The organism is Nostoc sp. (assembly GCF_036917195.1).
GTDB lineage: Bacteria > Cyanobacteriota > Cyanobacteriia > Cyanobacteriales > Nostocaceae > Nostoc.
Genome location: NZ_JBALDG010000054.1, coordinates 115343 through 230685 on the forward strand (window position 1 = coordinate 115343; position 115343 = coordinate 230685).

Here is a 115343-nt window from a genome sequence, read left to right on the forward strand (position 1 = left end):
TTTACCTCTAAGGAGCGATAAATTAGAGCAATATAATAGTTAACTTGAAAGCAGGTAAAAACTAGAAATTATTCATCAGACTTCATCAGATGAAAGCTGGGTACTTATTTTTCGTTATCAGCTTCATAGCGTGAATCAACTGTGAAGATAAATGATGTAAGCCGTGTTTAGTTGTCACCAATAAGTACGTTTGGCAACTATTGGGGTGTATAAACACCTAAAATTGCAAATGCCATGTGGGAGCCAAAGCAAAAAACAAACCTTGGATCGAAAATTCTATCCGAGGTTTACTTTTGGAATGAGGGAAACAAGGAGAACACGGGGGAATAACCAATGCCCTATGCCCAATTCAATATTCAATATTCAATTACCAAGACAAAACCTATGCCTAAATCAAAAGAGAAAAAATCACAACCGCCACAGCAACAGGAAACACCAGGTGTTGAATCAGAAATGACACCAAAACCCAAAGCAGATGATGCCCAGTATCAGGGTAGTGGCAAGTTAAAAGATAAAGTAGCATTAATTACGGGTGCAGATAGTGGTATTGGTCGTGCTGTAGCGATCGCATTTGCTAAAGAAGGTGCAGATGTGGCGATCCTTTACCTGAATGAACACGATGATGCCAAAGAAACAAAATATTTGGTAGAAAAACAAGGGCGTCGTGCAGTAACTATCGCAGGCGATATTGGCGATGAAACTTTTTGTCAGCAAGCTATACAACAAACAGTTGGTGAGTTTGGTAAACTCGATATTCTGATCAACAATGCCGCAGAACAACATCCTCAAGAAAGTATTGAAGAAATCACCAAAGAGCAACTAGAGCGTACTTTCCGCACTAATATATTCTCGATGTTTTTCATGACTAAAGCTGCACTCAAGCATTTACAAGCAGGTAGTTCTATCATCAATACTACATCGGTAACAGCTTATAAAGGTAACCCACAACTACTAGATTATTCTTCCACAAAAGGTGCGATCGTTGCCTTTACTCGTTCTTTATCACAAAATTTGATATCAAAGAATATTCGCGTTAATGCTGTTGCACCAGGCCCAATTTGGACACCTTTAATTCCCTCAACTTTCCCCAAAGATAAAGTTGAAACTTTTGGTAAACAAGTACCAATGGAACGAGCCGGACAACCAGAAGAAGTTGCTCCTAGCTACGTATTTTTAGCCTCTGATGATGCTTCTTATATGTCTGGACAAGTGCTACATGTCAATGGTGGAGAAGTTGTCAATGGCTAAGTAAAATAGTTAGGAGTCATTCAATTTGGGATTTTAGGTTTTTCCTTCAATCCCAAATTCAAAAAACCAAGTTGGCATTTGAAGTTTGGAATTATAAATTTTCAACTTTTAAGTCCTAACTCTACCAAATTTATAATGTTTAAATTTTGGATAATGAAATTGTTGGCGGAGCCTCTCGTAGAGGAGATTCTTGAGCTTCATTATTTAATGCATGTTTCTCCCTTGCGCGTCTGCTAGAGTTGCCCCCGAATAGAAACGCAAATATAATTCTATTATCTAAAATCCTTGCATTAATTGACTTGCCTCTGACTTCATTGCTGGGGTCAATCCAAAATCTAAAATTCTTCGACTAAGCGACTTGTACCGAGCGACTTGTACTGAGCGACTTGTACTGAGCGAAGTCGAAGTAAGTCGAAGTAAGTCGAAGTCAGTCGAGATAAGACGAAGTTCAAAATCCAAAATTGATTGACCCTAATTGTCTTCCATTGGAGGGATGAGTCAATGTGGAAATATTGATAATCTGTCTAGCAGTAAACATTTAAGAAATAATAACTACGTCTATGGCATCTCCTACACCCCTGCAAGGCACGGAACTAGTAGATTGTGCTAGAGCAAATGCCAAGGAAGGAATTGAAACTGCTGCTTATCAATGTGGCTATGGTCAAGACCTCAACAAATTTGCACGAGAACTGAGACAAGCTTGTGAAGAAATGAATTTACAAGTGAAGGAACTCAGTGGATTGATTACTGACCAGGACGCAATATTACAATTAGGTACTGGCGAAATTGTTGCTCCAGATACGGAATCAGAATTGTAAAAGTTAGGAGTTAGGAGTAAGGAGTTTTGAATTAAAAAAATATTTAACTCATAACTCATAATTCATAATTTTAAAATTACCCGCGCCAAATTGAAGTAAATCAAAACGCCAACAACATCAACTGCTGTGGTGATAAATGGTGCTGACATTAATGCCGGATCTAAACGAAGGTAGCGAAATAGAAACGGCAATGCTGAACCAGAAATAGAAGCTAAAATAGAAATCGCTATCAGACTAGCGCCTACAGCGATCGCTACTTCTAATCGTCCTTGGAGAAAATAAGCCCAGACAGTAGCGATCGTACCTAACATTCCTCCCAATAATACCCCAGCCATCGCCTCCTGGCCGATTACCTGCAATGCGCCAAGCGATTGGATTTCATCCGTATTCATCCCGCGAATCACGACTGTGGAAGACTGGGCACCCACATTACCACCAGTACCAGTCAACAATGGCATAAACGCTGTCAGTGTTACCACTTTTGCCAACATATCTTCTTGCGACTTAATAATTGTTCCTGTGATGGTATTGGTTACAAGTAAGACCAATAACCACACAACCCGCTTCCGAGCAATTTCCAGTAAATTCATCTGAAAATAATTGTCGCCCCCCGACTGCACACCACCCAAGGCATAGATATCCTCAGTGGTTTCCTGTTGCAGAATATCAATGATATCATCCACGGTAACAATACCTACTAGACGCTGTTCCCGATCTACCACAGGCACAGCCAGAAAGTCATATCTTTGGATTAATCTTGCAACTTCTTCCTGGTCTGTATCAGTGTGGACAAACACTACATCACGGGTCACAATTTCGCCAATAATTTGCTCAGGCTCAGACGTGACCAACTCCCGTAACGAGACAATCCCCGTTAAGCGCCTTTCTGCATCAGTGACATAAAGATAATAAATCATCTCACTGGCATTAGCAAAGTTGCGAATTAGCTCTAGGGCTTGAGATACTGTAAAGTTTTCTTTCAGCGAGATTAACTCTAGCGTCATGATTCGCCCAGCAGTATCAGCTTCATAACCCAATAGTTGGGCTGTAGCTTGACGTTCTGCTGGACTGAGTTGTTCTAGCAGGCGATTGACGACTTTTGCTGGTAATTCATCAAATAACCTAGTACCCTACGGCATAAATAGAGCAACCATTTAAAATCCCTAAAAAGCCCATTCCATAATAATTTTGACTTTTGACTTTTGATTTTTGACTTCCGCCTTGCGTTACTAGCTTGGTCATCTGGCGACATTTGATCGACAATATCGCGGACTTCCTGGCTTTTAAGTTCCTCGATTAACCGTTCTTGAACACTGTAGTCGAGATATTCATAAACTTTGATCGCCTCATCCTTAAAAAGCAAGCGAAAAGCCAAAGCGTGCATTGCTTTTGGTAAACCCTCAATCGCTTCGGAAATATCCGCAGGCTGCATAGGTACGAGAATAGCTTTTGCTCCCTGCAAGTCTCCCGCTTCTAGGAGCATTTGCAGCTGAGTCCGCACTAAATCTCGCAATTCCCTGCGTGAAAGATTCTGGATGGTAGAGCTTAAATTGTTTGTCTCAGTCAAAGTCCACTTTCCTCAGCCAGTTTGAACAAGGTTGCTGCCCCTAGTCTAGGGGAAAGTGGGAATGTACAACGTCAAACTTGTAATTTTTCCGACTTTGAGTAAATTGAAACCTTTTATAACTTAATGAAATAATCAGGGTTTCGGACGCTGGTGTAGTTTACCTACAACAGGTGAGTAGAAAAGTACAATCATCGGGTAATTCCAGCAGATTGTGTTCCCTAGCTTAAATGCATGATTGGTGAAGCTTTTGCAAAACTTTTCGCTCCAGTGACTTTACGTTAGTACTATATGGTTCTTGTAACAAAGATATGAATTTACAGTTAATATCAAGTAAAGATAAATACTTTTTCAAATCTTTAAATATAAAAAAGTTTTCTTTATAGAATTTTTATATAATTTTTATTTATCTGCATAAAAAACATGGGATTATTCGGTAGGTTGACAAGTTTATTTAAAGATCATCAAAAATTTGATATTCCTTTAAAAAGGTATATATCAATGTGAATTTTTAAATAAAGTTTCACACAAAAGATAGACATAACACTGTGATTTAGTGTCAAATGTGTAGTTGATTAATCTAAGAACAATACTTAAATAAAAATATGTAAATTTATCATTTTTAACTACTTAAGTATGTACCCGCCCTGATTGGGTGTTGCTTCACTCAAACTTAATGCACCTGCATATCAGTAAGATTAGAAGCTTTCAATAATGGTGATTTATAATTTTTGTTTGATTAAATTCACCAAATTGAATTTATATATATCGAAAACTCAGAAATTTGTCGAAAGAAAACAAAGATTCACAAGGACTAATATACCCTTCAAGTAATCTTTAGTATTTCTTGTAATACACATTTTTCTATATATCTGCTTTCCGAAAAGATATAGGAAAATATGTCATGTCATGCTCTCTTATTTTTATGTTGATCCAAATAGGCAGCACACTAGTAAAGCAGATGAGGGAAGGAGAATACATCAAAGGAAGAATTTGTATCAGTAATTAAGTGAAATCGGATAAGCATTCATTAATAAGCTAATATTTATTAGCTTATTAATATGCTTAAACCTAGCATTGTTACGCATTTAAATCTTGAAAATATTAAATATAAAACTAATCCTAAAGCATTGATTATGGCGTTAGTTTTAGCTCTATTGTGAGGCATATATCTCGATGAATTCACAGAATAAACAGTTGTCAACATCTGTAAGTCCAACAATTGCTGCTCCATCATCTGGTCTAGATCAGGCACAACTCAGCAGTATTTCCGCTAAGTCTAGCAGCAGCGTGCTCTCTCAAGGAAATGGACTCCGAGCCGAGTACTACGACAACAAAGACTTCACCAACCTGAAGGTAACTCGCACAGATCCGACGGTGAACTTTAACTGGGGCCAAGGTTCTCCAAATCCATCGATAGGTGCTGATACCTTCTCAGCGCGTTGGACAGGTCAGGTGGAAGCCAAGTACAGCGAGACTTACAAGTTCTACACCACTGCTGATGATGGTGTACGACTGTGGGTCAATGGTCAGCAAATCATCAATCAGTTTGTCAATCAATCTGCCACAGAATCTAGTGGCTCGATCGCACTGGTTGCAGGTCAGAAGTACGATATTAAACTTGAGTACTACGAAAATACCAACTTTGCCGTTTCCAAACTGGCTTGGTCAAGTTCCTCTCAGACCAAGGAAATCATTCCCCAGTCCCAACTGTATAGTAATGTCAACACACCTGCTAATGGCAACGGACTCCAAGCCGAGTACTACGACAACAAAGACTTCACCAACCTGAAGGTAACTCGCACAGATCCGACGGTGAACTTTAATTGGGGCCAAGGTTCTCCAGATCCATCCATAGGTGCTGATACCTTCTCAGCGCGTTGGACAGGTCAGGTGCAAGCCAAGTACAGCGAGACTTACAAGTTCTACACCACTGCTGATGATGGTGTGCGACTGTGGGTCAATGGTCAGCAAATCATCAATCAGTTTGTCAATCAATCTGCCACAGAATCCAGTGGCTCGATCGCACTGGTTGCAGGTCAGAAGTACGATATTAAACTTGAGTACTACGAAAATACCAGCTTTGCCACTTCCAAACTGGCTTGGTCAAGTTCCTCTCAGGCAAAGGAAATCATTCCTCAGTCCCAACTGTATTCACCAGACCTTCAGCCCAGTATCACCTTAGGATCATCTTCTACGACTGTGAACGAAGGCAGTGGTAGTGTTACGATAAATTTGCTGAGAACTGGTGATTTAAGCAGCACTTCTTCAATCAAGTATGCAACCATAGCTGGTACTGCCAAAGCAGGAATTGACTACGGAAGTGAAGGCACTGAAAGCGCTGGAACACTTATTTTTGCGGCGGGACAAAGCAGCAGACAGATATCCATTCCGATCAATGACGATTCATCAGCAGAACCAGATGAAACTTTTAATTTTGTGATTGATCAGCCAGGGGGGGCAACACTAGGACTCCAAAGAACTATCGGAATTACGATTCAAGATAATGATCGCTCTAGCCTCGATTTCACTCAGCCAGTAGTTAATGAGGGTGCGGGTACTGCTACAGTCACAGTTACACGGGGTAACGCCTTGGGGACTGCTAGTCTGGATTACATAACCGTGGATGGGACTGCTAAAGCTGGATCTGACTACAAGGCTGTATCTGGAACCTTAGCCTTTGCAGCAGGACAAGCCAGTAAAAATATTGTTATCCCCATTATTAATGACACCGTTGGGGAGCAAAATGAAGCGTTTACTTTGAAGTTCAGTAAGGCAGTTGGAGTGCAACTAAATACTCAACAGACAACTGTCACTATTATCGATAATGACTCTGGTAACTTTGCAACAGATACGGTAGCTTCTGGTTTGACTCAACCCACAGCTTTTGACTGGACATCTGACGGTAAGCGCATGTTCATTGCCCAGAAAGATGGGGTAGTGCGAGTTTTGAACAACGGCACCTTATTATCAACACCATTTATTGATATTTCTGGACAAGTTAATGATACGCGCGATCGCGGTTTGTTAGGCATTGCCGTACATCCAGATTTTGGCAAAAATCCAAACGGTAACAACTTTGTTTACCTCTTGTATACCTACGATCCACCAGAAACCAATCCAAACAATTCTAAGAACAATCCCAATAGCACATTGGACGATCCCGATCAGAATGGGAATCGGACTGCACAGCTAATTCGGGTGACAGCTGACCCCAAGACTAATTACACTACTGCCATTGCTGGCAGCCAAGTTGTGCTGCTGGGTACTAATGCCACTTGGGATAATATCAGCCACCCAGATGGAAATAGTACAAATGTCTCACTTGGCTACGCACCATCAGGAATTATCAACAAAGATACTGGTAAGCGGTTTACCAGTTTGCAGGATTATCTGAATAATCTCGATAAAGTCGAAAATGTTCAGAATTTTATAGCCAACGATAGTGAATCTCACTCTGTTGGTTCTGTGCGCTTTGGTACTGATGGTTCTCTGTTTGTAAGCGTAGGAGATGGCACTTCCTACAATGGGATAGACCCCCGAGCAATTCGCGTTCAGGATGTCAATAGTCTGTCTGGCAAGATCCTGCGGATTGATGCGATTACTGGTAAAGGCTTATCAAGTAATCCTTTCTACAACGGTGACCCGAATAGCAATCGTTCCAAAGTTTATGACTTAGGTTTGCGTAACCCCTTCCGTTTCACAATTGATAAGAAGACTAATACCCCTGTTATCGGTGATGTTGGCTACTATCTTTACGAAGAGGTCAATGTCGGAAAACCAGGAGCTAACTTTGGCTGGCCGTTCTATGAAGGTGGCCTTGATGCGAATAACAATATCGTTAGCCTGAAACAACCAAACTATGATGACCTAGATGCAGCGAAAGCCTTCTATAGTAGTGGCAAAACTGTTACAGCACCAGTTTACACCTACAAGCATTTTAGTTCCAATTCGATTGTTTTGGGTGACTTTTACACAGGCAATACTTTCCCCTCAATCTACCAAGGTGCCTTATTCGTTGGTGATTTCAGTCAAGGAACTATCGATGCTTTGACATTCGATAGTCAGGGCAAATTTGTCTCAGTTAAGCGGTTTGCTACCCTGACAGAAAAACAAGGAGTAGCTGTACAAATCACTACTGGACAGGATGGCAATCTGTATTACGCAGACATCGCCAACGGCAACATTGATCGCTTCCGACCTGTTTAGAGATGACATAACAGTGAACAGTCAGATGACTGTTCACTGATTTTGGTCAAGATAACTTTGTCAAAAATCCCAACAATTTTTTGGTATTTGATGTTAGGAGTGTATGACAATAAGCATCAGCTGCTTTTTTAATAGCTTCGGCTTGAGTGGGATAAGGATGAATTACACTGCTTAACTTACTCAAACCGATCTTATTCACAATTGCCGTAGTTACAACTGATATCATCTCACCCGCGTGACTGGCGACAATAGTTGCACCGATAATTTGATCAGACCCCTTTTTATGGTGGATTTTGAGAAATCCTGACTCTTCACCATCTGCGATCGCTCGGTCTACACTACTAAAAGGTATCTTAATTGTCGTCACCTCAATCCCCAATTTCTGCACCTCGGGTTCGGACAACCCTACATGGGCAATTTCTGGGTCAGTATAAGTTACCCAAGGCATTACCAGACTACTGAGTTTGGAGCGTCCTAAGCCAAAGGGAGAAAACAGCATATTTTTAATCACAATCTGCGCCGCTGCATCAGCAGCATGGGTAAACTTCCAGTTCATGCAAATATCACCAGCTGCATAAATTTTGGGATTGGTCGTCTGGAGATAATCGTTTACCTTCACACCTTGGCGCTGATCATATTTTACCCCCACTGCTTCTAAATTCAGACCTTCCACATTTGGCGATCGCCCCGCACCGACTAAAATTTCATCTACTGTTACCGAATCTCGATGACCATTGGAGGAAAAGTAAAGCCGTTTCCCCTGAGTAACTGTTACCACTTCTTCCAACTTGGAATTTAGTACCACGCGAATTCCTTCGCTAATCAAAACCTTTTGGAGAATTTCAGCGGCCTGGGCGTCTTCTTTATTCAGAAGATGAGAACCGCTATGGAAAAGTACCACCTCAGAACCCAAACGCCGGAAAGCTTGCGCCAATTCGCAACCAATGGGGCCGCCACCAATCACCGCCAAACGTTCCGGTCGTTGAATCAGGGAAAAAACCGTCTCATTAGTTAGATAACCCGCCTTTTCAATTCCCGGAATCGACAGTTGTGCAGCTCTAGTGCCAGTAGCAATTACAGCTTTTTTAAACCGGAAGGTTTTGTCGCCAACTTCCACGGAATTTTTACTTGCAAATCGACCGCTACCCAAAAAGACATCAACACCCAAGAATGAGAAGCGTTCCGCCGAGTCGTTATGGCTGATACTAGCCCTTACCCGCCGCATCCTTGCCATGACTTTGGGAAAATCAACATCAATATTATTGTGTTGGGGAATATTAACTCCCAAGTCTTTAGCATCCCAGATTTCGCCAACAACGCGGGCAGAGCGAATAATAGTTTTAGATGGTACGCAACCAACATTTAAGCAATCCCCACCCATGAGATGCTTTTCAATTAACGCCACTTTTAGACCCAAATCCAGACCTGCCGCCTCTGCCGCCACCACTAATCCCGCCGTACCAGCACCAATTACTACTAAGTCGTAAACATCTGCCGATTGAGGATTAACCCAATTTGGCGGATGGACGTGAGACACCAACTTTTGGTTATACTCATCCATTGGGCGAACTGTGACTCTCTCTAAATCTGAATTGGACATTAGTGGAACCTCATTTGAGAATTAAAAATGCTCAAGTCAACGCCTTTGCGGTATTTGAAATTAAGAATCCCAATAAATTTAGGCGGCTCAATCTTTTATTTTTAATGGTTGTTTAACAAGGAATACAGCCTTTGAATTGTTTTGTCCGTTTGGAATTGACAGATTCTATTGAAGTTTTCCTGTATAAAGGTTTCAGCAATGGATAATTTATCTTTAGCAGATTAGATATTGGTATAGAGACGCGTTAAAAGCAGCACGAAGTGTAATTTCGTGTCTCTAGAAGGTTTTATGAAATCACGCAAAATCATTTTCATCGCTGAATTCAGCAACGCCTGAATTTTTAATTGCTACTTACTTCCTCGTTCATTTGCACAGCCCGACCGGGAGACGATAAGATAACTTTGACACTTAAAGACTGAGCAATTTCTCCTGTGCCATCCTCTGAGCCAGCATCTACTATAGCAGTCCTAAATCATTTGTAAAAATAAATAAACCGCAGAGGCACAGAGGAGGGCAGTTGCATGGGCGGGTTTCCCGACTTGAGCAAACTGCCCGTAGCGCAGAGATTTTCACGACTCATTTAGGATTGCTATATGATTACTTCTATATCTTTACTGGGTTGAGTAGTTGCGATCGCTTCTTTGATATTCCCCGCTTCATTGAGTACCGGAATAATAATATAAATTTTGACAGCACTAATATTCTGACTCATGATTGCTGAGTTTTATTTTCCAGTTGGTCAGGAAATGAACACTCTACCGTTACCTTAAGATTGCTCTCAGCCGTGCCTTTAGTTACGTAAGGTATACCTGCTTCACCACCAACTTTGATCCCAAATTCAAGAGTGACTTTATTAATATTAGCAATAGGGATTTTCTTAAAAGCATTGAGTGTATAAACAGTGTAAGCCCGAATTGTGCCTTCAATTGCTTGGAAATTTTGCACTATCTGTTTTTGTGCAACATCAGCATCCCATCCCTTATCAATTAGCGCTTCTTCCTCTCCCTGTGGGGATTCGATCCTAACTGGTGGTGCATCTACATTATCTGTGGCTTCAATGTAAATAATCGTGCCATCTTCTAACTGGATAGGTGTGAGTTGAGTCATGGGTAAATTTTGGATAAAAGAATTGCGTGTAAGGTAGCACAGCTGTAGTAACCTACAAATTTTTACGGAAAATGCGGTAAATTTCTTGTAGAAGCTGGAAATAATTCGGCACAACTATCATAGGGCTTTCCAGGATGAGTCGAGACGCTTTGGTGGTGGGAATTAATACATATGACCGCTTAAAATGTCTCAACGCACCAGCTGCGGATGCTGAAGCGATCGCTCAAATCTTACAACAACATGGGGAATTTCAGGTAACGCGGCTCCCAGCAGTCAAAGATAAGGAAAACCAGACGATTCGCATTGGTAAGCAAACCAAAGTTGCTTTAACTCAGCTAGAAAAAGCCATAGTCCAATTATTTAAACCAGATGGTAAGCCGCCAGACACAGCGCTACTGTATTTTTCTGGTCATGGATTGCGGAAAAATTTAGGAATTCAGGAAGGTTATTTAGCCACAAGTGAAGTCAATCCTGACACAGGTAATTGGGGATTATCTCTACAATGGCTGCGGCGACTGCTGCAAGAAAGTGAAGTAAGACAACAAATTGTGATTTTGGATTGCTGCTATAGCGGAGAGGTGCTAAATTTTGCAGAGGCAGATCCAGGCGATCGCGGTAAAGGCAGAGACAGGTGTTTTATTGCGGCTTCTCGTGATTTTGAAGTAGCTTTTGAAGAGATTAACAGCCAACACAGCGTACTAACTGCCGCACTGCTCAAAGGTTTGGCACCAAAACAAGACCGTTGGGTGAGTAACTACACCTTAGTAGATTTGCTCAATCAAGAACATCACCCCTTCCCCCAGCGTCCCATTTTTGCGAACTCTGGTGAAGCAATTAATCTCACCCGCAAATGGAATTCCTCTGTTGTTAACTCCACAGTACAAATATCAGGTATTTGTCCTTACAAAGGGTTGTCATATTTTGATTGTACAGAAGCAGATGCCAACTTATTTTATGGCAGAACAGTGTTAACCGACGAATTATTAGAAAAAGTGCGATCGGGTAATTTACTCGCTGTGTTGGGAGCATCAGGAAGTGGTAAGTCTAGTGTTGTTAGAGCGGGTTTACTTTATCAATTAAAGTTAGGACGTAGGTTATCAGGTAGTGAAACTTGGCAGTTGAAAATATTTCGACCAGGGATTAACCCCTTACAAAATTTAGCACTGGCATTTGTAGAATCAGAATTATCAGATATTGAACGCGCCTCACAATTAGCAAAAGCAGAAGAATTAATTGCCAAAGGCGCAGTTGGTTTAGGACAGTTGATTACTGCTGCACAAACTCAGCGCGTAGTGCTAGTGGTAGACCAATTTGAGGAAGCTTTTACTCAATGTCAAGACATTACAAAACGACAGCAGTTTTTTGAATGTGTGCTAGGTGCTTTGCAACGGGATGATAATAAACTCTGCCTAATAATTACAATGCGGGCTGATTTCTTTGGAAAATGTCTGGAACAAGAGTATGGTGGACTAGCTAAGAAAATTCAAGAGCATTTAGTAACGGTAACACCGATGAATCGGAAGGAATTAGAAACAGCAATTATCAAACCTGCTGAATATATGAACTTAGCAGTAGAAGCGGAATTAGTTTCTCAAATGATTGCAGATGTAGAAAATTCACCAGGAAGTTTACCGTTGTTGCAATACACGCTGACAGAACTATGGCAGCAAAGAACTGAAGAACGGTTAACCCTGACTACGTATAGCAAACTAGGTGGAGTCAGGGGAACCCTGCAAACACGCGCTACAGAAGTTTATAAGTCATTATCACTTGAGGAACAGCAAGCAACAAAGCGGATTTTTTTAGAATTGACGCAGTTGGGAGAAGGAACAGAAGATACCCGCAGACAGGTTGTGCAACGAGATTTAGTTACTTCACAGCATCGAGAAGTTGTGATTAATAGAATAATTCAACGGTTAGCTGATGAAAAGCTAGTTGTCACCAGTACCTTATCTAATCAAATTGCTGTGGTAGATGTGGCACATGAAGCACTGATTCGCAATTGGTTGCTATTACGCAAATGGATTGAGGAAAGTCGGGACATACTGCGACAAAAGCGGAAAATAGAAGCGGCAGCTATTGAATGGCGAGATAGGCGAAGGGTTAAGGATTATCTCTTTCAGGGGAAGCGGTTAAGAGAGGTAAAAAATTTTCAGAAGCAACAAACTGAGAACTTAAGATTATCTGACCTAGCTATTGAGTTTATTCAAGCAAGTGTCAGACAAAGACGGAATAAACGCTTTCAGTCAATTGTTTTTTTCTTAATTATCCCGCTGGTTTTATCAATATTTGTGGGCATAGTTATTGAGGAACAGATTAGGATAAACCAACTTTGGCAAACTGTTGATGCTGCTAGAGGAAAGAAGGATAGTAACGCAAGAATTCGAGCACTTGAAAAACTAGTCCAAGCTGGTGAGAGTTTAGCTAACAGAGATTTCAGCGGTGCCTACCTCAGCCTTGCCTACCTCAGCTTTGCCAACCTCAGCAGCGCCAACCTCAGCAGCGCCAACCTCAGCAGTGCCAACCTCAGCAGTGCCAACCTCAGCGATGCCAACCTCAGCCATGCCAACCTCAGCCATGCCAACCTCAGCCATGCTAACCTCAGTCATGCCAACCTCAGCGATGCCAACCTCAGCGATGCCGACCTCAGCAACGCCAACCTCAGCGATGCCAACCTCAGCAGCGCCAACCTCAGCGATGCCAACCTCAGCCATGCTATTTACAACAAGCAAACTAAATTTCCCCAAAATTTCAATCTTGATGACAAACAAATGTACCTGATTGGCCCTAATGCCAACCTTAGCAGTGCTGATCTCAGCGATACCAAATTCAATTATTTTGAGAACCTTAGTAATTCCAACTTCAGGAGTGCCAACCTCAGTGGGGCTGATTTTAAGTTTGCCGACCTCAGTCATGCCAACCTCAGCCGTGCTAACCTCAGCAATGCCGATCTCACCTTTACTACCCTTAGCGAGGCTAACCTCAGCGCTGCTATTTACACCAAGCAAACTAAGTTTCCCCAAAATTTCAATCTTGATGACAAACAAATGTATCTGATTGGCCCTAATGCCAACCTTAAAGGTGCTGACCTCAAAGGTGCTTTTCTTGATTTTGAAGACCTCCAATATGCTGACCTTAGAGGTGCCGATCTCAAAAATGCCAAACTATTTGGGACAAACCTCTGGTATGCCGACCTCAGCAATGCCAAACTCAATTATGCCGACTTCAGCAAAGCCAGCCTCAAAGGTGCTAACCTCATTAGTTCCGACCTCAGTAATGCCGACCTCAGCGAAGCTAAATTTGGTGGTGCTGACATCAGCTATACCAACTTTAAAGGTGCTAAAAACCTTACTCTTCAGCAAGTCAAATCTGCTAAAAATTGGGATAAGGCTAAATACGACAAAGATTTTCGTGCCAAGCTTGGTTTACCACCAGAACCAGCTAAGTGAATACTTTGGGTTGCATTTTACTTCTACCCAATCCTGCAATGCAACTTGACGCAAACTTTTTCTACATCATTATTCCACTAAAAGTAGTTGTTTTGCGGTCTTCTTTGCGTCTATGGGCAAAACAAAAAGATTTATTCAGAGCGAGTAAAGCGATCGCCCTTTTCGGAGATTACTTCGCTCGCAATGAGTTTTTATAATTAAGCGATCGCAGCAAACAAAAACTAACCCTGAAGTAACTTCCGTCAACTCTGAAGTAGCTTTTGCGAACCCGGAAGCAGCTTTTGCAAACCTTGAAGTAGCTTTTGCGAACCCGGAAGCAGCTTTTGCGAACCCGGAAGCAGCTTTTGCGAACCCGGAAGCAGCTTTTGCGAACCCGGAAGTAGCTTTTGCGAACTCTGCATCTCATCTGAAAAAATGGCATCAAAGTGCAATAATTCACAATAAATCTGTTTCTCAATTGGTAATTCAATGATTATTAATCCCCAAGAAGTACCTAGTGAAATACGCACAAATTACCCTGATGAGTTCAAGCCAATGGTTGCAGGAAGAATACGGCAACAGTTAGGTAACTTTGCAGGATTGCAGAACTTTGGAGTAAATCTAGTAAAGTTAGAACCTGGAAGCTATTCTTCTATAAGACACTGGCATTCTCATCAAGATGAGTTTATCTATGTTTTGGAGGGTGAACTGACATTAGTCACAGATAGAGGTGCAGAAATTATCACACCGGGAATGGCAGCAGGATTTCCCGCAGGTGAGGCAAATGGACATCATTTAGTAAATCGCTCATCGGTGGTTGCTATTTATTTAGAGGTAGGAGATCGTACTCCCAATGACAAAGTTACTTACCCTGATGAAAATTTGATGACAACAGCTAGCCCTGATGGTAAGTCTAGAAAACTTATTCGTAACGATGGCACACCCTATTAAATTTAGTCCTAATTTAGTCTATTGGTTCTCAATCAGGTGATCTGTGATTAAAAAGCGACACCTACGGTGGGCTACGCCAACGCTACCTACAAGTTCGCTTACAATTTAGCTAAATTTGATGTCATTCCCAGGATAATCCCCATGAGTGCGATCGCTCACTTGCCGGATTGGTTCTCAATCAGATTAAGCTGTCCTGATTCCACAAAGCGTTGTTCATCGGATTGACGGAATGCACGCTATGGAAACCCCCAGCTTCCCCTATTGCTGTAAAACTGAAACCGTCCAAAGCCGAGAAATTGTCCGTGGGAATTTTCACCCACTGGAAACGCTGTCACACCTAGTAAATAGACACCAGAAAAGCTCGGATTCCTCACAGGGCGAAGGGCGATTGTGACTGTCTGTCCTGGAGTCACAGGTGGATCAAAGTTCACAGTAAGTGTTCGTGTCTTGCGTTCGTTGGTGACTGCGCCTAGTGTAAGTCGCGTTTCTTTGCGATCGCTTTTTCCGACAAACGCATAGGTATCATTAAGATCGTAGCGGATGTTTTCTGTTCCCTCCCTCTGGGCGATCGTTACCTTCTGGAGGGATTCTCCAGCATTCTCCGGCACGTTAATAGTAAAATAGTAAGTTGCGCCCCAAATATTCACATCTTTATAAGTAGTTGTCGCGTTAACGAGTTTCGGCGGTTGGACAAAGTAGACTATGCCATCTCTAAGCTGCACAGCTTGAGTCACCGGAACAGTTACTCCTGCGATGCTTATTCCTAACGAGAGTGTTATCCCAAACAAAGTTGCAACGCGCATGATTCAGATATAAAAAACGCACTTATTTCAATTCTAGTTCTTTGGGAATAAGTGACTTAGGAATGATAGAAGCTTGTTTTTCCGAATCAGAAGATTTCGTGTACCACCAAGCCCAAGCAATTAAAACTGCTTGAAGGGGAAGCCTGACTACATGTACCCAAGGTGAATTTGGTATATGTTCTAGCTTAATATGATTAACCGCCATGTTGATATTGGCAGGGTAAACAGCAATAAAAAGAGCAATAAGTCCCCAAGCAGCAGCTTGACTTACAGGCGGGACTAATAAGCCGATACCACCCAAAATTTCATAAAAGCCACTGAGATAAACTAATCCTAAAGGGTAAGGTAGTTGCGGCGGCATAATTTTGACATACGGTTCTGGAATAATAAAGTGTGTCGCTCCAACCACAATGATGCATATAGCAAGGACGACACGTAATATTTCCTTATACTTATTCATAGGTTTTGCCTGATTATATACTTGTCCCTATTACTTCAGTTTGGTTTATGGATGTTAATCTGTCTTGAGTCAATAGGAGTAAAAATCGGCAATATTTTCCAAAATACGACTTATTTCAGAGATTCATCTAATTGTCCATCACATCTTACAGCTATGTGAGCGATTCTTTAACGCTCATGTCGCTAACAATTATTCATAAAAAATATGAGCGATACCTTTAGCCGACTTGCACCCTTCATCCAAGAATATATTTATTATCACCAGTGGACTGAATTGCGGCCAGTTCAAATTGCCGCTTGTCAAGTTATATTTGACACTGATGCTCATTTGCTAGTTACTGCTGCAACTGCTGCGGGTAAAACAGAAGCAGCCTTTCTGCCAGTTTTGACTTTATTACATGCTAACCCTGCTGCAACTATCGGGGCATTGTATATTAGTCCAATAAAAGCTTTAATTAATGATCAATTTGAGCGTCTCAACGACTTACTCAAAGAAGCAGATATTCCAGTTTGGCGCTGGCATGGTGATGTTTCTCAAAGTCGAAAAAACAAGCTTTTAAAAAATCCTCAAGGCATTCTCCAAATTACACCAGAATCTCTAGAAAGTTTGTTAATCAACAAAAATAACGACCTACTTCACTTCTTTGGTGATTTAAGATTTGTGATCATTGATGAAATTCATGCCTTTATGGGTTCAGAACGCGGTTGTCAAATTATTTGCCAATTACAACGTTTAGCACAGTTGACACAAAAACAACCGCGCCGTATTGGTTTATCGGCGACTCTGGGTGATTACTCAACAGCTGAAAATTGGTTGCGTTCTGGAACAGAGAAGCCAGTAATTACACCGCAAATTGACGGGATAAAACGCCAAATAAAACTAGCTGTAGAACATTTTTATATTACTGATGGAGTAGATGAATCAGAAACAACAGCTTATGAACAATATATTTTTAACCTCAGCAAATCTCGCAAATGCCTAATATTTGCTAATAATCGCACACAGACCGAATCTGTAATCGCATCTTTGCGACAAATTGCTACACAAAAACTACCAGATATATATCATGTGCATCATGGGAGTATATCTGCTAGCTTGCGGCAAGCAGCTGAAAATGCGATGCGTGAACCCAACAATCCAGCTGTTACTGCCGCTACTCTGACTTTAGAATTAGGCATAGATATCGGTCATTTAGAGCGGATTATTCAGTTAGAATCACCCTTGTCTGTAGCTAGCTTTTTACAGCGCTTAGGACGTAGTGGTAGAAGAGGTGAAGCTGCCGATATGCGCTTTATCTGCGCTGAAGAGAAACCATTATCAGAAGCATCTCTACCAGAACAAATCCCGTGGCAACTTTTGCAGTCTATCGCTATCATTCAACTTTATTTAGAAGAGCAATGGATTGAACCAATCAGACCGATTAAATACCCTTTGAGTTTGCTTTATCACCAAACAATGAGTATTTTAACCGCAGCGGGCGAAATTTCACCTAATGCCCTAGCTAAACAAATTTTTAGTCTGTCAAGCTTTGCTGCTATTTCCAAAGAAAATTTCCAATTATTGCTCCGCTATTTAATTGATATTGGTCATATTCAGCATACTGAACAAGGTAAATTAATCCTGGGTTTGGCAGGAGAAAAGGTTGTGAGAAAATTTCAGTTTTATGCTGTCTTTGCTGAACATCAAGAATATATTGTTAAGCAAGGTGCAACAGAAATTGGCAGTATCGTCACGCCGCCTGCTGTTGGCAATCAATTTGCTTTAGCTGGGAGAACTTGGGAAGTCGTAGAACTTGACTTTAAAAAGAAGGCTATTTTTGTTAAACAAGCTGAGGGTAAACCTAGTATTTATTGGCGTGGTGGTGGTGGCACTATTCATACCAAAGTTTTGCAACGAATGCAGCAAGTTTTATTTGAAAATGCCGAGTATAGTTACTTGCAAAAAAATGCTTTGCAACGTTTACGTAAAGTTCGCCAATTAGTACAGCAGGTAGGATTAGATAAACAAAATATATTGCAATTGGAAAAAGGTAAATGCTGCATTTTTCCGTGGATGGGTACGGTTGCTTATCGCACCTTAGAAAGATTACTCAACTCTTACTGTCGAGAATCATTGGAAATTATCAGTATTGGCGGAGTAAATCCATATTATTTTACAATGAAATTAGGCAAGGATAAATTTAAATATCTTTATCGTGAAATTGGTTCCTTGTGTGAGCAAAGAATTAACTCAGAAGATTTACTCAGTACTTCAGAAGCACCGGAAATTCAAAAGTATGATCAATTTATTCCTCATCCACTTTTACGAAAAGCTTTTGCTAGCGATTATTTAGATATGAGAGAACTCAAACAGCAAGTGGCACTGTGGAGAGAATAAACAATAGCACAATACTTTAATTACCCGAAAATTGCTATAATTCCTGAAAACCATAAGTAGGTAATCCAGTAACATCAGTTCGGAGAGCAAACAAATCACCAGAGGAGAAACTTTTTTCAATCTCTGCTTGGCTGAGTCCAACTGAAGCAGTAGTAATGTAAAGTGTTTGCAAATCCTCGCCCCCAAAAGTACAGCTGGTTGGCAATTGCACAGGTAGCTTTATCCGCAATATCTCTTCACCTTTGGGATTGAAACGAATCACATACCATCCATCCCACATAGCTGACCAAATATTTCCTTCACTGTCTATTGTCAACCCATCTGGGTAAAAAGATTCATTAATTAAATTAACACAAATACGGCGATTACTAATATTTCCTGTTACTGAATTAAAGTCGTAAGCATATATTTTTTGATGGGGAGAATCTGTCAAGTAAAACGTCTTTTCGTCAGGACTCCACCCCAGACCATTAGAGACAGTCAATCCCGTTTCCATCACATGCAATGAACCATCATTGTCATAGCGATAGAGGCTAGCATGAGGTTTTTCCAAAGAAGACATTGAGCCAAACCAAAAGCGGCCTTGAGAGTCGCATTTGCCATCATTAAAGCGATTATTTGGCAGATTCGATTCAATTTCCAAAATGGGGGTAACTACACCTGTCTGGGTGTTGAGGAATGCTAGATAATCGCGCAGCACCATAATTAATCTATCTGCACCTGCTGTTGCGATCGCACCGACAACATCTCCCACATCAAAAAAGCTGTTTTTTCCCGTGGTAGGATGAAACTGATGCACCCGATGGTTATAAACATCGACCCAGTACAGTAAGTTTTGGGTAGAGTCCCAGATGGGCCCTTCACCTAACCGAGCACGGGCTTCTAGAACATTGTGGAGTGGATATTGCGACTCGTTCATTTTATCACCTAATAACACCATTTATAGAAAATAATTTCAGTGGCATTGACGCAATGTGTTAAAAAACATTTGCCGACTAATACACAACAGGAAAAAATGTTTTTCCTATTCAAGGAAAAACTAAAGACGTAATGAATTGCATCTTTCTAAAGTAAAAGAAAAGATTCTATCTTTTGACTAAGGCTCAGATTCCCGACTTATCTAAAAAGTCAGGAATCTTGTTGTTAAACAGCTTGTAAAATCTCCTCATCTACAGAGAAATCCACTTCAGCTTTGTCTTTTGCATTTACCAAATAATCATTTTCCAGAGAGTCTTGTAACCCAGAAATCAAATCATATTCAGGTTGCCAGTTTAATTCTGTTTGCGCTTTGTTCACCGAAGCAAAGAAATGCTGCACCCGCATCGGAAAAGCTTTGCGTTTGCCGAAATCAAACTTTTTCGGGTCGTAATGGACGATTTTTACAGCATCAGGTGATTTACCAGCCGCTACAGCACTAGCACGGGCTAAACCATCAAAAGTGACAAAGCGATCGCCAGAGATATTATAAATCTGCCCTATGGCCTGTTTATTGCCCAAAACTTGAGTCATTGCCTTTGCCAAGTCTTTTACATGACCTAGCTGCGTGATATGCAAGCCATTTCCAGGGATAGGAATCGGGCGATCGCGCACAATTCTGTCAAAAAACCAGCCTTCCAACTCATTATAATTACTAGGGCCGTAAATATAAGTAGGACGAATAGAGGTAAAGGGCAATCCCAATTGAGTCAGGTAAGCTTCTGTTTCATGTTTACCCTTATGGCGACTTTTGGGATCTACTGGATCACCTTCTACATGGGGCAATTGGTCAGATTTGAGATATACTCCCGCAGAACTCATATACACAAAATGTTGCATCCGGTCTTGAAAAATTTCTGCTAATGGTTGAGTATCAGTCAGTTCCCGCCCATTATTGTCAAAAATGATATCAAAATTTTCTTGTGATAATTTTGCTTTTAATTGGGTAGCATCCGTGCGATCGCCTATAATTTGTCCTACTCCCTGTAAAGAAGGTGCTGGCCGATTCCCACGATTGAATAGCACCACCTCGTGTCCTTGTTCTACTAGTAGTTGAGTCAAATAGACACCAATGAACCGAGTACCACCCATAATTAGAATTCGCATAAATTCCCCATTCCTATGTCAGTTGTCGTCAAAGGATTGGGAACTGGTGACTGGGGAAAAGGCAGAAGGGCAAAAGAAGAATAAAAATTCCCAATGCCTAATCCCCAATGCCCAATCCCCAATGCCCAATCCCCAATTTGAGGTTATCAGGTTGCAGCATCCATCTGGAACCCTGAGGGAAAGATTGCGTCTTATGTGCTAATCTAGGGCGCTTCCCGTTAATTAATCACAAGGGGAAACTTTTCAGTTAACCTGATCAAGTTGGCCTTTGTATTTTCCATTTATTCAAGTTAGCTGTGCCCTTGAAATATGCTCTGGTTCATGAGTGGCTGACACCCAAAGCCACCGGTGGTTCAGAACTCGTTGTCCGAGAGATTTTGAATCACATTGATGCTGATTTGTATGCCCTCATCGATTTTGAATCTAGCAATAGAGAAAGTTATTTATATAAGCGTCAGATTGGCAAGACGTTTCTCCAGAACTTTCCCTATGCCCGCAACGGTATACAAAAATACTTGCCAATGTGGCCTTTGGCAATTGAACAACTTGATTTGCGGCATTATGACATAATTTTGTCTTCATCCCACGCTGTTGCCAAAGGAATCCTTACCACTCCCGAACAGATGCATATTTGCTACTGTCACAGCCCTATGCGCTATGCCTGGGACTTGACCTTTGATTATCTGCGCCACAGCAAAATGGGTAGTGGCTTACCTGGGTGGATGACGCGATATTTATTACATCGGTTGCGTCAGTGGGATGTATTGAGTGCCAATCGAGTTGATTACTTCATTGCTAACTCGCAGCATACAGCTCGGCGGATTTGGCGTTGTTATCGGCGAGAAGCAACAGTCATTTACCCACCAGTGAATATTACGGAATTTCCATTTCTGTCTGAAAAAGAGGACTTTTACCTGACAGTTTCCCGATTAGTGAGTTACAAGCAAATATCGTTGATTGTCAAGGCTTTTAATCAACTAAAACGACCATTAGTAGTCATTGGTACAGGAGATGAAATGAAAAAGATTCGCAAGATGGCAAACTCTAATATCCAAATACTGGGATGGCAACCCGATAATGTGGTAAAAAAATATATGTCTAGGGCTAAGGCGTTTGTGTATGCAGCTTGTGAAGATTTTGGTATTGCCCTAGTGGAAGCACAGGCCTGTGGCACGCCAGTGATTGCCTACGGTGCAGGAGGTGCTCTAGAAACAGTGCGAGATATCCGCTCTTATGTGGATACAGGGACAGGTATATTCTTCAGGACGCAAACAGAGGCGGCTTTAGTGGAGGCAGTAGAAAAGTTTGAAATGTATGAAGGTTCGTTCAGTTCCGAGTATATGCGATCGCACGCCGCGCAGTTCTCACCGCAAATCTTTGCAGATCGTTATCTAGATTTTGTAAACAAGTGCAACGAAAAAAGACCGTTTTTGGAATGATGGTCTTAGTTAATCTCTTCTTTTTTTAGGCTTTTGGCAATTTCCCCCCAGAAGAACCTCATTTTGGCTTTAATATTGGGACTATGTGTGGTGTGGATTATTAAGGAGTATGATGACTGCCCAGAGCTCACTCCTCTCCGGCAAACGAGGCGTACGGCAAGACACTAGAGCGTCTACGCGTACTTTCTTAAAACGCGGTCAAAAAACAAAGACGCCAAAAGTTAAACCCAAAGGTTTATCTTTTCAGGGTTTAAACGGAGAGTTTGCCAAACGACTGTTCGATATAGTGTTTTCGCTGTCAGTATTAATTTTGTTCTTCCCCGTTTACTTAATCTTGGCCTTGCTGATTGCTCTCAGTTCTGAAGGTCCAATTTTTTATGTCCAGGAACGGGTAGGGAAAAATTACAAGGCGTTTAATTGTATTAAATTCCGAACAATGGTGAGCAATGCCGACGAAATCCTCATGCAAATGATGGAAACATCGCCCCAGTTGCGACAAGAATTTGAAAGCAGTTTTAAGCTGAAACAAGACCCCAGGATTACCAAAATTGGTCGATTTTTGCGAATTACTAGCTTAGACGAATTTCCCCAGTTCTGGAACGTTTTAAAAGGGGACATGAGTGTAGTCGGTCCCCGACCTTTAGTAGCAGAAGAACTGCCAAAATACGGTTGTCACATTGATGAGATTTTAACAATCCGTCCAGGAATTACTGGTTTGTGGCAGGTGTCTGGGCGTAATGACATTCCCTACCCTCGGCGAGTCCAAATAGACCTGCATTATGTCAAATTTAGGAATTTATGGCTTGATTTATGGATTATCTTGAAAACTGTTGATGTGGTCATTCTGCCCAAAAATAACGGGGCATACTGAGTAAGTACTTAGGGTCGATTCTGTGAGACAGTTAATGCCCCTAAGTACCAATTATTACTGTAAAGCTAAACTACTGTTCATCTTTGTTTATATAGTTATCTATCTATATTTATGCCTTTCTACCTAACTCAGACTTCTTTTAACGTTCATCTGTAGCTCCTTTTGCTCTTATTCAGATTTTTGCCAAAAAAAGTTTAATTTAAAATATTTATTTTATTCAGTCTTCACAAAACTAGAAATATATGAAGTTTTGACAAAAAAGAACCTATACAATACAGAATCTTTAAAGAATCTTCATCTATTTGGTAAAAGAAAAAATATACAAAATTAAACAACCTTCATCTATCTCAGGTTGATATAACGTGTTAAATTAATTTTTATTAAGTATATTTATTTATGGAAAAAGTCTTCTAACAACAAGAAATCGTATGTTTCCCATTAGGCAATTCAGCAATTAGCTGCTAGGTTGTATAAGATTGACTGTAACTTTTTAATCAAAGACAATAAGGGATAATTGAGGATGACGCAACAGAAGCGAGCGTTAATTACTGGTATTACTGGTCAAGATGGTTCATATCTGAGTGAGTTTTTGCTGGAACAAGGTTATGAGGTTCATGGGATTATTCGCCGGACTTCTACCTTCAACACAGACCGCATTGATCACATTTACGAAGACCCCCACAAAGAGGGAGTGCGGTTGTTTCTTCATTATGGTGACTTGACGGATGGTACGACGTTGCGGCGTATTTTAGAAGACGTCAAGCCAGTAGAAATTTACAACCTAGGCGCTCAATCCCATGTCAGAGTCAGCTTTGATTCACCAGAATACACAGTAGATGCTGTAGGAATGGGGACACTGCGTCTGTTAGAAGCAATTCGGGACTACCAACAGCGTACCGGAATTCAGGTGCGATTTTACCAGGCGGGTTCTTCTGAAATGTACGGTTTAGTACAAGCAGTACCTCAAACTGAGACAACACCCTTTTATCCCCGCAGTCCGTATGCCTGTGCGAAAGTTTATGCCCACTGGCAAACTGTAAATTATCGTGAGTCCTATGGTTTGTTTGCTTGTAATGGTATACTTTTTAACCACGAGTCACCAAGGCGGGGTGAAACCTTTGTAACCCGCAAAATTACTAGAGCAGTGGCTCGTATCGTTGCTGGGAAGCAGAAAAAAATTTACATGGGTAATCTAGATGCCAAGCGAGATTGGGGCTATGCGAAGGATTACGTCAAAGCAATGTGGTTGATGGTGCAGAAAGACCAGCCAGACGATTACGTAATTGCTACTGGTGAAACCCACTCGGTGCGGGAGTTTTTGGAACTGGCATTTACTTACGTAAATCTCAATTGGCAAGATTATGTAGAGTTTGATGAGCGTTACCTCCGTCCATCTGAGGTAGAGTTATTGATTGGCGATTCTACCAAAGCACGGCAGAAGTTGGGCTGGACACCATCAGTAACCTTTGAAGAACTAGTTTCCTTAATGGTAGAAGCAGATTTACAAGCATTGGGTCACACTTCACCCAATGGAAATGGTTCGCAATTTCCAAATGATATTGCGACTATTCGTCAACAGCTGGGCGCTTTGCACTTCTGATTCACACCACAGAGGATAAAAATATGACCGCCTTAGAATTAAAAAATAAACGCATTCTCGTCACTGGTGGGTCAGGGTTTCTAGGTCGTCAGGTGATAGATCAACTGGGTAAAGCAGGCGCTGATCGTGAGAAGATTACAATAGTGCGATCGGGCGATTGTGATCTGCGTGTCTGGGAAAATAGCCAACGTGCAGTTGACCAACAAGACATAATTATCCATTTAGCAGCTCATGTTGGTGGCATCGGTCTGAACCGCGAAAAACCCGCAGAGTTGTTCTACGATAACTTGATTATGGGAACCCAGCTAATTCATGCTGCCTATCAAGCTGGAGTACAAAAATTTGTTTGTGTTGGCACAATCTGCGCCTATCCTAAATTCACTCCAGTGCCATTCAAAGAAGATGATCTTTGGAATGGCTACCCAGAGGAAACCAACGCCCCCTACGGAATTGCTAAAAAAGCACTTTTAGTCCAATTGCAATCTTACCGCCAGCAGTACGATTTTAATGGGATTTACCTACTGCCAGTGAATTTATATGGCCCAGAAGACAACTTTGACACTGGAAGTTCCCACGTTATTCCAGCATTAGTTCGCAAAGTTCACGAAGCCCAAATTAAGGGAGAAAAGCAACTTCCAGTTTGGGGTGATGGTAGTCCCACCCGCGAGTTTCTGTATTCTGAAGATGCAGCGCGGGGGATTGTTATGGGGACTGAATTTTATAACGAATCGGAACCAGTTAACTTGGGAACGGGTGATGAAATCTCCATCCTTGATTTAGTAACTCTAATCTGTGAATTGATGGAGTTTAAGGGTGAAATTGTCTGGCAAACTGATAAGCCTAATGGTCAACCCCGCCGCCGTTTAGATACTGAACGGGCAAAGCTTGCCTTTAATTTCACAGCTCAGGTGGGCTTTGAAGAAGGGTTAAAGAATACGATTGAGTGGTATCGTCAACACGCTGCATAACGATGTACTGGTGAATGTAGGGTGGTATAAGCTGGGCAATGCCCAGCTTATTTGTTTGACGCTATAAATTTTCATGGACAAAGTTAATCATCAACTAAATAAAGCAGAACTACGCCGCACTCTACTCAAAACACGTCAATCAATGTCCGTCGAAGAGTGGAGAGAAAAAAGCGATCGCATTTGCTTTCATTTACAAAACTCTACTTTGTTCACCCAAGCAAAAACAATACTCGCTTATTTCAGCTTTCGCCAAGAACCTGATCTCAGTCCACTATTTGCAAACACAAAATACCGTTGGGGATTTCCTCGCTGCGTTGATCAATCCCTATGTTGGCATATTTGGCAGCCTAACGATTCTGTCCAAAGCGGCGCTTATGGCATTCCTGAACCGCACCCTGACGCTCCAATATTAGATCCGGCTGAAGTGGATTTGATTCTCGTCCCCAGTGTAGCTTGCGACTATCAAGGATATCGTTTGGGTTATGGCGGTGGATATTATGATCGCTTGCTCAGTTTACCGCAGTGGCAGACAAAGCCGACTATCGGAATAGTCTTTGAGTTTGCCTATTTGTCCCAAATACCTATTGAACTTTGGGATAAACCACTACAAGTTGTTTCTACGGAAACCGGATTTACTCAAAAAGGCTGAAGGATTCAGGATAATGAAGACATTAACTGAAAAACTGGATTCAAAAATACGGTTTTTTGACAACTTTCTTGGGCTACTATCATAAGTAAAGCGAATAATTCAATATTTTTCAAAATAAAGAGCAAGTAGCGTGAATGTTTACATTATTGTTGAATTAAAAACTCAAATTCGCAATCATTATGCTTATTTTTGTGCTTACTATACAAAAGCCTTTGAGAAAAGCTAATTTCCCTTATTAATCAAATGTTGAGCTGGAAAAAATCACGATCGCAAATTCTGCTAATGTATGCGCTATTGGGAGCGATCGCACTGGTGATGCTCTTTCCTTTACTATGGCTAATTAGCACAGCCTTGAAATCGCCTACGGAAAATATTTTTCAGTCGCCGCCACAGTTGTTGCCTACCTCACCAACACTAAATAACTTCTTTAGTGTCTGGAACTCTCTACCTTTTGGACAATACTTGTATAACAGTACTTTGGTGTCGGTGCTGACTGTCGGCTTAAATCTGCTGTTTTGCGCTTTAGCTGCCTATCCGTTAGCAAGATTGTCGTTTGTCGGGCGAGACTGGATTTTTGTAGCGATCGTCTCCACGATTATGATTCCCTTCCAAATCGTGATGATTCCCCTGTATATTTTGACAGTCCAGTTGGGTTTGATAAATACTTATTTAGGGATGATTTTTCCTAGTTTAGCTTCTGCCTTTGGCATTTTTCTGTTGCGCCAAGCTTTCATGAGTGTCCCCAAAGAAATAGAAGAAGCCGCTCGAATGGATGGTATTTCCGAGTTAGGATTGTGGTGGCATGTGATGTTACCAGCAATTCGTCCAGCACTGGTAACTTTAGCTATTTTTGTATTCATTGGTGCTTGGAGTGACTTTTTGTGGCCTTTAATTGTCATCCAAGACGAAAATTTATACACTCTTCCCTTGGGAGTCGCAAAGCTAGTAGGTACATTTTCCCTTGACTGGCGGTTAGTAGCTGCTGGTTCAGTGATTGCGATCGCCCCAGTATTATTACTATTTATATTTTTACAACGTTACATTGTACCTACGGAAACTGGTAGCGGGGTCAAGGGTTAAACAGGTGCGAGTAGCAATAAATTAATAAGCACCAGTCTTTTTTAATACTACCCAGATAGTTTTAACAATCAGACTCAAGTCGTAAGTTACAGACCACTTGTGTTGATAATCTATATCCATCTTGACAATGATTTCAAAGTCTTTGATGCTCGAACGACCATTAGCCTGCCATTCTCCGGTAATACCTGGCTTGACTCGCAATCTATTCCAGTGATGTGGATCGTAATGCGTGACTTCATCAGGAGTCGGTGGACGAGTACCAACTAAACTCATGTCCCCTACTAGAACATTCCAAAATTGGGGGAATTCGTCCAAGCTAGTACGCCGCAAAAATTTACCTACAGGAGTAATCCGAGGATCGTCAACAGATTTAAAGATGTGACCTTTAGCTTGGTTTTCGACCAAATGCTTGAGTTTATCGGCATCGACGATCATAGAACGGAATTTCCATATCCGGAAAGTTTTTCCGTTCAAACCGCAGCGCATTTGGGAATAAAATATTGGACTTGGTTCATGAATAACGGTAGCAATTGCTACGGGAATTGCTATTAAAAATGTAATCATCAGCCCCACAATGGCTCCGATAATGTCAATTAATCGTTTAGCCACGCTTACAGTTGAAGGATGTAAGGGCTGTTGTGAGCAATCAACTGAATAAAGATAAAGATGATTCACAAGGGCTAATTTATCTACAACAGGACTTTTTGCATCAGTAGTGTGTGTAGATATGGACATAATTTTGTTAATGTGATTTTTACTGCTTTGACCATTTCTACTGAGTGTTAACATACACAAAAATTAAACAAAATAAAAATCGAAAACTCAAAATTTACAGAATCTTTCAATTAAGATGATGAATTATAAATTTCCAGTATTTTTCCGTTAAGATACTGCTACGATTCACAACCAGTAAATTCCGAGTAAACAGTAGTTTTCCTCAGAAAATTACGCGTTGTAGCTGGGAAATTTTTTAGAGAGCAGGCTGTCCTAAGGGACTTCCAAATAAAAAATAATTAATCGTTTTGGGAAGCAGGGGGAGAAGAAATCGGATAGTCGTATTGGATTACAGGATTTGAGTAATTTAATTTTTGTCAGTTCCTAAAGTAATATAGCAGTCCTAAATGATCCGTGAGAATGAATCAAAGCTGTAATGCTTCTCAAATAAAGATTTTTATCTCAGTATTTTCTCACTAATGATTCTAGATTGCTATAGTACCGCTTTGTATAATTCAAAATTCAAAATGCTTACCTCACAAGCATTTTGAATTTTGATTAGTATCCTTATTTACACTGTGATCTACTAGTCTCAATGATCAACCTCTAAGGCGAAATTCACCGTATATGGTTCCTCCAATGATTGCTGATTACTAGCCTTGATCGCATCTAAGTAGCGACGTAAAGACAATACTTGTTGGGAATTGGGACGATAAGTGAGACTCCCTTGTTTTTCAAAAAGTGGGGCTGTGGCGATCGCCTGATAGTCAGGATTTTCTTGTGAACCGTGAGTGAGCCAGGTTGATTCTGTAACTGAAGGTATCAAACCCGAAGGCAGTTCACCTTCCAAAAAAGCCAGCAGCCGTTGCTGACAAGTGCGAGTATTGATCCCACAACCCTCAAATAACTGGATAACTTCACCAAAAGATAAGGGTCGATCTGGTAGCAGCCGCAGCAATTCTGTAAACAGGAAATAATCAGTGTATTGTTGCCTGGGTATATCTAATATTTGGGGATGCAGAGGCAGCATCGCCAATCCATAAGCAACCCGACTACAATTGGGAGCGCCGTTTTCGCCGAGATATAAATCTTGAATAATCTTAGCGTTGGGGAGTTTTTGCCGTAACCAGCGGTTTACCGTCCCGACACAAGCCACTCCACCAGTCAGGATCGCTTGATTAATAGCTTCTGTAGGGATACCACGAGCTACCAATAACTTGTTGAGTTCTCGGTTCAGGCGGCGCACAAACGGGATAAATACCTGGCTTTCTAAGTCTCGTCGTTGCAAAATCCAGAGATGATCGGCCAATTCCAGGGTAAAAGAGTCTTGGTGTTGCAAAATCAACTTTAGGGCAAGTGCGGCATCCAATACCGCCTGTCCCAGCAGAGAACTTTCTAGACGCTGTTGGAGGCGAATCCGAGCGGTGATATCTGGTTCCCCGACTCTAGGTAGTTCTAATTCTTCCAACCCTAAACTCTGCCAACGCATTTGGTCTAAACCGGGAATTGACGGTTGCCATTGCCAAGGATTACTAGTAATAGTTTTGCGATCGCTTTGTGTTTGAGGGCGTGATTGCCGAGATTTCGGTGGCAATAGCAGCTGGCAGATAATATCTTGTTCAATTCCCTTGCCAGCATAGGCAAAACTGTGGAGCATGAAATCATTGTATGTCAATTGCAGCAATGTTTCTGGTATATCTACCAGTAACATTTCTGTGGCAGTTGTCCCAATGTTAATCACCAGGGTGTTGCCAACAATGGGATGTTCGCTGGTTTTCGCCGGATGAGAACCCTGATGTTGGCTTAATTTTATTTGCTCACCGTTAGCAGCATCAAGTTCCGGGAGTAGACTAGCGATCGCTTCTTCCACAAAAAAGACTTGCTGCGGATGTTGGATGAGTTTGCTGGTGAGCAAAGCTTCCCGCACGTTGAAGCGGTATTGTTCCGACCAGCTAGATGGGCAGGTGCAAATCACACCAGCAATATTATTGATAATCTGCGGAAAATTTTGTTCGCTGATCCCAACAGCAGCAGCCCTTAAACTAGGGGTGGTACTAGTCTGATCGGATTTGAGGGTTAATAGTAGCTTAGAGAGCGATCGCACAACCCAAATCAAAGGTCCCGCCGAAAATTCATTTAATTGCAAAACAGGTTCCCATTTTTGCCGTTCACTCTTGTAGGGAATGGCTACTTGTAAATAGGGCTTCAACTGCGCCGAGTAGAGATTATTTTTCGTCGGCTCTGCTGTTGATCTAGGTGTTGCCGGAGTGGTAGCTGAGTGGTCAGGCACTTTATCTTGGGCAACAGCCGCAGGTGCTATCTGCTCATGTGTTTCGATACTTTCATTTTCCCCGTGGGGTACAGAAGCTGTAGGTAGATAAACCTCTGTTGGTAAACGAAATGATTGCTGGAAGGAACTTGTTCCTGACGGATTTTCTGCTGACCAGTAGATAGGATGTACAACAAAAGTCGAGCGATTTAATAATGCGGCAGAAATTCCTGTTGTACCTAAATCAATTCCTAAATACCAAACTGATTCTAAAACATTAAGCGAAACTTCTGGATTGGTGATCGAGTTGGAAATTGAAGGTAAAGAAATGTCTTGAACAGGAGTTGTAACTTCCTTTTTTTTTTCAGTTTCTACCTGGGGAACTGCCAAACTTGAGATAGCAGCAGTTGAGGTGTTTTCTGCTGTTTGGATATTTTCTGTTTGCGGTTCTGGGGAAGTTGTGGGGATTGTGTCTTGAGTTTTAGCAATTAGTTCAGAGAAAATATCCAACTTGGTAGCTGGCTCCGACTCAGAATTTAGCTGCCGATCAAAATTAGCCAAATCCCGATCTAATTGTTGCAACTGCTCTTCATCTAAGGAAATATCAGGTAAGATTTGAGCCTGGTTTGACTCTAAAGAAAGTAAGTTTTCTTGGGGTGAAGCAGCAACGTAGTTATCTAAAAACGGTTCTGGCTGCTCGTCGTTATTTAATACTTCCGATGTGGCGATACCTTCTCTACGAGACGCTCCGAGAACTGTAGCCTTTGCCAACGCAATTTCTGCTACTTCTGGAGTAACTGGTGCTGTAGTTGTGGCATTATCCACAGAAGATGATACTTCCGGCAGTTGCTGATCACTACCTGCATCAGCCAATAGCTCAGTTAGGGTATTAATTGTATCAACACTAGCTGGCTGAGTGTCTTGCAACAAGGAACTGTCTGTTTGTGGCACAGAGTTGCTAAGAGGCAAGTCTTGGTCAGTATCCTCTTCAAAAAATAGTTCTGACTGTGGTTCTGATGAATCTGTGGTTTCTACTGGAGTCTGTTGAGTTGTTTGTAGGTGAGTGTTGCTCAGATCCAACAGATCAATCTCTGGTGTCACAACCGCAGAATCCGCGGTTGGAGGCACAGGTGGACTTTCAGCGATGTTCAACGTTGATGGGGAGGCTGGGGAAGCAAATAAGTCATTTGTGACAACCTCAAGACTTGGGTTATTAAGATCACCAGTACTAAACAAACTGGCGTAAAGCTGGTCTACTTCATCACTAATTAATGCAGAAATATCTTGCGGTAATTCGGTCGGGGTTTCAGAAGATTGAGACGAGTCTAAGCCAAGCTGCAACAGCACTGCATCTAAATCCTCTGTGAGGGTAGTATCCTGTTGCTCAGAATTAATTGTGAGTGAAGATGAAGTTTCTGGCTGGGTCAGCTCCAAGGGTTGGGGCGCAACTTCAGTACTGCTCTCGGCTGGGTTTGCCAATGATGGTGGTGTTTCAGATTCTCCCTCAAGGAAAGATGACTGGGAACTAGGGGATTGTTGCTGCAAATGCTGGGTGAAATTGTTGAGAAAACTAGTCATCAACTGTTCGCCTTGCATTCCCTTGCTATGCATTCTTGCCAGTGCTTGCGACAGAGATTCGTCATAAGTATTAATGTTGCGCTGTAGTGCCTCAAAGACTACATTTACCGTCCCATCTAGCGATAATAGGCGTTGATCCAACTCTCTGGCCAACTGGGTTAACTGCTGCACGCGGTCTGGGGATTCTAATAAAGGTTGAGTTCCAGAAGTTGCGTGATTAATTCCTCCTGAAGAACTGGTGGAATTTTCCCCCGTCTGTGCTATCAGTGGCGTTAAAGTTGGCACAAGGCGACTCATGAGTACCTGTAAAAACTCGGTAATTATTTGCTCCTGGTTTGTCAACTGCTGCGCTAGAGAGTAGTTTTGCAAACGCTTTTGTTCTAGCTGGCGAATTTCCTGGATGAGAGTGGCTCGCTCTTGCAAGAGCAATTCTAATTCCGATCGCAATGGCTCTATCAAGCTCGAAAATTCACTTTTTAATTGTCCTGCCCCAACAGTACTCTCTTCCTGACTGAATTCGAGCGGCGGTAGTGGATACTGGTTATAATCATGATCAATAAATTTTGTTAATAAAGGCGATGGCTGTGCCAACGCCAAGGGTGAACGCGGTTCTTCAGAAGACTGATTTGGGATGCCGCTCTCTAATGCTTCTTTTTCTTGTAGCCTTACCAAGAAGTTGCGAATTCGTTCTAAAACCTCTTTAGGCTCTTGCGTCTGACCAAGCAGAAATCTAGACAGGCGCTTACCACTGCTGGCAAGTAAGTTGTCAATGTCTGCGATCAGCTTTTGAATTTCATCTGCACTGGAAGTCACTTTTATCACCTTACCTAAAAACGTATGTCAACTAATGTAACAATTCCTTTCCAATCACCGTACCCCTGTGGGGTCTTGCTATGCGTAGCATCGACCATAGGAGAAGTTTTGAGTGGCAAAAGCCGTTGCTTGGATTTGTGACTGTCATTATGTTATGGATTACTGGGAGTCGTGGCAATCTTCAGTCAGCATTTGTTTAAGAAGCTTAGTTTTGCAGGTCATTGGTTGCCTATTTTTGAAAATCGCTAAAATACCTGAGCAATAATTTACTCCCTTTAGTATCATTAATGTTGTTTGTCTATATTCTTAACTAATCAAGTTTGCAGTGCAGCTAGCCCCTAAGCAATACAACTGTCGGCTATAAACTACTTTTTGCAAAACTTTTACCCCATTTAAACTTACAGGTAAAGATTATTTATAAAAACGTTCTTGTCGCTTTCTTATGTAGCATAGTTGGTTTTCCCTTTGAAAGGGGGCTGTGCAATGATAGCTTAGGCTATAAAATGGCGCTCTTGTTTGTTGTGTGTATATAGCAGCTTGAATAAAGATGTCATAATGGAAGACCGATATAGCTTGCAAGCACAGGCTCATCCCTGGATGATCACATCGGCTCCCTTTTTTCAAGGGTTGCCAAAAACTGCTGTGGAATCAGCCCTCATCCATCTTGTCACCCGCACTCACCCAGCCAATCAGGTGATTCTACTGGAAAATGACTGGGGTGGTTCTGTGTATTTTATTATGGACGGATGGGTAAAAATTCGCACCTACAATCTGGAAGGAAAAGAGGTAACGCTGAATATTCTTGGCAAAGGGGAATTGTTTGGTGAAATGGCAGCGCTAGATGAAGTACCTCGATCAACAGATGTGATTACCTTGGCCCCAACAATAATTGGCAGTATGCCTGCTCAGGATTTTATCAAGTTACTTCAAATAGAACCCTTGGCGGGAGTTCGATTAGCGCAATTAATGGCACGACGTTTGCGGCAAGTAAATCGCCGATTGCGGTTGCGGGAATCTGATAGCCAGTCACGAGTGGCAGATACGTTGCTATTTTTGGCAGAAGGACAGGGAAAAAAAGGGCAAACAGGAACTGAAATCCCCAATTTACCTCATCGGGAATTGAGTAGTTTGAGCGGACTGGCGCGGGAAACGGTCACACGAGTATTGACAAGGCTAGAAAAAAAAGGCTTGATTAAACGGGATCAAGACAATATTTGTATTCCCGATTTGTCAGCCTTGGAAAGAATGATAGTGTAAAGTACCAAATATGAGTATTTTAGATTCTCTGCCAGATGAGCCGCAAGAAGATCCATCCCCTGAATCTCCAACTCCCCACAATCATTGGTTAGACAAAGAACAGCAATTAACACCTCCTCAACTCAAGGCTGATGCGCCCTTGAGAATGGTGGAAACGGCATTTTTAGCCAGTACCGCTAGCTTGATTTGGTTTATTAATTTCTATTTTCCCTTGGGCCCAGTTTTACGGATATTTTTTCCGGTGCCGATCGCTCTAGTTTATCTGCGTTGGGGCAAGCGGGCGGCATGGATGGCAGCACTCACCTCCGGGTTACTGCTGACGGTACTGATGGGACCAGCCCGCAGTTTGCTGTTTGTCATGCCCTACGCGTTTATGGGCGTGCTTTTGGGGGCGACGTGGTATCGTCGTGTTCCCTGGATTGTTTCTATCACGTTGGGTACACTTTTGGGTACTTTGGGAGTATTTTTTCGGCTGTGGTTGCTGTCTGTTTTGTCAGGTGAAGACCTGTGGATTTATGTGATTACCCAGGTGACTGAATTCATTGAGTGGGTATTTTTGAAGCTGAGTTTATTGGCGAGTCCCAGTGTATTTTTGATTCAAGTGGGAGCGATCGCTCTAATTGTACTCAACAACTTTATCTACCTTTTTGTGGTACATCTGGCAGCATCGTTTCTTTTTGACCGCCTGGGCAATTCCATTCCCCGTCCACCACGCTGGGTGCAAGTCCTCATGGATTATGAAGGATAGTGACCAGTTGTGAGTTAGGAGTTATGAATTAAACTCCTAACTTACAACTCCTAACTCCTAACTTTTTAAATGATTAGTATTTATACCCAAGAAGAACAGGGTGAAGAATGGCTACGACGGTATCGTGGTTGTCTACCCGTATTTGCCTGTGTTTTAGGATTTACTGAAACTGGTTTAATTCCAGGAATTTCAGCGGCTGGTCGTACTCCAGAGGATCGAAAATACACTGCTTGTGCCGATGCCGAGTTTTTGTATTACGGCCCAGAACATAAGCCGCAATATCCCCTACCACCATTAACGGCTGGGGCTTCACCTGTATTGATTTCTCGCGCTGTTTTGGAGTCACTAAAGATACCAGTTCATTTGTTTAATGCTGGTTTACCTCAGCCTCCTGCTGTGCCAGTTATTGATTTGGGTGGCGCTCCTGCTAGATGTTTAAGTGGAGGTGCTGCTATGGAAATCACAACGGTACATTATTTGTTTGAACAAGGGCTACTTTGGGGAGAACGTCTTGCTACCAATATCAAACAGGGGTATCTGATTGTCAGTGAGTGCGTCGTTGGAGGCACTACAACTGCCCTAGCAATTTTAACTGGTTTGGGTATAGAAGCTGCCGGAAAAGTTAACAGTAGCCACCCTGTTTGTAACCACGCGCAAAAGTGGGCACTAGTGCAAACTGGGCTGGAGCAGGGAGAGATAAACTTCCAATCTCCAATCCAAAATCCAAGTTGCGCTGTCAGCGCACCTTTGGTACGACCTAAAATCCAAAATTCTATAGATCCTCTAAAACTCGTCGCCGCTGTGGGTGATCCCATGCAGGTGGTGGTAGCTGGGATGGCGATCGCTGCTAGTCGTAGTTGTGGTGTAATGCTTGCTGGTGGGACGCAAATGCTGGCAGTTTATGCGCTGATAAGTGCGATCGCTCAAGCTTACGCCTTATCATGGCAACCAGAAGCAGTAGTTGTAGGCACAACCCGCTGGGTGGCAGAAGATCCTACTGGGGCTACGGTTGACTTAGCCCTCAACTTAGGAAAAGGCAGCTTAACTCAGAGTGGAGGAACCCCTCCCCTATTAGCAACTCATCTGAGCTTTGCTGATTCTCGTTATCCCCAACTGAGAGCTTATGAGCAGGGCTTTGTAAAAGAAGGTATGGGTGCTGGAGCCGCTTGTATAGCCGCCCATCTTAGCCAAGATTGGCAGCAAAGCCAACTTTTGGCAGCGATTGAAGCCCAACTTGAACGGCTAAGTACAGCATTTGATTAATTCGTAGCGAATTAAATTTGGCACGACTCTACATTTATCTGTAAAGTTCATGGTGCATCTCCAATCTAGATTACGTTCAAATATGAATTATCCTACTTTTACTTAAATAGAACTTACGCAAAAATCGCCAAAAAGCTTAATTTATCGGAGACATGTAGTGGCTTGCCGCAGGCTACCGCCAACTCTTGGAGCTTTCACAACTAAGGCACGAAGATCACGATTAACCAAGGCACGCAAGCTGCTAGCTACAAATAGATATATCACACTATTACGTAGATATATGTAATAGTGTGTTTAACTTTTTTATGAATTTGATAGCTGGATTAGTTGCTTATATTTAATATATGCCCACAAAGCCATCACTCGACATTAAACCTAAAGGCTTGTGTTTCCTACCTCCAGCCATTTTTTTAATTCGTTAAACTTAGGTTAAATTTAATGAATTCTCTCTTTGAGTAATTGTTCTTCTAAAGCAGCAATGCGATTGTATGCTGCTGTTAATTGTGCTGTCAGTCGTTGTATTTGAATTTCTGGTGTTATGTTATCTCCACTTTGACGATGCATGTCTAGATAAATGCCATCTGTCAATACATCCTTATGTTCCATTTCTGGATTTAAGCTGATACGTCCTTTGAACTGGTAGGCTCCAGCCACGTCATTTTCCTGATAATTATCCTTTGCTTGTGTATTTGCTAAAGAACACTCTGAGAAAGCTTGAGTGACTTTACCATCAAGCTGCTCAATTACTTGGCACAGGGCATCCAGTTTTTTGCTTAAAGTCAGGATCTGCTGCTGTAATAGCTCCATTTAATACCTTTATCCGTACATTTTCTATATGTTATTCAATTTACTCCCAATCTTAACAATACTTATGAATTATTTAAGTATTGATAATTTTTGGGGAAAATGTGACATTTAAATCATTACTTCTAAATATAAGTAAATATTTACTACAAGTAGCACTAAGGAAATTTATGGGGAAAAATTAATGCTTAGGCAGTTATTTGCCGAAAAACTCGCTAATTTGAGTTAAATATTCAAATTTATCCGTATTATTAAGGAAAAATATCGATAATTTTCCAACTCCACTTTTTCAGCTAGTCAGCCTCTGGTAAATCTCTGCTTAATATTAGGTATAATCAAAAATCTCAAATCCAAAATCAATGGATCGACGGTCTTTTTTGCTAGGTACAAGTACACTGGCACTTTCACAATTGCTTTTTGGCTGTGGTGGAAACAAGCAAACGCAACTAAAAGTACAGTTATTAAAAGGTTCTATACCTGGTCAGGTGGTGAATCAGTTTCACAAAGGTTTGCAGCAACAGGTGCAGTTAAAGTTTGCTCCAGTCGAGCAGATACAGGATTTATTTCGGCAATTACAAAATTGGCAGCAGAAACCAAAAGCCACTGATGAGCAGGGATGGAGGCGTTTAAGGCGTTTAATACCTTTTGGGCAAAGTCAAAAAGCGGCTGACGTAGACCTAGTGACATTGGGAGATTACTGGCTAAAAGCAGCTATTGAGCAAAAACTGATTCAACCACTCCAAGAGATACAGGGAAACCAATTAAAGCAGTGGTCTGCTTTAGATGAAAGGTGGAAAAAACTGGTAACGCGTAACGACCAAGGGAACTTGGATACTCAAGGGAAGGTGTGGGGTGCGCCTTATCGGTGGGGTAGCACAGTGATTGTTTATAACCGTGACAGCTTGCAAAAATTGGGATGGACGCCCAAAGATTGGAGTGATTTGTGGCGAGATGGAATGCAGCAGCGCATTTCCCTACTTAATCAACCACGAGAAGTTATTGGTCTGGTCTTAAAGAAGCTAGGAAAATCTTACAATACAGAGGATCTTAACCAAGTACCAGACTTGGAAAAGGAATTACAGATATTAAATCAACAGGTGAAGTTCTACAGTTCCGATAACTACTTGGAACCTCTAATTATGGGAGACACTTGGCTAGCAGTTGGTTGGTCAAGCGATGTACTACCAGTTCTGGGACGTTATCCGCAACTTACCGCAGTTATCCCCCAGTCAGGAACAGCAATCTGGGCAGACTTGTGGGTACGTCCCGCTGGTATTACTACAGGTACTTTATCAGATCAATGGATTGATTTTTGTTGGCAACCAAGCACAGCTAAACAAATTTCGGTGCTGACCAAAACTAATTCACCAATTTCTACAAATATTGCAGCTGACGATATCCAAGAACCATTATGGAGCCTGTTACAGAGCGATCGCAAAGTTTTCGATAAAAGTGAATTTTTGCTTCCCTTACCCCCATCAGCAATAAAACAATACGAGTCTTTATTCGCCAAAATTAAAATTTAATTGGGCATTGGGCAAAACAGTTCCTCTTTTTTGAGTTCTGAGTTCTGAGTAAATAAGTGAGATTCCCCATTCAGCACTCAGCACTCAGCACTTAGGATTACTACTCCCCACTCCCTTTTTTACAAAGAACGCTGTAACCCTATCTTGTTCTTAACAGTCGTTTGGATACTGCATAAAGCTGGACTTGTACTAAAGTTGCAAGTGTAGGTTGCCAAGGGTTCTTTTTGATAATTAAATACCCGGACATTGTAACCAAAGTTCCGTGCAGCGCTACCCAAGCGATTTACAAAGTCGTAACGCTGTATAGTGTCTAGTAAGCTCCAAATTTGCTGATTCACGATCAAGTCTACCCGTGCAGGTTCTTTTTCAGAAGCTGGATATGCTATCCAATTGTCCAATAGCTTTTTCTCAGAGTTTTGTTGTGCCCACCATAAACTGGGAACGGTCAATTGTGCTGGGTTAACGGTGTTAGCTGTGATCACATAATCTTTTGGCTTGGTTAATAAGTCTAGTTCCAGAGGCGCACTAGAAGGCGACGGTATTGGGGGGGTTTGCGCTAGTGAGGGCGGGACTAGTAAAGTGGTGAGGCTAATGGTTAGTAGTAATGAAAACGATATCTGGCGATGGCTGCGCCAACGCCTGCCGTAGGATGCCCAAAGGGCTGTAGGGCGATCGCACAATTTAAGTATATGCATAACTGATACTAATTCGTAATTCGTAATGACGCTGGCGGACTCGCTACCGCTACGCTAACGTAATTAAAGACAAGTCAAAATTCGCACAATTTAAATTTTAATAGCAACGATGCGAATTCTTCGATAGTCTGCTGTCCAAGTTCCTTGTTGATACAGCGTCGGCTTGAGATATTCCTCTACGGCGCGAATTACTTGTGTTTGTTGGTCAGCAGGGAGCAATGTTAAAAAAGTACTGGCGAACATCTGAATCCAGTTTGCCATACCTGCTTCTCCCTCTACTAAAGGAGTTGGACGAGCAAAAAGCATGGCATGAATGACATCAAAGCCTTGCTGTTCCAGTAAGCTGGCGTACTCTCCAATACTGGGGTAATACCAAGGATTCTCTACTTGTGCTTGAGGGATACCAATAGACTCTAAAGCGCTGTATAAAGCTTTGATGATCGCCTGTATATTCCCCTTACCACCAAATTCTGCCACAAAACGCCCTCCGGGTTTTAGGGATTGATGTATGGAAGCGATCGCACTATCTGCTTCTTTCACCCAATGTAATACAGCGTTGGAAAATACAGCATCCAATGGCTTGTCTACTTGAAAGTTCCTAGCATCAGCAACATCAAAGCGGATATGGGGATAGTTTTGTCTTGCCTTCTCGATCATCGTGGCTGCATGATCAACTCCCATTACTTCAGCCCCAGCTTGGGCAATTTTTTCTGTGAGTTGTCCAGTACCACAGCCAAGATCCAAAATCGATTCTTCTGGCTTAGGGTTGAGGAATTTTAGTAAGTCCTCGCCATACTGCCAGACAAAGGCGTGTTTCTCTTGGTAAAGGGCAGTATTCCAATTATTGGGTATGGAAATATTATGCATAACTGTAAAAGTACAGATTGTTGGCTTGCCAATTCTCAACCATATGTTTGAGGTAGATGATTGGCTGATGATCACAGTAAAAAAGATTTTTGCTTATGTCCAATATATATTTTCACCTTAACTAATATTTTAAAGATATCCGACTTAGTAAAATTTTGTACCTGCATTCTTGCGTTAAACCGATCTAAACCGAAGTAAATCGCATCTATCCCATTTTCCACAGCAGCTTTAACACAATTCCAATTACCTGCTAGCGTGAGTAGTTCAGGATATTGAAGGGAAGGTTGGGAAAGGGAGCGATCGCTTTTTATCAGATTTCGGGAGGGTTAACTAGTACCATAGTGATTTTATCGAAGTTGGTGGGGGATGGTGGGGAAAGCATAGGGTGAGGTTTGGTTATTTAGCATTCTGATAATGAATTTTTACTTAAGTCCAACGTTGACTGATGCGTTCTCGTAATTTTCTTTGGCTATCATAAATTTGTTTTTGAGGTAAAGAAATATATAGACTATCTTGTTGCAAACAATATTCAACAAATAATTTAATAATAACTACCCAATCTTGTCGAGTTCTTTTCTTTTTAAGAAAATCACGTACACGCATAAGATAACTTTGACTAGCGATAGGCGTATTTAAAGCCATTTGACCTATATAAATTCCTTCTTTTTCTTCAACAGCAAATTCGTAATGTATACGTCCGCAAGGAGTAATTTTAACTCTTTGTGATTCGTAAATATTTGCATCAGTAGGGTCATAGGTTTCAATGAGGCGATAATCCAGAAGAGCCTTTAAGTGTTCCTGAACTAGAATCCTGTTGATTGTCACAGGTTCAAAATAATTTAGAATATCATCAATATACAGATAATTCTTTTCTGCATCTGAGTTCTCAGAATATGTGTCAGATAATAAGCGTAGTATAGATAACCTCAGTAGTGGGCTTGTAATACTGCTAGGTTGAACTTCAAAAAGGTTTAAAATAAAATTGCTATCTTTTTGATAAAAGTGATTATAATCTCCAACTAATAGTGCTTTTTTTATTTGCCAATGACTAATGTAAGACTTTTTCCCAATTACATAAGCATTTACAAGTAAAGAAATATCAGTGATTGGCGAAGTGATAATTCTTCGAGCAATTTGTAAACTTCTTCTGATATCATGATTAGAGAGCCACCCTACTACGCGTCCTATGTAATCTTCATTAATAAATATATCTTCTACAGCAAAAGCAAAAGCACTAATGTTAGGAATTGATAAGCGAATACCTTTTTTAGTAAAGTATTTTTTACTCCCTTCTGAATCTTCTATTGCTTTTTCTTTTATAAATTCTATCCGTTTAGCTAAAACGTCTTTTGTAGACGGTACAGGAAGATAAAAAGCTTGATTTTCATATGACTGTAGTGGGCCTGACTTTGACAACTGCCAAATCGTTCGATCTGTTATTGGACAAATAATAAATGAAAAAACTTTTCTATATATAGATTGTGCATATTGAAACACTGCTTCTTGGAATATCTGTGGGAAATGATCAGTGTTATCAAAAACTATACATGGCATTAATCCTCTTGCTTTAGTAGCATTTTTAATCAATTTCATTACATAATCATCTGGATGTTTTTCAGTAAAATCTACAATGTATTCTCCAAATTTTTCCTTAAATTCATTTTTGTTCCTTTCATACAAAGGCCTACGCTCACCACATCTCCATCTTTGATATTCTTGATAAAATACTCCTTGAAGTTCGCTAAAAGATGGATATTCACCCTTAAATAAGCCCTTTTCTAACTCAATTTTTAGTTGCTCTGTTAGCCAACTAGTAATAGTAGCTTGTTCCCCATTAGAATCAGCTAAATCAACCCTAATTAATAAACAATTTTCTCTAAGACTCTTGTCTAATATTAAACGAAAAAATCTATCAATAAATGTAGTTTTACCAGCTCCTTTATTACCTATTATTAAAACAAATTCTCCTTTCTGTAATTCTACAGCATTACGGATTTGATTTTGTAGCTCAATACCCTTCGCCGAATTAACAATATCAATCCTATTCAATAAATTTCGTGTTATTTTTTGTAAATTTTCATCGGCTTCTCTACTTTCTTTTGATTCCACAAAACATTTAGCAAGCATATCAGGATCGTCTTCCCCTGACATACTAGTGAAAAAGCTGTGGTAGACATTCTCAATATCTTTGAATAATCCAGACTTTGTAAGTAAATATCTATCAGAATTCTCAAGTACTGAATAAAGAGATTCATTATGACTAATTTTTAATCCTTCCGCCTCATATATGTACGTTTGGTATAAATTTTTTAAGATTCCCTCTCGTGAGAACACGTCGTAGAAGGTAGCAAAATTCTGTTGAATCGATTCAAGGTTAGGGAATACAATTGCTTTACCCTCACTTGGAGGCGTACCGTCAGTACGAAGGGCCCAGAAGCCAATCCACTCAAAACCTGTTGTCAAAGCACAAAACAGCACAGCTTTGTCAGTACAATAGCGTTTTGCTTGATTTAATCCATTCGCTGCTGACTGAAGCGCAGAACCACCAACTTTGTACCAAGCCATACCTGGTTGACGAGTATCAATCAGTAGTTTTGATGTTCGCTTCGCCTCCACTACAAGCCTGCTGCGTCCTGTAGACGTTATTAGGTAATCAATATAGCCACTGTCTGTATGAGGCTCTGTAAGAATTTCTTCTCTCTGCCATCCCAAAACTTCTGTCAAAATGCGGTCAATAACTTGGAATCGTGCATCCTGTTCAGTCTCAATTTTTATGCAGCTTTGTGTTAATTCTGTATATAGTGAGTTAAATTTTTCTTTTGCTTGATCAATATTCATTAGCATCTAATCCTTTGCAGATACTACAGATTAGCAGCTTGAGGCTGCTACTAGTATAAATATACTAATATAATTTAGAGTAAAAAATAATTCTTATTCTCTAGTCGTGGATGATACCTTAACTTTTATTGTTACTAACCCTATTTGATAGGTAGGAGAGTTTACGAAATATCCACTATCTGCTTTCGATAAGCAAAGTAGTCGCTCAATTAAATCAGATGATCACCTTAGTCAGTAAAGATGAATTAGGCAATCGCCTTATCAACTTTATAGGCAACAATAATTATATGGCGTAGGAATAATGAACGATCGCTACAGTATGGTAATTCAATGGTCAGACGAGGATAATTGCTACTTGCTACACTTACCGGAATTCCCTTGGCAGCAATTCCACACTCATGGTAAGACTTATGAAGAAGCCGCTAAACATGGAGAGGAAGTGATTGAGTCTCTGATTGAATGGTATAAAGAGCAAGGAAAAACTTTGCCAGAGCCAATTACTTTTCCTCAGAAATCGTTAAAAGTGGCTTAAATCTTTTTAAGATACTCTGCACAAGTAAAGCGATCGCTACCCTACCCCAATCCCTCAACATCAGCACTTTCCCCTTCCGACTCAACAGGCTCAAACTTAACTTTGTTGTATAAATCCTGTAGGGAAATCTCAAAGGGTACGGTTACAAGTGCGATCGCTTCATCTTCTTCATCATATTCACGAAGCGTCCATTGCTTTTTTCCAGTTTTAGAAAATTGATCTACATGAATCCGAGTTTGGTCAATTAATAAATATTCTTGGAAAGTAGAAATTGTTCGGTAAGCCTGAAATTTATCTTCGCGGTCATAGCCTTTGGTCGATTTTGATAAAACCTCGACAATGATCTGTGGGTTCAAAATTATATCCCTTCGGTTGTTAAAAAACTCTGGTTCACCAGCTATAATCATCACATCTGGATACATATAGGTACGCTTTTGGGGTATCCACAGACGAAGATCACCAGTGAAAACTTCGTAATCTTGCTGGCGAAACGCAAAATTTAAGGCAGCATTTAGATTCAGCGAGATTCGATTGTGGTTTGCTGTTCCACCCGCCATAGGAATTATTTGTCCGTCAATATATTCACTTTTGTAGTCAGCAGCTTCTTCTAACTCTAAATATTCCTCTGGAGTATAGTATCGCTGTTGTGTTATTTGCATGGTTTTATCGGGTAGCAATGTTTAACGATACGAAGCATCTAGGCACTAAAGAGATTTTACCCATGCTTACCGAACAGTTTAACGTGGTTGGATAGAGGTGTTATGTACTTTGTAAAAAGTGAGCGTAGGCGCAGCCCGCCGTAGGCATCGCTATCTAAATTCACAAAGTCCGTTAACTCTTTTTCCTATTGATAACCGGCTGCTTGTAAGAGAAATAACTTGGCATAACGTCCTCCTAGCTGTAACAAATCTTCGTGAGTTCCTTGTTCTATAACTTCCCCGTTTTCTATTACTAAGATTTTGTCAGCCATCCGTACCGTTGAGAAGCGATGGGAAATCAAAAGTACCATCTGATTTTGAGTAATAGCGCGAAAATGATTGAAAATCTCAAACTCAGCTTGGGCATCTATTGCTGATGTTGGTTCATCTAACACCAAGATATCTGCTTGCGATCGCATAAAAGCACGAGACAGGGCAATTTTTTGCCACTGTCCCCCAGAAAGTTCCTGTCCTTCCTTAAACCAACGACCAAGCTGAGTTTGGAAGCTTTGGGGTAATTGCTCAATAAAAGATTGGGCCATGCCTTTTTGGGCAGCAGTTTGCCAGCGAGTTTTGTTTTCGAGATGTTCTACATCACCTACGCCAATATTCTCACCCACACTAAACTGGTAGCGGACAAAGTTCTGAAAAATCACACTAATGCGACGCTGCAACACATCCACATCCCATTCCTGCAAATCCAAGCCATCTAAGAAAATTCGCCCAGAGTCTGGCGTGTAGAGTCGGGTAAGCAGTTTAATTAAGGTAGTCTTGCCAGAACCGTTTTCACCTACAATTGCCAGTTTCTCTCTGGGTTTCAAATGCAGCGAAATGTTTCTCAAGGCTGGCTTGGAACTTCCTGGATAAGTAAATGATACGTTCTCAAAACGGATACCATCTTGGGAATCTAAACCAATGGTTGCCTTACCCCAAGACCTTGGTACTTCTTCTTCCAGGAAATCATAGAGATTTGATAGATATAGGTTGTCTTCATACATCCCTCCAATAGAAGTGAGGGCATTGGAGAAAGTAGATTGTCCTTGGCGAAACACAGTGAGATACATTGTCATATCTCCCAAGGAAATCTTACCTAGCACTGTTTCCAGCACAATCCAAGCATAAGCTAGGTAAAAAGCACCAGTACTGATTAAACTCAGCAAATACCCCCACAGTCCTCGCCGCAGAGTCAAATTGCGGTCTTCGTCATAGAGTTGATCAAATAGGTCGCGGTAACGTCCTAGCAGCATCTCTCCTAGCTGGTAGAGTTTGACTTCTGTGACAAAATCTTCCCTCGCTAGGAGACTTTCTAAGTAGTGCTGTTGACGAGTTTCTGGCGCACGCCAACTAAACAAGCGAAAGGCTTCCCCAGCAAATTTAGTTTCCGTAATAAATACAGGCATGGCTGCCAAAATCAGTACCAGCACTGCCCAAACTGAGAAATTTACTAGTAAAATCCCGTAGGTGATCAGGGAAAGGGCGCTTTGTACCAACCCAAAGGTGCGGCTTACTAGGGAAAGGGGACGAACTGATGCTTCTCGTCGGGCATTGGTCAATTTATCATAAAATTCTGAGTCTTCAAACTGCCTAAGATCCAGTGTCAGCGCCTTTTCTAAAATCAGTACATTCACCCGCTGACCCATTAGCGCCCGCAATAACGACTGACAAATAGTGAGTCCTCGCTGACTGCCTGCTAGTAAAATTACAGCGATCGCTTCTAATCCTACATAAAATAGCGAGGGATAAATATTGACAAAACCATTGTGTGAGTTAACTTGAGATGCAAATACCACTGCATCAACAATTAATTTACTGATGTAGGATATCGCCCCTGGTAAAAGACCAGCAACTATTGTTAAACTTGCCAGAAGAATAGTAAGCGATCGGCTAGTAGTCCATACTAAGCTTACAGCCCGTCCACTGTAGCGGAAAACCGTCAGTGATTGGCGCAGGACATTTCTTTTTTTTTAATTTTCATCTTTTTTTGGACGAGATACCCCAGGTGCAGCGGATCTTCCTGACTTTATTTAATCTTTATTAATTTTACATTTTTATCGGCTGTGATGCTGTGATAGCCGCAAAATATAAAAAGAGAGGCTTTAAAATCTTACTCTCCAACGCTACAAGGGTTGGAGTTGGGGGTTAGGTCTATATTCCATCCAATTAAGAATCGCTATAGAAATTAGAAGAGTGTCAATCCCACAATCTCCTACCTGCTTTCCCACTTAATTTTTGGTGAGCATCTTCCAACAAAGCTGGAATATCTAACTTTTCTGGACACCGAGGCAAACAGTCACCGCATTCTGTACAGCGGTTGGCTTTCATTCCAGGGAACCAGTGACCAGCATTTTCAAACATTCCGTAACGATATTGTCCATAGTCTTTCATGTCGTATGCTACTGCAAGATTACGTAACCGTAACACCTCTGGAATATTGATATTTTCTGGACAGGGTAAACAAGCATAACACTGGCTGCACTTATCAGTTTGCAAAGCAACTTTTTGGTGATTTTCTAATTTCTGGAAAGCAGAAATTTCTGCTGATGTTAACTCTCCATCATAGTCAGCTATTCGCAAAGGTTGCCTTAATTCATTTGGGTTTGCTGGCCCGATACTTAAAGTAGTAATACGGTTATCTCCAAGTAAAAAACGATAACTTAGCTCTAAGGGTGAATACGGCTGACACAAGTCTGTTAGGGTTTGGGGTGGCGTATAGAGGCGTCCTCCCTTGTCAGCAGGGGAAATTATAAAAATGCCCATGTCCTTTTCGGCAGCTAGCTGAATCGCTGGTGCGTGCCGTTGAAAAAAATAGTAATAATGCAGATAGACAAATTCAAAAAAATCTGTATTGATTGCTGCCTGAATTAGCTCTAATGGCCCGTGGGTGGAAAAACCAACGTGTCGGACTCGACCATCAGCGATAGCTTCCTCTACGGCTTGCATACAGCCATTTTTGGCTAGTACCCACTCCAAATGTTGCCAAGTGTTCAAACCATGAACACCTAAGCAATCTAAATAATCTAGCTGTAATCGTTCTAGGGATTCATTGATGTACCGACGCATGGAATCAGCATCTGCTGTGGCTGGGATTTTGGTAGTGACGTGAAGCCTCGTTCGGGGTACTGACAACCCAGCTTTTAGCGCCCTACCAAGATACTCCTCACTTTTGCCGTAACCTTTGGCGGTTTCTAGATGATTAATTCCTAGCGCTAAGGCTTGTTCGATAGTCTGGTGAGCATTTTCAAAAGAAGCCAGGTAGCGCATTGTTCCCAGAGAAAAAACCGAGAGGCGCAGATTCGTTTTCCCAAAGCGTCGGTATTGCATCTTTAACAAAGTTAGGAGCCATTCAATTTTAGATTTTAGATTTTAGATTTTAGATTTTTCCTTCAATCTAAAATCCAAAATTCAAAATCTAAAATTTCCTAGCTGTCGCCATTACCAAAGCGCTTGATCAAATCTTCAGGACGGAGATTGGAAATAAATTCACGGAAGGCTTGCTGTTCGGCTTCATCTGCATCGCGATCAACAGGGATAGAAGCATCGGCAATAACTTCTTCCATTACCCATATGGGGGTATTTGTACGCAGGGCAATGGCGATCGCATCACTAGGACGCGCGTCAATTTCTTTTTTAACATCGCCTTGCTGAACAATTAAAGCCGCATAGAATGTATCCTTTTGCAGGGAATGAATAATCACCTTTTCTAGAGTCATGTTCCAGGTCTCTAGAAGATTCACAATCAAGTCGTGGGTTAAGGGTCTGGGAGGCTTCTGATTCTCCAATGCACCCATAATTGCCCTAGCCTGTTCCTGACCGATGTAAATTGGCAAAGCCCGCCGATCTGAAGAATCTTTCAAAAGGACAATCGGGCTGCGGGTTATGGCATCTAATGCTATGCCAGCGACTTTCATTTCAATCATTGGCTAAGCCTCTACAATCCTTTGAGAGCCTTGGATGCTGTGTAACAAATAGTACCCTTTTTTGGGCAGTTTGGCGAGAGTAATAAACATAAGCATTCGTTCTCTATAATTGCTTCTATTAAACTCCGAACTTGTGGTGAAAACCAGAGTAAGTCAAATTGGTCTTCTTAGACAATAACCTTCTTACCCAAGTATGCCTCGTGAAGGATGTTAATGTGTTAATATTCCTAGATGAAAAAAAGTCAGAAAATATACTTGGATGTTCTAGATTTCTGTGACAATTACCAATTGACTTCAGGCACAATTAGGCAATAAATAGAGTTAGTTTGACAAAAAAGCCGTGTTTACAGGATTAATCCAGGCATTAGGAACGATGGAACCCTTAGGGGGTGATTCTTGGCAAATTACTTGTGTAAGCCAACCGGGCGAAGTAATTATCCAAGATTTGGCTTATGGTGACAGTGTTGCAGTAGATGGCGTTTGCCTAACAGTAGAAAAAGTTTTAAACGACGGGTTTATCGCCACGGCTTCACCAGAAACGTTACGTCGCACGACGTTGGGAGGTAAGCAAACGCAACAGAAATATGTCAATTTAGAAGCGTCGCTAAAGGTGGGCAGCAAAATTGGCGGTCATTTTGTGATGGGTCATGTAGACGGCATAGGTCGATTGCTAGTGGCAGAACAAACGGCTAGTTCTTGGGAAATGACCTTTATTGCGTCCCAGGCGATCGCCCGGTACATTGTCCCTAAAGGTAGCATTGCTGTCAATGGCATCAGCCTCACAGTAGCCTCATATGAGCCAGAACTCTCCCAATTCAAGGTGGCAGTAATTCCCCTCACCTATGCCGAGACAAATCTTCGCTATTTGGTTCCTGACAGTTTGGTGAATCTAGAAGGGGATATTCTCGGCAAATACGTGGAAAAATTCTTTTCCTCTGGCAACCCACACACCACAGCCCCTGATGAAACTAGTATAGATGGCATTACACCCGCATTCTTAGCAGAACACGGGTATCTCTGAATTTTAGATTTTAGATTTTAGATTTTGGATTTTGGATTTTAAATTAATCCAAAATCCAAAATTTCCAATCTAGCTGCCTGGTTGTTGGCTTACCTGGGCGGTTTGCAAACCTCGGACTAACTGGCTGAGGGCGGACTGTAATTGCACGCCTGGGTCAGTCGCAATCCACCCATCTTGTGTTAGATGGCGAACTTCAAAGTGCAGGTGAGGGCCTGTGGAGTTCCCGGTGCTGCCAACTCGCCCGATCACAGTTCCAGGTTGTACCCACTGACCAGGTTGAACAAGGATCTCTGACATGTGACCGTAGAGAGTTTGTTCAGCGGATTTGTGATTTAGGATAACGGTTAAACCATAACCACCCACCCAGTTAGCAGTATCCACTTGACCAGCAGCTGCTGCCAAAACTGGTGTTCCCATAGGCGCACCCAAATCTGTACCAGCATGGAAGCGTTGATTACCTGTGATTGGATGAATTCGCCAACCAAACAAAGAAGTAATCGGAGCGGGAATAGACAATGGATACATCATTCCCGTACCACTATAAGCAACTACCCCAGTGTAGGGGATTTGCGGTAATACTGATGCTAGCGAGAAGTCGTAAGCTACGGTGCTGGGGCGGGGTGCAATGTTGCCATCTGCCATTGGTGGAGGTAAAGTCCCGCCACTCGGTGCGATGGGAGTTGCACTCACTGTTGTGGGGCTGAACTCGCTGGGATTCGGGATAAACCGATTAGGACGAAATGCGCTCTTGGTGACACCACTAGAACCATTTTGAGTAGGACGCCATCTACTGGTGTTGCCAGTAGTTGCAATCTGTCGCACGGGTGGAACTACTGCTAATTGGGCATTTTGACTTCTTCTAAGCCAATTAGGTGCTGGTTTACCATTAGAATCAGCTACACTCCTCTGGGGTATTTTGGCACAAACGCCGCCTAATACACTTTGCCCTGACGGCAAAATGGCTCGACAACCACTGGCGCGTTCTGTGAGGATTACGGAATTTGGTGCTTGATAAATACCTGTGGCACCACTGTCATAACTATTAGGATCAATATAGGCGTTATTATAATCCTTGGTTTTCTCCGCCGTTGCACTGACAGTGCTGTTCGAGTTATTTGCTGGTTGAGCAACTTCTCTTAGTTTTTCAGGTAAAGAACGGGCAGGGGTATTGGGTTTTTCCAGTCTCACCCTTGCAGGAATAACCTGGGGGGTTTCTACCTTGGGTTTTGACTGTCTGATAATTACAACAGGTTGGGCAGCTTCAATTTTGGGTGTAGACTGCCTAACTGGCTCTTTTGATTGAGCAACCTTTGGCTTATGTAATCTCTGGCTGAGTCTAGCTCGTCGTTGAGAAAATTCAGGTTGCGCTTGAGCAGCTTCCGGTGCTACAGCCTGTTTTTTAACTGGATTTGTAACTGCTGTTGGTTGGGAACTTTCAACAGTGGGAACGATATTGTCTACTTGTGTTTCCGTTTGGGCAAACACGAAGCCGCCGCTGAGGAGGCTGACGCTACTCAGCCAACAAAGGCTCTGAGCTGGTAGCGTTGAGGCAAAACGTTTTTTCGTTAGACCTTGCTGCCATAAGTAATGCAAACGATGATGGGCAGAATTATTGCGCTGCGTCATTTGTATCTCTCAGTTGTGTGTAATTAGCCTAAAGAGATGATGCTAGTGGTTTGTCTTGCCCAAAGAGCGAAATTTTGAACAAACCTCAAATTTAAACGGAAGATTTTTAGTACCCCAAACTGATTGTACCGGGTTGAATATAAATTTCCGGTGTAATTAGTTCCTTTGTATCATCTGTTTCTAAATAAACTCGTAAATTTCCTTGAGGAGTCACCCCAACTACAGTACCTGAAAGATTATTGACGTACACTTTATCACCCATGTTTATAAGCAAATCTAGATAGCGAGACAAGAGTATGCTTACTCCTTCTTGACAAAGGCACTCCATACCGGATTCTATTCCCAGTAAGACTGTACAGGTTAGCATTTCCAAACAAGAAATTGGTCTGAAATCTTGGGAAGCTTGCCATGATTCCAGATTGATTCCAGTTTCCGGTACTGGGTTTGTCCAATTAATACCAACACCAATTACTGCTTGGGTGATTTGTCCTTTGTTTACTTTGGTTTCTGTCAAAATGCCGCCTAGTTTGCGACCATTTAAAACTAAATCATTGGGCCATTTTATCCCAACATCTACACCGCATTGGCGTAATTGAGACGCAATTCCCCAAGCACTAGCAAAAGTTAGCTGGTAGCTGTCAGTAGCCTCTATTTTGTAGTCGAAAGAAATTGCTACCGAAACATATAATCCCCCAACCGGAGAAATCCACTGGCGTCCCCATTGTCCCCGCCCAGCAGATTGCACAGTTGCAATTACTACTGTTCCTGAAATAGCCCCTTGGTTGAGCAAGTTCCAGAGAGTTTGGTTAGTTGAGGAGACACTTTCAAAAAAGTGAAGAGAAAATGGTAAATATGTATACTTACGCCCTGCTTTCAAGGCTGCTTCCAAGTTTTGCAGATTAAATCCCACAGCAGTTAAGCCAAATTCCGTTGTTCAAGTTAGCATTGATTGGCTGATGAGTGATTTCTGTTTAGGTTTGGTTGAAGATGCACACTTGGTACTGGCGCAATTGGGAAGGACTGCCCTATTTAACTTGTAGTATTCTGGAACATTGGCATCACGGCTTCTTTACCCAGCAGTTTTGGCCGCGATCGCCACAAGTTATCACAGAAATATTGCAACCAGCGGCATCAGTCTATCGCTTAAAGCAGGTTCATGGCAATACTGTTCTCACTCCCCAAGAAGTTGAGAGCTTCTTAAGCACTGTTGGGGAGGATTTAGCATCAGCGGATGGTTTAATTAGTGAGCAGCCTCTACAAGCAGTCTGGGTAGCTAGTGCAGATTGTACACCCGTACTGATTGGGGATGTGGTAACTGGACAGGTGGCAGCATTACACGCAGGCTGGCGGGGAACTGCCAAAAAAATTGTTCCCTTGGCGATCGCTCGACTAAAATCTCAAGGCAGCAAACTCGATGATTTGAGAATTGCGATGGGCCCGGCGATCGCTGGTGAGGTTTATCAAGTCTCTATCGAAGTAGCTGCCGAAATTGGGGCTAGCATTATACCACATGAAGACGAACAAAAAATTATAACTGCATTACATGAGCTACCAAATTCACCCTTGCTGGAAGATCCCAATCCTGGAAAGGTAAAGCTGGATGTCCGGCGAGTGAATACCTTACAACTGGAAAATTTGGGGATTAGTGCAGAACAAGTTGCGATCGCACCTTATTGTACTTTTCAAACTCCAGAACATTTCTTTTCTTACCGCCGGGAGAAAGAGAAAAAAGTTCAGTGGTCAGGAATTGTCAGCGCCTAAAGGCAAAATTGATTTTAAATTGTAGTATCAAGATGATTCCTGGTGTTTTAAATTGACGTGAGTTCGACAAACCTCTCCCTGTTTTGAACGTTAGTTCAAACCTTTCCCTCTCGCCCGTCGGAGAGGGAAAGGTCTTGCGTAGTAAAACCTCTTAGAGGTTTTTTATTCGACTAATAAGGCGAACACTATATGACCAGTCGAACTCATGTTAAATTGACACCCGATTCAAAGGTTCAAATTTCAGAACCTGTTTTTGACGAAGCGAACTAATTGCTAAGACTAAAATACTTAGGGTAATTCCTAAAATGGCATAACTTGGTAGAGCGAAGATAGTTACCTTCATAATGTATGGCAATTCTCCTGCTTTCACGTTCCAGCGCTTTGCTAAAGAGCCGATGAGCCAGCCATGAATAACTGCTGTTTGCACTGCTAGACAGCAAATCCCTGCTAACCAAACAGACATTCTTCTTTTAGAGAATGTGCAATGTCTGATCTGATACAGCAAATCATTTAGCAAAAAAACCACAGCAGGTATTAACATCACAGAACTAGTTTCCTGTGAATAGTTGATGCCAATACTCAAGCAAGAAACTATTACCATTTCTGCTAAGTAGATTTTTTTTGACCAGGCTGTGAAAGATTGTTGTAGATACCAATACCAACCTGCCAAACCAAGGAGGATCAAAACAATTATATCTGACAAAAGCTTGGCAAAGAATGGGTTATTAGGGAATAATCTTGGGCCCACAACCATCAAATCGAGGCGACTAATCGAAATATAAGGACTAACTGATGGGTCATTTTGCCAGAGTGAAAATCCCCGAGCTGCATCCAACAGGAATTGTGTCAAAGAATTGCCCGTTAAGGCTAGACCTAAAAATACTAGAGAAGTGACTGTGACAACAGATACAAAAACTAAAGAAAATCTTCTTTTAAGTAGAAAATAAAGAATGAATAATGCAGCTAATGTTGGTTTACAAAGGGCAAGTCCCAAGCAAATTCCTGCTAAAATATCCTGATGTTTTCTAGCCAAGATAAACATCCATAAAATTAGAACTGCAATGAAAATAGCAATATTACCAACTTGAAAATCGCGAACTAAGCCATAAATCAAGGCAACCGAGATTGTGCAAATAGTTCTCAAAGCTGGCGACTTCGACTCTAAGAGGATATTCGCTCCCCATAAGGCCAAACCGATTGCGAATATATGCATCACAATCGAGATTTTAAATGCAGTATTGATTGAAAAATAACCGAGAAACCAGATCAGAGGAATAATATTAGGTGGATAGACAAACGGTGGAATAAAGCCACACACCTTAGTTATGGTACAAAAAGTTTGGTTAAAAATCTCGACATTAAAGGGACTCAAATGTTGATGAGCCAATTTACTCGCCACATAATACCACTGAAAATCCCATAAGGGTGGATGTGGTTGGTTTAGGAAATAAACTAGCCAACCTGTATAACAGAGAAATCTTATAACGACTAATACAACAGCTGCTTGGACGAGTAAGTTAACAATTGGTTGACGAAAAAATTGTATCAACCGTTGGCTCACAGAAGATTTTAAGAATAAAGAATTTTTCCAAGCTGCCTTTTCACCATCTAATCGCCAATTATTTTTGAGAACTAAAGCAACTACAATTACTATAATTAGGTTCCAAAAGCCAAAGCTGATCATCTGAATAATCTCAATAATTATTTTTATATTTCGGAAATAATATCGCTGAAATCAATTTTTCTAACAGATACTTAAGTAATTCTATAATCACTTTATAAAATTTTGACAATTACTTCCTAGTAATTTCATAATCACTTCACAAAATCTTGACAATTACTCCCTTCCCGCCATAAGATTACCGACAAGACGCCTCTTTCCACGCCACTTGCTTCCAGGTCGGGTACCTTCCGTACTCCTACGGAGAAGCAAGCTAACAAGAGCGTCTTTGTCTCTTGCGCGTCGCGTTGGCGCAGCCTCTCGTTGAGAAGTTGTAGGGTGTGTTATGGCTTCCACAGGGCATTATTTCAGGTTTTCGGTGCGTTAGGCTACACCATCTTCTAATTATTTGCGCTTACTTACTTAAACGAAGTTTTATATTTTTTTTAGTCTTAATTATTAAATAAAGCTTGGCTCAATAACTCGCGGTGCATTAATGCTCTATCTACCAAAGATTGTATTTGCTCAGGTGATAACGGATCACCGTTAGCGTAATGCTCCATCCAAGTCAGACTAATCAAATTGGGGTCTTCGGGTAAACTGGCTAAATCCCACCCAGGCATTTCCAAGTCTTCCATAAGACGATTTACCTTAGGGTCATAACTGAGAGCAAAACAGCGACAACCAACAGATGCAGCCATAATCAAGCTGTGGAGACGCATCCCAATTGCCATCTCGACACCGCGAAACACACCTTTCAAAAGTTGCGGATCTTCCAGACACAAAATTTTGCTGACATCTTTAAGTTGGGGTTGAATAGCTTCGGCAATACTTAAATCTTCACTTTTTTGAAACGGCAGTAGTAAAATAAAAGCCTGCGTGGCTTTTTGAAAATCCACCAAAGCACGAGTCAAGTTTGCTAGGCGTGTTTGAGTCAGTTGGGGATGCGATCGCAATGTTAGAGCAACTCTTGGCGCAGGTAAATCCCAAAGTCCTGGAACTGGTTTAGATTCCAACGCCCAAACTGGGTCAGGAGCTATAATACAAGGAATTTGCCAATCAGATAATAAAGCAGCACTGGCGCGATCGCGGACACTAACTTTGGTACAATTACCAAAGGTTTGCCGTGCCAACCAACGAGTTTGCGGACGCACTAATGGGCCAATACCCTGCGCCCAAGCAACAGTTTTCAAACCCATTTTCTGCGCCAATGCCATCAGTCCCCCATAATAAAATGGGCTGATGGTACTGGTAACATCCTGAATGAGACTTCCGCCGCCCCAAATCAAGGCATCGCAGGAGCGTAAAGCTTGCACTACAGGTAAGGGAGCCATGCGATTGTAGGTTTCTACATTGTAGCGATCACGTGTTTCCTCTGGATTACCCGAAAGCACCACAGGCGTAACATCAGGTGGTAACATTTGCAAAAGCGTTGCCAACAAAGCTTCGTCACCACCATTACCTTTACCGTAATATCCAGACAATAACGCCCGCATCTTGACCATTTTGGATTTTAAATTTTAGATTATCAGCTTTTTTCTAAAGAGTTGATGGCATGTCTACCATCCTGCCAACGAAAGATGAATTTTCTTGTGGGAAGATCAAGTTATGGAAAAACAAGAAAATTCCTGACTCCTGTACAGACGCGATTAATCGCGTCTCCTAACTCCTGTACAGACGCGATTAATCGCGTCTCCTAACTCCTAACTTTCTTATGCACGCTCTATCGATTCCCACCTGGATTATTCATGTTTCTAGCGTTATTGAGTGGATTGTCGCCATTTGGTTAATTTGGACTTATGGCGAACTCACTGGTAATCGCAATTGGTGGGGCTTATCCCTTGCCATGTTACCAGCTTTAGTCAGCGCCATGTGTGCCTGTACCTGGCATTATTTTGATAACGCCGAATCTTTAGAATGGCTGGTAACGCTGCAAGCTACCATGACATTAGTTGGTAATTTTACGCTTTGGGCAGCGGCGTTTTTGATTTGGCGTTCTACCAAATCTCCTGACACTCTTGAACCAAAACCTATCAAATCAGAGCAATGATTTCTAAAGAAACCCTATTTGCGCTTTCACTGTTTCCCTACTTGGGTTTCTTGTGGTTTATCAGCCGCAGTCCGCAAATGCCGCGTTTGGCGCTATATGGATTTTACGGCACTCTCGTCTTTGTTGGCATTACCATCCCGGCGGGGATTTATGCTGTATTGCATTATGGCAAGTCTTTGGCCAATGTAGATTGGTTGCACGGCAGTGCAGAACTATTTTTGACCCTTTCTAACATCTTGCTTGTGCTAGGTTTTGGGCAAGCTGTAAGGCAATTAAAAATGAAAAATGAAAAATAGTAAGTTTAGCTATAGCTAGCAGTTTGATTGCATTGAGTTATGAGGAACAAGTAAATGGATGTAATTCCAGCGATTGATTTACTAGAAGGTCAGTGTGTGCGACTGTATCAGGGAGACTACGATCGCTCGCAAGTTTTTAGCGAAAATCCTGCTGATGTTGCCAAACAGTGGGTAGATCAAGGTGCTACTAGATTACACATAGTTGATTTAGATGGTGCTAAGGCAGGTAAAGTAGTAAACCTGGGGGCAATAGAAGCGATCGCTCATGCGGTGTCAGTACCCATTGAAATTGGTGGAGGATTGCGCGATCGCACCAGCGTGCAACAATTATTCAATCTAGGCGTACAGTGGGCAATTCTTGGAACCATCGCTGTAGAACAATCTCAGCTAGTGCAACAACTCTGTGAAGAGTTTCCTGGACAGATTATTATTGGCATTGATGCGCGTAACGGTAGAGTAGCAACTCACGGTTGGTTAGAAACCTCGGAAGTTTTAGCAACCCAACTGGCTGTACAAATGCAAGAATTGGGCGCAGCTGCCATCATTTACACAGATATCCACCGGGATGGTACACTCACAGGCCCCAATTTTGAAGCTTTGCAAGAACTTGCAGCGGTAATTTCCATCCCGATAATTGCTTCTGGCGGGGTAAGTTCTGTCACCAATTTGTTGAGTTTATTGGCGTTAGAACCTCAAGGTGTGACTGGCGTGATTGTCGGACGTGCCTTGTATACTGGGGATATTTTACTCAAAGAAGCATTACGAGCGATCGGCCCTGGGCGGATTCAGGATATTCCACCCAATCTAGGTTTTTCTACTTTTGCTTGACATTTTCTGTGTATTTGGTGATATCCACACACTGACTCGAAGTATCGAGTCCAGTGGTGGCTTTCTTAACCAGTCTGGGTATTTGTTTTAGCTAAACACTGAAGGGTACGGAGGATGAAATGGTTGTGACACTGCAACTGCGCTAGATCGACGTTCAACCAGGGCAGTGTTTGAAGCAATTCTAGAGAAACTTGGAGACATCGCGCCGCACGAGTTGCTTACTATCAAGGCGTATTAGAGATTTGGATGCCTTCACCAGAACATGAAGTTGATAAAGAATTAATCGGCGACATGGTTAAAATCCTGCTTGATGAGTTAGAACTTGACTGGGAATCTTACAGCTCGACAACATTTAAGCGATCGCAAATGGCAGCAGGTATAGAACCGGATACCTGTTTTTATATCCAAAATGCTCGCCAAATGATCGGCAAGCGACGGTTAGATTTGTCAGTTGATCCACCACCAAATTTAGCAATTGAAATCGATGTTACCTCAAAGACCCAGCTTAGTGCTTATCTAGCGTTGGGTGTACCTGAACTTTGGTGTTACGGAGATGGCAAGTTACAAGTTTTTATTTTAAATCAAGCAAAATACGTTGAGATGAAAACTAGTCCCACATTTGAAAATTTACCTGTGATTGAGAGAATATTGCAGTTTTTGCAATTCAGCTTGACACAAGGATCTAGTACAGCGCGACGAGCATTTGGGCAGTGGGTACGTGAAGCATTAGCGCAGTAATATTAAGTTTGATTAAATACTGACAAATGTAGGTTGGGTAGAACGAAATTTTTGGTAATGATCCTCAAGAACGTATTTGTGATTGATAGCATCCTCACCACATAGACGAGTTTCTATTGTCTTTCCTAGTGGGAAACCTAAATACTTAGGTGTTAAGGATTAAGCCGTATGGTCAGTATTCCCGATCATCTTACATTACTTATTTTATCCAGCTACCAAGCGATCGCTGACTCATATATTAAGATTTGTATTTATCCTGTTAAAACTGAAGGTTCCCACAGGAGTAACATTATCTACTAACTTTTTTTGATTAAACTCAAATTTTGTGTGATATATTTCTGTAATCTCCAATACCTGTGGTGTAGATAATATTGTCCTAAATTTAAAAATTTAGTCTTATGTCTACTCAAGAACCAAATTCCAACCAAGCATTTAAGCAAACACAGGCTACCGTAACAAAGAAAAAGAAACCACAACCTCCTTCAGACATCAAAAAACCAAATAAAACCGAATAAAAAGCGTTATAGTTCCTTGTAGAAACTTAATTTAATTTAAGTCTCTACAATTTTTATCAAAAATAAATCAGCTTATTTGTTTTTCGCTTGAGTCTTCGCTTGTTCTAAAGCTATTTCTTTGATTGCCTGATATGAATTAACATTTGAAGTACCTTCAATAGCTTTAACTGCCAAATCCTGAACTTGTTTGAGGGCAGATTCAAGTTGTTTAGAAAGATTTTGAATTCGAGTCTCTTGATTAGTAATAGTTTGTTCTAGAGATTGCAGTCTTTGTTCATAGAAACGCTTTTGCCCTTCCACTTCCTTAGAATATAAATCTGATTTTACTTTAGCTTGGTAGTGGGCAATGCCTCTACCTTCTTCTGTAGCTTTTTTTATAGCTGCTTCTTTGTCTTTCGGAAAAGCCTCTACCTTGGCTTTTAATTCTTCAAATTGTTTCTCTCTCTCAGAAATTGCTTTCTCCCGTTCAGCCCACTGTTTTTCTGTTACTTGTAGTAATTCTTCCAGTTGCTTATATAGTGCTTTCTGCTGTTGTTCGTATTCGTCACTTTGCAATTGTCGCTGGAGTTCTAAATTATATTTATACTCTGATGCATCGCGTTGTCGAGTTTTATTCGAGTTTTCATTCTGTTCTTTTATCGCCCGTTGCTGTTCCTCTTGTTCTTTTCCCCAAGTATTTCTTTGCTCTAGTATTTCTTGGAATAACACTTCATAACGCTGGCTATATTCTTCCTGATAAGCTTTAGTATTATCTTCATAAGCTTGGATGAGAGTATCCAATATATCATCAGAAATTTCTAAATTGTGCAACTGTGCTAATTGTTGGATTTCCTCTTCTAAAGTTCGCCTGATTTCTTCTAATTTAGAGGCTTTTATAGTTAGCTGTTCGGATAATTCATTAGCAGCACTGCCAAAACCTAATTGAATCTTCGCCAAGCTTTCAATTGTATTTTTCATCTTTTGTTGGACACTAGAAAGCTGATTAATAGCTATTTTTTGTTCTAATTTAGGCTGTTCTTTAGTTCCAGACTGGTTTTCTTTCGCAACTTTATCAAACTCTGATTTCAGCGCTGCTTTTTCTTTAATTAACTCCTCATATGCCTGAAGAATTTCTACTTTAGTATTCTTATCAGTCGGTTTTTTTACCACCACAATAAACCTCCTCTTCAGGAATTAAAAATGATTAAGATGCTACACTACAGACTTATAACTATTTAGAATTAGAATTACTAAAAGCCCTCATAGCTAAGTCTTGTGCTTGTTTTAATGCAGTTTGCAATTGAGCAGAAATACTTTCTATTTGCTCTGACTGTTTCTTAATTGTTTCTTCCAGAGATAGAATTTTTTGTTCATAACTCTGTTTGTTAGATTCCCATTCTTTTTCAAATAAATCAGCTTCAATTTTAGCTTTTTGGCTTATTTCTTTAATTGCCTCTTCCCTAGCTTTCTTAACGGCTTCTTCTAGCTCGTTAGGAAATGTAGCTACTTTTTGTTGATAGTCTCCAAAGAGTGGTTGGCGTTCAGCGAATATCTTTTCTCGTTCTGCCCAATCTTTCTCTTTTTTTTGAGAATTTTCTTGTATTTCCCTTTGTTGTTGGCGTTTTATCGCTTCGTAGCTGTCTGTATTGAGTTTACGAGTAGTTTCTAACTTATACTGAGATTCTTCTTCTTCTTGCTGGCGATCTTTAGCTAATAAATCATTATATGCTTGAAGCTTTTCTTCATACTCTGCTTGTTCTTTTTGCCATTCTTTCCGCCTGATTGTAATTTCTTTTTCTAGTGCTTCCCTTTTACTAATAGTATCTTGTTCTAGGGTTTTTAATTTTTCTTGGTGTTCTTGACTTAAAATGTCTAGAGTATCCGCTACAACTCTGATTTGTTGAAGCTCTTGTAGGCGTTGAGTTTCAATTTCTATAGCTCGGTTTAATTCATCTAACTTAGAGTTTTCCTGAGCTAGTTTTTCAGATAATGCGTTGAGAATACTACCAAACTCCAATTGTAAATCAGCTAAACCTTTGACAATACTATCAACTGTATATGCAGAAGCTACTTGCAAAATTTCTTGACTTTTTGCCTTATCTGCTTCCTCTTGTTTGGTTGCTATTTTAGATTCCAGCTTTTTTCTTTGAATAATAATTTGTTGAAATGCTTGCATTAGCTGTTGTTTGGTGTCCTTGACTCCAATTGTAGTCATCTTCCAACTCCCTTCAATAGCAATGATTTATCGGGTAGCAAGCCATACTCAATGACTACCCTATGCAGACATCAGGGTAGCCTTTGAATAAACATTTTTAACCCAGTGGAAATACTGAAATAACCAACATCAGACACTTAGGTGGGGTAGGAATTTTCCACGCGTGTGTCTTTCTGTTTTTCAGGTATATAGCGTTTCTCAGTTGAGCCTAATAAAAACCTAACAAGAACAGCCCCTTCGCTATAAGGCAAGGGGAGTAAGATTCAAAGCTTCTCTCCTTTAAGTAGAGAGGTTGGAGTGTATTCCATACAAACGAGAAGCACTATAAGCTTTCACCAAGAGATATAGTATTTTTGTACTACAACAAATATACCTAACCTAATCTGCTCTTGTCAAGATAACCAAAGTCCTTAATTAAAAGCTATTAGAAGCTTGCAGCCACAGTGATTATGATTTAGGAGGGTGCTGTGGTATATATTACTTTTTGTAAAGAAAATCTAAAAGAATAAACCCTAGTAGAAGCACGGTTGCACTAAAGCGAGATAATAGATTAAATCATTCTAATTGATACAAGCACAGTCCCCGACTTTTGTGATATCAATGTATACCAGTGAATCGACCAAATATTCTGCCACAACGGACATTGGACAAACCAGCCGTATTCTAGTAGTAGAAGATGAAGAATTAATCCAGGAAATGCTAGCTGTAGCCCTGGAAGAGGAAGGTTATCGGGTGATAACTGCCCCCGATGGGCGGTCTGCTATAGAGTATCTCAAAAGTTTTGAAACCAATTCAGGGGAACTTCCCTTTGATCTGATCATTCTTGATTTGATGCTGCCTCAAATCAATGGGCTAGATATTTGCCGTTTGCTACGTCATCAAGGAAACCCAGTACCTATTTTAATCCTCAGTGCTAAGGGTAGTGAAACTGACCGTGTTCTGGGGTTAGAGGTGGGAGCAGATGACTACCTGACCAAACCCTTTAGTATGCGCGAGTTAGTGGCTCGTTGTCGCGCTTTACTCCGCCGCCAACGTCTAAGTAATTTACCACAACTACCAGTATTAAAATTCAAGGATGTCACCTTGAATCCCCAAGAATGTCGCGTGCTGGTTCGTGGTCAAGAGGTGAATCTTTCTCCCAAAGAGTTCCGCCTGCTGGAACTGTTTATGAGTTATGCCCGTAGGGTATGGTCACGGGAACAATTGCTCGACCAGGTTTGGGGGCCAGATTTCGTCGGCGATAGTAAAACCGTAGACGTTCACATTCGGTGGTTGCGCGAAAAATTAGAGCAAGACCCCAGTCATCCGGAATATATTGTGACTGTCCGAGGTTTTGGCTATAGGTTTGGATAATTAGTTTGGATAGTTGTTAGTTTTTAGTAGTCACCAAGAAACTAACAACTCAAATGCTTTTATTGGGATTTTTTCTGGGTTTAGCGGTAGGCATTGGGTTTTGGGTTTGGCAACAGGTTCAACTTAACCGCTACCTGGGGCGCTTACTCCGACCGTTAACCTCGCATTCTGACAAGATGGGACTGCTGCTATTTCCTGCGTTGCGGCAGAAAATAGCGATGGTGAAACAGCAGCGGCAAGATTTGCAGCAGTCGTTGCAAACTTACCAAGACCTACTAGATTTTGCACCAGTGGGATATTTGCAGGTGGATGAAGAAAATCAACTGCTATGGTGCAATCAGCAGGCACAGGAAATTTTGTATCTGCAAAGGTGGCAACCAGAACAGGTGCGCTTGTTACTAGAGTTGGTAAGGTCTTACGAACTTGACCATTTAATTGAGCAAACTCGTGATCGGCAAAAACCACAGACGCGAGAATGGATATTTCATCCATCTTGTGATGATGCGGCAGAGATGGCAACAATAAAATCTCTGGCTTTGCGGGCGTCTAGCTTGCCTTTACCCAATGGACAAGTGGGAGTCTTTTTAGAAAATCGTCAACCCCTATTAGATATAAATCAAATACGCGATCGCTCTTTTTCTGATCTAGCACACGAACTCAGAACGCCGCTAACATCGATTCGCTTGGTTGTAGAAACGCTACAAACCCGCTTGGAACCACCTTTAGATCGCTGGGTTAACCGCCTAATGCAAGAAGTTGATCGGCTGATTAACTTAGTGCAAAGCTGGTTAGAACTTACCCAAATGGAAGCAAACCCAAATATGCAATTGCAAGCCAAAGCTGTAGAATTGCGATCGCTAATTGCATCTGTTTGGGAAACACTAGAACCCTTGGCAGGGCGCCAACATTTGTCTCTTGCTTATTCTGGCCTAGAAAATCTTTGGATTAAGGCAGATGAAGCCCGTATTTACCAGGTTTTTCTCAACTTGCTAGACAATAGCATTAAGTACAGTCCTCCTGGTACAAGTATTCACGTTGAAACAAAAATCTTATCAACAAAGGATAATGATTGGGCTTCCCCAATCCTGGAAATAAATCTGATCGATTCTGGAGTCGGGTTTTCTGAGGCAGATTTACCCCACGTTTTTGAGCGATTTTATCGAGGAGATAAATCGCGAACCCATTTCCCCCAAGATAGTAACTCCATAGGGGCGATCGTTGGCAATGGTTTAGGTTTAGCGATCGTTGAGCAAATTCTTCTCGCCCACGGTGGTTCAATCAAAGCTATGAACCATCCAGAAACTGGCGGTGCGTGGATGCAACTCCAATTTCATGAAGTTATGGCAAACTCCTTAAGCCAAGACTATAGTTAATAATATCTTCACGTTTGAGACAACAAGTGTGAAAGCTGTCGATTATACTCCCAATCCTCAAAGACCCCAACTCGCACGCGCCATTAGGCGCTTAGAACGGGATGTATTACGCATGGGTGCTTTGGTAGAACAATCATTTCGCCTCAGCCACCAAGCGTTATTTGCTCGTAACTTAACAGCAGCTGAGGAACTTCCCCGATTAGATAAAAAGATTGATCGTTTTTATAGACAAATAGAATCAGAGTGTACGGCGATTATGACGCTGCAAGCGCCTACAGCACAAGATTTGCGCTGCTTGAGTGCCTTTATGCAGTTGGTGCGAGACTTAGAGCGCATTGGCGATTATGCTAAGGATTTAGCTGAGATTGCGATTAAAATTTTTCCTTATGCGCCTCATACGTGTTTGCCAGACATTGAAACTATGTCCCTTCACGCGCAGGCGATGCTAGCAACTAGCTTGAAGGCTTTGGGAGATTTTGACGAGGCTGGTGGACGCCGTTTAAAGCACCTAGATGATACTGTAGATGATGCCTACGATCACGTTTATCAGACTTTAGCTCAACAACGCGATGTGCCAGGGGTAGTCGAGCCAATTGTGCTGCTGGCACTGGCAATTCGTTGTCTGGAACGCATGGCAGATCATGCCACTAATATTGGTCAAAGGGTAGCATATATTGTCACCGGTCAACGCTCTTAATTGACGTGCTGCCCAGATCCCCGACTTCTTCAAGAAGTCGGGGATCTAAATCCAGCGATTTAGTAAGCGCCATTTCACCCGATATCTTCATAATTATTTGCGCCTACATACTTACTCAGTCTTCAGAAAATACCAAATTATTAAAAATAAGTTAATTAAATATTTTACTAAAAGCTTACCTTTTCTTAAACTTGCACAATTAAAGTAACAGATAAATAACTGAAAAATTCTGGTCTATCTCACTGATAGATACCTTAAACCAGAAGTTGTTGCCATGAAAAGATTTGGAGTTAGTCCTTAGCTTTGATTGAGAAGAATACACTTTCAGATATACAGGTAAATTTTGATTCAAATCATTAGAGTTTCTTAATCATTGTAAATAGCGAGATACCCTGATAATAATGTTACCCATCAAGATATTGCTGAAGTGTTAAATACCATACGAGTAACAGTTACCCGACTCATACAACAGTTGCAGGAAGAAGAAACAGTTTTACGTCACAAACGCTGCATTATTTTGCGCTTACCAAATAAATTAATTGAAAATTATAGTTCAGCACTATATTAAATGACTTGTATTTATCACATTATAAAGGTATAATCCTGACTGTGATTGTGTGTAAAATTCCTGAAAGTAAAGTGTTATAAGCATTTTACGATGATTGGATTAGTAGGTGTGAGTGAGCTAAAAAACATGACAAAACGATTCTGGAATCTTTTTAAGGTTAGTCCGGTTATTGTCGCTGCTACATTTTTCCTTGCAAATAGTGCTTTAGCCGCTGAAGTTAACGAACAGGTAACAAATGTTGCCCAGTTATCTGAAGCTGAAGATAACAGCATGAGTCAGGTAACATCAGTTTCGCAATTTTCGGATGTGCAGCCCACAGATTGGGCATTCCAAGCTTTACAATCCCTAGTTGAGCGCTACGGCTGTATTGCAGGTTATCCCAACGGTACCTATCGTGGGAACCGGGCTATGACCCGTTATGAATTTGCCGCAGGTTTGAATGCCTGTTTAGATCGGGTTAACGAACTGATTGCTACAGCTACTGCCGATTTGGTCAGTAAACAAGACCTGGCTACTTTACAGCGCTTACAAGAAGAATATTCTGCTGAACTAGCAACTCTGCGCGGTCGTGTAGATGGACTAGAAGCTCGCACTTCTGAGTTGGAAGCCAATCAGTTCTCCACTACTACCAAGTTGGTTGGAGAAGCAATTTTCGCCGTGTCTGATCTTTTTGGTGACAATAGAGCAGTTCCTGGTGGTGCTCCGATTCAAGACTTGGATTCTAACACCACTTTTAGTGACCGCGTTCGTTTGAACTTGTTGAGCAGTTTCACTGGTAAAGACCAGTTGCAAATTCGTTTGAATGCTAATAACACCATCTCTAATGCTGGTGTAAGCGGTACTAACATGACCCGCTTGGGCTTTGACGGTAATAACAACAACTCTGTTGTAATCGATAAAATCAATTATGCTTTCAACTTTAATAATGCAGTGCGTATCAAAGTTGATGCTACTAATGCTGAGTTATACGAAAACGTTAATACCTTCAACCCTGACTTTGCTAGCTCTGCTAGAGGTGCTCTCTCCCGCTATGGACGTTTCAGCCCGATATATCGTCAAGGTCAAGGTGGCGCTGGTTTGACTGTTACCTTCAATCCTAATGGCCCTATCAGCTTGACTGGTGCTTATATAGCTAGGACTGCTAATGACCCTACCGTTAATAATGGGTTGTTGGATGGTGATAACGCCATCTTTGGTCAGTTATCTTTCCAACCGACCAAAGCTTTTAATATTGGTCTAACCTATGCCCACACTTATCAAGGTGATACTGTTGTCAACAACCTTTTCCAAGGTACAGGTAGTACTTTTGCCAACAATCCCTTTGGGGCTAACACTCGTACCGAATCTAACAACTACGGTGTAGAAGCTACATTCCAACTTAGCTCTGCGTTGGCTATTAGTGGTTGGGGAGGTTATACAACTACTGATGCTCAGACTGGTGTTAATGCGGGTGCAGATGCAGATATTTGGTACTGGGCTGGATCGCTTGCTTTGAGAGACTTTGGTGGAAAAGGCAACGTCTTAGGTGTGATTTTTGGTCAACCACCCAGAGTTACTGGTGGCAGCATAAAAAATGTCGCCGCCAATGTTAACTTAGATGACGATACATCTTATCACTTAGAGGGTCTTTACAAGTACAAGGTTTCCGATAATATTCAAGTCACTCCTGGCTTGTTGGTAATCTTCAATCCAGAGCATAACGATGCTAACGACACTGAATACGTAGGCACTCTACGTACTACCTTCACCTTCTAAAATTGGTGATGGTAAACAAAGTTTAGAATTAGATAAACAAAAGCCCACTTTAAAGTGGGCTTTTGTTTATTACTCATAGTAATTGATAAGAGTCTAAAATGCAGTTATACCAATTCGTTAGAGCATTTGTAATCGCTCTTTGCTACTAGCTTCTGCGGCATATTTAACAGCTTTTTCCAATTCTTCTCGACTCTGTTTAATCTCAACTTGCAATTTGAGACCCATCACACTTGTACCAAATACACCCTTGTTAATAATTTAGCGCAGCTTCATACAGAAATATAATAACTAGCTAATATCAGCTTAATATCAATATGATAAATATTTAATATAAGTGAGTCGGCGCAAAAAAACCAAACTATGTAAAGATAAGTAAATACAAAAATGGATCTACCGAGGTGACTAAGATATGGGCGCGTAGTTTTTGGGTGTTTTTGACTCGCGATCAAGATAAAACTCTATTAAACCGATGAATCAGGCTTCTGTATGTAGAGTTAGCTAAGTTATACTTACTACCAACAATGAAAGCAAAAGTGCTTAGAGCAGACACGTCGTGGTCGCAGATTAAGTATTATTGGACTTCTTCAACCTTTGATCAGCTTTGTTTACGGTTTGGTTATTGGGGGCGTTAATCTCAAATCGTATATCCAGATAGATGGAACAAGAAGCGGCTGATGCAGAAAAGCTTAGACGTACCAGAGTAATAGTACAGGATAACGGCCCAATACACCGATGTCAGGAAGTTCAAAAGTTATGGTCAAAGTGGGAAACTCAGGGTTTATACATCTTCTTTCTACCTAAATATTGCTCTAAGATAAATCCAATTGAACTGGAGTGGCAGCATCTCAAAAAAAGCGAATTAGCAGGGAAAATGTTTGATGATGAGTACCACCATTGCCTATACGGTAATTGATGGTGTTCAAGCTAGAGGAGAAAGAGGTAACTAGAGCACACAGCGTATTAAATTTAACTCCAATCCTAGTGCTTAATTTTTCGTTATACAATTATAAATTTCCCCGCCGACTTACTTAATTATGCTTTTAGATGAGACGATTGGGCAGTTAGACAATCTCCGTCCTTATTCGGAAACATTTAATGCTTGGGTAGCATCCGGTTATCAGGATGAGTCATGTTTACTGCAAGGGCAGGCATTGGAAGAGGTCTTAGACTGGGCGCAAGGCAAAAGCTTAAGCAATTTGGACTATCAATTTTTGGTAGCCAGCCAACAACTAGAGCGTCGCCAACTTCAGCAAAAACTAGAAGCGAAGAATGAAGAATTGCAGCGATTAATTACTATAGCTACTATTGATTTCTTAACTCAAGTTGCTAATCGCCGGCGATTTGAAGAGTATCTTGATATTGAGTGGCGGCGCATGGCACGCGAAAAACAGCCCCTCTCCTTGATCCTTGTTGATGTAGATTTTTTTAAATCCTACAACGATACCTATGGTCATCAAGCAGGCGATCATTGTCTTAAGGAAATTGCTAGAGTCATCTTCAATATTATTCAACGTCCTGCTGATTTAGTTGCCCGTTATGGTGGGGAAGAATTTGCTGTAATTTTGTCTAACACAAACACATTTGGTGCTGCTCACATTGCACAAAGAATTTGCTTCGGTGTGCGGAAACTGGTAATTCCCCATCAAAAATCACAAGTTAGTTCTTATGTAACCTTGAGTGCTGGGTTAGCCACAGTAATTCCTATATCTAACTCTAGCTTTCAAGAAATAATTGCGGCGGCGGATAAAGCATTGTATCAAGCAAAGGCAGCAGGACGTGATCGCTTTGTGTACAGTACTGAGCAAACTAGAAATTTAGAAGAAAAGCAGATTGCTTCTCTAGCAAAGCTGTTCGTCCGTGATGAGTTCTTGACAGAGTCATTATGGCTGTCTAAACAGAAATTGCAGCAGACTATGAAGAAAAACCAAGAGCTGATAAAGCAAGTCCAACAGGCTATGGAGAAAAACCAACAGATTAGGGAGAAAAGCCAGCAGCTTATGGGGGCTTAATCAACAGTAATATATAGTCAGTGAAACAATTACACCAGAACACATTGCTTCCCTTAATTCTTACGACTTTATTCTCGAAGCTTTATTTAGCGCAGCTTCATAAAGAATTGGTATTAGATTTCGTTCCTCAAGCAAGCAGGTAGAGTTTTATAAGTTATTTAATCCACTTTCCTATGTGGGATTATAATCTGGCTGATTAGATATATCTTTTGGGGGGCGATCATTACTCCAAGCCCACCATACAGAACCACAGTGACAATAGTAGAACTCTTGCCATTTGCGACGACGGTCTTCTGTAAGTACAGGCGATCGCCGATTTAGCCAAACTTTTTCAGCTTCTCGGCTACTTGAGTGGCAGCTAGGACAGCAAAACTCATAAGCATGTATTGCCTTATTCGTCCATTCAGGCGGGAGGGTAGCAAAAACGTCCATGTATTTACAAGTATAGTCTCAATAATTATCCAAAACTTTGAGGTTTTTAACTTGGGGGCAAACCGATACCATAAAATCCCGCTACACTATCAAACTGCTTAATCAATATTTTTATGGCTTTGTCTGGTCTATTCACAAATCGCAATTTGTAGAGGTTTTCAACAATAGAACAGCTATTTTTAAAGACTGCTAAAGTATGTCACAAATAAAAGGTTAACACGAATAGTAACTATTTTAGTTACCATGCACATTATGGCTAATAATTAAATTTATGGAGCCAAATGTTGAAATTCGCCGTTTGTTAGATGTGATGCCTGCTTCTGGTCGAATGACGACAAAAGTCGTTAGTAAGCCAGAGCAGGCAAAAGTCATTGACGCCTCCTTTCCCCAACCCTGGAATCAGGAGCGACCGATATATATTAATTTTGATTTGTGGCGTCGCTTGACAAAGCCGCAACGAGACTTGCTGCTGTTGCAGATGGTTAGCTGGTTGACGGGGGTGAAGTGGTTTAAAGCCGACATTTATCAAGGTGTGGTGCTGGCGGGGCTGTTAGGCGGATTCTTGGAAGCAGCACAGTCAGATGTGGTGGGTGTAGCCGTAGCTGGGGGATTAAGTGCGATCGCCGCTTTTCGGATCTGGCGTACTAACAAATCTCAAGAGTCAGAGTTAAATGCCGATACAGCAGCAATTCGGATAGCACAGCGGCGCGGTTATTCAGAAGTTGAAGCAGCGCAGCATCTGTTATCTGGAATTGAAGCGGTAGCCAAAATTGAAGGGCGTTCTGGTTTAAATTTTACTGAGTTGATTCGTTGCCAAAACTTACGAGCGATCGCAGGTTTGTCACCAGTGGGTATGCCAGAAAGATATAAGTAGAAATCAGGATGTGGTCACTGAGCGGCTGGTGAGCGCAGTCGAACCATGCCGTACCCCTACGGGGAAGCAAGCTACGCGCAGCGTCTCGTAGAGAAGTGCAGAAAGTAAAAGCTGCTCAATGAGGTGATTTCACTGGTTGACATTTTACGTTTAATTATCTCTACCTACTTAACAAGTAGAAATAAACGTCTTTCCGAACCAAGGTCAACCGACTGTATATAGCAGTCCTAAATGATTTATGAAATTCTCTGTTTCTTTTCTTCTCTTTTCTACGAGACGCTTCGCCTTCACGTAGTGTCTGGTTGAGAAGATGACTTCTCTACCAGACCAGAGGCGTTAGCGGTAGCCTGCGGTAAGCCCTCCGGGTGACGCTCCTACGGACGCTCGTTCCGACGCTCCTACGTCACTAACGCTACGCTATCGCTACCGCTTCGCTAACGCTACCGCTGCGCTAACAGTAGTCGCTCATGGGGAGCCACTGCGGTCTTGGGGTCTCCCCAAGTGAAGCAAGTGGCGTGGAAACCCCTACAGCCCTTCCTTAACGGGACGCCTTGCGGCGAACGGGCATCCTACGGCAGGCGCTAGCCTCTCACGAATGGGAGAAGACCGCGCTGCTTCACCGCTACGCGTCTACGATAGTTTTCACAACTCATTTAGGATTGCTATATTGCTATATAACTTTGATCCAAATAAATTTCATTTTTAACTAACAATGTTAAACGAAAAAATTATCAAATATACTTCAAGATTACCTTTTCATTCTCCTTGGTTTATTATCATTATTTTTTCGGTTTTCGGTTTAATAGGTATTCTCAACCATTCGATGTGGCGAGATGAAGTAAATCCCTGGCTTATTGTCAGAGATAGTGAATCTTTAGGGGATTTAGTTGCAAATATCCATTATGAAGGTCATCCTATTTTATGGTATTTTTCTTTGGCACTTCTAAGAAAAATAGTGGATAATCCTATTATTATGCAAATTTTTCATTTGGCAATTACTGTTGTTTCAGTTACTGTTTTTTGCCTATATAGCCCTTTTAACTATCAACAAAAGTTTCTGTTTTCCTTTGGTTTCTTTCCTTTTTATGAATATCTTTTATTTTCTCGAAACTATGCCTTTAGTATGTTGTTTATTTTTGCTTTTTGTACAACTTTTTCATCGAGAAAAATAACTTATGCTTATTTGGCCATTTTATTGGGTTTACTGGCAAATAGTAGTGCTTATGGTTTGTTCGTATCATTTTCTTTATTATTGACTTTGCTAGCTGAATTCAGTTTTGATAGTGAACATCGCCAGCAGTATTTTAGTCAAAGCCAAAAATACGACTTATTTTTAAGTATTTTAATTATCATATTTTCTTTTCTTTTATCCATTTATATTATTACTCCTCCAACAGATAGTTATCTTTATGGTGGGTTAAATAATGGTTGGATAATACAATTAGATGTCCGTCACTTATTGAAAACTATAGGTAGAATATTTGGTAGTTATTTATTAATTATTCCTCACCACAAAAGATGGCTGGATTTAATTGTTTGTACGATAATTACTCTCTTCATTGTAATTTTAACCTTGATTAAACTATCTAAAAAGCCAATTCCTTTATTTTTCTACATTATAGGAAATTGTGTAATATTTGCCTTTACATACTTTAAATTTATCGGTATGCCTCGGCATTTTGGACATTTCTATTTAGTACTGATAGCGGCTTTATGGTTGGAAAGTTATTATCAAAACTCTAGAGTTTTACTCAATAAGTTTTCTGTTCGTCCAAATTCAATTGCATTTGTTCAAAAATGGCATCATATCGCTTTAATGCTAATTCTTTATGTCCAGTTTTTAGGAGGTATTTATAGTTTTTCAAGAGATTTAGTTGTACCATTTTCTGCCAGTCGCGAAACATCTCAATATATTCAAAAAGCTGGGTTAAATAATGAGTTTATTGTTGCCAGTCAAGATGCAAGTATGGCTCCTTTATCGGGTTATCTCAATCGAAAGTTTTACTATCCTGAGCTTCAAAAAATGGGAAGCTTTACCCTATTTAAAAAAGGTCGTCAAAATGTTGAACAAGTTGAGATATTAAGCCAAATTAATTCTTTACTCAAAAATCACGATGACCAAAAGAAAATTTTGCTGATTTTAAATAAAAAACTGAATGTCAACCGGAATGACTTGAAGATTGTTCCAATCAAAGATTTTCACAGAGGCTGGGTGGATAGTGAACGATATTATCTTTATTGGGTAGATGAAGCATAAAGATAATGCGCCACAGAATTTTGAAATTCTTAGGCAGATTGCAGTAATCGATAGCAAAAGATATTTTATTAAAGCTACAGCAAGGAACTAATCCTGCTCTGTTGGGCATTTTACAGCCCTGTTCTTTCTTAGAAACTATAGGCTTAATTGTTATACAAGCAACATGTATCGCCAAAAAACCCCAGAAATAAAACTTTTACATCCTTTTACCTAGCTTGCCACCACTGATAACTAGCTGCAACGCGTGAGGCTAATTTACACTGGAATAAGAGAATGTATGTTTAACTGACTTAGGTGTCAGAGAGTGAGGAGTTTTGTCATACTTTCTCGGTGTTGATTATGAAGTGCTTACCTCGTGTGGTAAAACTTAACTTAAATTCTGTCAGTTACTAACGGAGTTGATGGGAATGGGTAACTTTATTTTGTTTGTTTTGATAGTAGTTTACGGAGGCGGCGTTTGGAAGTTTTGGAATGGGTTTGGGCGGACTAATTTTAATCCGACTCTGACCAATCGCATTGGTTTAGCTTTGCTATGGCCAGCTTTGTTTATTACAAATCAATCCTATCGTCGAAACTTTAGAAAGGCGTTGAAGGGCTAGAGTTTACTATTAAGTCTAACGTCATCCGGGGAGCATCCCACTTTTTTGTATGTCATTGCGAACGAAACGAAGTCAACAGAAGCAATCGCAAAATCCTCCAACTAAGAGTGAGTCCATGCGATTGCTTGTCTGCGACACGCTCTTGCGTTCGTCGTTCCTCGTCGCAAAATAAAAATTGGGATGTATCCGTCATCCGTTATTGACGGTGGCATATATCTCAATATAAATCTAACCCCCCAACCTCCCTTCCCTACTAAGGAAGAGAGGTTGGGTTTGCTCCTTTTAACAAGGAGAGGAATTAGGGAGGGATAAGTTCGTTAACGGTTGGAAAGTATTTCAGCTGATGAATTTAGGAATTATTTGTGATTGGTTAATAGATGGATTGCTCCACCTACAGCTGCACCATCAATAGCATTGCCAACGGTATGTCTACCATCACCAGTAACTGCGCCAGTCAATGCGCTAGCCCCTGCACCGACTCCGACATCTTGACCAAGGTTTCGATTACGATTATTATGGCGATGGCTTCTCAGACCATTTGCACCATTGACAGCTGCACCAGTTACACCACCTTTGGCAGCATTGCCTAATACACTACCATGTCCCCTAACAGCTCCTGTTACTACATTGGTAACAGCCCCGATACCTACATCTCTTAGTACTTGGTCATCAGCAGCAGCTGGTTTTGCTGGAACTAGGGTGACACCAGCTAAACTTGCAGCCATGAGGCTGGGTAGAAGTGTGCGCTTGAGGATATTATTCATTATGTTACCTTCTCAAAACATCAAACAATTGGCTAAAAACCAAAATTACTAGAGTCGGATAAAATCTGAATTTTTTTATCTGAACAACAGCAACTATTTATTGTTCGAGTACATATATATAATCGCATTCGCAAAGTCATAACTGCATCCACTGAAAGCATGAATATAGATTCAGTCTAGAGAAGGCCTTGCTGATTTCTTAAGCAATGCCGGGGATTACATATTGACAAAATAAATAAAATATGCATCATATATTTCTCGGGATGAAAGTTTTGTTTTTTCATTACTAGCAAGGGATTTCTAATGATCAACCGCATAGTGTTTACCCTATCTATCTAAAGATAGTTGCCAAAATAATTAAATTAACTCATCCGGGTTAATATTTAATTCTCTTAGTTTAGCAGCCAAGCGTTCCGCTCGTGCTTCTGCTTGCTGCGATCGCTCCCATCCTGTTTGTAGCAAATTACCCTGATTATCCCACCAGCGTAGCCAGGGTAATTCTAGATTCTGATAGCGGCCTTGCCAAATTTCCAATTCTACGCCTAATGGTGTTTATGCTGAGGTCATGAAAACCTCCTAAATGTGGGGTGTTAATGTGTAATATGGCATTTTTTGTAGTTGGTTATGACCTTTTCAATGCAATCATATCCAAATTATGTTACAAATAGTACACTCAACTATTGAGAACTCAAGCTAATCCGGCTAGGTGAAGTGGAATTTTTTGGAGGTAGGACAAATGGCAACTAACGATAGCATAGTTCTCGATATTATTCTTAAACAAAAAAAGAGTCAGATTGCTGATTCTCTACCCGATGATGATTATTTTGAAATATTCACCTTTGAGCAAATTTTAAAAAAATATGATCTTTCTTATGAAGAGTTAATCTCTGGAAAAATCGGAGGAAGTGATGATGGAGGAATTGATGGATTTTTCACATTTATTAATGGGGAAATTCTTGATAAGAATACTAGCTTGGATGAGTTCAAAAGATATCCATCTATTGAATTGTTTTTGATTCAATCTAAGCGTTCACCTTCATTTTCAGAAACTGCTGTTGAACACGTAATTAGATCAGCAATGAACATCTTTGATTTAGAAAAAGATATATCTATTCTTCAAAAAAATTACAATGTGGAACTTACTGATGAGATTTCCTCTTTTAGAGAAGCTTATCTTAAATTAATCTCAATACATCCTAGTTTAAAAATTAATTATATATATGCTAGTAAAGGTGATACAAAAAATATTCATAGAAAAGTATATAATAGCGCAGATAATCTTAAAGAAATAATTCAGAGTTATTTTAGAGGAGCTATAGTCAATACACAATTTATTGGCGCACGCGAATTAATAGATGCTTCCCGACTAGAGAAAAATTATAACTTAAGGCTTAAATTTATAGAGAATTATATTTCAACTAGCGAAGATAATTATATTGTACTAGCCACGTTAAAAGATTACTATGATTTTGTAACAGACGAAAATAGCGAATTGAGACAATATATATTTACTTTTAATGTACGGGACTACCAGGGGAATGTAGAAGTAAATAAAGATATTCACAAGACACTTGAATCAGATACTAAACTAGACTTTTGGTGGCTTAATAATGGTATAACTGTCCTTTCATCTAAAGCTACCGTTGCTGGTAAAATTATTAGCCTTGATGATGTACAAGTTGTTAATGGGCTACAAACAACGAATACAATTTATAATTATCTTAAAAATAGCTCTGGTGATAATCAAAAAGATCATCATAGGGCAATTTTAATAAGAATTATAGCAACGAATGATACAGAATCTATAAATCGCATTATTAAAGCAACCAATTTTCAGACTCCTATACCACCCGCCTCATTGAAAGCAACTGATCCAATTCAATCAGATATAGAAAATTATTTTTTAAGTAAGGGTTGGTATTATGATCGCCGTAAAAACTACTATAAAAACATGGGCAAGCCGATTGACAGAATTATTAGCATTCCTTATTTAGCTCAATCAGTAATGGCAATTGTTCTTCGTGAACCTAATATTTCAAGGTCTAGACCATCTTCAATTATAAAAACAGATAGTGACTATAAACGTGTGTTTAAGGAAAAGTCCAACCTTGAAGTGTATATGTTTTGTGTGGAAGTGATGAAGCAGGTAGAATTATTGATACGCTGCACAGTTTCTGAGAAAACAAAACAAGACAATGATACTTTCTGGAGGCATACTTCGCCACTTCGCATTCTAAGTTTTCATCTGGCAATGCTTTTTATTGTTAAGTTGCTTTGCAAAAATGATTACAATACTACAGATGTAGAGAAAATATTACAAGTTGAATTAAAACCTAAAGTTATTAGTCAAACACTAATTGAACTAATTGAGTTGACAGATAAATACGTAAATTCTCATCCTTCATTATCAATCAATACAATTGTAAAACAAAAAGAGTTCGTTGCATATTTACTAGAAAACGTGAATTTATCTACTATTTAGATTATGTAATTAAGAAACTCCTTATTAATCTTCCATTTCTCAGACTGATCGCTTTTTGCACACAACTGTCAACTCAAGATTCTGTTCTTGCCCAATTCTCTAAATTAATTCCCTGAACTCTCAGCAAATCAGAATCGTTAGAAACCAAAATTAAACCGCGTGTAATTGCTGTAGCTGCTATCAATATATCTTGTTCTTGTATCTTCAAACCCCTACGTTGTAAATCTACATGGATTTTGCAGGCTCTCTCAATAATTTCTATATCATCCAAGAATAAAACTTCATATTTTTGAGAAAAATGATTAAATTCTGCTAGCTGCCTCATAGCATTTGCATACAAAAGCCCTCTTTTAACTTCATAATAAGTTATGCAACTAATAAACACTTCTTGTCCCGAACGATTAGCATCCCGTAGTTTTCTGCCAACAGTTGCATTTCTCCTCAAAATGTAACTAACAATATTTGTATCTAATAAATAAGTCACTTAATCTATTTTCGTTTTACTGCTTCATCGTACATTTTGATTTGCTCTGGGGTTAAATCATTTAACGTACCAGAAACCGCTTCTAAGACAAGAATCTTATCAATTCTGCGTGTCAGTTCATGCTCGGTAATAGCTCTCATTTCTTTTTGTGACAACTGCCCAAAGAGTTCTACCAACATTTCTATCATTTCCTGTTGGTTTAACTTAACTTGATATAAGCTATTACCTTTAATGAGCTTTTCAACGATTGGTGATATGCGGTTACTCAGTTCTTGATGATAATTAGCAACTTCTGGCATAATTCCCTCCATTAATCAAATAATTACCCTAATTATAAACAATCTCCCTCAACGCTCCTCTGCGTAAAAAAAAAGGTGGACAAGATGCCCACCTCACAAAATTTCGAGAATATTCTGTTGCTATTAACCCAACAATTGTTTAGCCTTAGCGAACACATTATCAACACTAAAGCCAAACTTCTCTAAACAAACATTGCCTGGAGCCGAAGCACCAAAGCGATCAATACTAACGCAATCGCCTTCAGTACCTACGTACTTGTGCCAACCGAAACTGCTAGCAGCTTCTACAGACAAACGCTTGGTGACAGCTTTCGGCAAAACGGACTCTTTATAAGCCGCATCCTGTGCTTCAAACAGTTCCCATGAAGGTAGCGAGACAACACGGGCTTTCTTACCTTCAGCCGTGAGTTTTTCGGCTGCGCTGACGGCGAGGCTCAATTCTGAACCAGTGCCAATCAAAATGATATCAGGTGTACCTTCGCTATCCACCACGGTGTATCCACCCTTCGCCATGCCCTCAACCGATGTACCTGCCAAGTTCGGGACATTTTGACGGGTGAATGCCAACAGGGTAGGAGCATTTTCCTTCGCCTTCTCGATCGCTATTTTATAAGCGCCAGAGGTTTCGTTACCGTCTGCGGGACGAAACACAGTTAAATTAGGAATAGCTCGCAAGGAAGCCAGAGTTTCAATCGGTTGGTGTGTGGGGCCATCTTCACCTTGTCCAATGGAATCGTGGGTCATCACCCAAATCACGCCAGCTTGGGAAAGGGCGGATAAGCGGATGGCAGCACGCATATAGTCTGTGAAGATCAAGAAGGTAGCACCGTAGGGAATTAATCCCGAAGCGTGCAGCGCTATCCCATTGCAGATTGCGCCCATAGCATGTTCCCGTACCCCAAAGTGAATGTTGGGGTTTTCGTAGTGCCCTTTTTGAAAGTCGCCTTTGCCCTTGACTTCGGTAAGGTTGGAGTGGGTTAAGTCAGCCGAACCACCAATCAATTCAGGTAAAACCCCTGCTAGTTTGTTGAGGCAATTTTCTGAGTGTTTGCGGGTGGGCAGTCCTTTGTCTTCTGGGGTGTAGGTGGGTAGTACTTTATCCCAACCGTCAGGTAGTTTGCTGCTTATGTAGCGTTCAAAGTCAGCTGCTTCTTGAGCATACTTAGCTTTGTAGTCTGCAAAAGTCTTGTTCCATTCGTCTTCGTAACCTGCGCCACGTTCTACTGCTTTGCGCGTGTGGTTGAGAGCTTCTTCGGGTACTACGAAAGGCTCGTATTCCCAACCCAAATTTTTCCGAGTCAATTCTATTTCGTCTCCGCCAAGGGCAGCACCGTGAACACCAGCGGTGTTTGCTTTATTGGGGGAACCGTAACCAATAATGGTTGTTACCTTGATGAAAGAAGGCTTATCAGTAACAGCTTTGGCTGCTTCAATTGCTTTGGCGATCGCATCTAGGTCAGTGTTGCCGTCCTCAACGTGTTGGACGTGCCAGCCGTAAGCTTCAAAGCGCTTAGAAACATCTTCGGTGAATGCCACATCTGTGGAACCGTCGATGGAGATGTGGTTGTCGTCGTACAGAGCGATGAGTTTGCCTAATCCCAAGTGCCCCGCAAAAGAACAAGCTTCACCAGAAATTCCTTCCATGTTGCAACCGTCACCCAAAATTACGTAGGTGTAATGGTCAACAATCTTAGTATCGGGTTTGTTAAATTTAGCCGCAAGGTGCGCTTCGGCGATCGCTAAACCAACTCCATTGGCAATTCCTTGACCTAGTGGCCCGGTGGTGACTTCCACGCCTGGAGTCATGAAGTTTTCGGGGTGTCCAGGCGTTTTTGACTCCCATTGACGGAATTGCTTAATATCTTCAATGCTGACGCTATCGTAGCCTGTCAGGAACAGCAGGGCGTACTGCAACATCGAGCCATGACCAGCAGACAAGACAAAGCGATCGCGATTAAACCATTTGGGATTCTTGGGATTAAACTTCATAAAGCGATCCCAGAGGACAAAAGCCATCGGAGCCGCGCCCATCGGCAGTCCTGGATGTCCTGATTTTGCCTTTTCTACGGCATCAACAGCCAAGAAGCGGATCGAGTTAATACAAAGTTCTTCGACGGAAACTTCTTTGGGGGATTGGGTTGCAACAGTCATAATCTCTTGTTTTTAACGACGGGTTAGCACTCTTCGTAGCTTCTCTTGCTGGGGTTATTTTAGATTCCCCACAGTATCCTCATCATCCCACTCCCGCTTGTCGATGGACAAGCGGGATCTCCTGAGTTTCTGGTGATAAATCAAGCTGATAATTGGGTCATGCTGAACGCTTAAGTTATAGCGGAATGATATCTATCATACTTTTGGCACAGTCATCTCAGGAGAGCCGACCAGCAATAAAATGGGAAATTTTTAGACATATTTCTTAAAGGCCAGTGTGACATTATGACCGCCAAACCCAAAAGAATTGGATATTGCTACCTCAACTTTTTGAGCGCGGCTAGAGTTCGGCACGTAATCTAAGTCACACTCTGGGTCGGGATTTTCCAGATTAATTGTCGGTGGAATTTGGTCATTAGTGATCGCTAGTACTGTTGCCACTGCTTCAATACCTCCAGAACCGCCCAATAAATGACCTGTCATCGATTTGGTGGAGCTAATTGCCACCTTATAGGCATGTTCTCCCAAGGCTTTTTTGATTGCTGAGGTTTCAGTTGAATCATTAGCTGGGGTGCTAGTGCCGTGAGCATTAATATAACTGATCTGTTCGGGAGTTATCCCGGCATCCTTGAGCGCTAATTCTATCGCTCTAGCTGCTCCGAGTCCACCAGGTACGGGGGAGGTGATATGGTAGGCGTCACAGGTCATCCCATAGCCGATCATTTCCGCATAAATGTGAGCGCCGCGACTGATAGCGTGTTGCAGTTCTTCTAAAATTAAAATTCCTGAACCTTCACCCAAGACAAATCCGTTGCGATCGCGGTCAAAGGGACGGCAAGCTTTAGTCGGGTCATCATTGCTAAAAGAGAGTGCCTTGCAGGCGGCAAACCCAGCTATCGACAATGGTGTGACAGCTGACTCCGTTCCCCCGCAAATCATCGCCTGGGCGTATCCCCCTTGAATGAGACGAAAACCATCTCCTATGGCGTTGGAGCCAGCAGCGCAGGCAGTTACAGGACAGGAGTTTGGCCCTTTAGCACCTGTGTGAATTGCCGTTAATCCTGCGGCCATATTGGCGATCATCATCGGGATCATGAATGGACTACAGCGATCGGGGCCACGGTTGAGGTAGATAGTTTGCTGGTCTTCTAATACCTTAATGCCACCAACGCCAGAACCGATCATCACACCTACCTGTTCTGCATTCAGTTCATTGATCACTAACTCCGCGTTAGATAGAGCCTGTTTTGCTGCCGAAACCCCAAATTGAGCAAATCGATCCATGCGCTTGGCCTCTTTGCGCTCCAAGTAATCATGTGGATCGAAGTTTTTCACCTCACCAGCAATGCGGCAATCATGGCGAGACGCATCAAAAAGTGTGATGTAGTCAATGCCATTGCGTCCACTTAATAATCCGTTCCAATATTCTGTTGCTGTGTTACCTATAGGTGTAATCGCGCCAACACCAGTTACAACAACGCGTTTACGTGTATGATCTGTCATGATTCAGTTAAAAATGGCGAAAAAGCAGCAGGCAAAAAATTCGAGACTAGTGACTAGGTACTGGGTAAGCCAGCGTGGTCTTCTCTTAAAGGGAGAGGCTAACGCCTGCCGTAGGATGCCCGTTCGCCGCAAGGCGTCCCGTTAGGGAAGGGCTGTAGGGGTTTCTACGCCACTTGCTTCTCCTGTTCGACGCTACGTGAACACTTGAGGTGACCCCTTCTCTACGAGACGCTTGCGTTGGCGTAGCCCAAGGTAGAGAAGGCGCTAGCCTCTCACGAATGGGAGAAGACCGCAGTGGCTGACCATGAGCGACTGACGTTAGCGACGTTAGAAGCGTCACCCGTACCCCTACTCAAAAGCTAGCTAGCAAGAGCGACGACCATAGGAGAAGGGTGACTAGGTGCGGGGAAAATCTTCCCAATCCTCAATCTCCATTACCCCTTATCCCCAGAGGGGGCCCCGAGTTCCCCAATCCCCAATCCCTAGTTAAGCTGATGCGGTAACTTTGTTATTGATGTAATCGACTGCGTCTTGAACCGATATAATCTGCTCGGCAGCTTCGTCGGGAATTTCGATATCAAATTCTTCTTCCAAGGCCATCACCAGTTCAACGGTATCTAGAGAATCTGCTCCTAAATCGTCCATAAACTTGGACTGGGGTGTGATTTTGGCAGGATCGTCAACACTCAATTGTTCGGTGACGATTTTCTTGACCTTTTCAAAAAGTTCCGTTTGGCTCATAAATAATAAAAGTCCTTAACCATTTGCTAGGATCTGCTCTTTAGAGGAGACATTGTTTTGAGCATATACATCTTATCGTCAAGCGCGATCGCCCGTATACTGCCAAGGGTTTTTCTGTTAGAAAACCTTTCTTCTAAAAAGAATAGGGTAAGTTTTCTTTTAACACTTGGGTAGGGAAGCGTGCCACACCATCGCCGATACCGTGTAAATGCTTTGCTTATCAATTATTGCTAAATTTTTTTACAATGTCTCGATCAGTATTTACAGCCTTGCTAGCAATAAGGATATGTCGAGCCTGCGGCTTTTAACCTAGACGCTTAAAGGGTCGCTGAACGTCAAACATCAGAACTTCGGTGCTAACAAGGGATGATAAAACAGTTACAGTTATTGTTTAGAGCGATCGTTCTAACCCAAATAATACCTGCTATACAAAACTTGACTAGACTTGTTCAAGGCGAGTTATTCAACTAAAGAAAACTTTAGAGGGTCTGCTTCTTGCTTCAACCAAGCCCAGCGGGTATTGTCACGAACATAAATTAGGGTGTAGCCCAACCGATTTTTTGGCTTTGAGCAATTTTTTTTGAAGCTTTTAGCTATTGTTTTCAGGAAATTTAACCAACCCTGGACTCCCCAAAAGACCTTTTTACAGGCTTGCTAGTTTTGAATCAGCTGTGGTTTACAAACCAGATTTTAAAAGCCCTTGGTTTTCGGTATTAATTTGATCATACAGATACAACTGACAGAATACAAGTTATAGAATTGTTACTTACTTAAACTGCTGAGATTTGAGCAAGTTTGAGCAAATATTTGGCTATTTAGTTTTACTCTATGCTATCTCACACCCTGAAATACGCTTACTTCCCCGGTTGTGTTGCCCAAGGGGCCTGTCGGGAACTTTACCAGTCAACTCAAGCGCTTACCCAAGCCCTGGGAATTGAACTAGTTGAACTTAAAAAAGCTGCTTGCTGCGGTTCTGGCACATTTAAAGAAGATTCCCAACTGCTAGAAGATACAGTCAACGCCAGAAATATTGCCCTAGCAGAAGAATTAAATCTGCCCTTACTTACCCATTGCAGTACTTGTCAAGGTGTTATTGGTCACGTCAACGAACATCTGAAAGAATGCAAGACTTCTGACCCTGCTTACATTGGACAGGTTAATGGCTTGCTGCACAAAGAAGGCTGTTCACCTTATCGCGGCAGTACCGAGGTTAAACATCTCCTTTACGCCTTGGTAACAGATTACGGTTTAGAGGAAATTACCAAACGTGTCACCCGCAAGTTAACTGGATTAAAATGTGCGGCTTTTTATGGCTGCTATCTCCTCCGCGCCCAAAAATCTATGCCCTATGACGACCCTTTCCAACCGGAAGCAATGGAAAATATGTTTCGGGCGGTGGGTGCAACACCAATTTATTACCGAGGCCGGACGCAATGTTGTGGTTGGCCTCTGGCTAGCTATGCCACTACCCAATCTTTCAAGATGGCGGGGATGCATATTCAAGACGCTTTGACTTCTGGTGCTGACTGTATAGTTACGCCTTGTCCACTGTGCCACTTAAATTTAGATTCGCGTCAGCCAGAGGTAGAAAAGGTTATTGAGCAAAAGTTAGGTTTACCAGTGCTGCATTTACCCCAGTTGATTGCTTTAGCACTTGGGGTTAGTCCAAAAGAACTGGGTTTAGAACGCCACGTTGTTTCCACAAAGCCAGTGTTGGAAAAATTAGGATTTTAACTTCTGAACCGGACATTCCGAGTTCAGATGCTCAACTTCCGAGTTCAGATGCTCAACTTCCGAGTTCAGAGGCTCAACTTCCGAGTTCAAAGGCTCAACTTCCGAGTTCAAAGGCTCAACTTCCGAGTTCAAAGGCTCAACTTCCGAGTTCAAAGGCTCAACTTTCGAGTTCAAAGGCTCAACTTCCGAGTTCAAAGGCTCAACTTTCGAGTTCAGAGGCTCAACTTTCGAGTTCAGAGGCTCAACTTCCGAGTTCTAAGCTTGAATGTTGCTGTTTTTGTTTATTTTGTTCAAAAATCAAATCGGATTCCTATAGCTTGTTGCTACTATTCAGTAGTTGAGTTCAAGGCAAAGATTACTGATTTTGCTAAATTAATATGAGAATGTAGGCAATTATCTAAGTTGATGTGTAGGCAATGTTTCCGATGGGCTACGCCTACACACTTTTAATTTCATCCTTCTATCAAATCAAGTGTGAGAAGGCAAAAGTAAAAAGGCAAAATAGAACTTATTAAGTCTTTCTTCTCTTTTTACTTTTATCTTTTAACTTCTAGCTCCTATTAATCATTGCTATTTTTAAATTTACGTTGCAATTGTTTTAGCGATTGATACATCTCTGGCAGGCGACCATAAACAGCAGATACCTTGAGATATAGTTTGTAAGGAAGGGCTGGAGTTCCGCAGACAATTTCTCCTGGTGCAACATCGTTGTGAATTCCAGTTTGAGCAGATGTCATTGCCCCATCTCCCATCTTCACTTGATTAACTATTCCTGTTTGTCCAGCTAAAATAACGCGATTTCCCAGTTGAACACCTCCCGCCATGCCAACCTGACCTGCGATCGCACAGCCAGAACCAATTTTGCAACCGTGACCTATTTGCACTAAACTATCAATTACTGTATTGCGACCTACCCGTGTTTCTCCAACAGATGGGCGGTCAATGCCACTGTTGCAGCCAACTTCCACGCCATCTTCTAAAACTGTATAGCCGGATTGTTCCATTTTGAACCAACCAGTCCGGGTAGGAACAAAACCGAAGCCTTCTGCACCGATGACAGCACCACTGTGAATGACGCAATCTGCACCGATGTGGGTGCGTTCGTGGATGGTGCAATTGGCGTGTAAGGTGGTGCGATCGCCTATTTTAACATCTGGATAAATCACCACATTCGGATGAATGATTGCGCCATTGCCAATTTCTACCCCTTGTTGAATCACAGCATGGGGGCCAATATAAACATCGCTACCAACTTTTGCGGTGGAGTGAATCACAGCGGTGGGATGAATTTCTGGGATGGGGCGATATGGTTGGTAAAAAAGTGCGATCGCTTTGGCAAATAATAATCGCGGATCTGGGGTCGCTAACCAGGCAATACCGTTCTCCTGTGCAACCGCCTGTAATTTTTCGTCTTGGGGCAAAATTAAAGCACTAGCATTAGTCTTGCCGATAAAAGACCCAAATTTTGCACCTTCTACGTAGCTGAGAGTACCATTACTAGCTTCATCAATGGCTGCTACCCCTGTAATTTCTGGGTCATGGTCTGGGTTGCTAGTTAAGTTATGATTGGTGGCTGCGTCACCAAATTGGCTGAGGATTTCGCTGAATTTCATTGTTGGGTGTGTTCAAAATTGATCTACAAAGGATGGTAGCTTTATTTTTGCCGCTTTGTACTAGTCGCTAGTCGCCATTGCTACCCCTGCTAAATACCCGGTTGTCCAAGCACTTTGGAAGTTAAACCCACCGGTGACGCCATCAATATCTAAGATTTCTCCGGCAAAATAAAGACCAGGAACTAACCTACTTTCCATCGTCTTGAAGTTGACTTCTTTGAGGTGGACACCGCCACAGGTAACAAATTCTTCTTTGAAGGCTCCTTTACCGTTAGTTAAGTATTGTCCCTGAGTAAGTTCTTGCACCAGTTGATTTAAGGTTTTACTAGATATTTCTGCCCAACGGTCTTCTGTGGTAATCCCTGCACGGGCGATGATATATTGCCAGAGACGATGGGGTAGATCAACGCCGCGATGCAATGCGATCGCTTTCTTTCCCCATTCATCCTTAACTGCTAAAATTTTTTGTCGCACTTGTTCTTGGGGCAAATGGGGCAGCCAATTAATCAATAATCTGGCTTGATAGCGGCTTTCGTGCAGAACTCTTGCACCCCAAGCAGAAAGCTTCAGAATTGCGGGGCCACTCAAACCCCAGTGGGTAATTAGTAATGGCCCAGTTTGTTGTAATTGGGATTTTCCGCCCACAGATAACCGCAATTGGGCAGGGTTAACGCTAACTCCAGCTAACTCCCTCAACTTTTGATCGACAATCTTGAAGGTAAATAACGAGGGTACTGGCGGTTCAATTTGATGACCTAACTCCTGGACAATTTTATAACCCACAGGGCTACTGCCGGTTGCAAGAAGTAGGCGATCGCATTTAATCGCATCTCCCGACTTCAGAAAAATATCAAACCCCCCATCTGCTGCGGTCACCGAAGTTACAGGTGTACCGATACGGAGTTTTACTCCAGATGTTGCCATCCCTTTAATCAGACATTCCACAATCGTTTCTGAAGTATTGGTGACAGGAAACATCCGGCCATCAGCTTCAGTTTTGAGATAGACTCCACCAGCAGCAAACCAAGCTACTGTATCTTGAGGCCCAAAACGAGTCAAAGCACCTCGCAAAGCTTTTGCCCCTCTGGGGTAATTTTGGACTAACTCCTCAGGGTCAAAGCAAGCGTGAGTGACGTTGCAGCGGCCGCCACCAGAAATTAGCACTTTCGCTAGAGGTTGGCGACTGGCTTCGAGTAAAGTAACTTGGGCATCAGGATTGGCTTTAGCACAAGCGATCGCGCCAAAAAATCCCGCTGCCCCACCCCCAATAACTACGATTCGTAACGGTAGCAAGTTCTAAAATTTCTCAATATCACGTACCTTACTAGGCTAGCCGTTATCTTCACTCTTCAACTAGTTCAAATTGGTCTTTTGTGGCACCACAAACTGGACATGACCAATCATCTGGTATATTTTCAAAAGCTGTTCCCGGTGCTATGTCGCTATCTGGATCGCCTTGTTCTGGGTCATATTCATAGGCGCAAAGAGTACATATATACTTTGCCATGTTCCTTTCCTCTAGTAAATTGTTGGCCTTGCTTCCCTATTAAATCCTTTTGGCAGTGTGTCAAAATAGGCACGCTACAATTCTTAAGAGGAGACTAGTACGCCACGGCGGAAATAGAGCAACCATTTAAAAACCCTAAAAAGCCCATTCCGTAATACTTTTGACTTTTGAGAGCCAGTTGCTAAGAAAGCGGGAACGCTAAGAGCGAACAAGTCGGCAGAGCCGCAAGGGCGCACTGGCTCCTTTTGATTTTTGATTTCCGCCTTGCGGTACTAGGGCATGAAAATCATCAAATAAAAACGTGTACCCTTGGGGAAAATTTCCGAGATTATCCCAGCTATCCTCAAAAGAAATCAGATTAAATACGCCACCATCTCCTTTGGGCGTAACTGATAATCGCGATCGCGATCGCCCCTAGTAGTAGTAGCCAAATAATTCCACCTGGAATAAAAGTGAGAATACCAAAGCCTCTTAGTACCCAGACAGCTACACTAATGCCAAGAAGGATACCAAAAATCTGGATTAATCTACGATTTAAAGAAGATTGACTCACCTAGTTTTCCTCTCAACTCAACAGAGATTACACTTGATATTGACAAGAAGATATGAATTTACGATGAATTTGCAGTTTCATCAGAAATAACACGTAAAAATAGAGAGATACTATCCAAACGCTGGGGTAAGCTGCTTGATATTAAGTTGTATTTGTGCCATTCTAGCTGTTAACAACGGAGTTTTTCATCTACAAATATTGCTCTGAGAAAATTAACTTAAGTATTAATTGTGTTAATTGTGATAAGAACTACAGTTTTTACAGTAAAGTGACTGAAATAATTACTGAAAATTCACTATTTATGGAAAATATAGGCATTAAACTGGAACTAAAATTTAGTGGGTTGGATCTAAATCAAGTTTTATAGCTTGTAGTTTCAACTCCGTTAGGTGGATGAGTTGAGGAGTAACTAAAATCATTATGTCTGCATCTTCTTATATATCAGACTCAATTATTGCAGGTTCAGATATGGCTTGGAGTCAAGACAAGCAAAGGTTACTGGTACAGGGTGAAATTTTGGTAGAAACGCGATCGCACAAGATGTGGGGTGGCGCTGTGACAGCCTGGATGTATTTGCCGATGGTGCGATCGCAAGTTTGGCAGCAATTAACTGATTATCCCCGGTGGGTGCAATATTTTCCCGATATCACTAAAAGCGAAGTCATGTACAGAGGTGAAGTGAAGCATCTGTATCAAGCAGCACAAAAAGCCTTTTTCTTTTTCACCGCTCAAGTTGAAATTTACCTCAACGTTATGGAAGTGCTGGGACAGCAAATCCAATTTCGCATGGAAAAAGGGACTTTTGAGGACTTTCACGCCAATTTAGAACTAAAAGATTGCGGTAACGGTACAATACTTGCTTATACTGTGCAAGCTACACCTCTTATACCGATTCCATCAATTTTTATTCAACAAGCAATGAACTTAGAGTTGCCTGCAAATATGCGTAAAATGCGACAAGTGCTTTGTAAGAATTAGTAAAAGCAATGTCACAAAAAAACGCAAAGACGCATTTATTTAACTTTGCGTCTTTGCGGGAGGTTATTACTTACTGAATTAGCTAGTAAATACCTCAACAGGTAGGCGACTAAAAGAAAGACGCTCATTTTGCACATCTACAAAAATAGTGTTGCCGTCGTTGAATTCGCCGCGCAAGATGGCTTTGGCAATTTGAGTTTCTAACTCCCGCTGAATCGCCCGCTTCAGTGGACGCGCCCCATATACAGGGTCGTAGCCTACTTCTGCTAAAAAGTCAAGTGCAGCATCCGAAAGCTTCAGGGATATTTTGCGATCGCTCAGTCTTTGCCGCAATCTTTCCACTTGCAACAGCACAATTTGCCGCAATTCCTTCTTATCTAAACCGTGGAAGATGATGATTTCGTCAATCCGGTTCAGGAACTCTGGACGGAAGCTATTCCGCATCGCCTCCATGACTCGACGGCGCATTTCGTCGTAGTGGGCGTTATCTCCGGCAACATCAAGAATGTACTGGGAACCAATGTTGCTGGTCATGATGATAATAGCGTTCTTAAAGTCTACTTTATGACCTTGGGCATCAGTGACGCGACCATCATCGAGAATTTGCAAGAAGATATTGAAGACATCGGGGTGTGCTTTCTCGATTTCGTCGAAGAGAATCACTGAGTAAGGACGCCGCCGAATCGCTTCTGTAAGTTGTCCGCCTTCTTCGTAACCTACATATCCTGGAGGCGCACCGATAAGCCTTGAAACGGCGTGTTTCTCCATATACTCAGACATATCGATTCGCACCAGCGCATCTTCGCTATCGAACATATACGCCGCCAGCGCTTTTGCCAACTCAGTTTTACCCACACCCGTAGGCCCAAGGAAAATAAAGCTAGCGATGGGACGATTCGGATCAGCCAGTCCAGCCCGCGATCGCTGAATTGCATCTGCTACCGCTGTGACTGCTTCTTCTTGTCCAACCACGCGGCGGTGTAGTTCATCTTCTAAATGCAGCAGTTTTTCTTTCTCAGATTCCACCAACTTGCTGATGGGAATTCCTGTCCATTTAGAAATAATTTCGGCAATATCACCTTCGGTGACTTCTTCCCGTAATAGTGATTTACCACTTCTTTGAGTGTTTGCCAATTCAGTTTCTACTGCTTCTAATTGGCGATGCAAACTGGTTAAAGTGCCGTATTTCAACTCCGCAGCGCGGTTAAGGTCGTAGTCACGTTCTGCTTGCTGAATCTCTAAGTTGACCTGTTCAATTTCTTTTTTAACGGACTGAATTTTGTCAATGATATCTTTTTCTGACTGCCATTGACTATTCAGGGTTCTTTGTTCTTCTTTGAGATCGGCAATTTCTTTTTCCAGTCTTCCTAGACGTTCACGAGAAGCTGCATCGCTTTCTTTTTGCAGTGAAAGCTTCTCCATTTCCAATTGCAGAATCTTGCGGTCAATTTCGTCGAGTTCTTCTGGTTTGGAGGTAATCTCCATTTTCAGTCTAGCGGCGGCTTCGTCTACCAAGTCAATTGCTTTATCTGGTAAGAAGCGATCGCTAATATATCGACTCGACAATACGGCTGCTGCAACTAAAGCACTATCAGAAATCTTCACCCCGTGGTGGTTTTCATAACGTTCTCTCAACCCGCGCAAAATCGAAATACTATCTTCTACACTAGGCTGATCAACATAAACTTGTTGGAAGCGTCTTTCAAGTGCAGCATCTTTTTCGATATGTTTGCGGTATTCATCCAGAGTTGTCGCCCCAATACAGCGCAATTCGCCCCGCGCCAACATTGGTTTTAACAAGTTACTAGCATCCATCGCCCCTTGGGTTGCACCAGCGCCGACAACGGTGTGAATTTCATCAATAAATAAAACAATTTTGCCGCTAGATTCAGTAACTTCCTTTAATACTGCTTTCAAGCGTTCTTCAAATTCACCGCGGAATTTTGCCCCTGCAATCAAAGCACCCATATCTAAAGCGATTAGCTTGCAGTCTTTAAGGGATTGGGGTACATCACCTGCGATAATGCGCTGTGCTAATCCTTCAGCGATCGCAGTTTTACCAACACCCGGTTCACCAATTAGCACAGGGTTATTTTTGGTACGGCGAGATAGAATTTGCACAGTGCGGCGAATCTCATCATCTCGCCCAATCACTGGATCGAGTTGACCTTTACGCGCGGCTTCTGTAAGGTCACGCCCGTATTTTTCCAGTGCTTCGTATTTGCCTTCTGGATTTTGGTCGGTCACTTTTTGACTCCCACGAATTTGTTTAATAATATTTTTGAGTTTGCCTTCGTCTAAACCAAACTCTTGAAATAAACCTTTGCCAAAGCGGTCATCTTTAGCATAAGCCAGCAATAAGTGTTCAATTGAAATATATTCGTCTTGAAACTCTTTGCGATATCCGTCTGCCCGATCTAACAGTATATCCAAGCTGCGTCCCAAGTAGACAGAACTACTGCTACCGGATACTTTCGGCTGACGTTGGAAAAATTGTTCAGTGCGATCGCGCAGTTTTTGGAGGTTAACACCCGCTTTGGTGAGAATCCCAGTTGCTAGACCATCTTGTTCTAGCAGCGCTTTCATCAGGTGTTCACTTTCTATCTGCTGTTGTTGATATTGTTTAACAATATCCGGAGTATGGGTGATCGCTTCCCAGGCTTTTTCTGTAAATTGGTTAGGATTAGTAGGTTGCATAGGCTTTTTCAGGAAGGTAGAGGCGCAGTGGCTTGTCGCAGCGAAAAGTCTGAGCGGCGGTTCCTGCCGTTAGCGCAGCCTACCGCAGGCATCTGTTAGCGCAGCGTTAGCGTTAGCGAAGCGGTAGCGATAGCGCAGCGTTAGCGACGTAGGAGCGTCGGAACGAGCGTCCGCAGGAGCGTCACTTTTCAAGACAGGCTACCACTAGAACACCAAGTAAAGAAAATTTCTGTTCTCATTTATAGATATTGTATGAACAGCTGAGCGATCGCCTAGATCGGTGTTCACATCTTGTAAGAGTGGTATTTTCCCCTAGTTCCGATTTTCCATTTGCGATTCTCAAGCTTTTAGCCATGTACTGAAATGCTTTCCTGTGCCAACTATGAGAGCAAAATACTCTTTTAAACATTCTCTGATAGAGAAATTTTGCTGGATGTTTTGCAAATGGGCAATCTTACAGTTTGGCTGGATGAACCCGACTGGCAAGAACAGGTGAAGAAAGCGTTTAAGCAAGGTGCATCGGTTTCGCTGATAGCGCCTCTTGATGCGAGAGGAGATTTCAAGTCAGCAATTTTGAGTTTGGCAGTGGAACCAGGTTTATCCGGTGGTGGAGGGGGTGCAACGTTATCACCGTGGTTTTGCAGTCCAGTTGCGAGTAAAGGAAGCTATGCAGTGATATTAAAGTGAATAGCTGAGAAGCAAGCATTTATCAAGATAAATCAATAGTTTTGTCTTTATCTTTTTTAGCAGTATCAATATTACCTTGCAAGTCAGCTTCTCCAAGATGAAATCCTCTTTTATCAAAAACTTCTAGATGAGCAGCTTTACCATCATGCAAACTGTCTACATACCAATACTGTGATGTAGTCAATTCACAGTAAATAAATCTTCCACCATACCTAAATGATGTTTTTTTAAATATTGTTGTATCTCGTAAAAGTGTTTCTTCATCTCTTGGAGGTTCACTAGCATCTAGAGAATATTCTAGTGAGCTTAGATTTAATTTATTTTCTAACCAATATTCCAGTGCTTGTTTACTATCAACACCATCTATACATATTTGATTGTCTTCCACATTATGTTTAATCACTGTAATTAAACAACAGTTAATAATAAGTGGATGAGTGATTTGAAAACTAGAATTAATAAAATTAACTAACAGATATTCTCTATTACTGTTTTGGCTTTTTCGTTCAGCCACTTCTGCCAAAGAAGTATCACCAATATTTTTATAATCATTGTTAATAGTTAAGCAATCAAATAAATCTTCTGAATAATGCAACTGCTCTGTACGCCATTGTTTAGGATTTGACTTATTGAAAACGATATTAATAAAAGCAGTTTTCAAGGATTTATCTTTCAGTTGATTAAGACTAGCATTGAAACTATCTCCTTTGATTGCTTCATACTTAGCATATATATTGTTATCTTCTTTATAAAGTTCTCTATCTTTAATTTTTTGATTGATTAATTCAAAAATAGAGTTAAAAATTTTTATAGCATCCCGGAATTCTGCCTCAGTTAGAAACTGTCCTTCTAGGGATACTTCGTTAATAAATATTTCCATTAATTACATTCCAAAAAGCCTAGAGAAATCTTTATCCATTTGGTCAAAAAATCCTTCTGGCCATTCTTCAATTCCTCCATCCGGCTGGACAGTAATTTGCACTACTGGCTGTTCTGGATTTCGCTGAAAATATAATATACTTAAATCTTTTGGAGTGATAATTTTATCAAGAACAGCTATCCCAAGGCATTCAAGATATGGTCGCTGTGTGATTCAATAAAAACTTGTACGCCGCAACTGCTCACTCTGGCTAAAAATTGGGCTAATCGAGATTGCGCTCTTGGATGCAGATGCGCTTCAGGATTTTCTACTATTAACACTTCTCCTTCTTTTGCAATCAATCCTGAAACAACAATAGGCAAAATGCAATGATATCCAAATCCAACATTAGCTGGTTTAAAACGGTCTTTTGAGTTATTTGTATTAAATAAAAGTTCGAGTATATGACTATCAGAACTAGGAATTTCGACTTTTGCTCCATTAAAGATTTCGTTAAGCCATTCTTCTGTTTGAGTATATAAAGTCTTGGCATCTTGACCTAGAAACTTTTCATTGATTAAATCATCTCTCTTTTTATAGAGTAAGTTAACTGTAAATTCTCCTTTTGCTCCTACATTTGTAAATTTGTTCAAAGTAGCTTTAGGATAAGATTCTTGTGGCCCTAAACGGTCTGCTGAAATGTAATGTATCTTGTAAAAGTACAGAGATTTATGCAACGAATATACATCCAATCTAAGGCTGTATTTTTCTGGGGTTTTAAAATCATCTCCCTCACCATAGAAAGGTAATAAATTAAGAAGACGACAAGAGCCTGTTCGTTCCGGTACTAGCCCTGGCAATTCACATTGGTTTCCTTCATTATAATCAAATCTATTTATATTCAAAATATTTGAATCTTTAATCTTTTTGTATACTCCTTCAAATCCATAATCAGATTTTTTTCCATTAAAATTTATGATACCTTGATCAGAAAAAGTAATATTGCCTATCTGAGCTACCATATCATCTTCAAAATTTTCCTCAAAATCATATTCTGCGTAGCCGTGAAGCTTGAGATTATCTTCTTGATTAGGATTCAGAATATGTTTATCTTCATAATGGTATATAAATTTGATTGACTCATTTCTGGAAATACTACTGTTTTTTATATCTGTAAAGCTACCTAAGTTGACACAACTACCATTTAATACCATTTGAGACGCACTATCATTATGCTCAATAGATTGCCTCATTAATAGCAAAGACTGAAGAAGCGTAGACTTACAACATCCATTTATCCCTGTTAACAGAGTTATTTGACCTAATAGAAAAGATATTCTTTCTTTAAAAACTTTAAAATTTTCTAATTTTATTTGTGTTATCATTATACACTTCCTAAAACTTCTTGTGCAATTTTAAATCTAGTAATTACCTTAGCTTTACTACTCGTAGCATATCTTATAGCATCAATATATTCTGGATTTTGTAGTAATTTATCAAAGTTATCTTGGATATTTTTTTTATTTTCTTGAAAAAAATCATCATTATTAATTGAGAAAAAATAAGAGAGAGATTCAAAAATAGCAATATTTATTCTTCCTCTTTTTTTTGGTGCAGGTAAACGAAAGTTTTTTTGCCGAAAAACTCTAAACTTAAATTCATAACTCTTTTAAAATCATTTTTCAATAAATCTATTTTTTCATCTGACATCAAATTAAGTTTTTTCATTGCATTTTCCACAAAATCACTCAATTCTCCTTGATATTGTGTTTCATAATCAAAGATTTTAAATGCTAAGTAGCGCAAGATAACCTCCCTGTCTTTCATTCTTCTAGGGGATATTCCATAATCAATAGCTCTTTTAAAATAGTCTTTTTCTGATAACTCTTTGAGGAGCTTAGTAGATTTACCCGAAAAAATACAATTTCGGACTTCTTGACGCTCAAGATTTGTTCCACCCGTATTAATTCTATTAAAAATATCGTAAACAACTTTGGCTGGCACAGAAGGTTTAATAATGTATATATAAAGTTTTTTATCTTCTATTTTTGTTTGATAGTCATCTGGCAACTCTTGAAGTTCTGAAAAATTATATCCATTTAAATCTGTTAAAGCTTCTAAGCCTGTTAAGTTAAACTCATCATTCACAAATTGGTGTAATGTGGATGTTCTTTGTAACCCGTCTACAATAATATACTTACCTTCTACAGTTTGATTAACATACAAAGGAGGTAATGGAAAGTTAAGTATTACTGATTCGACAAATTTACTTTTCTTTTCTGGTGTCCAAACTAGATTACGTTGAAAATCAGGATCAATAAGCAGTTTTTTATTATCATATTTTCTCATCAACTCGAAAACTGTTTGAGGGTCTTCTCTAATGTCAATATCTGCTGTAGTTGGGTCATAAGGATACAACCCTCCATTATCACTTCTATCTTCTTCAGCAGTATCTTCATCTTTTTCAATTACATCACTATCTTGTACTTCAATATCCATTTATCTTTACACCTTTTGTTAGCTGATATACGCGATATAATTAGGACTACCAGTAGATATTAAAGCACCTGATAATTTGATTATGACATCTCCTAGCCGCCCAGAATGCCCTCTTGTTATATCCACTACAGCCTAAGCTAAACTTTTGCTAAATCTCCAACTTACTCCAAACAATCTTTGTCGCCTAACTCATTAATTATCGTTAAAGATTAGTTCAGGGGCTTGGCAGTAGTCACAATGATCGTTGGCTCGTTGTGCGATCGCAGTGTAATACCGATTCATGAACTCTCTTGCTGTATTAATATGGCTGTTCAGGCTGTTGCTGCTCTTAATTTAGCCTCAACCAGCGTACACCAAGCATGACGTATTGAAGTTCTTCTAACCCCACACAGAGTTACCATGATCCCAGGTCGCCTAGTGGATGCTGAAAATGATTGATCCCTACGACTTTGAAGATGATGACTTTGACTTTGAGGATGAAGATTTCTTGAAAATGAAACCCATCAGCCAAATGACTAAAGGGGAAAAGCTACAGCGATTTAAGCAGTTCTTCGACAGCAGTAGCCGTGCTATGTTGCAAGACTGTCTATTTCGCATCGTCAATTATGAAGATGGTATGGGCACGTTAGAAATTCTTTGCCCTAATGAACTCGTAAGACAACGCCTTTCCAAAAAAAAGCGCAAAATTACCAACAACATCAACACTTGCTGGAGTCATATTAGATGGTTTTCGCTATGTGTCCAGCAAGATAGTGAGTTGCATTGTCAGAAGTTTACCCGTAACGGCGATTTAGTGACATCTTAGCCGTAGGAGTGGGGAATCAGGAGAAGAATAACAATGCCCCATGACAAATGACAAATGACTAAAAAACAAATGACTAAAAAACTGAAATTTCCTTACCTAGTTGGTTCTAAGTGGACAGCACAGCAAAAAGTAGACGGTTGGCGGCACTTCCAAGTTGTCAACCGGAAAAATCAGGCTAAGTGGGTTTACGCCGAAATGGTTGCTGCTTGTGATCCTAAAGTCCGTTTCTGGATAAATGCCAAATTATTACAAGATAACTCTCAGTGGCAAGCCGGCTGGCAAACATTACAGGAAATTCAAGAACTTGAAACTGAGGTGTCCTAATTTGCCTCGTTCCCAGTCAGAGACTGGGAATGCCCATTAGTAGGCTGCCACCTCCTTCACTGGCGGCAGCAGATCAATAACATGCATTTCTAAGTATGACTGGTAAATAAGGTTTTAATCAGCACATCTGAAAGATTTTAATAATCTTAGACAATATTTGGCAATTTAATAATTTTTTACAAAATCAGACTAACTTACTCTCAAGCAGCAATTAAAGGGTCTTGGCTACCGACTGAAAACTGCCAAATTATCTGCGATACCTTTCCTGCGGAACGCTACGCGAACGGTGAGCTACGCTAACGCAAATTGCAGTAGTATTTCCAGCATTGGTCTGCATATACCTCTGTTTACCCTTAATGCTGCGCCCTAATGCCCTGAAAACACCTTGTAATACCATCAGCTAATTCTATGAAAAGCATTCAAAAAAGCCAATTTCATTTTTTTTTATTTTGTAACTTTTTTTATAAAAATAAATAATAAAAATTTTTTATTAGTGGTTTTTAGAGCTATTTTAGGCTTTGACGTTCATAAAAATCCAAATAAGCATAATTAAGCTCTAATTCATTAAAAAAGACCGTTTTACAAATTAAGAGCCACTTTCTTTTCTATGTAATTTGCACAATAATGACATTCACAGACGTCAGGCATCGCCATCTCAGGACAGGTGAAGGCAAATGTTTGAGCCACAAGTTTGACAAAAAGCTATAAGAGGCAAACAACAGTGAAACTAGCAGTCTACGGAAAAGGTGGTATCGGTAAATCCACAACTAGCTGTAACATATCAGTCGCCCTAGCTAAACGTGGCAAGAAAGTGCTGCAAATTGGCTGCGACCCCAAACATGACAGTACCTTTACCCTGACTGGGTTTTTGATTCCCACAATTATCGACACCCTCCAAGAAAAGGACTATCACTACGAAGATGTCTGGCCGGAAGATGTTATTTATAAAGGCTACGGTGGTGTTGATTGCGTAGAAGCTGGTGGACCACCTGCAGGTGCTGGATGCGGTGGCTACGTAGTTGGCGAAACCGTAAAATTACTTAAGGAACTCAATGCCTTTGATGAGTACGATGTAATTCTCTTTGACGTTCTGGGTGACGTAGTTTGCGGTGGTTTTGCAGCACCACTCAACTATGCAGATTACTGCCTGATTGTTACAGACAACGGCTTTGATGCTTTGTTTGCTGCTAATCGGATTGCTGCTTCAGTCCGCGAAAAAGCACGAACTCACCCACTGCGTCTAGCTGGGTTGATTGGCAATCGCACCTCCAAGCGCGACTTGATTGAAAAATATATAGAAGCGGTGCCAATGCCAGTTCTGGAAGTTTTACCTTTGATTGAAGATATCCGTGTTTCCCGTGTGAAGGGTAAGACTTTGTTTGAGATGGCAGAGCAAGACCCTTCCCTAGACTACGTTTGCGATTACTATCTCAACATCGCTGACCAAATTTTGGCGCGTCCCGAAGGTGTTGTACCTAACGACACACCAGATCGTGAGTTGTTCTCTTTGTTGTCTGATTTTTATCTAAATCCGGGTAAACCCCAGGTTCCTAATTCAGAAGAGGAACTAGACTTGATGATTGTATAAATCACCAAGTTCTTAGGATGGGGGACAATAATATGGCTTTCTTTCACAGCTTTACAGATTCAATAAAGCAAAAGTGGTTGCAATTTTTCCAGAATAATCGGGACTGGATTACCCTGCACATGGAAGTGGAATCAGTGTACACCCCTGATGGCGGGAAGCGACCACCTTCTTACCTCATCCTGGGAGTTCTTAACGCCTTAGAGCCAAAGCTAGCGCAGTTAATGTTGCCCTTTGCCAAACTTAATCCTGACGCCGATACCCTAATTGAGGTGCTGGATTTGCATTTTGACCCAGATTTTGCTCTTGGTAACCGCTTCCTCATTAACCCAGAACCGGAAAAATACGTAGAAGAAGCAGCAGTTGTCATTGAGAAAAAGCCCGAAGATGAAACATTGACACATTCTCATACAAACGGCTTTGAGTCGGTGGCGGTAGTTCAAGAGTTGGTAACCCTGGATTCCAATGAGCAAAGCCTGGGGATCAGCGAGTTGGAGAAAACCGAAAATGGCTTTGGCGATATTTCCTTATCCAACGGACAGGACTCAAAAGATGAGTCTCTCCAAACCTGTAGTTTAAAAGCAGATGAATTTGGGGAAATTGGCTTCGATACAACACCTGCAATTGAACTAAAGCTAGATGACGACCAGGCGCTTGAAGATAGTCCGCTAGATGAAAATGCGTTTAAAGACGTGTTGTCAGATGTCTGGAGTGATGAAACAGCCTTGCAAAAGACTGAAGAAAATAACGATTTTTTAGGGGAAGAACTGCCAGCAGGCGTTTTTGATGAATCAGAAATTGCCCGTCTCTTCCCCAATGCTTAATTATTGCCGTTCTTCACAATTTTAAGTTTTAGATTCGGGGTTTTGGATTAGAAATTAGGGAAATTGTCATCAGACAGAGGATACCTTTGTTGTCTCAATCTTCAATCCAAAATTGTCAATCTAAAATCTAAAATTGGTTGACCTGCCATTAAATATCAAGGGGAGAAAAAACCAAAATGACTGTCGCTCAACAACCAGAAGCTTTAAACTTTGAATGTGAAACTGGGAATTACCATACCTTTTGCCCAATTAGCTGCGTGGCGTGGTTATACCAAAAAATAGAAGATAGCTTCTTTTTGGTGATTGGGACAAAAACTTGTGGCTACTTCCTGCAAAATGCGATGGGGGTGATGATTTTTGCTGAACCCCGCTATGCAATGGCAGAGTTGGAAGAGGGCGATATTTCGGCAAAGCTGAATGATTATGAAGAGTTAAAGCGGTTATGCTTGCAGATTAAACGCGATCGCAATCCTAGTGTAATTGTCTGGATTGGCACTTGCACTACCGAAATTATCAAAACAGATTTGGAAGGTTTGGCACCGAAGCTGGAATCTGAAATCGGAATTCCCATCGTTGTAGCGCGGGCAAATGGTCTAGATTACGCCTTCACCCAAGGGGAAGACACCGTATTGGCAGCAATGGCTAATCGTTGTCCTGATAAGGCTCCTGTGGCGGAAACAGAGAAAAGTGAACGCAATGCGATCGCTAAATTACTCAACTTTGGTAAGAAGAAAGAAGATGTCGCCCAAGATGAATCTGAGTACGTAGATCACCCACCACTGGTTCTCTTTGGCTCCCTTCCCGACCCCGTGGTTACTCAGTTAACCTTGGAACTGAAGAAGCAAGGTATCAAAGTTTCCGGCTGGCTACCTGCGAAGCGCTTCACTGAATTGCCAATACTAGAAGAAGGGTATTATGTCGCTGGTGTCAACCCCTTCCTCAGCCGCACTGCTACCACCTTAATGCGTCGCCGCAAGTGTAAACTCATTGGCGCACCGTTCCCCATTGGCCCGGATGGCACTCGCGCTTGGATTGAGAAAATCTGCTCGGTGTTTGGTATTACTCCTAAAGGTTTGGATGAACGGGAAGCACAAATTTGGGCAGGCTTGGAAGATTACGTGAAACTGATTCGCGGTAAGTCTGTATTCTTCATGGGTGATAACTTGCTGGAAATCTCCCAAGCAAGATTCTTAATCCGTTGTGGGATGACGGTTCATGAAATCGGCATTCCCTACATGGATAAGCGCTATCAAGCTGCTGAGTTGGCACTGTTGGAGAAAACTTGTCAGGAAATGGGTTCACCCCTGCCAAGGATTGTAGAGAAACCGGATAATTACAATCAACTTCAGCGAATTTATGAGTTGAAACCAGACTTGGTTATTACTGGTATGGCTCACGCTAACCCACTGGAAGCACGGGGTATTAATACAAAGTGGTCTGTGGAGTTCACTTTTGCTCAAATTCACGGCTTTACGAATGCGCGTGACATATTAGAGTTAGTGACTCGTCCGTTGCGTCGGAATAATAATTTGAAAGATTTGGGTTGGGATAAGTTGGTCAGAGAAGAAGCGAAGATTTAGATTTGGGTTTGGATTCAGTAACAGCATAAGATTATATTATGGGCGAACCCGAAAGTTCGCCCTTTTTTTTACAAACCGCAGAGGCGCAGAGAACGCAGAGCAAGAGAGTGTTTTCTTTCGATATGCGAAAAGTTTATTAAATTTATTCCGTAAAACTATGACTAAGATTTCTATGTAGTTTATTATAAGCTGAGACACGTGTAATGTTTCAACAAGCTGAAAACCTCATAACAAAGCTTTCAGGCTCCAAAAAGTATAATTTAGATGCGCGACAGCTTATACAACTATATAGTTAGTCATTAGAAAACTATGGGACACGAGCAACCGCAGAATATAGACTCTACATCTGCTCAGGAGCCAATAAAGTTAGTACAAGACACCGAGCAAAAGCCACAGATACCAGACGAAAAAATTACGTATGTGGAGAAGACTGAGCGAATTAAAGCTTGGGGTCAGTTTATGAAATCAGTGAGTCCTTATTTGTGGGCTACTGTAATTCTCATTGTTATTATCCCACTTCTGGGCAGAGGCTTCATAGCACATTCCTCCCAGCAAGATATAGTCACTTCAGTTAATAGTAAGCCTTCAATAGTAGCTATTGACAAACAATCAGACTGGAGCATTGTTGATCAGGATATTGTAACTGCCATTAAAAATGCAGATACTACCGCTCAAAAGTTTGCATCAGCAAAATTAGATGCTTGGGTTGATGAATTAAAAACTCGCGTTAATAGTAGTTTTCTAGATTGGTATTTTAATTACTTCAATCAAAAGAAACTTGAATTCAGCGCTCCTTTTATATATTTATCTTCTACTGTATCTCACTGGATAGATAGCGACAAACCATCTCCAGATCAAGTAGTAGCAGAGAAAATGACTGAGGATTTTCAACTAGAATTTGCCAAGCGTGTTCTCAGACCTAAAATTGCTCAATTTGAACTTGAGAGAATAACAAATGATACGGTAAATCAGTATGTCTCTCAATTAGAAAAAAATATTTCTAGTATTCAAAGCAATTACAATATACCTCAAGGAGAGTGGCAGCGTTATCTTAATGATATTGCCATTACAATCAGTGATAATGAAGGGGTTACTTCTAACCTATCACTTAAAGCATTAGTAGGTGGGGGTAGTTACTTATTTCTTAAAGCGACAATTCCTGGTGCAGTAAAGATTGGAAGTACAGTTGCTATTAAATTTGCGGGGAAAGCTGGCGCAAAAATGGCTGCAAAAACAGGTGGTGCTATCGCTGGGAAGATCGGTGCAGAACTTTTAGATCCAATTGTTGGTATAGGTATAATTATCTGGGATTTGTGGGATTACAACCATACAGTAAGTGTAAACAGACCAATTTTACGAGCAGCAATTTGGGACTATTTGGATGAAGTCAAAGATTCACTTCTTAATAACCCTGCCAATGGTATTATGATGTCAATTCATCAATTAGAAGATGGCATTCTGAAGTCAGTCGGATCAGCTAATCATCAAGTTTAATTAGTATACTAAGATTTATAATAGACTGAGCGATCTAATCTTAACCTACTACTATATTGAGATGATCGCTCTTTTTAACGAACCACCAAGTACGCTAAGATTCTATTGTGTACAGCAAATACCTGCACTTTACTCAGGATTCCCAATTGGAGTTGTAGTTTGTGTAATAGCGATCGCTCTTTTTTAACCAGAAGATGCAGAGCGATCGCAGATACAATCATAAGTAAAAGGCAAGCAGGTAGAAAATGGCTGAAATTGTCACCCTTCAACTCCCTGAAACACTGGCACAAAAAGCAAAAGAAATCGCTGCTTTCACACATCGGCGACTTGAAGATGTATTACTAGAATGGATTGACCGCGCCATTACCGAACTACCTATGGAGTCATTACCGGATGATCAGGTTTTGGCTATGTGCAATATGCAAATGGAAACTCAGCAACAAGAGGTTTTCAGTGAGTTGCAAGCGCGTCACCGAGAGGGACAACTTAATGATGCAGAAGTTCGTCAACTAGATGAACTCATGCAGGTCTACCGACGTGGCTTAGTAAGTAAAGCAAGAGCTTTAAAAGTGGCTGTTGAACGCGGTTTGAAACCAGCCCTCAATTAACAGTAATGGCCCGCTTTTACATTTCTGTAGAAATAGAACGTCGTGTCCGCACCGATGCTCGAAACCGCTGTGGCTATTGTTTGAGTCCTCAGCATTTAGTGATGGCACGCTTGGAAATTGAACACATTATTCCTATATCTAAAGGTGGTAGCAATGATGAATCAAACTTGTGGCTAGCTTGTCCCCTGTGTAATCGCTACAAAAGTGATAAAACTACAGGGGTTGATCCAGAGATGAGCCAAACGGTAACGCTATTTAACCCTCGTACTCAAGTCTGGTTTGAGCATTTTGGCTGGAGTGAAGATGGTCTACGTATTGTTGGGAAAACGCCGACTGGTAGAGCAACTGTTGCAGTTCTACATTTGAGCGATGATGCAGATGCACTGGAAGTTCGCAGTTATTGGGTAATTGCGGGTTGGCATCCTCCAGAAGATTGAAAGAACCGCAGATGAGAGAGCGATCGCTCTTTTTAACCAGAAGATGCAGAGCGATCGCAGATACAATCATAAGTAAAACGCAATTTAGTAGAAAATGGCTGACATTGTCACCAAAATCTATGAATAAAACACCCTCTGCCGATGAAAGTCAGCAAATGCTGAAGTGGTTAAACCAGAATCGCCAGATGTTATTAGATTTATATAAAAATCAATATATTGCTTACAATGCTAATGGTTTAATCGCTCACAGTGAAAACTTGCGTGAAGTTATAGAATTAGCAGAAGCTTCAGAACAGGTATTTGTAATTTACTTAGTTCCACGTCGTACTGCTTCTATCCAAATTCTACCAATTCGCTTTCGTACAATCGCTCGGCATGACTGGCAACCAAATTATTATGTAAAAATAAAGCATAGAAATATAGAAATATCTACTACGATGTTAGTAGACTCTGGTGCTGAATTAAGTTTAATTTCCTTCAAAGTCGGTCAAGATTTAGGCTACGCTTTGGCTGATGCTGAATCAACGTTATTAGCAGAAACCATCGGCGGAAGAGTTGAGTATGTTTTACGTAATGTTGAAATGACAATTGATGAACACAGTTTTATTGCTGCTGTGGCATGGTTACAAACTAATACAGGTGGAGAGCAATTACTTTTAGGAAGAGAGGTTGTATTTGATAAATTTAATATTGAATTTAGGCAAGCTGATGAACAAATAATTTTTACATGGCGTGAAGACAACTAATTAATTAACTACACATACTCCTGACAACTTGCAGGAATTCCCTTAGTACAGGTGTCATATCCTCTTGTTGCCACACTACAGCCGTTTCTACTAATGGTGTTTTCTCCTCTACAGCGCGATACACCACACCAACCCTCTGAAGATTTTGCAATGAAGACGGTGCGATCGCAATTCCCATTCCTGCTGAAACTAATCCAATAATTGTCTGCATCTGAATCGCTTCTTGAGTCACTTTTGGGCTGAAATTTCCTTGCTGACAAAGACTCACGATTTGGTCGTAAAGCCCGGGCCCCAAATGGCGGGGGAACATGATAAAGTTTTCGTTTACTAGCGATCGCACTGAGATACACTCTTGTTCAGCTAAGGAATGAGTTTCCAACATAGCCACAATTAAAGCTTCTTGCTGAATGCACTCTTGATTGAGTGTGTTGTCTTCTAAGGGTGGATGGGCAAAACCTACATGGATGCGGCGTTCCTGTAGCGCTTGCTCCTGCTGAGTTGTGGTTAATTCCTGCAATACCAACTCTACTTCTGGAAACTGTTCTCGGAACTGTCGCAAAATTACAGGAAGCAAATCATAAGTTACCAAACTGGTAAACCCAATTCGCAATAGTCCCTTTTCACCTCTTCCCGTTTTTTGAGTTAGCTCAATTGCTTTTTCCAGTTGAGCTAAAAGTTGATAAGCTTCTTGCAAAAAAACTTGCCCAGCTTCGGTTAGCTGCACCTGTCGCTTGGTTTTACGCTGAAACAGTTCTACCCCTAATTGCGCCTCTAGTTGCTGAATTTGCTGGCTTAAGGGCGGTTGAGCGATGTGCAGTCGCTCCGCAGCTCTACTGAAGTGCAATTCCTCAGCTACAGCAATAAAGTAGCGCAGATGTCGCAATTCCATTTTTTTATATTTTATAAGTTTCAATTTTATTTAAATATATATTGGACATCTGAAAACTACCTGCGTATGATACTCATATAAATATCGCAGGAAGTTAGAGCGATGCAGGAAAAGTATACTCCAGGCTATTCGAGTAATGCGACGAATTTCATGGCAAAACGCAGCTTAGATACTCATGGTGCATTTTTCAAGCCTTATTTACGTCCAGGGATGAAATTGCTAGATTGTGGCTGCGGTCCTGGGACGATCACTTTGGGTTTAGCAAAAGCGATCGCTCCTGGTACGCTTACAGGTATTGATCGAGAAGCCTCTCAAATTCGGATAGCTGCTGAAAGTGCTTTCACCCAAGGTGTTAGTAATGCTAATTTTCTGGAGGGAAATATATATGCTCTATCCTTAAGAGATAACTCGTTTGATGCAATCTTTTCCCATGCGCTGTTTGAGCATCTCCAAGAACCAGCGCAGGCGTTACGGGAACTGTGGCGAGTTTTGAAACCGGGGGGAATTGTTGGGCTTCGTAGTCCTGACTGGGGCGGGTTTTTGATTGCACCGTCTACACCAGAACTGGAAAAAGCATTTTCTTATTACAAGTGGCTCCAGCAGCAGAATTCTGGTAATCCTGACGTGGGTAGAGAGTTACGCGCTCTGCTGCGCCAAAGTGGGTTTACTAATATCAAAGCTTCGGCTTCTTATCAATGTTATGAGCCGCTGAGTGAAGCTACAGAATATTTGGCGCTGCTAATTGAGGCTTCTGCAAAGGTAGATCGAGCTGTAGAGAAAGGTTGGACTGATGAGCTATCGCTTACAGCAATGAGTAGTGCTTTACGGGAATGGAGTCAGCACCCAGATGGATTTTTTGCTCAAGCCTGGTGTGAAGTTGTGGGATGGAAAAGGTTAGATTAATCAAAGATTTTCTAGAGAATTTGTGACAAAAATTTGCGTGTTCTTTCTTCTTTGGGATTGCTGAAAAATGCGTTAGGGGTAGCTGACTCGACAAGGGAACCGCTATCCATTAAAATAACTCGGTCGGCGACTTCACGAGCGAATCCAACTTCCTGGGTGACGACTACCATTGTCATCCCATCACGGGCGAGATTTCGCATTATATCCAAAACTTCTCGTACCATTTCTGGATCTAAGGCTGAGGTGGGTTCATCAAACAGCATAATTTTGGGTTGCATGGCTAAAGCACGTGCGATCGCCACTCGTTGCTGTTGTCCACCAGATAACCGCCTTTAAATAATAGCAATGATAACTTTGTAAGGAAGTAGGTAGGCACAATTAAACCAAACTAGTAAACTTATGTAAAGCACCAGAAACGCTTTGAATATAAGCTTTTAAGCAATTTATATCTCTTAATATAGTTGTATTTTTTAACGCCCACCTACTTATAGCGATCGCCCATCAAGAATAATGGAATTTGAGGGTGCGATCGCTTATCTGAAATTTTGTAGGTTGTTCAGAGGTGAAAACTGTGTTTTAGCTGGTTGTTCAACTTATAGCCAGCAAGAGAACAAGTTAAAACTCCCAACGAATAGAGCCGATGATTGTCAAGGGCGCACCTCTTTCAAGACCTAAAGTGTAACCGTAGCTATTTCTGAAATAGTCCGTATCAAATAGATTACTAATATTGATCGCAGCGTTAAAACCATCTCTACGGTAGTAAATCGCCGCATCGGTACGCAAGTAATTGGGTAGTTCAACCGAGTTGTCTGAAAATGCCGCCCGCTCACCCACATAAAAAAGCCCTAAACCAAATCCCAAACCTTTGAAATCACCCTTCTGAATTTCATAGGTTGTCCAGAGGCTAGCTTGATTTTCTGGCACACCCAGCAATTTGTTACCTACAGAAATGGCAATATCCTCGGTAACTTCTGCATCGGTATAAGCATAAGAACCAATCACCTTCCACCCTGGTAGAATCTCACCCGCGATATCTAACTCAATCCCTCGACTTCTTTGCTCCCCCACTTGAATCTGGAAATCACGGTTATTTTGATCCTGTATCGTAACATTCGTCTTGGTGATTTGATAGGCTGCCAATGTTGTTGAAAGCTTTCCGTCTAGAAAGTCAGCTTTAATGCCTGCCTGCTTCATATTGGGTTCCTTTGGTCGGCTTAAACGCTCTACCATCAGGATTGAATCCAGAGGTAGGAAGAAAAGATTGACTATAGCTGGTGTAGAGAGAAATTAATTTGCTCGGCTGATATACTAACCCAATTCGGGGGCTGAAAGCACTATCATTCTGTTCAGGAGAATCAATTCCGCTATTTGTCCCATTCAGGGAAACCCAATCTAAGCGCCCGCCAATTAATAGCTTCAGACTGTCTAAAATACTGATTTGATCTTGAAGGTAAGCACCATAAGATTGAGTATATGAATCGAAACTATAATTTGGAACATATGAGGGTATTGAAATATTGTAATCTGGGTTGAAGATATTTAGATTAGGAAGAGGAGAATCGGAAATCAAAGCCTCAAAAGTCTCAACATTGCGATTAAAATCAAAACCCACTAAAATTTGGTGCGAAATCGATCCCGTCTTAAACTTTCCAACTAAGTCGAGCTGTCCAAAATAATTATCTATTGAGTATCCACGTCTTTCAGCGTTAATACCTACTAGCAAACTATCATTGACTAGATCTAATCCTCCAGCCAATGCGTCTCTAGTTCTAGTAGTAGCCACTGAAAAATTGTTACGAATCTGCCAGTTGTCGCTCAACTTTTGATTCAGGGTGTAGCCAAATTTTTGAGTCTTGGCATCAATAAAGTTTAAGTTTGAATCAGGATAGCCGAGAAAGAGACTCCGAGGCAGGAAGCTACCATCGCTGAAAAACCAACTGCCAGACTCACCAGGATATCCATTATAGTTAGTGTATTCATAGTATAGATTCAGTTCTGTTCTATCCCCCAATTTGAGAGTGATTGAGGGTGCGATCGTAGTTATATTTGTTTTGACGAAATCTTGAAACCCCTCCGAACTTTGATAACTCGCAATAAAGCGATAGAGTACAGTTTTATTGGCATTTAATGGTCCTGAGAAATCAATGCTGGGCTGATAATAACCAAAATTCCCCGCTTCAAATCCGAGACTGTAGTAAGGTTCACTCAAAGGTTGTTTGGTGATAACGTTGACGATTCCACCCGGTTCTACGGCTCCGAATAGAACTGAGGCGGGTCCTTTGAGAACTTCTACTTGTTCGATCGTCCCAACGCCTGTCAGCGTAAAGCTATCATTTGTATCTCGATAGCCATTGCGAAAATTTCCGTTCTGCACAAATCCTCTAATGATTCTAGCGACAATTTTTATCCCTAGAGCGTCGATTTTTTTCCTAATTGACACTGCTTCGGTGTAATGCCAAACTTGCGCTTAAATGCCTCTGTAAAATGTCCCAAATGGGAATAGCCCACAGCATGGGCAACTTCTGACACTTGCATATCTCTGTACCGCAGTAACATCTGTGCCTGCTCCATGCGATGGTGATGCAAATAACCAAAAACTGTCGTGCCAAAGAGTTCTCGAAAGCCCCTTTGAAGTTTGCGATCGCTCAAGCCTACGAGTTGTGCCAGTTCCATCATTGCAGGCGGATTGTTAAATCGCTGGTGTAAAATATCTCTGGCATGGTAAATGCGAGCGATCATCTCTGGCTTTAGTAGTACTGAAGACGAAATTTGTCCCTGAGCTGCCGAAATCAAGTCCAATTGCATTGCTAGAAGTTCAAACACTTTTGCTTGCAGATACAATCGTCTCGTGACGCCCTGGTACGGAGAATTCAATATTTGTTGCACTGTGACTTGCATTGCTAAAGTCACGTCTGGATAAAACGATGTCTTCCATTCGTTTTCTTTAATCAAGAGCTTTAAGTTGGGAGCAATTTGCTCTGTCTCTCTGGGCAAAAACCCTGCCAACACTTCAGGTATAATCTCTACGTTAATGCAAGTCAAACGCTCTAATTTTTTATACTTTGATGTAAAAGCAGGTGCGATCCCACTACCAGATAAATAAAAGCGTTTCCCACCAAAATTCGGATAAACCTCATCACAATATATAAATCCAGATGAAAAAATTTCAAATTGCACTAGATGATTGTGGACGGGTGTCTTGATCACGAAATCATTGTAAAATTCATAGTCACAAATTTCCAGATATACACCCGGAGATAACTTCATACCCTGACAATATCCTAGTCCTAGACATTTAGGTAGTTCGTTGAGTGTTTCAAATTCGTCAAGCAAGATGCTGTGGCTTTGAGGATTTTGATTCTGTTGACACCACAGTTCGTCCCAATCGTCTGAGGAAAGGATGATCGTCATCTTACTTAGTGCCAAAAGTTTTTAATAATTTTACCAGAATTACTGCCCACTATTTTCGTCAAGTGATCGCAGTGATCGCCTTTACTAGTCATTTGTATTTACAAAGAACTAATGACTATTAATATCACTACCAAAGGTGTATTTAATCCTAATGCTTTCGCTGCTTCAATTTGTCCGCGAGGAATTGATTGGAGTCCACCGCGCACGTTTTCTGCAATGTAAGCGGCACTAAATAGTACTAGTCCAGCAATTGCTCGTAGTACCCGATCCAAACGCACATCTGCTGACAGAAATAACGGCAGCATTACTTGAGCTAGGAACAAAATTCCAATCAGTGGTATTGATGATGAAAGCAAACAAAGCAATTCCACGCTTTGTTAACTGTTGCTTGCCAAAGAATACACCCCCAGTGATAGCGCCTAAAGTCGAAGCGATCGCTAAACTGGTATTCTTCTTCGTCAAATTGAGATATTGACTCCTCAAAGGTGGAATGATTACCCGCAAGGCTTGGGGAAAAATCACCAGCTGCATAACTAACCCTGGTTTTAATCCTAGCGATATTTTCAAAAGCCTTAGATGCTAAATGCAAATTATCTGAACTCGGCTTGAGCTTCCGAGTTGTATTTAATATGCTTCCACCATACTTGAGATAGCAATGCATTTATTAAATCTGGAAGATAATATTAAATTTTTAGAAAATTAGTTCTATATCCTTCACTGGATAAAATTTATAAAAACGCAATTAGCGCTTCTTTAATAATGAGCAAGAGTCTTTCAAAAAATATCATTTACCGCGCAGAATGATCATCTGTTTTTCCTATCTCCAATGCCCCATGCCCAATACAACTCTTGGAGAGGCTGCGCCCTAAGCATAGCTATGCCGCAGGCTTTACGACACCGCCCTTACCTCGGCTACGCCCAACTCTTGGAGAAGCTGCGCCCTAAGCGTAGCTATGCCGCAGGCTTTACGACGTCGCTCAGGACAAGCTCAGTACAAGTGCCCCATGCCCAATTCCCAATTCCCTAATTGCATACTTCTATCTGATTAGAAGTAGCCACACCAACCTAAATAACTAGTGCTAGCAGGTTAAACTAGGTCTGGTAATAGCTGCTCCACCGTTCCTTAAGAGGCTTTTATGGGAGCTAACCTCAAACAAATTGCCAACTATTTAGACAACCTTGGTTGGGACTACCGTTTTGATGATCAAGAAGACCGAATTATAACAGGTGTGGAAGCTGATAACCTAGAAGATTTTCTGATAGTTGTCCAGTTGGATGAAGAGGGAAAATTTTTCAGGGTATTTGCTCCTCAAGTTCTGGCAGGAATCCAAGACCATCCTCACAAGGGAGCTATTTTACAGACAATGCTTGCCATTTCCTGGGAAACCAAAATGTTGCAATGGGAGTATGACCCATCTGATGGCGAAATCCGTGCGATTATTGAGTTTCCTTTAGAAGACTCGATTCTCACAGAAAAGCAATTTCACCGTTGTCTGAGTGGGTTAATTCAGATTGTGGATGGCATAGCGGCACCTCGCCTAAAAGAAGTGATGGCAACAGGTCTTGATCCGGGGAATATAGAACTTGGGGAAAGACTGTTACTCAGTATCCAAGAAGAAGCTCCAGGATTGCTAGATTTGCTAGAAAAGGCAATGGAAGCGCGAAAAAAGCGAGGAAGTTTTAAGGGCGACTGAGACGGATCATCACTTAAATAGCTATACTCCAAAGTGATACCCTCACTATATACTGAAATTTTCTGGGGCTGGATATTATGACATCCTATGCAACCTCCTCTGCCAAAGCGGAAATGAGTGAACTCCGGCGGTTGAAAGGCTTACTACCGCCAGAATTACAGAGCTGGGTCACGGTTGAAGGCACAACTGAGGTCAATCCACCCCTGGTTCGCTGCGAAGAAATTGGTAAAGACCAGGTAGAGATTCAAATTGACTTGGTGAAATGGGATGCCCTCGCAATGGATCAGCGTAATCTGCTGTTCTGGCATGAAGTTGCTCGCATTCAAAATGACACAATTCCTAAAGATGGTTGGGAAATGGCAGCACTAGCCATCGGTTTAGGTGGTGCTGTAGGCGAATTGTGGGTACAAGATGGATTGCTATTGGTGTTAGCTTTGTCGCTTTGTGGCGTGTCAGGGTGGCGACTGTACCAAAAGAATAGTGGTGAAAAGCAACTAAGAGAATTGCTAAATGCTGATGAAAAAGCGATCGCCTTAGCAACTCGTTTTGGTTATAGTCTCCCCAATGCCTACAAAAGTCTAGGTAGCGCCTTAAAAACCCTGATTGATAATACTCCTAGTAAGCGCCAACGGTCGAAATACGAAGCAAGACTCTCTGCCCTCAAACGCAGTGCCAATAAGGCAAAAGGTAAATCCAAAACTTCAGATGAGGGCGCACTGTAGAAACCAGAAAGTAGGTTGGGTGGGTATTGCCCACCCCACAAAATACCTAAATCAACATGAGTTCGAGGAACCTCTCCCTGCCTTGAATCTTTAGTTCAAGTCTTTCTCTCTCCGACTCCCAGAGGGACGGTTTTACTGCGTAAAACCTCTTAAAGTTCTTTTGATTGAGATAACTAGATTGCTTATTGAGGGGGCTGCTGCCTCCCTGATTAGCAGCAGCTCAATGACTATTTCATAAAATCTTACTTTTTTCTTGACTAGATCTTTATCAAACTCAAATTTTACAGCTGGTTCAGCATTTTATGCGTCTGAGGGATCACACGCACTTGCTTGACAAACCGCTTCATTAAAGCTTGCCACGTCAAAACTTGATCAGCCGTAGGGGCAAGTACAGGTATTGGGGAGAATTGTTCAGATGCAGCCAAAGGCGTAACAGGTTGTAAAAATACTGAGATATCTGGATTAACCTCTGCCACCAGCAAAGCTGAACGTTCCAACTCGGCTGGATCTGTGTTTTGAGACACAATTATCTTGACAAAAACATTTAAATATGATTCATGACATAATTGGAGAAATTTAGCATGTTCTTGCCAATGACTTTCACCGCTGACACTGGGCAATTTGAAATCCATACCTACAGAGTCTAAGTAGGGGAGAATCATCGCCAGTTGTTCTGGGCGATGTCCGCCAGTTTCTAAGTATATAGGTAGACCAGTTATGGCTCGCACTTGGGGGAGAAACTGCATTAAAAATGGGGCATGAAGAAGTGGTTCGCCTCCAGTTAAGCTAATGCTATCGTGTAGACAAGGTAGATTTTGCTGTTCCACCCATTCGATTAATATGGGTAATGGGACAGGGTTAGAGTGGATTTCAAAGTCGCGCAATCCAGGCGATCGCTCTATCCGACAAGTACCAGGTGCATTCCAAGTGTGGGCACTATCACAAAAGTGACAGTGCAAATCACACAAAGCAAAACGAATAAATATCTGACGCGTCCCTACATTCAGTCCTTCCCCTTGAATGGCAGAAAAGACCTCAACTAGCCGTGCAGTAGGTGTAACCGTAGTTTTAGGAATCATTTGATCAGAGCAACGCGATCGCGCTGCGTTGGCACAACAGCAAGGATGTTTTTTGGCTTCTTGTTTTATTGTGAATCGTCGCTAGCGATCTCCAATCTCAGCCCCGGTAAATAGCAATTAGTCCTTATTACTACTGATTCCAATATTAGATTAAGTAATTTTATAGGACAAAATAATGTTTGGTAGATTACATTATACATGGCAACGAAAGTGCAAAGCTTCATGACTAGCCAACCGACAGAGGTCGATTTTCCAGTTAATTCCCTAAATGACACGGCTATAATGCAGGTGCCCACGCGGTTGAGCGTGCTGGAGGCTTTAGGTTTTAAACAAACCTGCCAAAGCTTAATCCAACCCAATTCACATCCTAAGCAAATCATTATTGACTTTCACCAAACTACTTTTATAGATAGTAGTGGTTTAGGTGCTCTGGTAAGTAATTTTAAATACGCTCAGTCTAAAGGGATTGCATTAACACTGCGGAATGTAACACCTCAGGTAATGGGAGTCCTAAAACTCACAGGATTGGATCAGGTTTTTCCTTTAGAGCTTGTGGATGAGGCATTGCTAATAGAACAAGAAGACTTAGTAGATATTCGGAAGACAACTTCCCGGAAAGTAGAGCAGTTACCCACTACTCACCCTTCTGTAGCATCTTGGATGAAACGGTTATTAGACATTGTAGGGTCAGTGATCGGTTTATTAATTACAGGAGTTTTATTTATTCCGATTGCGATCGCTATTCAAATTAATGATCCCGGGCCCATTTTCTTTAGTCAAACCCGCTGTGGTTGGATGGGGAAGCGATTTAAAATTTGGAAATTCCGCTCCATGTGTGTGGATGCGGAAGCGAAGAAATCTGAAGTCAAAAACCAAGTGCAAGGTGCCTTTTTCAAAAATGAGAATGACCCCAGAATTACCAAGGTAGGGCGCTTTTTACGGCGAACGAGTTTTGATGAACTACCCCAATTTTGGAACGTCCTCAAAGGAGAGATGAGTTTAGTAGGCACCCGACCACCTACACCTGATGAAGTGGAACGCTATGAAGTACCGGAGTGGCAACGTTTAGATGTTAAACCCGGAATGACTGGCGAATGGCAAGTAAATGGGCGTTCTACAGTCCGTAGTTTTGAAGATGTAATTCGCTTGGATTTGCAGTATCAAAAAAATTGGAGTTTGGTGTACGATTTAAAGCTAATTTTCAAAACTATAGCTATTCTGTTTAAGAGAAACAGTGGTGCTGTTTAGCTAACTACCTTTATTCACAATTTTTCGGTAACTCCCAATCACGAGAATTATTAAATACACCCAAGCCTATTTTAGGCTTGGGTAAATTTTAGGTTTACAGCACCATGTAAGTGTCATCCTCTGCTTAACAAGTTAAAAAGTCAATCCTTGCATAAATGGCAATATGCTGGCATGAATTGTGAGAAGATGTCTTTGACATAAACAATATTAAAAGCGCTGGTTTCAAAACCTAAATCTAGGAAAGCTGAACCAGCAAAAAAGGAGAAAATACAAGGGCGATCACACATTCTAAATTAAAGGCTGGATAATTGTTTAATATATTCAATAACTTCGTCTTTACTGATTATTCTTTCAACTGGCACACAATAAGATGGATATATGTAATAAGTTTTACCTGATAGATAACTTTTGCGCTGATCTTTAATGATGCCATACCTATCAGGATAAATAAACCACTCAGTACTAGGACGTTTTGGTGTTATTGCTCCCCAAGCTACATTAGACTTTAGACAATACCAATGGTTTCTAACAAATCTTTGTTAAAAACACCTTCTGGGTTGGTAAGATAAGGCATTTTCATGATTTACCTATCTTCAAAACAAGAGTCGCAACTATTACCATATTTTTTAGCCTTATATAAAGGCGCAAAGAAAAACTCTGCGCCTCTGGGTGAACTTAACCCACAGCCTTCTGGGTAGTTACTAATTCAACCTGCTGCACCTCTGGCAACAAGCGCTTCATACCTTGCTTAACAAATCCCTGCAAAAAACCAATTTGCTGATTTTGCCCAAATACCTTTTGCAAAGTTTGCCGCAAATTCTCCAAATTTAAACCAGTCCCGGAATCTATCGCTATTTCCTGCTGTTGGAAATACTCAACTAGACTTAACCCTGCTACCCTAGTCAGATAAGCTGCACTTACTCCCTGCACCACACCACCAGCAACAAAGGTAACGGCATTACTTTTCAGAACGGTACTAATCGCCTTTGTAGAAAGTTCAACTAAACCCAGTTTCAACATCAAACTTCCCATTGTTCCAGCTACGGTTTGCGCCTGTTCTAGGGAAAACTTCTGCTGATAGATATTACCCAAATCCATTACCATTTGAGCATTAATTGCCGCAGTTGCCAGAATGTCAAGGGCTGGTACTGGGTTAGCAAAGGCAGCAGCAGCAGCTATCCACTGATATTGTTCAATAATTGGGGTGGCGCGATCGCGTCTGGTTCCATTGAGCCAGTTTTTCGCCTCAGCTTTCAACAATCCGGCTTTTCTGATGGTAGTTAGCCAAACCAGCCGTTGTCCTTGCTGTGCCAAAACTTGATCCAACTGCTGCGTTAACTGCTGGATAGCTGGTGCTGGTTGTTCCATCCACTCTTGCACAGAACCATCAGCCTCATGCTTTCGGACTTTGATGGCAATGGGAGAGGCCGCAGTTGCAACTACATTTCCCTGCATCCGCTGTTTCAATTGACTAAAGATGCTGGCGCTTTCATCGGTTAAATACTGGTCTTGTTTGTTGAAAACCAGGATTGTGGGCTGATTTGCTGCTTTTAGCTGCTGTAGGGTTTGAAATTCTGAGTCTGTCAAATCACCGTTTGTCAGGAACAGAACAAAATCAGATTTTCCCACTTCTGCCAAAATAGCTGCATCTGAATTGTCACTTACTTCTCTAAATAAAGGTGCTGTCTCTTGTAAAGACACTAAATTTCGTGTCTCTACATTTTGTAGCACTTGAATTAAAGTGCTTTTACCTACGGATTTACCGCCAGTCACAGCCACTTTAATTTCTTGCCTGTCTAATTCCAACAATAATTGGGCAACTTGTTCTCTGAGTGTCTCTAATGCTAGATGGTTTTCTGCTTCTTGTGCCAGTTGGTTTATTACGGCTTCAGCAATAGAAATCGCACTTTCCCCAGTCGCCCGATCCACGAGCATACCATCTAGCTGCTCTAAACTATCTTTCGGGCGATTTTGCTGGAATAACCACAAACCACCGCCTACAGCTAAAGCACTCAATAAACCAAACTCACCCACCTGCACTATAGAATCGTGCCAACTTTGTAACATCCACAGGGAGAAGGACAGTCCCAATCCTCCCACTAAAATTGGTCGCTGCAACTTCACAACCATGATTCTCCGCGCTTTTTGGATGGCTATTTCTTCCAGAATAGATCAAAATAAAACAAAACCCTCCAATCTTTATTGATTGGAGGGTTTTGTTTTATTTTTTATTTGGTGGCGGGAAGTGGATTTGAACCACTGACCTTCGGGTTATGAGCCCGACGAGCTACCAGGCTGCTCTATCCCGCGTCGCTCTTAACTTTTATAGCATAACCTATAGTCAAGAGTTTGGCAACTACAAAAATGATAATTCTCCAATTACTTCTAAACGCTTGTATTTTCCCAAAGTCACAAACTTTTCTGAGAGGCTTTCGGCGGCGCTGGGACTAATCCAACCCATTTGTTGGAGTAAGTGAATAGCAACGGCATGTTTTGCCCGTTTTGCCCCATCCATGACTTTGATTGCCAATCCCATGCCTTCACCGAGTCTACCAATGCACTGCACTCCTTCGGCACCAGCTTTACTGACCAGTTCCCCTGGAGTTAAGCGCATCAGTTCCGTATCAAATTCTCCATCTCCTGCTACCATAGCGGGGTGATGAGTCATAGCACGGACGATGCGCTCCATATCCAAATTGGTACTAGAGGCTAGCAACGCATACAAAGACGCCATATGACCGAGTTGCATCAGATAAGTTGGTGCGCCACAGTCATCATGAGCGCTGATAAATTCTTCAGCTGGCATTCGCAGCAACTCTGCTACTTTGCCCAAAATCAATTGCTGTATTGGGTGCTTGCGATCCAAGTAGTTATTCAAGGGCCAATGGCGCTGCTGACAAACGGCTAACATTCCCGCATGTTTACCAGAGCAATTGTACTCCAGAGGACTGCGTTTACCTTCAGGAATTGGACACTGGAGTATAGTCGGGTCAAGATCAGCCCGCCAAAGGATATTAAATACCTGTCGGACTTGATCTATTCTTCCTTTGTGGGAACTTGTGATA

95 protein-coding genes, 1 tRNA gene and 10 pseudogenes (1 of these 106 cut by a window edge) are annotated in these 115343 nt (G+C 41.3%); 50 read left to right on the forward strand and 56 right to left on the reverse strand.

Features of this window, described 5'->3' with window-relative positions; all coding sequences use genetic code 11:
- Positions 1-384: 384 nt before the first annotated feature.
- Positions 385-1248 carry an SDR family oxidoreductase gene (locus V7K40_RS17290; RefSeq protein ID WP_334961717.1) on the forward strand — a complete coding sequence of 288 codons (864 nt, stop codon included), beginning with the start codon at positions 385-387 and terminating at the stop codon, positions 1246-1248.
- 560 nt (positions 1249-1808) lie between these two features.
- Positions 1809-2066: a hypothetical protein gene (locus V7K40_RS17295; protein ID WP_334961719.1), complete on the forward strand. Its 258-nt coding sequence runs from the start codon at positions 1809-1811 to the stop codon at positions 2064-2066.
- A gap of 62 nt (positions 2067-2128) precedes the next feature.
- Here V7K40_RS17295 and mgtE read toward each other — a convergent pair.
- Positions 2129-3190 (reverse strand): annotated as a pseudogene (mgtE, locus tag V7K40_RS17300) (magnesium transporter); the annotation flags it as partial.
- A 110-nt stretch (positions 3191-3300) separates the two neighbouring features.
- A pseudogene (locus V7K40_RS17305) lies at positions 3301-3633 on the reverse strand (magnesium transporter); the annotation flags it as partial.
- Positions 3634-4806: 1173 nt separating this feature from the next.
- Between V7K40_RS17305 and V7K40_RS17310 the strand changes: the two are divergent.
- A complete protein-coding gene (locus V7K40_RS17310; RefSeq protein ID WP_334961721.1) occupies positions 4807-7839 on the forward strand; it encodes a PA14 domain-containing protein in 3033 nt (1010 codons plus the stop codon).
- 46 nt (positions 7840-7885) lie between these two features.
- Here the strand turns inward: V7K40_RS17310 and V7K40_RS17315 are convergent, their stop codons facing one another.
- The 4 genes and pseudogenes from V7K40_RS17315 to V7K40_RS17330 all read right to left on the reverse strand — a co-directional run bounded on the left by V7K40_RS17315 (position 7886) and on the right by V7K40_RS17330 (position 10546).
- Positions 7886-9439, reverse strand: a complete 1554-nt coding sequence (locus tag V7K40_RS17315; protein WP_334961723.1) for a mercuric reductase — start codon at positions 9437-9439, stop codon at positions 7886-7888.
- Positions 9440-9800: 361 nt separating this feature from the next.
- Positions 9801-9899 (reverse strand): annotated as a pseudogene (locus V7K40_RS17320) (glycosyltransferase); the annotation flags it as partial.
- A 129-nt stretch (positions 9900-10028) separates the two neighbouring features.
- Positions 10029-10151: a hypothetical protein gene (locus V7K40_RS17325; protein ID WP_334961725.1), complete on the reverse strand. Its 123-nt coding sequence runs from the start codon at positions 10149-10151 to the stop codon at positions 10029-10031.
- Positions 10148-10546, reverse strand: a complete 399-nt coding sequence (locus tag V7K40_RS17330) for a CU044_2847 family protein (protein ID WP_334961727.1) — start codon at positions 10544-10546, stop codon at positions 10148-10150. Before V7K40_RS17330 ends, V7K40_RS17325 begins: the two co-directional genes overlap by 4 nt.
- Before the next feature lie 134 nt (positions 10547-10680).
- On the opposite strand from V7K40_RS17330, the gene V7K40_RS17335 reads away from it, so the two are divergent.
- Together V7K40_RS17335 and V7K40_RS17340 are read left to right on the forward strand one after the other, a co-directional pair.
- On the forward strand, positions 10681-13995 hold the full coding sequence (locus V7K40_RS17335; protein ID WP_334961729.1) for a pentapeptide repeat-containing protein: 3315 nt from the start codon (positions 10681-10683) through the stop codon (positions 13993-13995).
- Between the two features lie 468 nt (positions 13996-14463).
- On the forward strand, positions 14464-14925 hold the full coding sequence (locus tag V7K40_RS17340) for a cupin domain-containing protein (RefSeq protein ID WP_334961731.1): 462 nt from the start codon (positions 14464-14466) through the stop codon (positions 14923-14925).
- A gap of 236 nt (positions 14926-15161) precedes the next feature.
- Here V7K40_RS17340 and V7K40_RS17345 read toward each other — a convergent pair whose 3' ends face one another.
- Together V7K40_RS17345 and V7K40_RS17350 are read right to left on the reverse strand one after the other, a co-directional pair.
- Positions 15162-15728: a DUF2808 domain-containing protein gene (locus V7K40_RS17345; RefSeq protein WP_334961733.1), complete on the reverse strand. Its 567-nt coding sequence runs from the start codon at positions 15726-15728 to the stop codon at positions 15162-15164.
- Positions 15729-15750: 22 nt separating this feature from the next.
- Positions 15751-16188: a DoxX family protein gene (locus V7K40_RS17350; RefSeq protein WP_334961735.1), complete on the reverse strand. Its 438-nt coding sequence runs from the start codon at positions 16186-16188 to the stop codon at positions 15751-15753.
- Between the two features lie 204 nt (positions 16189-16392).
- Here V7K40_RS17350 and V7K40_RS17355 point away from each other — a divergent pair, with 204 nt between their 5' ends.
- Entirely contained in the window at positions 16393-18564 is a 2172-nt protein-coding gene (locus V7K40_RS17355) for a DEAD/DEAH box helicase (protein WP_334961737.1), read from the forward strand.
- 34 nt (positions 18565-18598) lie between these two features.
- Here the strand turns inward: V7K40_RS17355 and V7K40_RS17360 are convergent, their stop codons facing one another.
- Positions 18599-19483, reverse strand: a complete 885-nt coding sequence (locus V7K40_RS17360) for an SMP-30/gluconolactonase/LRE family protein (RefSeq protein ID WP_334961739.1) — start codon at positions 19481-19483, stop codon at positions 18599-18601.
- Positions 19484-19707: 224 nt separating this feature from the next.
- On the reverse strand, positions 19708-20646 hold the full coding sequence (locus V7K40_RS17365; protein ID WP_334961741.1) for an NAD-dependent epimerase/dehydratase family protein: 939 nt from the start codon (positions 20644-20646) through the stop codon (positions 19708-19710).
- Positions 20647-20942: 296 nt separating this feature from the next.
- Here V7K40_RS17365 and V7K40_RS17370 point away from each other — a divergent pair, with 296 nt between their 5' ends.
- The 6 genes from V7K40_RS17370 (at position 20943) to V7K40_RS17395 (ending at position 27253) form a co-directional block, all read left to right on the forward strand.
- The gene (locus V7K40_RS17370) at positions 20943-22085 is read left to right on the forward strand and encodes a glycosyltransferase (RefSeq protein WP_334961743.1); all 1143 of its coding nucleotides are present in this window, start codon (positions 20943-20945) and stop codon (positions 22083-22085) included.
- A 112-nt stretch (positions 22086-22197) separates the two neighbouring features.
- On the forward strand, positions 22198-22956 hold the full coding sequence (locus V7K40_RS17375; RefSeq protein ID WP_334961927.1) for a sugar transferase: 759 nt from the start codon (positions 22198-22200) through the stop codon (positions 22954-22956).
- Positions 22957-23476: 520 nt separating this feature from the next.
- The gene (gene gmd / locus V7K40_RS17380) at positions 23477-24556 is read left to right on the forward strand and encodes a GDP-mannose 4,6-dehydratase (protein WP_334961745.1); all 1080 of its coding nucleotides are present in this window, start codon (positions 23477-23479) and stop codon (positions 24554-24556) included.
- A gap of 23 nt (positions 24557-24579) precedes the next feature.
- On the forward strand, positions 24580-25524 hold the full coding sequence (locus V7K40_RS17385) for a GDP-L-fucose synthase (RefSeq protein ID WP_334961748.1): 945 nt from the start codon (positions 24580-24582) through the stop codon (positions 25522-25524).
- Positions 25525-25597: 73 nt separating this feature from the next.
- Complete coding sequence (locus V7K40_RS17390) at positions 25598-26173, forward strand: 5-formyltetrahydrofolate cyclo-ligase (protein WP_334961750.1); 576 nt, start codon at positions 25598-25600, stop codon at positions 26171-26173.
- Between the two features lie 243 nt (positions 26174-26416).
- Positions 26417-27253: a carbohydrate ABC transporter permease gene (locus V7K40_RS17395; protein ID WP_334961752.1), complete on the forward strand. Its 837-nt coding sequence runs from the start codon at positions 26417-26419 to the stop codon at positions 27251-27253.
- A 21-nt stretch (positions 27254-27274) separates the two neighbouring features.
- On the opposite strand, the gene V7K40_RS17400 is transcribed toward V7K40_RS17395, so the two are convergent.
- Together V7K40_RS17400 and V7K40_RS17405 are read right to left on the reverse strand one after the other, a co-directional pair.
- Positions 27275-27988, reverse strand: coding sequence for a sugar transferase (locus V7K40_RS17400; RefSeq protein ID WP_334961754.1), 714 nt, complete (start codon positions 27986-27988; stop codon positions 27275-27277).
- A gap of 571 nt (positions 27989-28559) precedes the next feature.
- Positions 28560-32627, reverse strand: coding sequence for a hypothetical protein (locus V7K40_RS17405; protein ID WP_334961756.1), 4068 nt, complete (start codon positions 32625-32627; stop codon positions 28560-28562).
- 555 nt (positions 32628-33182) lie between these two features.
- Here V7K40_RS17405 and V7K40_RS17410 point away from each other — a divergent pair.
- The 3 genes from V7K40_RS17410 to V7K40_RS17420 all read left to right on the forward strand — a co-directional run bounded on the left by V7K40_RS17410 (position 33183) and on the right by V7K40_RS17420 (position 35895).
- Positions 33183-33884, forward strand: a complete 702-nt coding sequence (locus V7K40_RS17410; RefSeq protein ID WP_334794584.1) for a Crp/Fnr family transcriptional regulator — start codon at positions 33183-33185, stop codon at positions 33882-33884.
- Between the two features lie 10 nt (positions 33885-33894).
- Complete coding sequence (locus tag V7K40_RS17415) at positions 33895-34632, forward strand: DUF2232 domain-containing protein (RefSeq protein ID WP_334961759.1); 738 nt, start codon at positions 33895-33897, stop codon at positions 34630-34632.
- A 69-nt stretch (positions 34633-34701) separates the two neighbouring features.
- Complete coding sequence (locus tag V7K40_RS17420) at positions 34702-35895, forward strand: TIGR00303 family protein (RefSeq protein WP_334961761.1); 1194 nt, start codon at positions 34702-34704, stop codon at positions 35893-35895.
- Between the two features lie 435 nt (positions 35896-36330).
- Here V7K40_RS17420 and V7K40_RS17425 read toward each other — a convergent pair whose 3' ends face one another.
- Positions 36331-36702 carry a hypothetical protein gene (locus V7K40_RS17425; protein WP_334961763.1) on the reverse strand — a complete coding sequence of 124 codons (372 nt, stop codon included), beginning with the start codon at positions 36700-36702 and terminating at the stop codon, positions 36331-36333.
- 356 nt (positions 36703-37058) lie between these two features.
- Here V7K40_RS17425 and V7K40_RS17430 point away from each other — a divergent pair, with 356 nt between their 5' ends.
- Positions 37059-38225, forward strand: a complete 1167-nt coding sequence (locus V7K40_RS17430) for an extracellular solute-binding protein (RefSeq protein ID WP_334961765.1) — start codon at positions 37059-37061, stop codon at positions 38223-38225.
- A 119-nt stretch (positions 38226-38344) separates the two neighbouring features.
- Here V7K40_RS17430 and V7K40_RS17435 read toward each other — a convergent pair whose 3' ends face one another.
- From V7K40_RS17435 to V7K40_RS17450, 4 genes and pseudogenes are all read right to left on the reverse strand, one after another.
- A complete protein-coding gene (locus tag V7K40_RS17435; RefSeq protein ID WP_334961767.1) occupies positions 38345-38920 on the reverse strand; it encodes a hypothetical protein in 576 nt (191 codons plus the stop codon).
- Positions 38921-39010: 90 nt separating this feature from the next.
- Complete coding sequence (locus V7K40_RS17440; RefSeq protein ID WP_334961769.1) at positions 39011-39787, reverse strand: class I SAM-dependent methyltransferase; 777 nt, start codon at positions 39785-39787, stop codon at positions 39011-39013.
- A 122-nt stretch (positions 39788-39909) separates the two neighbouring features.
- Positions 39910-40098: pseudogene (locus V7K40_RS17445) on the reverse strand (hypothetical protein); the annotation flags it as partial.
- A gap of 115 nt (positions 40099-40213) precedes the next feature.
- On the reverse strand, positions 40214-42625 hold the full coding sequence (locus tag V7K40_RS17450) for an AAA family ATPase (RefSeq protein ID WP_334961771.1): 2412 nt from the start codon (positions 42623-42625) through the stop codon (positions 40214-40216).
- Positions 42626-42926: 301 nt separating this feature from the next.
- Here V7K40_RS17450 and V7K40_RS17455 point away from each other — a divergent pair, with 301 nt between their 5' ends.
- Entirely contained in the window at positions 42927-43157 is a 231-nt protein-coding gene (locus V7K40_RS17455; protein WP_334961773.1) for a type II toxin-antitoxin system HicB family antitoxin, read from the forward strand.
- A gap of 41 nt (positions 43158-43198) precedes the next feature.
- On the opposite strand, the gene V7K40_RS17460 is transcribed toward V7K40_RS17455, so the two are convergent.
- From V7K40_RS17460 to V7K40_RS17475, 4 genes are all read right to left on the reverse strand, one after another.
- Positions 43199-43816, reverse strand: a complete 618-nt coding sequence (locus V7K40_RS17460; protein ID WP_334961775.1) for a Uma2 family endonuclease — start codon at positions 43814-43816, stop codon at positions 43199-43201.
- 185 nt (positions 43817-44001) lie between these two features.
- The gene (locus tag V7K40_RS17465; protein WP_334961929.1) at positions 44002-45804 is read right to left on the reverse strand and encodes an ABC transporter ATP-binding protein; all 1803 of its coding nucleotides are present in this window, start codon (positions 45802-45804) and stop codon (positions 44002-44004) included.
- 241 nt (positions 45805-46045) lie between these two features.
- A complete protein-coding gene (locus V7K40_RS17470) occupies positions 46046-47176 on the reverse strand; it encodes an aldo/keto reductase (RefSeq protein ID WP_334961777.1) in 1131 nt (376 codons plus the stop codon).
- A 98-nt stretch (positions 47177-47274) separates the two neighbouring features.
- The gene (locus V7K40_RS17475) at positions 47275-47772 is read right to left on the reverse strand and encodes a bifunctional nuclease family protein (protein ID WP_273768592.1); all 498 of its coding nucleotides are present in this window, start codon (positions 47770-47772) and stop codon (positions 47275-47277) included.
- 340 nt (positions 47773-48112) lie between these two features.
- Between V7K40_RS17475 and V7K40_RS17480 the strand changes: the two genes are divergently transcribed.
- The gene (locus V7K40_RS17480; protein WP_334961779.1) at positions 48113-48793 is read left to right on the forward strand and encodes a riboflavin synthase; all 681 of its coding nucleotides are present in this window, start codon (positions 48113-48115) and stop codon (positions 48791-48793) included.
- 69 nt (positions 48794-48862) lie between these two features.
- Here V7K40_RS17480 and V7K40_RS17485 read toward each other — a convergent pair whose 3' ends face one another.
- Together V7K40_RS17485 and V7K40_RS17490 are read right to left on the reverse strand one after the other, a co-directional pair.
- Positions 48863-50419, reverse strand: coding sequence for a M23 family metallopeptidase (locus V7K40_RS17485; protein WP_334961781.1), 1557 nt, complete (start codon positions 50417-50419; stop codon positions 48863-48865).
- Between the two features lie 106 nt (positions 50420-50525).
- Positions 50526-51329: a biotin--[acetyl-CoA-carboxylase] ligase gene (locus V7K40_RS17490; protein ID WP_334961783.1), complete on the reverse strand. Its 804-nt coding sequence runs from the start codon at positions 51327-51329 to the stop codon at positions 50526-50528.
- Between the two features lie 77 nt (positions 51330-51406).
- Between V7K40_RS17490 and pgeF the strand changes: the two genes are divergently transcribed.
- Positions 51407-52180, forward strand: a complete 774-nt coding sequence (gene pgeF / locus V7K40_RS17495) for a peptidoglycan editing factor PgeF (RefSeq protein WP_334961785.1) — start codon at positions 51407-51409, stop codon at positions 52178-52180.
- 208 nt (positions 52181-52388) lie between these two features.
- Here the strand turns inward: pgeF and V7K40_RS17500 are convergent, their stop codons facing one another.
- Both V7K40_RS17500 and csaB read right to left on the reverse strand, forming a co-directional pair.
- Positions 52389-53864: a glycosyltransferase family 87 protein gene (locus V7K40_RS17500; protein WP_334961787.1), complete on the reverse strand. Its 1476-nt coding sequence runs from the start codon at positions 53862-53864 to the stop codon at positions 52389-52391.
- Between the two features lie 428 nt (positions 53865-54292).
- Positions 54293-55336, reverse strand: coding sequence for a polysaccharide pyruvyl transferase CsaB (csaB, locus tag V7K40_RS17505; protein WP_334961789.1), 1044 nt, complete (start codon positions 55334-55336; stop codon positions 54293-54295).
- 218 nt (positions 55337-55554) lie between these two features.
- Here csaB and V7K40_RS17510 point away from each other — a divergent pair, with 218 nt between their 5' ends.
- The 4 genes from V7K40_RS17510 to V7K40_RS17525 all read left to right on the forward strand — a co-directional run bounded on the left by V7K40_RS17510 (position 55555) and on the right by V7K40_RS17525 (position 57752).
- Positions 55555-55890 (forward strand): DUF2499 domain-containing protein, encoded by a 336-nt coding sequence (locus tag V7K40_RS17510; protein ID WP_334961792.1) that lies wholly within the window; start codon positions 55555-55557, stop codon positions 55888-55890.
- Positions 55887-56186 carry a DUF3593 domain-containing protein gene (locus tag V7K40_RS17515; RefSeq protein WP_334961794.1) on the forward strand — a complete coding sequence of 100 codons (300 nt, stop codon included), beginning with the start codon at positions 55887-55889 and terminating at the stop codon, positions 56184-56186. The genes V7K40_RS17510 and V7K40_RS17515 overlap by 4 nt, the downstream gene beginning before the upstream one ends.
- A 54-nt stretch (positions 56187-56240) precedes the next feature.
- Positions 56241-57014, forward strand: coding sequence for a 1-(5-phosphoribosyl)-5-[(5-phosphoribosylamino)methylideneamino]imidazole-4-carboxamide isomerase (gene hisA, locus V7K40_RS17520; RefSeq protein WP_334961796.1), 774 nt, complete (start codon positions 56241-56243; stop codon positions 57012-57014).
- 246 nt (positions 57015-57260) lie between these two features.
- A complete protein-coding gene (locus V7K40_RS17525; protein WP_334961798.1) occupies positions 57261-57752 on the forward strand; it encodes a Uma2 family endonuclease in 492 nt (163 codons plus the stop codon).
- 587 nt (positions 57753-58339) lie between these two features.
- Here V7K40_RS17525 and V7K40_RS17530 read toward each other — a convergent pair.
- Together V7K40_RS17530 and V7K40_RS17535 are read right to left on the reverse strand one after the other, a co-directional pair.
- On the reverse strand, positions 58340-59419 hold the full coding sequence (locus tag V7K40_RS17530; RefSeq protein WP_334961800.1) for a hypothetical protein: 1080 nt from the start codon (positions 59417-59419) through the stop codon (positions 58340-58342).
- A 58-nt stretch (positions 59420-59477) separates the two neighbouring features.
- On the reverse strand, positions 59478-60461 hold the full coding sequence (locus tag V7K40_RS17535; protein ID WP_334961802.1) for a hypothetical protein: 984 nt from the start codon (positions 60459-60461) through the stop codon (positions 59478-59480).
- A gap of 600 nt (positions 60462-61061) precedes the next feature.
- Between V7K40_RS17535 and V7K40_RS17540 the strand changes: the two genes are divergently transcribed.
- The 7 genes and pseudogenes from V7K40_RS17540 to V7K40_RS17570 all read left to right on the forward strand — a co-directional run bounded on the left by V7K40_RS17540 (position 61062) and on the right by V7K40_RS17570 (position 68216).
- Positions 61062-61814, forward strand: a complete 753-nt coding sequence (locus V7K40_RS17540) for a response regulator transcription factor (protein ID WP_298917235.1) — start codon at positions 61062-61064, stop codon at positions 61812-61814.
- Between the two features lie 53 nt (positions 61815-61867).
- Positions 61868-63187, forward strand: a complete 1320-nt coding sequence (locus tag V7K40_RS17545) for an ATP-binding protein (RefSeq protein WP_334961805.1) — start codon at positions 61868-61870, stop codon at positions 63185-63187.
- A gap of 28 nt (positions 63188-63215) precedes the next feature.
- Positions 63216-63884, forward strand: a complete 669-nt coding sequence (gene phoU, locus V7K40_RS17550) for a phosphate signaling complex protein PhoU (protein ID WP_334961807.1) — start codon at positions 63216-63218, stop codon at positions 63882-63884.
- A 394-nt stretch (positions 63885-64278) separates the two neighbouring features.
- Positions 64279-64452 (forward strand): annotated as a pseudogene (locus V7K40_RS17555) (helix-turn-helix domain-containing protein); the annotation flags it as partial.
- A 126-nt stretch (positions 64453-64578) separates the two neighbouring features.
- Positions 64579-66207 carry an iron uptake porin gene (locus V7K40_RS17560; RefSeq protein WP_334961809.1) on the forward strand — a complete coding sequence of 543 codons (1629 nt, stop codon included), beginning with the start codon at positions 64579-64581 and terminating at the stop codon, positions 66205-66207.
- 655 nt (positions 66208-66862) lie between these two features.
- Entirely contained in the window at positions 66863-67120 is a 258-nt protein-coding gene (locus V7K40_RS17565) for a transposase (protein WP_334961811.1), read from the forward strand.
- Positions 67121-67241: 121 nt separating this feature from the next.
- The gene (locus V7K40_RS17570) at positions 67242-68216 is read left to right on the forward strand and encodes a diguanylate cyclase (protein WP_334961813.1); all 975 of its coding nucleotides are present in this window, start codon (positions 67242-67244) and stop codon (positions 68214-68216) included.
- A 171-nt stretch (positions 68217-68387) separates the two neighbouring features.
- On the opposite strand, the gene V7K40_RS17575 is transcribed toward V7K40_RS17570, so the two are convergent.
- On the reverse strand, positions 68388-68648 hold the full coding sequence (locus V7K40_RS17575; protein ID WP_334961815.1) for a hypothetical protein: 261 nt from the start codon (positions 68646-68648) through the stop codon (positions 68388-68390).
- A 271-nt stretch (positions 68649-68919) separates the two neighbouring features.
- Here V7K40_RS17575 and V7K40_RS17580 point away from each other — a divergent pair, with 271 nt between their 5' ends.
- The 3 genes from V7K40_RS17580 to V7K40_RS17590 all read left to right on the forward strand — a co-directional run bounded on the left by V7K40_RS17580 (position 68920) and on the right by V7K40_RS17590 (position 72378).
- Positions 68920-69522: a DUF3318 domain-containing protein gene (locus V7K40_RS17580; RefSeq protein ID WP_334961817.1), complete on the forward strand. Its 603-nt coding sequence runs from the start codon at positions 68920-68922 to the stop codon at positions 69520-69522.
- A 712-nt stretch (positions 69523-70234) separates the two neighbouring features.
- On the forward strand, positions 70235-71779 hold the full coding sequence (locus V7K40_RS17585; protein ID WP_334961819.1) for a hypothetical protein: 1545 nt from the start codon (positions 70235-70237) through the stop codon (positions 71777-71779).
- Between the two features lie 407 nt (positions 71780-72186).
- Positions 72187-72378, forward strand: coding sequence for a hypothetical protein (locus tag V7K40_RS17590; protein WP_334961821.1), 192 nt, complete (start codon positions 72187-72189; stop codon positions 72376-72378).
- 356 nt (positions 72379-72734) lie between these two features.
- On the opposite strand, the gene V7K40_RS17595 is transcribed toward V7K40_RS17590, so the two are convergent.
- Both V7K40_RS17595 and V7K40_RS17600 read right to left on the reverse strand, forming a co-directional pair.
- Positions 72735-73142, reverse strand: coding sequence for a hypothetical protein (locus V7K40_RS17595; RefSeq protein WP_334961823.1), 408 nt, complete (start codon positions 73140-73142; stop codon positions 72735-72737).
- 357 nt (positions 73143-73499) lie between these two features.
- Positions 73500-73691: pseudogene (locus tag V7K40_RS17600) on the reverse strand (Uma2 family endonuclease); the annotation flags it as partial.
- 187 nt (positions 73692-73878) lie between these two features.
- Between V7K40_RS17600 and V7K40_RS17605 the strand changes: the two are divergent.
- A complete protein-coding gene (locus tag V7K40_RS17605; RefSeq protein ID WP_334961825.1) occupies positions 73879-75624 on the forward strand; it encodes an AIPR family protein in 1746 nt (581 codons plus the stop codon).
- A gap of 73 nt (positions 75625-75697) precedes the next feature.
- Here the strand turns inward: V7K40_RS17605 and V7K40_RS17610 are convergent, their stop codons facing one another.
- The 5 genes from V7K40_RS17610 to acpP all read right to left on the reverse strand — a co-directional run bounded on the left by V7K40_RS17610 (position 75698) and on the right by acpP (position 80802).
- Positions 75698-76108 carry a type II toxin-antitoxin system VapC family toxin gene (locus tag V7K40_RS17610; RefSeq protein ID WP_334961827.1) on the reverse strand — a complete coding sequence of 137 codons (411 nt, stop codon included), beginning with the start codon at positions 76106-76108 and terminating at the stop codon, positions 75698-75700.
- Positions 76109-76113: 5 nt separating this feature from the next.
- The gene (locus tag V7K40_RS17615) at positions 76114-76407 is read right to left on the reverse strand and encodes a hypothetical protein (protein WP_334961829.1); all 294 of its coding nucleotides are present in this window, start codon (positions 76405-76407) and stop codon (positions 76114-76116) included.
- A gap of 123 nt (positions 76408-76530) precedes the next feature.
- Entirely contained in the window at positions 76531-78558 is a 2028-nt protein-coding gene (gene tkt, locus V7K40_RS17620) for a transketolase (RefSeq protein ID WP_334961831.1), read from the reverse strand.
- A gap of 252 nt (positions 78559-78810) precedes the next feature.
- A complete protein-coding gene (fabF, locus tag V7K40_RS17625; protein ID WP_334961833.1) occupies positions 78811-80061 on the reverse strand; it encodes a beta-ketoacyl-ACP synthase II in 1251 nt (416 codons plus the stop codon).
- A 486-nt stretch (positions 80062-80547) separates the two neighbouring features.
- Positions 80548-80802, reverse strand: a complete 255-nt coding sequence (acpP, locus tag V7K40_RS17630) for an acyl carrier protein (protein ID WP_273768562.1) — start codon at positions 80800-80802, stop codon at positions 80548-80550.
- Between the two features lie 828 nt (positions 80803-81630).
- Here acpP and V7K40_RS17635 point away from each other — a divergent pair.
- Positions 81631-82536, forward strand: a complete 906-nt coding sequence (locus V7K40_RS17635; RefSeq protein ID WP_334961835.1) for a CoB--CoM heterodisulfide reductase iron-sulfur subunit B family protein — start codon at positions 81631-81633, stop codon at positions 82534-82536.
- On the opposite strand, the gene V7K40_RS17640 is transcribed toward V7K40_RS17635, so the two are convergent.
- From V7K40_RS17640 to V7K40_RS17660, 5 genes are all read right to left on the reverse strand, one after another.
- Complete coding sequence (locus V7K40_RS17640) at positions 82525-82731, reverse strand: hypothetical protein (RefSeq protein ID WP_334961837.1); 207 nt, start codon at positions 82729-82731, stop codon at positions 82525-82527. The two genes, V7K40_RS17635 and V7K40_RS17640, sit on opposite strands and share 12 nt — an antisense overlap.
- 365 nt (positions 82732-83096) lie before the next feature.
- A complete protein-coding gene (gene lpxD / locus V7K40_RS17645; protein ID WP_334961839.1) occupies positions 83097-84149 on the reverse strand; it encodes a UDP-3-O-(3-hydroxymyristoyl)glucosamine N-acyltransferase in 1053 nt (350 codons plus the stop codon).
- Between the two features lie 60 nt (positions 84150-84209).
- The gene (locus tag V7K40_RS17650; RefSeq protein ID WP_334961841.1) at positions 84210-85442 is read right to left on the reverse strand and encodes an NAD(P)/FAD-dependent oxidoreductase; all 1233 of its coding nucleotides are present in this window, start codon (positions 85440-85442) and stop codon (positions 84210-84212) included.
- A 49-nt stretch (positions 85443-85491) separates the two neighbouring features.
- On the reverse strand, positions 85492-85656 hold the full coding sequence (locus tag V7K40_RS17655; protein ID WP_273768557.1) for a rubredoxin: 165 nt from the start codon (positions 85654-85656) through the stop codon (positions 85492-85494).
- 358 nt (positions 85657-86014) lie between these two features.
- On the reverse strand, positions 86015-86209 hold the full coding sequence (locus V7K40_RS17660; protein WP_273768556.1) for a hypothetical protein: 195 nt from the start codon (positions 86207-86209) through the stop codon (positions 86015-86017).
- Positions 86210-86629: 420 nt separating this feature from the next.
- Here V7K40_RS17660 and V7K40_RS17665 point away from each other — a divergent pair, with 420 nt between their 5' ends.
- Positions 86630-87187: an SRPBCC family protein gene (locus V7K40_RS17665; RefSeq protein WP_334961844.1), complete on the forward strand. Its 558-nt coding sequence runs from the start codon at positions 86630-86632 to the stop codon at positions 87185-87187.
- A gap of 78 nt (positions 87188-87265) precedes the next feature.
- Here the strand turns inward: V7K40_RS17665 and clpB are convergent, their stop codons facing one another.
- Positions 87266-89884 (reverse strand): ATP-dependent chaperone ClpB, encoded by a 2619-nt coding sequence (gene clpB / locus V7K40_RS17670; RefSeq protein ID WP_334961846.1) that lies wholly within the window; start codon positions 89882-89884, stop codon positions 87266-87268.
- 444 nt (positions 89885-90328) lie between these two features.
- Here clpB and V7K40_RS17675 point away from each other — a divergent pair, with 444 nt between their 5' ends.
- Positions 90329-90571 (forward strand): hypothetical protein, encoded by a 243-nt coding sequence (locus V7K40_RS17675; protein WP_334961848.1) that lies wholly within the window; start codon positions 90329-90331, stop codon positions 90569-90571.
- 22 nt (positions 90572-90593) lie between these two features.
- Here V7K40_RS17675 and V7K40_RS17680 read toward each other — a convergent pair whose 3' ends face one another.
- The 3 genes from V7K40_RS17680 to V7K40_RS17690 form a co-directional block, all read right to left on the reverse strand.
- Positions 90594-91451 carry a hypothetical protein gene (locus tag V7K40_RS17680; RefSeq protein WP_334961850.1) on the reverse strand — a complete coding sequence of 286 codons (858 nt, stop codon included), beginning with the start codon at positions 91449-91451 and terminating at the stop codon, positions 90594-90596.
- Between the two features lie 176 nt (positions 91452-91627).
- Positions 91628-92815 (reverse strand): AAA family ATPase, encoded by a 1188-nt coding sequence (locus tag V7K40_RS17685; protein ID WP_334961852.1) that lies wholly within the window; start codon positions 92813-92815, stop codon positions 91628-91630.
- 205 nt (positions 92816-93020) lie between these two features.
- On the reverse strand, positions 93021-93929 hold the full coding sequence (locus tag V7K40_RS17690) for a DUF262 domain-containing protein (RefSeq protein ID WP_334961854.1): 909 nt from the start codon (positions 93927-93929) through the stop codon (positions 93021-93023).
- Between the two features lie 430 nt (positions 93930-94359).
- Between V7K40_RS17690 and V7K40_RS17695 the strand changes: the two genes are divergently transcribed.
- From V7K40_RS17695 to V7K40_RS17735, 9 genes are all read left to right on the forward strand, one after another.
- Entirely contained in the window at positions 94360-94734 is a 375-nt protein-coding gene (locus V7K40_RS17695) for a hypothetical protein (RefSeq protein WP_334961856.1), read from the forward strand.
- Between the two features lie 69 nt (positions 94735-94803).
- Entirely contained in the window at positions 94804-95058 is a 255-nt protein-coding gene (locus tag V7K40_RS17700) for a TIGR02450 family Trp-rich protein (RefSeq protein ID WP_334961931.1), read from the forward strand.
- Positions 95059-95779: 721 nt separating this feature from the next.
- Entirely contained in the window at positions 95780-96646 is an 867-nt protein-coding gene (gene bchL / locus V7K40_RS17705; protein WP_012410753.1) for a ferredoxin:protochlorophyllide reductase (ATP-dependent) iron-sulfur ATP-binding protein, read from the forward strand.
- 32 nt (positions 96647-96678) lie between these two features.
- Positions 96679-97467 carry a DUF5331 domain-containing protein gene (locus V7K40_RS17710; protein WP_334961933.1) on the forward strand — a complete coding sequence of 263 codons (789 nt, stop codon included), beginning with the start codon at positions 96679-96681 and terminating at the stop codon, positions 97465-97467.
- Positions 97468-97643: 176 nt separating this feature from the next.
- Positions 97644-99047 (forward strand): ferredoxin:protochlorophyllide reductase (ATP-dependent) subunit N, encoded by a 1404-nt coding sequence (locus V7K40_RS17715; RefSeq protein ID WP_334961858.1) that lies wholly within the window; start codon positions 97644-97646, stop codon positions 99045-99047.
- Between the two features lie 309 nt (positions 99048-99356).
- Positions 99357-100541: a hypothetical protein gene (locus V7K40_RS17720; RefSeq protein ID WP_334961860.1), complete on the forward strand. Its 1185-nt coding sequence runs from the start codon at positions 99357-99359 to the stop codon at positions 100539-100541.
- A 245-nt stretch (positions 100542-100786) separates the two neighbouring features.
- Entirely contained in the window at positions 100787-101149 is a 363-nt protein-coding gene (locus V7K40_RS17725) for a hypothetical protein (RefSeq protein ID WP_334961862.1), read from the forward strand.
- 5 nt (positions 101150-101154) lie between these two features.
- Complete coding sequence (locus tag V7K40_RS17730) at positions 101155-101586, forward strand: HNH endonuclease signature motif containing protein (protein ID WP_334961864.1); 432 nt, start codon at positions 101155-101157, stop codon at positions 101584-101586.
- Positions 101587-101705: 119 nt separating this feature from the next.
- Entirely contained in the window at positions 101706-102332 is a 627-nt protein-coding gene (locus tag V7K40_RS17735) for a retropepsin-like domain-containing protein (protein WP_334961866.1), read from the forward strand.
- 4 nt (positions 102333-102336) lie between these two features.
- Here V7K40_RS17735 and V7K40_RS17740 read toward each other — a convergent pair whose 3' ends face one another.
- On the reverse strand, positions 102337-103221 hold the full coding sequence (locus tag V7K40_RS17740; protein ID WP_334961868.1) for a LysR family transcriptional regulator: 885 nt from the start codon (positions 103219-103221) through the stop codon (positions 102337-102339).
- A 102-nt stretch (positions 103222-103323) separates the two neighbouring features.
- Here V7K40_RS17740 and V7K40_RS17745 point away from each other — a divergent pair, with 102 nt between their 5' ends.
- A complete protein-coding gene (locus tag V7K40_RS17745) occupies positions 103324-104124 on the forward strand; it encodes a methyltransferase domain-containing protein (protein WP_334961870.1) in 801 nt (266 codons plus the stop codon).
- 11 nt (positions 104125-104135) lie between these two features.
- Here V7K40_RS17745 and V7K40_RS17750 read toward each other — a convergent pair.
- The 6 genes and pseudogenes from V7K40_RS17750 to V7K40_RS17775 all read right to left on the reverse strand — a co-directional run.
- Positions 104136-104453 (reverse strand): annotated as a pseudogene (locus V7K40_RS17750) (ATP-binding cassette domain-containing protein); the annotation flags it as partial.
- Positions 104454-104739: 286 nt separating this feature from the next.
- A complete protein-coding gene (locus V7K40_RS17755) occupies positions 104740-105318 on the reverse strand; it encodes a TonB-dependent receptor (protein ID WP_334961872.1) in 579 nt (192 codons plus the stop codon).
- Positions 105299-106498, reverse strand: a complete 1200-nt coding sequence (locus V7K40_RS17760) for a TonB-dependent receptor (RefSeq protein WP_334961874.1) — start codon at positions 106496-106498, stop codon at positions 105299-105301. The genes V7K40_RS17755 and V7K40_RS17760 overlap by 20 nt, the downstream gene beginning before the upstream one ends.
- 35 nt (positions 106499-106533) lie before the next feature.
- The gene (locus V7K40_RS17765) at positions 106534-107535 is read right to left on the reverse strand and encodes an AraC family transcriptional regulator (protein ID WP_334961876.1); all 1002 of its coding nucleotides are present in this window, start codon (positions 107533-107535) and stop codon (positions 106534-106536) included.
- A gap of 110 nt (positions 107536-107645) precedes the next feature.
- Positions 107646-107876: pseudogene (locus V7K40_RS17770) on the reverse strand (ABC transporter permease subunit); the annotation flags it as partial.
- A gap of 88 nt (positions 107877-107964) precedes the next feature.
- Positions 107965-108093 (reverse strand): annotated as a pseudogene (locus V7K40_RS17775) (amino acid ABC transporter permease); the annotation flags it as partial.
- Positions 108094-108671: 578 nt separating this feature from the next.
- Here V7K40_RS17775 and V7K40_RS17780 point away from each other — a divergent pair.
- Both V7K40_RS17780 and V7K40_RS17785 read left to right on the forward strand, forming a co-directional pair.
- Complete coding sequence (locus V7K40_RS17780) at positions 108672-109229, forward strand: hypothetical protein (protein WP_334961878.1); 558 nt, start codon at positions 108672-108674, stop codon at positions 109227-109229.
- 77 nt (positions 109230-109306) lie between these two features.
- Positions 109307-109951, forward strand: coding sequence for a DUF3318 domain-containing protein (locus V7K40_RS17785; RefSeq protein ID WP_334961880.1), 645 nt, complete (start codon positions 109307-109309; stop codon positions 109949-109951).
- A gap of 281 nt (positions 109952-110232) precedes the next feature.
- Here V7K40_RS17785 and V7K40_RS17790 read toward each other — a convergent pair whose 3' ends face one another.
- Positions 110233-111030, reverse strand: a complete 798-nt coding sequence (locus V7K40_RS17790) for a 7-carboxy-7-deazaguanine synthase QueE (protein ID WP_334961882.1) — start codon at positions 111028-111030, stop codon at positions 110233-110235.
- A 198-nt stretch (positions 111031-111228) separates the two neighbouring features.
- On the opposite strand from V7K40_RS17790, the gene V7K40_RS17795 reads away from it, so the two are divergent.
- On the forward strand, positions 111229-112278 hold the full coding sequence (locus V7K40_RS17795) for a sugar transferase (RefSeq protein WP_334961884.1): 1050 nt from the start codon (positions 111229-111231) through the stop codon (positions 112276-112278).
- Positions 112279-112439: 161 nt separating this feature from the next.
- On the opposite strand, the pseudogene V7K40_RS17800 reads toward V7K40_RS17795, so the two are convergent.
- From V7K40_RS17800 to V7K40_RS17815, 4 genes and pseudogenes are all read right to left on the reverse strand, one after another.
- Positions 112440-112565 (reverse strand): annotated as a pseudogene (locus tag V7K40_RS17800) (modification methylase NmeDIP); the annotation flags it as partial.
- Positions 112566-112953: 388 nt separating this feature from the next.
- Positions 112954-114408: a DUF697 domain-containing protein gene (locus V7K40_RS17805; protein WP_334961886.1), complete on the reverse strand. Its 1455-nt coding sequence runs from the start codon at positions 114406-114408 to the stop codon at positions 112954-112956.
- 103 nt (positions 114409-114511) lie between these two features.
- Positions 114512-114588: transfer RNA gene (locus tag V7K40_RS17810), tRNA-Met, on the reverse strand.
- 46 nt (positions 114589-114634) lie between these two features.
- Positions 114635-115343, reverse strand: partial view of an asparaginase gene (locus V7K40_RS17815; RefSeq protein ID WP_334961887.1) — the 3' portion only. The gene runs 245 nt beyond the window's last position; only the last 709 of its 954 coding nucleotides appear in the window; its start codon lies beyond the right edge, outside the window; the stop codon is at positions 114635-114637.

Coding starts and splice junctions, on each gene's coding strand:
- V7K40_RS17475 (WP_273768592.1), bottom strand. CDS start 47,772: ATGATTGAAATGAAAGTCGCTGGCATAGCATTAGATGCCATAACCCGC.
- V7K40_RS17315 (WP_334961723.1), bottom strand. CDS start 9,439: ATGTCCAATTCAGATTTAGAGAGAGTCACAGTTCGCCCAATGGATGAG.
- V7K40_RS17390 (WP_334961750.1), top strand. CDS start 25,598: ATGGACAAAGTTAATCATCAACTAAATAAAGCAGAACTACGCCGCACT.
- V7K40_RS17665 (WP_334961844.1), top strand. CDS start 86,630: ATGTCTGCATCTTCTTATATATCAGACTCAATTATTGCAGGTTCAGAT.
- V7K40_RS17290 (WP_334961717.1), top strand. CDS start 385: ATGCCTAAATCAAAAGAGAAAAAATCACAACCGCCACAGCAACAGGAA.
- V7K40_RS17710 (WP_334961933.1), top strand. CDS start 96,679: ATGGCTTTCTTTCACAGCTTTACAGATTCAATAAAGCAAAAGTGGTTG.
- V7K40_RS17540 (WP_298917235.1), top strand. CDS start 61,062: ATGTATACCAGTGAATCGACCAAATATTCTGCCACAACGGACATTGGA.
- gmd (WP_334961745.1), top strand. CDS start 23,477: ATGACGCAACAGAAGCGAGCGTTAATTACTGGTATTACTGGTCAAGAT.
- V7K40_RS17740 (WP_334961868.1), bottom strand. CDS start 103,221: ATGGAATTGCGACATCTGCGCTACTTTATTGCTGTAGCTGAGGAATTG.
- V7K40_RS17615 (WP_334961829.1), bottom strand. CDS start 76,407: ATGCCAGAAGTTGCTAATTATCATCAAGAACTGAGTAACCGCATATCA.
- V7K40_RS17605 (WP_334961825.1), top strand. CDS start 73,879: ATGGCAACTAACGATAGCATAGTTCTCGATATTATTCTTAAACAAAAA.
- V7K40_RS17400 (WP_334961754.1), bottom strand. CDS start 27,988: ATGTCCATATCTACACACACTACTGATGCAAAAAGTCCTGTTGTAGAT.
- V7K40_RS17515 (WP_334961794.1), top strand. CDS start 55,887: ATGATTTCTAAAGAAACCCTATTTGCGCTTTCACTGTTTCCCTACTTG.
- V7K40_RS17415 (WP_334961759.1), top strand. CDS start 33,895: ATGAGTATTTTAGATTCTCTGCCAGATGAGCCGCAAGAAGATCCATCC.
- V7K40_RS17330 (WP_334961727.1), bottom strand. CDS start 10,546: ATGACTCAACTCACACCTATCCAGTTAGAAGATGGCACGATTATTTAC.
- V7K40_RS17350 (WP_334961735.1), bottom strand. CDS start 16,188: ATGAATAAGTATAAGGAAATATTACGTGTCGTCCTTGCTATATGCATC.
- V7K40_RS17790 (WP_334961882.1), bottom strand. CDS start 111,030: ATGATTCCTAAAACTACGGTTACACCTACTGCACGGCTAGTTGAGGTC.
- V7K40_RS17430 (WP_334961765.1), top strand. CDS start 37,059: ATGGATCGACGGTCTTTTTTGCTAGGTACAAGTACACTGGCACTTTCA.
- V7K40_RS17355 (WP_334961737.1), top strand. CDS start 16,393: ATGAGCGATACCTTTAGCCGACTTGCACCCTTCATCCAAGAATATATT.
- V7K40_RS17675 (WP_334961848.1), top strand. CDS start 90,329: ATGGGCAATCTTACAGTTTGGCTGGATGAACCCGACTGGCAAGAACAG.
- V7K40_RS17460 (WP_334961775.1), bottom strand. CDS start 43,816: ATGCAAATAACACAACAGCGATACTATACTCCAGAGGAATATTTAGAG.
- V7K40_RS17360 (WP_334961739.1), bottom strand. CDS start 19,483: ATGAACGAGTCGCAATATCCACTCCACAATGTTCTAGAAGCCCGTGCT.
- V7K40_RS17635 (WP_334961835.1), top strand. CDS start 81,631: ATGCTATCTCACACCCTGAAATACGCTTACTTCCCCGGTTGTGTTGCC.
- V7K40_RS17365 (WP_334961741.1), bottom strand. CDS start 20,646: ATGCGAATTCTAATTATGGGTGGTACTCGGTTCATTGGTGTCTATTTG.
- V7K40_RS17570 (WP_334961813.1), top strand. CDS start 67,242: ATGCTTTTAGATGAGACGATTGGGCAGTTAGACAATCTCCGTCCTTAT.
- V7K40_RS17565 (WP_334961811.1), top strand. CDS start 66,863: ATGGAACAAGAAGCGGCTGATGCAGAAAAGCTTAGACGTACCAGAGTA.
- V7K40_RS17700 (WP_334961931.1), top strand. CDS start 94,804: ATGACTAAAAAACTGAAATTTCCTTACCTAGTTGGTTCTAAGTGGACA.
- V7K40_RS17685 (WP_334961852.1), bottom strand. CDS start 92,815: ATGATAACACAAATAAAATTAGAAAATTTTAAAGTTTTTAAAGAAAGA.
- V7K40_RS17655 (WP_273768557.1), bottom strand. CDS start 85,656: ATGGCAAAGTATATATGTACTCTTTGCGCCTATGAATATGACCCAGAA.
- V7K40_RS17440 (WP_334961769.1), bottom strand. CDS start 39,787: ATGCATAATATTTCCATACCCAATAATTGGAATACTGCCCTTTACCAA.
- csaB (WP_334961789.1), bottom strand. CDS start 55,336: ATGCGGGCGTTATTGTCTGGATATTACGGTAAAGGTAATGGTGGTGAC.
- V7K40_RS17425 (WP_334961763.1), bottom strand. CDS start 36,702: ATGGAGCTATTACAGCAGCAGATCCTGACTTTAAGCAAAAAACTGGAT.
- V7K40_RS17455 (WP_334961773.1), top strand. CDS start 42,927: ATGAACGATCGCTACAGTATGGTAATTCAATGGTCAGACGAGGATAAT.
- V7K40_RS17560 (WP_334961809.1), top strand. CDS start 64,579: ATGACAAAACGATTCTGGAATCTTTTTAAGGTTAGTCCGGTTATTGTC.
- V7K40_RS17435 (WP_334961767.1), bottom strand. CDS start 38,920: ATGCATATACTTAAATTGTGCGATCGCCCTACAGCCCTTTGGGCATCC.
- V7K40_RS17325 (WP_334961725.1), bottom strand. CDS start 10,151: ATGAGTCAGAATATTAGTGCTGTCAAAATTTATATTATTATTCCGGTA.
- hisA (WP_334961796.1), top strand. CDS start 56,241: ATGGATGTAATTCCAGCGATTGATTTACTAGAAGGTCAGTGTGTGCGA.
- V7K40_RS17580 (WP_334961817.1), top strand. CDS start 68,920: ATGGAGCCAAATGTTGAAATTCGCCGTTTGTTAGATGTGATGCCTGCT.
- tkt (WP_334961831.1), bottom strand. CDS start 78,558: ATGACTGTTGCAACCCAATCCCCCAAAGAAGTTTCCGTCGAAGAACTT.
- V7K40_RS17765 (WP_334961876.1), bottom strand. CDS start 107,535: ATGACGATCATCCTTTCCTCAGACGATTGGGACGAACTGTGGTGTCAA.
- V7K40_RS17450 (WP_334961771.1), bottom strand. CDS start 42,625: ATGAATATTGATCAAGCAAAAGAAAAATTTAACTCACTATATACAGAA.
- V7K40_RS17385 (WP_334961748.1), top strand. CDS start 24,580: ATGACCGCCTTAGAATTAAAAAATAAACGCATTCTCGTCACTGGTGGG.
- V7K40_RS17715 (WP_334961858.1), top strand. CDS start 97,644: ATGACTGTCGCTCAACAACCAGAAGCTTTAAACTTTGAATGTGAAACT.
- V7K40_RS17500 (WP_334961787.1), bottom strand. CDS start 53,864: ATGATCAGCTTTGGCTTTTGGAACCTAATTATAGTAATTGTAGTTGCT.
- V7K40_RS17535 (WP_334961802.1), bottom strand. CDS start 60,461: ATGACTACAATTGGAGTCAAGGACACCAAACAACAGCTAATGCAAGCA.
- V7K40_RS17695 (WP_334961856.1), top strand. CDS start 94,360: ATGATTGATCCCTACGACTTTGAAGATGATGACTTTGACTTTGAGGAT.
- V7K40_RS17525 (WP_334961798.1), top strand. CDS start 57,261: ATGCCTTCACCAGAACATGAAGTTGATAAAGAATTAATCGGCGACATG.
- fabF (WP_334961833.1), bottom strand. CDS start 80,061: ATGACAGATCATACACGTAAACGCGTTGTTGTAACTGGTGTTGGCGCG.
- V7K40_RS17575 (WP_334961815.1), bottom strand. CDS start 68,648: ATGGACGTTTTTGCTACCCTCCCGCCTGAATGGACGAATAAGGCAATA.
- V7K40_RS17345 (WP_334961733.1), bottom strand. CDS start 15,728: ATGCGCGTTGCAACTTTGTTTGGGATAACACTCTCGTTAGGAATAAGC.
- V7K40_RS17720 (WP_334961860.1), top strand. CDS start 99,357: ATGGGACACGAGCAACCGCAGAATATAGACTCTACATCTGCTCAGGAG.
- V7K40_RS17590 (WP_334961821.1), top strand. CDS start 72,187: ATGGGTAACTTTATTTTGTTTGTTTTGATAGTAGTTTACGGAGGCGGC.
- V7K40_RS17470 (WP_334961777.1), bottom strand. CDS start 47,176: ATGCAATACCGACGCTTTGGGAAAACGAATCTGCGCCTCTCGGTTTTT.
- V7K40_RS17680 (WP_334961850.1), bottom strand. CDS start 91,451: ATGGAAATATTTATTAACGAAGTATCCCTAGAAGGACAGTTTCTAACT.
- V7K40_RS17730 (WP_334961864.1), top strand. CDS start 101,155: ATGGCCCGCTTTTACATTTCTGTAGAAATAGAACGTCGTGTCCGCACC.
- V7K40_RS17690 (WP_334961854.1), bottom strand. CDS start 93,929: ATGGATATTGAAGTACAAGATAGTGATGTAATTGAAAAAGATGAAGAT.
- V7K40_RS17795 (WP_334961884.1), top strand. CDS start 111,229: ATGGCAACGAAAGTGCAAAGCTTCATGACTAGCCAACCGACAGAGGTC.
- lpxD (WP_334961839.1), bottom strand. CDS start 84,149: ATGAAATTCAGCGAAATCCTCAGCCAATTTGGTGACGCAGCCACCAAT.
- V7K40_RS17335 (WP_334961729.1), top strand. CDS start 10,681: ATGAGTCGAGACGCTTTGGTGGTGGGAATTAATACATATGACCGCTTA.
- V7K40_RS17340 (WP_334961731.1), top strand. CDS start 14,464: ATGATTATTAATCCCCAAGAAGTACCTAGTGAAATACGCACAAATTAC.
- V7K40_RS17725 (WP_334961862.1), top strand. CDS start 100,787: ATGGCTGAAATTGTCACCCTTCAACTCCCTGAAACACTGGCACAAAAA.
- V7K40_RS17310 (WP_334961721.1), top strand. CDS start 4,807: ATGAATTCACAGAATAAACAGTTGTCAACATCTGTAAGTCCAACAATT.
- V7K40_RS17755 (WP_334961872.1), bottom strand. CDS start 105,318: ATGAAGCAGGCAGGCATTAAAGCTGACTTTCTAGACGGAAAGCTTTCA.
- V7K40_RS17420 (WP_334961761.1), top strand. CDS start 34,702: ATGATTAGTATTTATACCCAAGAAGAACAGGGTGAAGAATGGCTACGA.
- V7K40_RS17735 (WP_334961866.1), top strand. CDS start 101,706: ATGAATAAAACACCCTCTGCCGATGAAAGTCAGCAAATGCTGAAGTGG.
- V7K40_RS17485 (WP_334961781.1), bottom strand. CDS start 50,419: ATGACGCAGCGCAATAATTCTGCCCATCATCGTTTGCATTACTTATGG.
- V7K40_RS17375 (WP_334961927.1), top strand. CDS start 22,198: ATGACTGCCCAGAGCTCACTCCTCTCCGGCAAACGAGGCGTACGGCAA.
- V7K40_RS17745 (WP_334961870.1), top strand. CDS start 103,324: ATGCAGGAAAAGTATACTCCAGGCTATTCGAGTAATGCGACGAATTTC.
- pgeF (WP_334961785.1), top strand. CDS start 51,407: ATGCACACTTGGTACTGGCGCAATTGGGAAGGACTGCCCTATTTAACT.
- V7K40_RS17510 (WP_334961792.1), top strand. CDS start 55,555: ATGCACGCTCTATCGATTCCCACCTGGATTATTCATGTTTCTAGCGTT.
- V7K40_RS17805 (WP_334961886.1), bottom strand. CDS start 114,408: ATGGTTGTGAAGTTGCAGCGACCAATTTTAGTGGGAGGATTGGGACTG.
- V7K40_RS17780 (WP_334961878.1), top strand. CDS start 108,672: ATGGGAGCTAACCTCAAACAAATTGCCAACTATTTAGACAACCTTGGT.
- V7K40_RS17545 (WP_334961805.1), top strand. CDS start 61,868: ATGCTTTTATTGGGATTTTTTCTGGGTTTAGCGGTAGGCATTGGGTTT.
- V7K40_RS17785 (WP_334961880.1), top strand. CDS start 109,307: ATGACATCCTATGCAACCTCCTCTGCCAAAGCGGAAATGAGTGAACTC.
- V7K40_RS17395 (WP_334961752.1), top strand. CDS start 26,417: ATGTTGAGCTGGAAAAAATCACGATCGCAAATTCTGCTAATGTATGCG.
- V7K40_RS17410 (WP_334794584.1), top strand. CDS start 33,183: ATGGAAGACCGATATAGCTTGCAAGCACAGGCTCATCCCTGGATGATC.
- V7K40_RS17295 (WP_334961719.1), top strand. CDS start 1,809: ATGGCATCTCCTACACCCCTGCAAGGCACGGAACTAGTAGATTGTGCT.
- V7K40_RS17595 (WP_334961823.1), bottom strand. CDS start 73,142: ATGAATAATATCCTCAAGCGCACACTTCTACCCAGCCTCATGGCTGCA.
- clpB (WP_334961846.1), bottom strand. CDS start 89,884: ATGCAACCTACTAATCCTAACCAATTTACAGAAAAAGCCTGGGAAGCG.
- V7K40_RS17585 (WP_334961819.1), top strand. CDS start 70,235: ATGTTAAACGAAAAAATTATCAAATATACTTCAAGATTACCTTTTCAT.
- acpP (WP_273768562.1), bottom strand. CDS start 80,802: ATGAGCCAAACGGAACTTTTTGAAAAGGTCAAGAAAATCGTCACCGAA.